At 31.4% G+C, this 115,343-nt stretch carries 106 protein-coding genes and 2 tRNA genes (2 of these 108 only partly in view); 18 read left to right on the forward strand and 90 right to left on the reverse strand.

All coding sequences use genetic code 11. The features are described from left to right. From AABD74_RS01315 to argS, 4 genes are all read right to left on the reverse strand, one after another. Positions 1-2,161: the 5' portion of a SusC/RagA family TonB-linked outer membrane protein gene (locus tag AABD74_RS01315; protein WP_406844460.1), read on the reverse strand. Its footprint begins 1,094 nt before the window's first position; the window shows 2,161 of its 3,255 coding nt (coding positions 1-2,161); the start codon lies at positions 2,159-2,161; its stop codon lies off the left edge, out of view. A 369-nt stretch (positions 2,162-2,530) separates the two neighbouring features. Continuing rightward, positions 2,531-3,937, reverse strand: coding sequence for a RagB/SusD family nutrient uptake outer membrane protein (locus AABD74_RS01320; RefSeq protein WP_406844461.1), 1,407 nt, complete (start codon positions 3,935-3,937; stop codon positions 2,531-2,533). Positions 3,938-3,976: 39 nt separating this feature from the next. Further along, positions 3,977-7,168, reverse strand: a complete 3,192-nt coding sequence (locus tag AABD74_RS01325) for a SusC/RagA family TonB-linked outer membrane protein (protein ID WP_406844462.1) — start codon at positions 7,166-7,168, stop codon at positions 3,977-3,979. A gap of 231 nt (positions 7,169-7,399) precedes the next feature. Then, the gene (argS, locus tag AABD74_RS01330) at positions 7,400-9,181 is read right to left on the reverse strand and encodes an arginine--tRNA ligase (protein WP_406844463.1); all 1,782 of its coding nucleotides are present in this window, start codon (positions 9,179-9,181) and stop codon (positions 7,400-7,402) included. Positions 9,182-9,507: 326 nt separating this feature from the next. Between argS and AABD74_RS01335 the strand changes: the two genes are divergently transcribed. Next, positions 9,508-11,910: a TonB-dependent receptor domain-containing protein gene (locus tag AABD74_RS01335; RefSeq protein ID WP_232680853.1), complete on the forward strand. Its 2,403-nt coding sequence runs from the start codon at positions 9,508-9,510 to the stop codon at positions 11,908-11,910. A 98-nt stretch (positions 11,911-12,008) separates the two neighbouring features. Here the strand turns inward: AABD74_RS01335 and AABD74_RS01340 are convergent, their stop codons facing one another. The 6 genes from AABD74_RS01340 to AABD74_RS01365 all read right to left on the reverse strand — a co-directional run bounded on the left by AABD74_RS01340 (position 12,009) and on the right by AABD74_RS01365 (position 17,214). Beyond that, on the reverse strand, positions 12,009-12,680 hold the full coding sequence (locus AABD74_RS01340) for a copper homeostasis protein CutC (protein ID WP_232680851.1): 672 nt from the start codon (positions 12,678-12,680) through the stop codon (positions 12,009-12,011). A 106-nt stretch (positions 12,681-12,786) separates the two neighbouring features. Beyond that, positions 12,787-13,110 (reverse strand): GIY-YIG nuclease family protein, encoded by a 324-nt coding sequence (locus tag AABD74_RS01345; RefSeq protein ID WP_406844464.1) that lies wholly within the window; start codon positions 13,108-13,110, stop codon positions 12,787-12,789. 386 nt (positions 13,111-13,496) lie between these two features. After that, a complete protein-coding gene (locus tag AABD74_RS01350) occupies positions 13,497-14,504 on the reverse strand; it encodes a 3-oxoacyl-ACP synthase III family protein (RefSeq protein WP_232680849.1) in 1,008 nt (335 codons plus the stop codon). Positions 14,505-14,936: 432 nt separating this feature from the next. After that, complete coding sequence (locus AABD74_RS01355) at positions 14,937-15,887, reverse strand: ABC transporter ATP-binding protein (protein ID WP_232680848.1); 951 nt, start codon at positions 15,885-15,887, stop codon at positions 14,937-14,939. Positions 15,888-15,993: 106 nt separating this feature from the next. Then, on the reverse strand, positions 15,994-16,689 hold the full coding sequence (locus AABD74_RS01360; protein WP_232680847.1) for an OmpA family protein: 696 nt from the start codon (positions 16,687-16,689) through the stop codon (positions 15,994-15,996). 18 nt (positions 16,690-16,707) lie between these two features. After that, entirely contained in the window at positions 16,708-17,214 is a 507-nt protein-coding gene (locus AABD74_RS01365) for a lipocalin family protein (RefSeq protein ID WP_232680846.1), read from the reverse strand. Between the two features lie 202 nt (positions 17,215-17,416). Here AABD74_RS01365 and htpG point away from each other — a divergent pair, with 202 nt between their 5' ends. The 5 genes from htpG (at position 17,417) to AABD74_RS01390 (ending at position 24,063) form a co-directional block, all read left to right on the forward strand. Next, positions 17,417-19,300 (forward strand): molecular chaperone HtpG, encoded by a 1,884-nt coding sequence (gene htpG, locus AABD74_RS01370; RefSeq protein ID WP_406844465.1) that lies wholly within the window; start codon positions 17,417-17,419, stop codon positions 19,298-19,300. A gap of 209 nt (positions 19,301-19,509) precedes the next feature. Next, positions 19,510-20,781: a patatin-like phospholipase family protein gene (locus AABD74_RS01375; protein WP_232680843.1), complete on the forward strand. Its 1,272-nt coding sequence runs from the start codon at positions 19,510-19,512 to the stop codon at positions 20,779-20,781. A gap of 124 nt (positions 20,782-20,905) precedes the next feature. Further along, on the forward strand, positions 20,906-21,724 hold the full coding sequence (locus tag AABD74_RS01380; RefSeq protein WP_232680842.1) for a hypothetical protein: 819 nt from the start codon (positions 20,906-20,908) through the stop codon (positions 21,722-21,724). A 135-nt stretch (positions 21,725-21,859) separates the two neighbouring features. Beyond that, complete coding sequence (locus tag AABD74_RS01385; RefSeq protein WP_406844466.1) at positions 21,860-22,585, forward strand: DUF4369 domain-containing protein; 726 nt, start codon at positions 21,860-21,862, stop codon at positions 22,583-22,585. A gap of 218 nt (positions 22,586-22,803) precedes the next feature. Beyond that, complete coding sequence (locus AABD74_RS01390; protein ID WP_406844467.1) at positions 22,804-24,063, forward strand: hydroxymethylglutaryl-CoA reductase; 1,260 nt, start codon at positions 22,804-22,806, stop codon at positions 24,061-24,063. 169 nt (positions 24,064-24,232) lie between these two features. Here the strand turns inward: AABD74_RS01390 and AABD74_RS01395 are convergent. From AABD74_RS01395 to idi, 7 genes are all read right to left on the reverse strand, one after another. Next, positions 24,233-24,306: transfer RNA gene (locus tag AABD74_RS01395), tRNA-Thr, on the reverse strand. Between the two features lie 106 nt (positions 24,307-24,412). Then, positions 24,413-24,486: transfer RNA gene (locus AABD74_RS01400), tRNA-Thr, on the reverse strand. Positions 24,487-24,562: 76 nt separating this feature from the next. After that, complete coding sequence (locus tag AABD74_RS01405; RefSeq protein ID WP_012022371.1) at positions 24,563-24,829, reverse strand: hypothetical protein; 267 nt, start codon at positions 24,827-24,829, stop codon at positions 24,563-24,565. Positions 24,830-24,886: 57 nt separating this feature from the next. Further along, positions 24,887-25,858: a type I phosphomannose isomerase catalytic subunit gene (locus AABD74_RS01410; RefSeq protein ID WP_406844468.1), complete on the reverse strand. Its 972-nt coding sequence runs from the start codon at positions 25,856-25,858 to the stop codon at positions 24,887-24,889. A gap of 64 nt (positions 25,859-25,922) precedes the next feature. Then, positions 25,923-26,381 carry a peroxiredoxin gene (locus AABD74_RS01415; RefSeq protein ID WP_232680838.1) on the reverse strand — a complete coding sequence of 153 codons (459 nt, stop codon included), beginning with the start codon at positions 26,379-26,381 and terminating at the stop codon, positions 25,923-25,925. Between the two features lie 3 nt (positions 26,382-26,384). Then, positions 26,385-26,795 (reverse strand): 6-carboxytetrahydropterin synthase, encoded by a 411-nt coding sequence (locus tag AABD74_RS01420; RefSeq protein ID WP_232680837.1) that lies wholly within the window; start codon positions 26,793-26,795, stop codon positions 26,385-26,387. Between the two features lie 21 nt (positions 26,796-26,816). Continuing rightward, positions 26,817-27,344 carry an isopentenyl-diphosphate Delta-isomerase gene (idi, locus tag AABD74_RS01425; RefSeq protein WP_232680835.1) on the reverse strand — a complete coding sequence of 176 codons (528 nt, stop codon included), beginning with the start codon at positions 27,342-27,344 and terminating at the stop codon, positions 26,817-26,819. A 294-nt stretch (positions 27,345-27,638) separates the two neighbouring features. Here idi and msrB point away from each other — a divergent pair, with 294 nt between their 5' ends. After that, on the forward strand, positions 27,639-28,193 hold the full coding sequence (msrB, locus tag AABD74_RS01430; RefSeq protein WP_232680834.1) for a peptide-methionine (R)-S-oxide reductase MsrB: 555 nt from the start codon (positions 27,639-27,641) through the stop codon (positions 28,191-28,193). An 8-nt stretch (positions 28,194-28,201) separates the two neighbouring features. After that, on the forward strand, positions 28,202-28,819 hold the full coding sequence (gene msrA, locus AABD74_RS01435) for a peptide-methionine (S)-S-oxide reductase MsrA (protein WP_232680833.1): 618 nt from the start codon (positions 28,202-28,204) through the stop codon (positions 28,817-28,819). A gap of 55 nt (positions 28,820-28,874) precedes the next feature. Here msrA and AABD74_RS01440 read toward each other — a convergent pair whose 3' ends face one another. Beyond that, the gene (locus tag AABD74_RS01440; RefSeq protein ID WP_406844469.1) at positions 28,875-29,312 is read right to left on the reverse strand and encodes an META domain-containing protein; all 438 of its coding nucleotides are present in this window, start codon (positions 29,310-29,312) and stop codon (positions 28,875-28,877) included. Between the two features lie 340 nt (positions 29,313-29,652). Here AABD74_RS01440 and AABD74_RS01445 point away from each other — a divergent pair, with 340 nt between their 5' ends. After that, complete coding sequence (locus tag AABD74_RS01445; protein ID WP_406844470.1) at positions 29,653-30,612, forward strand: quinone oxidoreductase family protein; 960 nt, start codon at positions 29,653-29,655, stop codon at positions 30,610-30,612. A 123-nt stretch (positions 30,613-30,735) separates the two neighbouring features. Here AABD74_RS01445 and AABD74_RS01450 read toward each other — a convergent pair whose 3' ends face one another. Together AABD74_RS01450 and AABD74_RS01455 are read right to left on the reverse strand one after the other, a co-directional pair. Beyond that, positions 30,736-31,824, reverse strand: coding sequence for a hypothetical protein (locus AABD74_RS01450; protein ID WP_406844471.1), 1,089 nt, complete (start codon positions 31,822-31,824; stop codon positions 30,736-30,738). Between the two features lie 61 nt (positions 31,825-31,885). Further along, positions 31,886-33,445 (reverse strand): NAD(P)/FAD-dependent oxidoreductase, encoded by a 1,560-nt coding sequence (locus AABD74_RS01455; RefSeq protein WP_406844472.1) that lies wholly within the window; start codon positions 33,443-33,445, stop codon positions 31,886-31,888. 308 nt (positions 33,446-33,753) lie between these two features. Between AABD74_RS01455 and AABD74_RS01460 the strand changes: the two genes are divergently transcribed. Beyond that, entirely contained in the window at positions 33,754-33,993 is a 240-nt protein-coding gene (locus tag AABD74_RS01460; RefSeq protein WP_232680828.1) for a hypothetical protein, read from the forward strand. A 134-nt stretch (positions 33,994-34,127) separates the two neighbouring features. On the opposite strand, the gene recQ is transcribed toward AABD74_RS01460, so the two are convergent. Next, entirely contained in the window at positions 34,128-36,323 is a 2,196-nt protein-coding gene (recQ, locus tag AABD74_RS01465; RefSeq protein ID WP_232680826.1) for a DNA helicase RecQ, read from the reverse strand. Between the two features lie 88 nt (positions 36,324-36,411). Here recQ and AABD74_RS01470 point away from each other — a divergent pair, with 88 nt between their 5' ends. From AABD74_RS01470 to AABD74_RS01490, 5 genes are all read left to right on the forward strand, one after another. Then, positions 36,412-37,377 carry an SIS domain-containing protein gene (locus AABD74_RS01470; RefSeq protein ID WP_232680825.1) on the forward strand — a complete coding sequence of 322 codons (966 nt, stop codon included), beginning with the start codon at positions 36,412-36,414 and terminating at the stop codon, positions 37,375-37,377. After that, positions 37,377-38,192: a twin-arginine translocase subunit TatC gene (gene tatC / locus AABD74_RS01475; RefSeq protein ID WP_232680823.1), complete on the forward strand. Its 816-nt coding sequence runs from the start codon at positions 37,377-37,379 to the stop codon at positions 38,190-38,192. The genes AABD74_RS01470 and tatC overlap by 1 nt, the downstream gene beginning before the upstream one ends. Next, the gene (locus AABD74_RS01480) at positions 38,185-38,535 is read left to right on the forward strand and encodes a carboxymuconolactone decarboxylase family protein (RefSeq protein ID WP_406844473.1); all 351 of its coding nucleotides are present in this window, start codon (positions 38,185-38,187) and stop codon (positions 38,533-38,535) included. Before tatC ends, AABD74_RS01480 begins: the two co-directional genes overlap by 8 nt. 141 nt (positions 38,536-38,676) lie before the next feature. Continuing rightward, complete coding sequence (gene lptB / locus AABD74_RS01485) at positions 38,677-39,417, forward strand: LPS export ABC transporter ATP-binding protein (RefSeq protein WP_053470913.1); 741 nt, start codon at positions 38,677-38,679, stop codon at positions 39,415-39,417. An 81-nt stretch (positions 39,418-39,498) separates the two neighbouring features. Further along, positions 39,499-39,723: a DUF5808 domain-containing protein gene (locus AABD74_RS01490; RefSeq protein WP_232680819.1), complete on the forward strand. Its 225-nt coding sequence runs from the start codon at positions 39,499-39,501 to the stop codon at positions 39,721-39,723. Positions 39,724-39,791: 68 nt separating this feature from the next. Here the strand turns inward: AABD74_RS01490 and AABD74_RS01495 are convergent, their stop codons facing one another. Continuing rightward, on the reverse strand, positions 39,792-40,646 hold the full coding sequence (locus AABD74_RS01495) for a glycoside hydrolase family 25 protein (protein WP_406844474.1): 855 nt from the start codon (positions 40,644-40,646) through the stop codon (positions 39,792-39,794). Between the two features lie 10 nt (positions 40,647-40,656). Then, on the reverse strand, positions 40,657-41,370 hold the full coding sequence (locus AABD74_RS01500) for a CDP-alcohol phosphatidyltransferase family protein (protein WP_406844475.1): 714 nt from the start codon (positions 41,368-41,370) through the stop codon (positions 40,657-40,659). Between the two features lie 276 nt (positions 41,371-41,646). Here AABD74_RS01500 and AABD74_RS01505 point away from each other — a divergent pair, with 276 nt between their 5' ends. Together AABD74_RS01505 and AABD74_RS01510 are read left to right on the forward strand one after the other, a co-directional pair. Further along, the gene (locus AABD74_RS01505; protein ID WP_406845618.1) at positions 41,647-42,630 is read left to right on the forward strand and encodes a PorV/PorQ family protein; all 984 of its coding nucleotides are present in this window, start codon (positions 41,647-41,649) and stop codon (positions 42,628-42,630) included. 23 nt (positions 42,631-42,653) lie between these two features. Further along, positions 42,654-43,793, forward strand: a complete 1,140-nt coding sequence (locus AABD74_RS01510) for a DUF4105 domain-containing protein (RefSeq protein ID WP_406844476.1) — start codon at positions 42,654-42,656, stop codon at positions 43,791-43,793. Between the two features lies 1 nt (position 43,794). On the opposite strand, the gene AABD74_RS01515 is transcribed toward AABD74_RS01510, so the two are convergent. The 62 genes from AABD74_RS01515 to AABD74_RS01820 form a co-directional block, all read right to left on the reverse strand. Next, complete coding sequence (locus AABD74_RS01515) at positions 43,795-45,189, reverse strand: exopolysaccharide biosynthesis polyprenyl glycosylphosphotransferase (protein ID WP_406844477.1); 1,395 nt, start codon at positions 45,187-45,189, stop codon at positions 43,795-43,797. A 63-nt stretch (positions 45,190-45,252) separates the two neighbouring features. Beyond that, positions 45,253-46,593, reverse strand: coding sequence for an O-antigen ligase family protein (locus AABD74_RS01520; RefSeq protein WP_406844478.1), 1,341 nt, complete (start codon positions 46,591-46,593; stop codon positions 45,253-45,255). A gap of 8 nt (positions 46,594-46,601) precedes the next feature. After that, the gene (locus AABD74_RS01525; protein WP_406844479.1) at positions 46,602-47,690 is read right to left on the reverse strand and encodes a glycosyltransferase; all 1,089 of its coding nucleotides are present in this window, start codon (positions 47,688-47,690) and stop codon (positions 46,602-46,604) included. Continuing rightward, on the reverse strand, positions 47,691-48,554 hold the full coding sequence (locus tag AABD74_RS01530) for a hypothetical protein (protein WP_232680810.1): 864 nt from the start codon (positions 48,552-48,554) through the stop codon (positions 47,691-47,693). It lies immediately after the preceding gene. Continuing rightward, entirely contained in the window at positions 48,551-49,669 is a 1,119-nt protein-coding gene (locus AABD74_RS01535) for a glycosyltransferase (protein WP_232680809.1), read from the reverse strand. Before AABD74_RS01535 ends, AABD74_RS01530 begins: the two co-directional genes overlap by 4 nt. Further along, the gene (locus tag AABD74_RS01540) at positions 49,669-50,223 is read right to left on the reverse strand and encodes a serine O-acetyltransferase (RefSeq protein WP_232680808.1); all 555 of its coding nucleotides are present in this window, start codon (positions 50,221-50,223) and stop codon (positions 49,669-49,671) included. Before AABD74_RS01540 ends, AABD74_RS01535 begins: the two co-directional genes overlap by 1 nt. A gap of 12 nt (positions 50,224-50,235) precedes the next feature. Then, positions 50,236-51,390 carry a glycosyltransferase family 4 protein gene (locus AABD74_RS01545; RefSeq protein ID WP_406844480.1) on the reverse strand — a complete coding sequence of 385 codons (1,155 nt, stop codon included), beginning with the start codon at positions 51,388-51,390 and terminating at the stop codon, positions 50,236-50,238. 6 nt (positions 51,391-51,396) lie between these two features. Then, positions 51,397-52,773, reverse strand: a complete 1,377-nt coding sequence (locus AABD74_RS01550; protein ID WP_406844481.1) for a hypothetical protein — start codon at positions 52,771-52,773, stop codon at positions 51,397-51,399. Position 52,774: 1 nt separating this feature from the next. After that, positions 52,775-53,656 (reverse strand): hypothetical protein, encoded by an 882-nt coding sequence (locus tag AABD74_RS01555; protein WP_406844482.1) that lies wholly within the window; start codon positions 53,654-53,656, stop codon positions 52,775-52,777. Beyond that, positions 53,656-55,089: an MBOAT family protein gene (locus tag AABD74_RS01560; RefSeq protein WP_232680803.1), complete on the reverse strand. Its 1,434-nt coding sequence runs from the start codon at positions 55,087-55,089 to the stop codon at positions 53,656-53,658. Before AABD74_RS01560 ends, AABD74_RS01555 begins: the two co-directional genes overlap by 1 nt. Positions 55,090-55,119: 30 nt before the next feature. Continuing rightward, the gene (gene neuC, locus AABD74_RS01565) at positions 55,120-56,253 is read right to left on the reverse strand and encodes a UDP-N-acetylglucosamine 2-epimerase (RefSeq protein WP_406844483.1); all 1,134 of its coding nucleotides are present in this window, start codon (positions 56,251-56,253) and stop codon (positions 55,120-55,122) included. Further along, positions 56,246-57,286: an N-acetylneuraminate synthase gene (neuB, locus tag AABD74_RS01570; RefSeq protein ID WP_406844484.1), complete on the reverse strand. Its 1,041-nt coding sequence runs from the start codon at positions 57,284-57,286 to the stop codon at positions 56,246-56,248. Before neuB ends, neuC begins: the two co-directional genes overlap by 8 nt. 4 nt (positions 57,287-57,290) lie before the next feature. Continuing rightward, positions 57,291-58,385: an acyltransferase family protein gene (locus AABD74_RS01575; RefSeq protein WP_406844485.1), complete on the reverse strand. Its 1,095-nt coding sequence runs from the start codon at positions 58,383-58,385 to the stop codon at positions 57,291-57,293. After that, positions 58,372-59,043, reverse strand: a complete 672-nt coding sequence (locus tag AABD74_RS01580) for a cytidylyltransferase domain-containing protein (protein WP_406844486.1) — start codon at positions 59,041-59,043, stop codon at positions 58,372-58,374. The genes AABD74_RS01575 and AABD74_RS01580 overlap by 14 nt, the downstream gene beginning before the upstream one ends. A gap of 14 nt (positions 59,044-59,057) precedes the next feature. Further along, positions 59,058-60,125 (reverse strand): acyltransferase family protein, encoded by a 1,068-nt coding sequence (locus AABD74_RS01585; protein ID WP_406844487.1) that lies wholly within the window; start codon positions 60,123-60,125, stop codon positions 59,058-59,060. Beyond that, on the reverse strand, positions 60,125-61,240 hold the full coding sequence (locus tag AABD74_RS01590) for a glycosyltransferase family 4 protein (protein ID WP_406844488.1): 1,116 nt from the start codon (positions 61,238-61,240) through the stop codon (positions 60,125-60,127). Before AABD74_RS01590 ends, AABD74_RS01585 begins: the two co-directional genes overlap by 1 nt. Continuing rightward, positions 61,233-62,267 carry a glycosyltransferase family A protein gene (locus tag AABD74_RS01595; RefSeq protein ID WP_406844489.1) on the reverse strand — a complete coding sequence of 345 codons (1,035 nt, stop codon included), beginning with the start codon at positions 62,265-62,267 and terminating at the stop codon, positions 61,233-61,235. The genes AABD74_RS01590 and AABD74_RS01595 overlap by 8 nt, the downstream gene beginning before the upstream one ends. A 1-nt stretch (position 62,268) precedes the next feature. Next, on the reverse strand, positions 62,269-63,162 hold the full coding sequence (locus AABD74_RS01600) for a glycosyltransferase family 2 protein (RefSeq protein WP_406844490.1): 894 nt from the start codon (positions 63,160-63,162) through the stop codon (positions 62,269-62,271). Further along, complete coding sequence (locus AABD74_RS01605; RefSeq protein WP_406844491.1) at positions 63,159-64,082, reverse strand: glycosyltransferase family 2 protein; 924 nt, start codon at positions 64,080-64,082, stop codon at positions 63,159-63,161. The genes AABD74_RS01600 and AABD74_RS01605 overlap by 4 nt, the downstream gene beginning before the upstream one ends. After that, the gene (locus tag AABD74_RS01610; protein ID WP_232680792.1) at positions 64,082-64,993 is read right to left on the reverse strand and encodes a glycosyltransferase family 2 protein; all 912 of its coding nucleotides are present in this window, start codon (positions 64,991-64,993) and stop codon (positions 64,082-64,084) included. The genes AABD74_RS01605 and AABD74_RS01610 overlap by 1 nt, the downstream gene beginning before the upstream one ends. Next, positions 64,994-66,046 (reverse strand): hypothetical protein, encoded by a 1,053-nt coding sequence (locus AABD74_RS01615; RefSeq protein ID WP_406844492.1) that lies wholly within the window; start codon positions 66,044-66,046, stop codon positions 64,994-64,996. Then, complete coding sequence (locus AABD74_RS01620) at positions 66,022-66,963, reverse strand: glycosyltransferase (RefSeq protein WP_232680790.1); 942 nt, start codon at positions 66,961-66,963, stop codon at positions 66,022-66,024. The genes AABD74_RS01615 and AABD74_RS01620 overlap by 25 nt, the downstream gene beginning before the upstream one ends. Before the next feature lie 3 nt (positions 66,964-66,966). Further along, the gene (locus tag AABD74_RS01625) at positions 66,967-67,821 is read right to left on the reverse strand and encodes a glycosyltransferase (protein ID WP_232680789.1); all 855 of its coding nucleotides are present in this window, start codon (positions 67,819-67,821) and stop codon (positions 66,967-66,969) included. After that, positions 67,818-68,651, reverse strand: coding sequence for a glycosyltransferase family 2 protein (locus AABD74_RS01630; RefSeq protein WP_406844493.1), 834 nt, complete (start codon positions 68,649-68,651; stop codon positions 67,818-67,820). The genes AABD74_RS01625 and AABD74_RS01630 overlap by 4 nt, the downstream gene beginning before the upstream one ends. After that, positions 68,652-69,581, reverse strand: coding sequence for a glycosyltransferase (locus tag AABD74_RS01635; protein ID WP_232680786.1), 930 nt, complete (start codon positions 69,579-69,581; stop codon positions 68,652-68,654). It abuts the gene before it with no gap. Next, positions 69,571-70,461 (reverse strand): glycosyltransferase, encoded by an 891-nt coding sequence (locus AABD74_RS01640; protein ID WP_406844494.1) that lies wholly within the window; start codon positions 70,459-70,461, stop codon positions 69,571-69,573. Before AABD74_RS01640 ends, AABD74_RS01635 begins: the two co-directional genes overlap by 11 nt. 155 nt (positions 70,462-70,616) lie before the next feature. Further along, complete coding sequence (locus AABD74_RS01645; RefSeq protein WP_406844495.1) at positions 70,617-71,891, reverse strand: polysaccharide ABC transporter ATP-binding protein; 1,275 nt, start codon at positions 71,889-71,891, stop codon at positions 70,617-70,619. A 56-nt stretch (positions 71,892-71,947) separates the two neighbouring features. Then, positions 71,948-72,808: an ABC transporter permease gene (locus AABD74_RS01650; protein ID WP_406844496.1), complete on the reverse strand. Its 861-nt coding sequence runs from the start codon at positions 72,806-72,808 to the stop codon at positions 71,948-71,950. A 139-nt stretch (positions 72,809-72,947) separates the two neighbouring features. Continuing rightward, positions 72,948-74,915 carry a polysaccharide biosynthesis protein gene (locus AABD74_RS01655; protein WP_406844497.1) on the reverse strand — a complete coding sequence of 656 codons (1,968 nt, stop codon included), beginning with the start codon at positions 74,913-74,915 and terminating at the stop codon, positions 72,948-72,950. A gap of 86 nt (positions 74,916-75,001) precedes the next feature. After that, a complete protein-coding gene (gene rfbA, locus AABD74_RS01660; protein WP_406844498.1) occupies positions 75,002-75,886 on the reverse strand; it encodes a glucose-1-phosphate thymidylyltransferase RfbA in 885 nt (294 codons plus the stop codon). Between the two features lie 70 nt (positions 75,887-75,956). Then, on the reverse strand, positions 75,957-76,808 hold the full coding sequence (gene rfbD / locus AABD74_RS01665) for a dTDP-4-dehydrorhamnose reductase (RefSeq protein ID WP_406844499.1): 852 nt from the start codon (positions 76,806-76,808) through the stop codon (positions 75,957-75,959). Continuing rightward, complete coding sequence (gene rfbC, locus AABD74_RS01670) at positions 76,808-77,356, reverse strand: dTDP-4-dehydrorhamnose 3,5-epimerase (protein WP_406844500.1); 549 nt, start codon at positions 77,354-77,356, stop codon at positions 76,808-76,810. The genes rfbD and rfbC overlap by 1 nt, the downstream gene beginning before the upstream one ends. Positions 77,357-77,360: 4 nt before the next feature. Next, positions 77,361-78,509, reverse strand: a complete 1,149-nt coding sequence (locus tag AABD74_RS01675) for a DegT/DnrJ/EryC1/StrS family aminotransferase (protein WP_406844501.1) — start codon at positions 78,507-78,509, stop codon at positions 77,361-77,363. Beyond that, positions 78,502-79,122, reverse strand: a complete 621-nt coding sequence (locus AABD74_RS01680) for an acetyltransferase (RefSeq protein WP_406844502.1) — start codon at positions 79,120-79,122, stop codon at positions 78,502-78,504. The genes AABD74_RS01675 and AABD74_RS01680 overlap by 8 nt, the downstream gene beginning before the upstream one ends. After that, on the reverse strand, positions 79,109-79,714 hold the full coding sequence (locus AABD74_RS01685; RefSeq protein ID WP_406844503.1) for a sugar transferase: 606 nt from the start codon (positions 79,712-79,714) through the stop codon (positions 79,109-79,111). The genes AABD74_RS01680 and AABD74_RS01685 overlap by 14 nt, the downstream gene beginning before the upstream one ends. Further along, positions 79,702-80,883 (reverse strand): glycosyltransferase family 4 protein, encoded by a 1,182-nt coding sequence (locus tag AABD74_RS01690; RefSeq protein ID WP_406844504.1) that lies wholly within the window; start codon positions 80,881-80,883, stop codon positions 79,702-79,704. Before AABD74_RS01690 ends, AABD74_RS01685 begins: the two co-directional genes overlap by 13 nt. A gap of 28 nt (positions 80,884-80,911) precedes the next feature. Further along, positions 80,912-82,036, reverse strand: a complete 1,125-nt coding sequence (locus tag AABD74_RS01695; protein WP_406844505.1) for a right-handed parallel beta-helix repeat-containing protein — start codon at positions 82,034-82,036, stop codon at positions 80,912-80,914. A 20-nt stretch (positions 82,037-82,056) separates the two neighbouring features. Then, positions 82,057-83,181 carry a glycosyltransferase family 4 protein gene (locus AABD74_RS01700; protein ID WP_406844506.1) on the reverse strand — a complete coding sequence of 375 codons (1,125 nt, stop codon included), beginning with the start codon at positions 83,179-83,181 and terminating at the stop codon, positions 82,057-82,059. A gap of 43 nt (positions 83,182-83,224) precedes the next feature. Further along, positions 83,225-84,340, reverse strand: a complete 1,116-nt coding sequence (locus AABD74_RS01705; RefSeq protein WP_406844507.1) for an EpsG family protein — start codon at positions 84,338-84,340, stop codon at positions 83,225-83,227. A 6-nt stretch (positions 84,341-84,346) separates the two neighbouring features. Then, positions 84,347-85,468 (reverse strand): hypothetical protein, encoded by a 1,122-nt coding sequence (locus AABD74_RS01710; RefSeq protein ID WP_406844508.1) that lies wholly within the window; start codon positions 85,466-85,468, stop codon positions 84,347-84,349. Continuing rightward, positions 85,469-86,587 (reverse strand): non-hydrolyzing UDP-N-acetylglucosamine 2-epimerase, encoded by a 1,119-nt coding sequence (gene wecB / locus AABD74_RS01715; protein ID WP_406844509.1) that lies wholly within the window; start codon positions 86,585-86,587, stop codon positions 85,469-85,471. Between the two features lie 68 nt (positions 86,588-86,655). Then, positions 86,656-87,891: a glycosyltransferase family 4 protein gene (locus tag AABD74_RS01720; RefSeq protein WP_406844510.1), complete on the reverse strand. Its 1,236-nt coding sequence runs from the start codon at positions 87,889-87,891 to the stop codon at positions 86,656-86,658. A gap of 32 nt (positions 87,892-87,923) precedes the next feature. Next, on the reverse strand, positions 87,924-89,408 hold the full coding sequence (locus tag AABD74_RS01725; RefSeq protein WP_406844511.1) for an O-antigen translocase: 1,485 nt from the start codon (positions 89,406-89,408) through the stop codon (positions 87,924-87,926). Between the two features lie 5 nt (positions 89,409-89,413). Further along, positions 89,414-89,929 (reverse strand): acyltransferase, encoded by a 516-nt coding sequence (locus AABD74_RS01730; RefSeq protein ID WP_406844512.1) that lies wholly within the window; start codon positions 89,927-89,929, stop codon positions 89,414-89,416. A 64-nt stretch (positions 89,930-89,993) separates the two neighbouring features. Further along, positions 89,994-91,097 carry a DegT/DnrJ/EryC1/StrS family aminotransferase gene (locus AABD74_RS01735; protein ID WP_406844513.1) on the reverse strand — a complete coding sequence of 368 codons (1,104 nt, stop codon included), beginning with the start codon at positions 91,095-91,097 and terminating at the stop codon, positions 89,994-89,996. A gap of 20 nt (positions 91,098-91,117) precedes the next feature. Beyond that, entirely contained in the window at positions 91,118-91,675 is a 558-nt protein-coding gene (locus tag AABD74_RS01740) for an acyltransferase (protein ID WP_406844514.1), read from the reverse strand. Further along, a complete protein-coding gene (locus AABD74_RS01745; protein WP_406844515.1) occupies positions 91,668-92,090 on the reverse strand; it encodes a sugar 3,4-ketoisomerase in 423 nt (140 codons plus the stop codon). The genes AABD74_RS01740 and AABD74_RS01745 overlap by 8 nt, the downstream gene beginning before the upstream one ends. After that, complete coding sequence (locus tag AABD74_RS01750) at positions 92,087-92,485, reverse strand: sugar 3,4-ketoisomerase (RefSeq protein ID WP_406844516.1); 399 nt, start codon at positions 92,483-92,485, stop codon at positions 92,087-92,089. The genes AABD74_RS01745 and AABD74_RS01750 overlap by 4 nt, the downstream gene beginning before the upstream one ends. Positions 92,486-92,503: 18 nt before the next feature. Continuing rightward, the gene (locus AABD74_RS01755; RefSeq protein ID WP_406844517.1) at positions 92,504-93,778 is read right to left on the reverse strand and encodes a nucleotide sugar dehydrogenase; all 1,275 of its coding nucleotides are present in this window, start codon (positions 93,776-93,778) and stop codon (positions 92,504-92,506) included. Positions 93,779-93,829: 51 nt separating this feature from the next. Further along, on the reverse strand, positions 93,830-94,798 hold the full coding sequence (locus AABD74_RS01760; protein WP_406844518.1) for an SDR family oxidoreductase: 969 nt from the start codon (positions 94,796-94,798) through the stop codon (positions 93,830-93,832). Then, positions 94,798-95,859, reverse strand: coding sequence for a Wzz/FepE/Etk N-terminal domain-containing protein (locus tag AABD74_RS01765; protein ID WP_406844519.1), 1,062 nt, complete (start codon positions 95,857-95,859; stop codon positions 94,798-94,800). The genes AABD74_RS01760 and AABD74_RS01765 overlap by 1 nt, the downstream gene beginning before the upstream one ends. Positions 95,860-95,868: 9 nt before the next feature. Then, entirely contained in the window at positions 95,869-98,277 is a 2,409-nt protein-coding gene (locus AABD74_RS01770) for an SLBB domain-containing protein (protein WP_406844520.1), read from the reverse strand. Between the two features lie 49 nt (positions 98,278-98,326). Continuing rightward, the gene (gene rfbB / locus AABD74_RS01775) at positions 98,327-99,373 is read right to left on the reverse strand and encodes a dTDP-glucose 4,6-dehydratase (protein WP_406844521.1); all 1,047 of its coding nucleotides are present in this window, start codon (positions 99,371-99,373) and stop codon (positions 98,327-98,329) included. Positions 99,374-99,379: 6 nt separating this feature from the next. Then, the gene (locus AABD74_RS01780) at positions 99,380-100,387 is read right to left on the reverse strand and encodes a mannose-1-phosphate guanylyltransferase (RefSeq protein ID WP_406844522.1); all 1,008 of its coding nucleotides are present in this window, start codon (positions 100,385-100,387) and stop codon (positions 99,380-99,382) included. A gap of 32 nt (positions 100,388-100,419) precedes the next feature. After that, complete coding sequence (locus AABD74_RS01785; protein ID WP_232680730.1) at positions 100,420-101,709, reverse strand: nucleotide sugar dehydrogenase; 1,290 nt, start codon at positions 101,707-101,709, stop codon at positions 100,420-100,422. 308 nt (positions 101,710-102,017) lie between these two features. Then, positions 102,018-102,482, reverse strand: a complete 465-nt coding sequence (locus AABD74_RS01790; RefSeq protein ID WP_232680727.1) for a UpxY family transcription antiterminator — start codon at positions 102,480-102,482, stop codon at positions 102,018-102,020. An 84-nt stretch (positions 102,483-102,566) separates the two neighbouring features. Then, positions 102,567-103,958: a UDP-glucose 6-dehydrogenase gene (locus AABD74_RS01795; RefSeq protein ID WP_232680724.1), complete on the reverse strand. Its 1,392-nt coding sequence runs from the start codon at positions 103,956-103,958 to the stop codon at positions 102,567-102,569. Positions 103,959-103,980: 22 nt separating this feature from the next. Further along, entirely contained in the window at positions 103,981-104,964 is a 984-nt protein-coding gene (locus tag AABD74_RS01800) for an SDR family oxidoreductase (RefSeq protein WP_406844523.1), read from the reverse strand. 10 nt (positions 104,965-104,974) lie between these two features. Further along, entirely contained in the window at positions 104,975-107,425 is a 2,451-nt protein-coding gene (locus AABD74_RS01805; RefSeq protein WP_406844524.1) for a polysaccharide biosynthesis tyrosine autokinase, read from the reverse strand. Positions 107,426-107,441: 16 nt separating this feature from the next. Then, on the reverse strand, positions 107,442-108,230 hold the full coding sequence (locus AABD74_RS01810) for a polysaccharide biosynthesis/export family protein (RefSeq protein WP_406844525.1): 789 nt from the start codon (positions 108,228-108,230) through the stop codon (positions 107,442-107,444). 70 nt (positions 108,231-108,300) lie between these two features. Beyond that, the gene (gene recR / locus AABD74_RS01815) at positions 108,301-108,921 is read right to left on the reverse strand and encodes a recombination mediator RecR (protein ID WP_406844526.1); all 621 of its coding nucleotides are present in this window, start codon (positions 108,919-108,921) and stop codon (positions 108,301-108,303) included. 184 nt (positions 108,922-109,105) lie between these two features. Next, on the reverse strand, positions 109,106-109,471 hold the full coding sequence (locus AABD74_RS01820) for a CoA-binding protein (RefSeq protein ID WP_406844527.1): 366 nt from the start codon (positions 109,469-109,471) through the stop codon (positions 109,106-109,108). Positions 109,472-109,620: 149 nt separating this feature from the next. On the opposite strand from AABD74_RS01820, the gene AABD74_RS01825 reads away from it, so the two are divergent. Beyond that, on the forward strand, positions 109,621-110,247 hold the full coding sequence (locus AABD74_RS01825; protein WP_232680711.1) for a MarC family NAAT transporter: 627 nt from the start codon (positions 109,621-109,623) through the stop codon (positions 110,245-110,247). 77 nt (positions 110,248-110,324) lie between these two features. On the opposite strand, the gene ctlX is transcribed toward AABD74_RS01825, so the two are convergent. From ctlX to carA, 5 genes are all read right to left on the reverse strand, one after another. Then, a complete protein-coding gene (gene ctlX, locus AABD74_RS01830) occupies positions 110,325-111,260 on the reverse strand; it encodes a citrulline utilization hydrolase CtlX (protein ID WP_406844528.1) in 936 nt (311 codons plus the stop codon). 90 nt (positions 111,261-111,350) lie between these two features. Next, entirely contained in the window at positions 111,351-112,265 is a 915-nt protein-coding gene (locus tag AABD74_RS01835; RefSeq protein WP_406844529.1) for a dimethylarginine dimethylaminohydrolase family protein, read from the reverse strand. Between the two features lie 64 nt (positions 112,266-112,329). Next, positions 112,330-113,607, reverse strand: coding sequence for a citrate synthase (locus tag AABD74_RS01840; protein WP_232680704.1), 1,278 nt, complete (start codon positions 113,605-113,607; stop codon positions 112,330-112,332). A 156-nt stretch (positions 113,608-113,763) separates the two neighbouring features. Then, a complete protein-coding gene (eno, locus tag AABD74_RS01845) occupies positions 113,764-115,056 on the reverse strand; it encodes a phosphopyruvate hydratase (protein WP_406844530.1) in 1,293 nt (430 codons plus the stop codon). A gap of 103 nt (positions 115,057-115,159) precedes the next feature. Next, positions 115,160-115,343 carry the final stretch of a glutamine-hydrolyzing carbamoyl-phosphate synthase small subunit gene (carA, locus tag AABD74_RS01850; protein ID WP_406844531.1) on the reverse strand. Its footprint extends 935 nt past the window's final position, so the window shows 184 of its 1,119 coding nt (coding positions 936-1,119); its start codon lies off the right edge, out of view — the gene reads right to left on this strand; its stop codon occupies positions 115,160-115,162.

Here is a 115,343-nt window from a genome sequence, read left to right on the forward strand (position 1 = left end):
ACATTGATTCCCCATTAAAATTAGAACTTCTTGTATAAGTGTTTACTAAACTTAGTGGTTCTGCATCATTACCAACTTCTGCATAATTTACTCTGAATTTTCCTAAGTTCAACCAATTAGTTTTTACTAAATTGGAGAATAGTAATGATCCAGATATTGCAGGGTATGTGTATGCGTTATTACCTTTTGGCAGTGTTGAAGAAACATCTCTTCTCACAGAAGCATCTATAAAATAAGTATCCTTATATCCTAGAGAACCTTGGGCATATATTCCATTAACTCCCCAATCTGCAACATTTTCTGTAGGAAAAGGCAATTCATACCTGGAATTTGAAAGTGCATACATCCCCGGCTCAACTAATCCTCCAATTGTAGAAGAGAGTACATTATCTCTTTTATCTCTTCTAATATTTGATCCCAATACTCCTGTCAAACTGATATTATCTCCAAATTTTTTATTAAAGTTCAACATAAAATCATAATTGATTTCCTGAAAATTAATATCATATCTTTGATAACCAGATTTTTCATCAACAGGTGACAATCCAAATCCGGTAGCAGTAGATCCCACAGCTCTTCTTTCTTCTTGAAGTTGTTTATAAGTATCTAAAGAAACTCGTCCCAATGCACTTAACCAACTTGTAATCTCATAATTAAGAGAGGCATAACTAAATAATCGAGTCTTATTATCCGAAGAATAGTTTTGGTAGCGGGTAAAATATGGGTTGTCCCAATACGCAGGCTGTAAATCCGCAGAAGTAGGATCTGCCCAATTCCATGTAATATTTTGACCTCCAGATGCATTATAAACATTTTTCAATTCCTTAACGTCTACATTTGTTTGCCACCATTGTCTAAATTCTCCCATTATATTATCATTATAACCAGTTGAATTTCTACCAACAGTATTTTGCAATGTAACTGCTGCATATGCATTTGCCGTTAGCTTATCTGTAATTTTTTGACTAAATCTTGCACTCAGCTGATTTTTCTTCAATTCACTATTTGGCAAAATTCCTGTTTGAATTGTATTTACATACGACATCGACAAATTAGATCTTTCAGTTGATTTTTCCAGAGATATACTATTTGTATTAGTTTGGGCAGTCTGGAAAAAAGTGACTGGTCCATTAGCTGCTGCACTCCAGGGAGTAGCTTTTCCATAATTTTCTGAATAAGGTGTTACCGAATTCCATTGGTAAACTGGTTTTCCATTAAAAGCATCACCGTATGAAGCATCGTTTGAAGTATCAACTGTAGGGATTGCATTTTCATCAAGGAAAGAAGTTCCAAACCCATATCCGCTTCCATATTTATTTTGATAGGTCGGAAACGTCGATTTATCAACTGTACCCACACTCATACTGCTCGAAAAGGTAAATCCAACTTTTTTATCATCACCCTTTTTCCCTTTTTTTGTCGTTACCATTACAACTCCATTTGCAGCTCTTGATCCGTATAATGCAGTTGCAGCAGCACCTTTAAGAATATTTATGCTTTCAATATCTTCTTGGTTTATGTCTGCAACACTATTTCCATAATCGTAACCTCCTCTTCCTGTAGTTTGATTCGCTGTATTATTATTGGAATTATCCACTGGCACTCCATCAATAACCCAGAGTGCTTGATTATTTCCTGTTAAGGATTTATTTCCACGGATTACTACGTTCGTAGACCCCCCAAAGTTTGTGTTTCTTGAAACTTCTACCCCAGCAGCTTTACCTGACAAAAGATTCGAAACGTTTTGACTTCCTGCACCTCCACTCACAAGGTCTGCACCAGAAATTTGTTGTGAAGCGTAACCTAAAGATTTTTTCTCTCTCTTAACACCTAATGCTGTAGTAACAACCACTCCTTCAAGCTCTACCGATTCATCTTTTAGCGTTATATTTATAACCGAAGAATTTGCAGGAACTTCTTGTGTTTTCATTCCAATATAACTAAATATTAGAATTTGATTTGACTCAGCCTTAATAGCATATTTTCCGTCAAAATCTGTTTGTGCTCCTGATGTTGTTCCTTTAACTAATACACTAACACCTGGTAAAGGTATTCCTGCATTATCAGAAACTGTTCCTGTAATTTTTTTTTCCTGAGCATATGATATTTGTAATACACATACGCAAAAAAGCAGCCAAAGCCCTTTTAATTTTTGATTCATTTATTTATTATGTTTTGATTAAGGGGCGCAACTTGTTAAAATTTTACAATTTTAACAAGAATTATATATTATTTAACACAATAAAATATAAAATAAATACTACAAATAAAGTTTAAAGCTAATCTGACCTAAATATTCATTAATAAATGATTAAGGGCTTTATTAAAAATCTGCTCTAAACAAAAAAACCGCCTAAATACTTAGACGGTTTATCCTTTTATTATTTCTACTAAAAGCTTACTAATTCAAAATAGTTAAAAATTAATATAAGGAAAAGATTTTAATCGTATTTTTTGTTTTTGCTATATATATACAGTGCAAATATAGTTATAAATAACAATAAAAACAAGTATATTCTTACATTTTTAATTATAAAGGGTTTTGTACAATAAGCGGATTAGCATCAATTTCAGCTTGAGGAATTTGAAAAATAAATTTATTATCACCTGCAGGAATATTAAATTTCCCAAATGCTGGATGATTTGATCCTATATAATCTCTTGAAAGAGAAACACCTAATCGTTTCATATCATACCAAGCACAGCCTTCACCCCATAATTCAATCCTTTTTTGAAGTATAATTTCTTCAATTAAATTGTTACCTGATTTTGATGACAATACATAAGCAGGGTCTCTTGTAATTGTTATTTCATATAAGACTTGCCTAGCGGCGGCTTCTTTCCCAGATCGTGCTAATGCTTCTGCTTCTATATAATACATTTCAGATGATCTCAAGTAAATGTAACTACCTGCATCTACTGTAGGGTCTTTAAACTTTATATTGGCGAATTCAGGTAATTTTGGGTATGTCGTATTTCCGCCAGAACTAACAAATGCTTTCTTTCTAAAATCAGTATTTGAAATACTATTATATAAATTCTTATCAATACTTTTATATACCCCCATACCACCTGCATAACCAGCAGAATTTGTATTGTCAAAATGACTAAAGAAGTTAGCTACAAAAGTTGAAATTGATGAGTTTAATGTAGCTCCCCACATTGTTTCATTTGATTTTGTAACATAAAAACCAGACATCCATTCGGCTTCATTTAACAATGTATAATTTTCTCTAGCAGCATGCGCCATATTTCCCGCATCTGGATATTTTCCCATCTCCAGGTAAACTTCTGCTAAGAATGCCTGAACTGTACTAAGATCAACAGAATCATTATTCGATCGACTATAATTTGCAAGTAAAATAGCCGCTTCTTTTAAATCACTTTCAATAAGAGTATAAACTTCATCTACAGTTGATCTCGCCTTTCCTTCTAAAGTAACCTCTGTGTAGAGCGGTATACTTAATTTCGTAGTATTTCCAACATAGGTAGGGCCATAAGTACGAGCCAGCATAAAATAGAAATACCCTCTTAAAGCAAGTGCTTGCCCTCTAATTGTTTTTAACTTCTCATCTGTTACATCAGAAGGGATAGCACTTATGACAATATTTGTAGATTTTATTTGCGGATAATAAGTATTCCATACTAATCTTGACCTTGAATTGGTTTGCTGTCTTCCTAAATAATTATAAAAACTGCCATACCAGCTCGATTTTGTCATCAGCATATCGTTAGACATCATGTCCATTGCTGAAAGTACTGACTTATGCCCATAATCTTCATGATTTCCCGGAATAGCCAAACCATAAGATCGTAATGCCGAATAAATACCACTTATAATTGCCTGATTTGCAGAAGCAGAAGTAGCGAGTTGTTCGTTATTTATTGTAGATTCAGGTACTGTATCCAGAAAATCTTTATCACAACTTGTAAGCACTGCAAACGATAGTGCTAATATTAATATCTTTTTCATATTTTAAAAATTAACCGTTAAACCAAATGAAATAGTTTTCATTACACCATACACATTTAGAGATTGACCATTGTTTGAGCGAGTCCCTAAATTATTTAACCTTGGATCCATTCCTTTTCTTTTAGACCACAATGCCAGATTTGATCCCATTAAACTAAATTTTGTAGATTGAACCCCTAAATCTGTCAATGTTTTATTTCTAAAATCATATGAAACTGAAGCATCTTGAAGACTTAAATAATCTGATCTAATAAGGAAATAATCAGAGTTAGCCATTTGCAATGTAGAAATATGGTCAATTCTTGGAATATTAGAATTTGGGTTTTCAACTGTCCACGCCTTATTAACATCTGTATGGTAGTTTTGTCCAATGTTATCAGAACCTGAATACATTTGACTTTGATAAACTCCATCATACATATATCCTCCTAGTTGGTAAGCAAAACTCGCCTGAAAAGTAATATCCTTAAATCTGAAAAGAGTTCCAAATCCACCATAAAGATCTGGATTAGCATCTTTACTGCTTAAATATACTGATGCATCCCCATAAACATTTGTAGTCACCTTGTTTCCTGTTAAATTTCCTGAGATATCTTTTTCATCTTTGTACCACAATGCATCACCATTGGTTTTATCCACTCCTGCGTACTCTCTAAGAAAATAAGAATAAGCTGGCGCTCCAACCTCGAAACGATATATTCCACTAGTAAAAGCAACCGGCAGTGATGTTACTCTATTTTTATAATGGGTCATATTTGCCCAAACATTAAAATCAGTATTTTCTTTTTTGATAATGTCTATACCTAAATTAATCTCAATACCTTTATTACTCATATCTCCAATATTTTTAGAAACAAATGCTGTTCCTGTTGATAATGCAATTGGAAAATTATAAATCAGGTCACTTACATTTCTTTCAAAATACTCCGCTTCAAGAGAAATTTTATCAAACAATACCATATCAAATCCAACATTCAGGTTTTTTGATTTTTCCCATTTTACATTTCTCTCCGCTTCAAAAACATTTAGCACACTTGCTTCTCCTTCAGAATCCGGAACAATTTCATATTGTGTTTCATACGCGTAATAATTTCTTAAGCTGCCAAAATAATTTCTATGGCTAATTTGAGTACTAGAAGGATACTGAATATTATCATTTCCCTGCTCACCATAACTACCTTTAAGCCTTAACTCGGTCAACCATTTAGTCTTAGGAAAAAAAGATTCCTTCATTACAGACCATGCAGCTCCAAAACCGTAAAAATTACCCCATCTGTTTTCTGGCGCAAAGACTGAAGAACCGTCTCTTCTAAAACTGCTGTTAACAAAATATTTATTTTTATAATTATAATTTACTCTGGAAAGATATCCTTCTACTTTGTACAAATCATTATAACCATCTAAATAGCCATACTTTGTAGCATTACTAATTATATTCAAATCTGGAATAACAATATTAGTCTTTTGTCCAGCTAACATTTTTGAAGTAAAATCTGATGACTCATGACCTATTAAAACATCTAAGCTATGTGATCCAAAAGTTTTTTTCCATGACAGCAGCTGCTGATTTGTTAATGTATATTCATTATTTGTTGCGGTACCAATTCTGCCATTTACCCCCATAGCATCTCCGCCAAGTCCAGTTGCAGTATTTAAATAATAACCTGCCAATAAATCGTAACCGAGATTATACCTAAAATTAAAATCTTTCAAAAAGTCGATAGATACATAAGCTCTAGCTCCAAATTTATTTTCTTCGTTTAAATTCTTATTCAATAAAGTAGTAGCATAGGGGTTTAAATTTGATCCGTACGGTCTGTCTCCTGACGTATTAAATTCATACGCTTTGCTTCCATCTTTATTATAGACCATGCTGCCATTAGCATCTCTTTGCCATATTGTATAAATTGGCGCAATACTTCTTGTCCAGTTAAACAAATTACTATAAGTAGAGGATGCGACTTGAGAAATAGGTGCATTTTGGTTTGTATGGGCATAATTTACATTTGCTCCAACTTTTACTTTAGTTGAAATATTATAATCAATATTTGCTCTTAAAGTAACCCTTTCAAAATTTGAATTTATGGTATACCCATCATCAGATAAATATCCCATAGATAGATATGAGCTAAGATTATCATTACTGCTTGATATACTTAAATAATGTTCTTGTCTAAAAGCATCTCTAAACATTTCTTTAGACCAATCATCATGATATAGTAATGAGGCACTCTCATTTATTTCTCCCGTAACTGGGTTTATTACCTTATCATTTGGGACATTATAATTATTATATCCTAATGAATAAGTCTCGCCTGTTATGAGGTTTTTTGATGCAATACTTGATGCCGCAGCAGGCGTCATACCTTGATAGATCAATCCATTTTTTACCCTATTATAAACTGTTTTGTAATAGTCACCCGGATTCGTAATAATATCATATTCAGGTACAGCTCTTGAATTTACACCAACTTTTGTTTCATATGTAACTTTCAATTGACCCTTTTTACCTTTTTTAGTGGTAACGATAATTACCCCATTTGCCCCTCTGCTTCCATATAGAGCATTTGAAGAAGCATCTTTTAAGAAACTTATAGATTCAATATCTTGAGTAGCTATTGCATTTATATCTCCATTGTAAGGGATACCATCTACAACATACAAAGGAGCATTGGAAGATGAAATAGATCCAATTCCCCTAAATCGCACTTGCGGTGGATCTCCGGGCTGGCCAGAATTTGCATTTATCTGCACTCCTGCAACTTTTCCGGTTAATGACTGAACAGCATTAGAAGACTGAGTATTTTCTAAAATTTTAGAATCAATTTTACTTACAGCCCCTGTTATTTCCTGTTTCTTTTGTGAACCAAAAGCCACCACAACAACTTCATCTAACACTTTACCCCCTTCTTTCATTTTAGTATTTATTACCGAAGAAGAGCCAACAACAATACTAACATCTTCCATTCCCATATACGAGAATAAAAGAACATCTCCCGTTTTTGCTTTAATAGCGTATTTACCGTCAAAATCAGTCTGAACACCATTATTTGTTCCTTTAACTACTACATTAATACCCGGTACCGGCCCCATATCATCAAATACAGCTCCTGAAATTACCCTTTCCTGTGCAAAAAAGAACTGCGTACAAAGCACTAAAAGCAGTACTAAAAACCTTTTAATTTTCCTTCTCATAATCATCTATTTTGAATTAAGGGTTGCAACTTATAACATTATATTAATTTTAACAAGATTTTATTTAGTTTTAACAAATAATATTATAATCTTTTTACTACAGTTAAATGATTCTAAATTAAAATTAATAACTTATTTAGAATGGAATGAGTAACCGATTTTGTAGATAGTCTATAAAACAAAAAGCCGATAGTTTTGAACTATCGGCTTTTTTAATTCTTATATAAAGTTTTACATTCTTTCGGGAACTTCAATTCCTAATAACGCAAAAGCAGATTTTATAACTTCGGCAACTTTTTGCGAAAGCTGTACTCTAAAAATCTTTTTGGTCAAATCAACTTCGCCTAAAATGTGAACAGATTGGTAAAACGAATTGTATTCTTTTACTAAATCGTAAGTATAATTTGCAATTAATGCCGGGCTATGATTTTGTGCTGCATTTTGAATTACTTCCGGAAAAAGTTCGATTTGTTTTACCAATTCTTTTTCTTTTTCGTGGAGCACTTCGACTTCGCTCAGTGTGACACTGTAATCAAAATCAGCTTTACGGATAATTGACTGGATTCTGGCGTAAGTATATTGAATAAACGGACCTGTATTTCCTGCAAAATCTACAGATTCTTCCGGATTAAACAAAATACGTTTTTTAGGATCTACTTTTAAAATGTAATATTTTAAAGCGCCAAGACCAATTGTTTTATACAATTTTGCTTTTTCATCGGCAGAATAACTGTCTAATTTTCCTAAATCTTCAGAAATTTGTTTGGCTGTATCTGTCATATCCTGCATTAAATCATCAGCATCTACAACAGTTCCTTCACGGCTTTTCATTTTTCCAGATGGTAAATCAACCATTCCGTATGATAAATGAAATAAACTTGAAGCCCAGTCGAACCCTAATTTTTTCAGGATCAAAAACAAAACTTTAAAGTGGTAATCCTGTTCGTTACCAACTGTGTAAACCATTCCGCCCACATCTGGCATATCTTTAACACGCTGAATAGCAGTTCCAATATCCTGCGTCATATAAACTGCAGTTCCGTCAGAACGCAATACAATTTTACGGTCAAGCCCTTCATCTGTCAAATCAATCCAAACAGAGCCATCTGGATCTTTTTCAAAAACACCTTTATCAAGACCCACCTGTACAACATCTTTTCCTAATAAATAGGTATTGCTTTCGTAATAATATTTATCAAAATTAACTCCAAGATTGGTGTATGTAGTTGCAAAACCATCGTAAACCCATTGGTTCATTTTTTTCCAAAGCGCAATAACAGCTTCATCACCAGCTTCCCATTTTTTAAGCATTTCCTGCGCTTCGATAATAATTGGCGCTTGTTTTTTAGCTTCTTCTTCTGTTTTACCGCTTTCGATTAATTGGTTAATTTGTGTTTTGTAAGCTTTATCAAACTCAACATAATATTTACCAACTAATTTATCTCCTTTTAAATTAGAACTTTCAGGAGTTTCTCCGTTTCCGAATTTCTCCCAGGCCAGCATCGATTTGCAAATATGAATTCCACGATCGTTGATGATCTGTGTTTTATACACTTTTTTACCCGATGCTTTAATAATTTCTGCAACAGAATATCCTAACAAATTGTTACGAACATGTCCTAAGTGCAAAGGTTTATTTGTGTTTGGAGAAGAATATTCAACCATAATTGCTTTATCGGCAGGATCAGGCGTTACATATCCAAAATTTTGATTGTTTTTTATTTCATTGAAGAAATTCAGATAATAACTATCTGAAATTACAATATTCAAAAACCCTGAAACTACATTGAAACGAGCAACTTCAGAAACATTTTCGACTAAGTAGTTCCCAATTTTATTTCCTAATTCGGCAGGATTGCTTTTAATCAATTTCAACAAAGGAAAAATTACCATTGTAATATCGCCTTCAAACTCTTTTCTGGTAGTTTGAAACTCGATTTTATCAACAGAAACGTCAAATAATGCCTGTATTGCTTTTTGTATAGAAGGTGTAAGAATTTGTGATAATGACATGTAAACTTATTTTAAAGTGAGCAAAGATACTGCTTATTCATCAATTACAGAAAATGAAAAACATATTAAATAACATAATCCTGTTAGAATTTCTTAAAAAACGTTTTGTTTTGAATGTTAAAATTATCAAAAAATTAAAACGCTAACCTGCTACAAAACAGAACTTCCCAAAAAATCAAAAAGTTTTTTTTGCATTTTATGTAACATATCTACAACAAAATAGTCTTAATAGAGACTTTAAATTTTATTTGAAGCAAAAGAAAATCAAAACAAAAACAAAAAAACAACCTCATCATCAATCAAATCAAAATAATCATTATCTCATTATGAAATTAAAATTCTTTCTGCTTGCATTACTGGGGGTAATTGCAACAGCACAAGCCCAGAATTCAGGAACGGTCACGGGAAAAATTACCGAAAAATCAAACAATGCACCAATTTCTTATGCAACAGTTTCTCTTAAAGAAAACGGAAAAGTGGTATCTGGAGTTAATACTGATGACAATGGAGATTTTACTTTTAAAAACGTAGCACTAAAAAGTTATACTATCGAAATTCAATACATTGGATTTAGAAAATATATTGGCTCTGTAATTTTAGCCGATAATAAAAAATCTGCCACTATGAATGTTTCTCTTGAAGAAGAAGCAACACAGCTAAAAGGTGTTAATATTGTTGCCGAACGTTCGACAATGGAACAAAAAATTGACCGAAAAGTAATTACTGTAGGAAGAGATTTGACAACTGCCGGAGCTTCTGCATCAGATATTATGAGCAATATTCCATCTGTAAATGTAGATCAGGACGGAAAACTTTCGCTTCGCGGAAACGACAATGTTCGTGTGTTAATTGACGGAAGGCCTTCTAATATTGATCCTGCACAGTTATTAAAACAAATTCCTTCAACTTCTATCAAAAAAATTGAGTTGATTACAAATCCTAGTGCAAAATACAATCCGGAAGGAATGTCTGGAATTATCAATATTATTTTACATAAAAATTCGAATACTGGTTTTAACGGAAGTTATAGCGGCGGAATTACTTTTGGTGAAACGGCAAAATACAATCAGTCTTTAGACTTAAACTATAAAACCGGAAAAGTAAATTTCTTTGGAAATGCCGGTAATAATTTTGGAACTTATTTTAATGATGGCCATATTAAAAGATTAGATCAGGATGTTATTCAAAAATTAGAAATTTCTAATGATAATGATAACTATTTGTATAAAGTTGGAATGGATTATTTAATCAATGACCACAATACTTTATCTTTCTATACAAACCAAAATAAATCAAAAGGAACTGGATTAGTTAATACTGATATTGATTATAATAACGGTGACCCGGATATTAAAAATATTTACCAAAAATCGAGATACGAAGGTCCAAACGAAACAGGAACTTATAATTTAGCATACAAACATATCTTTAAAAAAGAGGGTCATACTTTAGATTTTGAAGGGAACTTTAGTAATACCAGAGAAACTCAAGATGCAAGTTTTGACACTAAAACAACGAAGCCAGATAATAGTGCCAGCTCACTTTTGTACAGCGATTATATTAATGACAAAAGAAAATTAGGTACAGTAAACGTTGATTATGTTAATCCGCTAAATGACAAAACGACTCTTGAAGCAGGTGCAGAAGCGAGAATAACAAGAACAGACAATATTTACAATACAACCAATCCGGCATTTGCTAATTCTATTTATACTTATGATACAGATATTTATTCTGCATATGTAACTTTTGGTCAGAAATACAAAAAATTCAGTTATCAGTTAGGAGCTCGTTTTGAGAGTTATGATGTGAAGTCAAATTTAAATTCTGGTGAGAAAAAATTTAATGATGACTACATTACATTGTATCCATCAGCTTATTTAACGTATAACTTAAATGAGAAAAACGTTTTGCAATTAAGCTACAGCCGTCGTGTTGACCGACCAAGTTTAGAGCAGACAAAACCTATTCGTGAATTTTCTACTCCATTGGTAACTTCATACGGAAATCAAGAATTAAGACCTCAGTTTACAAATTCTGTTGAAGTAAATTATACTAAAACTCTTGAAAAAGGAAGCATTACCGCCGGCGTATTTGTAAGAGCTATTAACGATCAAATTAGCCGAACTTTAAGCCCAGATCCTGATGATCCTTCTGAGAAACAAATCTTAAGTTTTACAAATTTCGATCACAATAGTGCTTATGGTTTTGATATTTCTGCAAACTATAAACTTACTAAGTGGTGGGATATCCAGCCCTCAATTGATTTCTCAAGCATAAACCAGCAAGGTGTTGTGTTCCAATATGATCCTGCAACAAAATTAAGTTCGCCTTTAGAGCGCAGTGTAACAACTTCTGCATTCAATGCCCGTATGAACTCAAACTTTAAACCTACAAAACGTTTAAGCTTTTTATTATTTGGTTTTTACAGAGGTCCGGTTAATGAAATTCAGCAGAAAAGAAACGAAATGTACAAAATGGATATTGGTTCACGCTATACATTGTTAGATAATAAAATGAATATCAGTGTACGTTTTAATGACGTTTTCAATACAATGAAATATTCATTTGATGGTATTTATCCTTATCCTCAAACTGGTCAGTTTACCTGGGAAAGCCAAACGGTTTATTTAGGTTTAACTTACAACTTTGGCGGAGCAAAAATCAAAAAATTAGAGCGTAAACAAAGAGAAGAAAACACTAATCAAGGCGGTGGCGGAATGTTCTAATCACTGCTTTTATTAGAATCAATTTTAATATTTTTAAATAATTTTCTTGTAGAAAAAAGCCTGAAGTTTGCCAGCTTCAGGCTTTTTTATTTTTTATGTTATAGAAAATTTTTTAATTCTTTTATTTCTTCGGGATTTGCAGTTTCTGAATTGTTTGTAATTGCTGATGAATGGTAAAAAGTCAAATCTAATCTTTCCTGTAATAATTTAATATTTGAAGATCGTAAACCGCCGCCCGGCATTATTTCGATTCTGTTTTTAGCAAGGTCTTGTATTCGTTCCAAGGCCAAAATTCCTTCTTCTACATTTATTGCCTGTCCCGAAGTCAAAATCGTTTTAAACCCGCAATCGATAATATCTTCAAGAGATTTTTCTACATCTTTGACCACATCAAAAGCACGGTGAAAAGTACAAGGAAGCGGATGTGCCAAATGCACTAATTCCCTATTCTGTCTTTTATTAATATTTCCGCTGTCTTTTAAAATTCCAAAAACAAAACCATCAACACCTAGTTTTTTATACTGTTTAATATCCTGTTTCATTTCTGTCAGTTCTTCATCAGAATAAACAAAATCACCGCCGCGAGGCCTGATTATAACATGCATTTTAATAGATAAGCTTTCGCGGACTTTTACGACTAAAATAGAGTTTGGTGTTGTTCCGCCAAGTTTCATGTTTTCGCATAACTCAATTCGATCTGCGCCATTTTCCTGAGCTATTATGGCCGATTCGTAATTAAAGCATGCTATTTCCAGTTGATTTTTTTTCATTGTAATTATCAAAAAAGGGGCTTCGACTTCGCTCAGCCTGACAAAAAAATTAAAACGACTTTTAGCTCAATTGTCACCCTGAGCGAAGTCGAAGGCTAAGTTACAATTAAAGTTCTTTTTTATTAAAATTTTTATGACTTGTTTTATTTAAACATTCGGATAACTTTTTTAAATCTTCCCACTTATCATTTATTATTACTTCTTTCTTTTTCCTACTCCAGCCTTTTACTTGTTTCTCGAATGCAATTGCCTGATTCACATCATTAAATTCTGTACAAAAAACTAATTCCAAAGGTCTTTTATTAAATGTATAGTATTCTTTATTTAAACCGTAGTTGTGTTCATTTAATCTTCTATTAATATTATTTGTAAATCCCGTATAATAACTATTATCAGAACATTTTAGTATATAGACGTAATATTGTTTCATTTTATTAAAAGTTTTGTTTTTAAATAAAAGTAAGAAAAATATTTCTTTTAATTCAGTAAGTATTGAACTACGATTGTCAGGCTGAGCGAAGTCGAAGCCCCGCTCCTATTGGCACGTCCTTAAATTAGCGCAGCGAACAAAGTTTGTTTTGTGTAAAATTGATAGTTTGTCAATTAGGACGTAGGCTTCGACTTCGCTCAGCCTGACAAAATGCTATTGCTTAATTTGAAACCAAATGTCATCCTGAGCGAAGTCGAAGGCTTGCCAATTGGAACGGGGCTTCGACTTCGCTCAGCCTGACAGATCGTTACTCATCCAAATAAAAAGTATAAAAAAACCTGCTCCAAAACAAAGCAGGTTTTAAATATAATGTAAGATGAATTAATTTACCATTTGATGATTGCACTTGCCCAAGTAAATCCACTACCAAAAGCGGCTAAAACAACGGTATCACCAGATTTGATTTTACCTTGTTCCCAAGCTTCTGTTAAAGCAATTGGAATAGATGCTGCGGTTGTGTTTCCGTATTTCTGGATATTATTATGAACCTGATCATCTGTCAATTTGAATTTGTTCTGAATGAACTGAGAAATTCTCAAGTTGGCCTGATGTGGAATCAACATATCAATATCTGAAACCTGAAGTCCATTTGCTTCTAAGCCTTCATTGATTACTTCGGCAAAACGAACCACTGCATTTTTAAATACAAACTGGCCGTTCATGTAAGGATAATAACTTTCGTCATTAGGGTCATTATCTGCTAAAATATCTGTTACCCAGCGTGCTCCCATTCCCGGTGCCTGCAAAGCCAATTCTTCGGCATGCTGTCCTTCTGAATGTAAGTGCGTAGATAAAATTCCTTTTGTCAAATCTTCTTCACGGCTTAAAACTGCTGCTCCTGCTCCATCTCCAAAAATTACTGAAACGCCGCGTCCGCGAGTCGTCATATCTAATCCAGTTGAATGAACCTCTGAACCAATAACCAAAATATTTTTATACATTCCGGTTTTAATATATTGATCTGCAACAGAAATTGCGTAAACAAAACCAGAACATTGATTTCTAACGTCTAAAGCTCCAACGGTTCTTAATCCTAAATCACGCTGTACTAAAACTCCGGGTCCTGGAAAATAATAATCCGGGCTTAATGTAGCAAATACTACAAAATCAATATCTTCTTTGGCAACGCCAGAACGTTCTATAGCAATTTTAGCGGCTTTTACACCCATTGAAGTTGTTGTATCTTCTCCACGAATGATGTGTCTTCTTTCCTGAATTCCTGTTCGTTCCTGAATCCATTCGTCATTGGTATCCATTATCTTAGACAAATCATCGTTTGTCACAACATTTGAAGGAACATAATATCCTAAGCCTGCTATTTTTGAATGATACATATAATATTGTTATTTGTTAAAATTTTAGAATGCAAATTTACGTATACTTTAAAACATAAGAGTACAAATTACTATTTTTTTCGGTATTAGCAATTTAATATACTTTAATTATGAGACTGTTTAAAAACAATTACTTTTTGAAAAAACAGTTTTTAAAGCAAATTATTGAAAAGAATGGAAAATAAGATTTTAATGCGAGTAGGATTTCTCTTTCTCAAGTTTTTTGCCACAAATTACACTAATCTACGCTAATTTTTTTTCTGCCACAGATTAAAATGATTTTAATGATTTTTTTAATATCAATCCTTAACTCTGCTTGAAACTTTATTAACTCCGTGTCATCTGAGTGCCATCTCTCATTTAATTTTTAGCAAGCAACTAGCTTATGTAAAAAAACAAACCCGACAATTTCAAAACTGTCGGGTTTGTTTTTTATAAATAATTCAGCCCAAGAAATATTTCCTGTTCGAGTGGAAGATCGATTTCACTTTCGAAAAATATTAACTGCCTTTTGTAAACGGTTTCAACTAAATAATGCCCTCCTCTAAAATAAGTCCTTCTAATTTTTACCGGAAGTTTAGATTCTGAAACCATTTTAAACTGATGCGGATATACTAATGTTTTGTGAGTTTCATCTTCATACGGAAGCAATAAATGTGTTGCAATTTCATTTACCTCTCCAAATAACGAAGCCACATATTTAGTTTGCGGATCTTCGTATATTTTTGCCGGATCACCTTTTATGATAATTTCGCCATGTCGCATCACAATTGCTTCATCTGCAAAAGACAAAGCATCTGTACTGTCATGTGTTGCGATAATGCAGGTAATTCCTTTTTGTTTTAAGTATTTAAATAAGTTTCGACGTAAAGCATTTTTACGAAAAGCATCAATCTGGCTAAAAGGTTCATCTAGCAAAATTACTTCTGGCTCTAAAGCCAAAACCCTAACCAAAGCTACTCTCTGCTGCTGTCCCCCGCTTAAAAATTTAGCTTTAACATTAGAAAATTGTTCCATTTCTACCATCTCTAACAATTCCTGAACACGAAGTCTTTTCATGTTTGCAAAACCATTCGAAAGAAACTTTCCAACGTTCTCTGCCACTGTTTCATAAGGAGACAAATCGAAATCCTGCGCCAGATATTTCATATATGGCATTCCGGGAATCAAATTGTATTTTGGCCCCAGAATAGGTTTTTCGTTATAAAATATTTTGCCTTCGTCTAAATCGAACAAACCGTACATAAGCTTTAAAAGCGTACTTTTTCCACAACCGCTTTCGCCAATAATGGCAATATTTTCGCCTTTATTGATCGTAAAAGAAACATTATTTATAACTGGTTTATCAGTATACGAAAAAGATATATTTTGAATATCAAGCATGTGTTGTAATTAGAGAGGTCAAATTTACGATGTTTAATTTCTAAAGTCAAAAAAAAAGCTGCTTCAATTATGAAACAGCTTTTTTTAAATTTTATTTTATCTGAAATTACTTTCCAGCTTCAGCTTTTGCATCGTTAACCATTTTGTCATTTGCTGTAATAGAGAATTCAACACGACGGTTTTGAGCTCTTCCTTCCGGAGTATCATTTGTTGCAATAGGATCAACAATACCTAAACCTGAAGTTTTAAAACGGCTTGATTTTAATCCTTTAGAAACTAAATAAGCCTGCACAGAAGCCGCTCTTTGTCCTGAAAGTGTCAAATTATATTCTGGTTTACCTGTATTATCAGTATAACCAAATATTTGAATATCAGTATCTCCATACTCATTAAAAACAGGAACTAATTTATCTAAATTTGCTTTTGCCTGAGGAGTTAAAGTTGATTTGTTTGTATCAAAACGAACAGCATTCTCATTTAAAGTTAAGTGAATTCCCTCACCTACTCTTTCTACAGAAGCACCTGGTAAAGCCTGATCAATTTCACGGGCTTGTTTATCCATTTTGTTACCAATTAAAGCTCCGGTTCCACCACCTACAGCAGCTCCAATTGCAGCTCCTAAGGCAGCGTTTCCGCCTTTTCCTAGATTATTTCCTAAAATACCTCCAATAATACCACCGGCAACTACTCCAATTCCGGCACCCTTTTGAGTGTTATTAGCATTTTTTACTGAATCGCAGCTTGTAAATAAACTAACCAATACAAGTAAACTACTTAAACCTAAAACTGTTATCTTTTTCATTTTTTATCTTTTTAAATATTAATTAGCTCTTTGAAATTGGTAAGTAACATCCTTTACTTGTCCGCCAACATTGATATTATCGATCAACTGAAAAGAAGTATCAGTTAAACCAGCGACTTTTAGTAAGTATCCTTCTTTTACATTTTTTGATTTTGTTCCCGGATTAACAATTTTAAGAACAAAAAGTCCCTGATTGTTAATGCTCCAGACAATTGGCGAAGTAAAAGCTGTACAGCTTGCAGAATTCAATGTCATTGTACCTTTATTGTTATTAGAAATAAAGTTCCATGAACTGCCAATAAAACATTTAGAATCTGCCAGATCGAATGAGGTGACTTTAATATAATCAGAACCTGGATAAGTTACATTGGTAAGCACCCAATTTCCTTTAATAGCTACTTGAGTGGGTCTGTCAAGTTTAGTAGAAAGCGTAGTTGCTTCTGTTGAAGTTGAAGCTGTAGACGAAGCTGATTTACACGCAAATAACGTCGCAGCAGCCATGCAAATGAAAATAATCTTCCTCATTTTGTACATTTATTTAAGTTAATACTTACACGTTTAACAATTATTATACCACAAATATACAATTCATTAAGCGAATTTCTTTTTTAAAATTTAATTATTTTCTTTCAAAATTAACATTTACGCCAATTTGTCACCTTAAAAAAAATGGTATTTTATTTGACTAAATGAAAATCATCAAGTTAAATTCAAAAAATAAAAAAATATGACAACAGGTAAAATTAATGTTTCAGTAGAAAACATCTTTCCCTTAATCAAAAAGTTCTTATACAGCGACCACGAAATCTTTTTACGTGAGCTGGTTTCAAACGGAACTGATGCGACATTAAAATTAAAACATTTAATAAGCATTGGCGAAGCTAAAGTAGAATATGGAAACCCGATTATCGAAATTAAAGTAGATAAAGAAGGTAAAAAAATCCATATTATTGACCAAGGTTTAGGTATGACAGCTGATGAAGTTGAAAAATACATCAATCAGGTTGCTTTTTCGGGAGCTGAAGAATTTTTAGACAAATACAAAGATTCTGCAAAAGACTCTGGGATTATTGGTCACTTTGGTCTTGGTTTCTATTCTGCTTTTATGGTTGCAGAAAAAGTAGAAATCATTACAAAATCATACAAAGATGAGCCTGCTGCACACTGGACTTGTGACGGAAGCCCTGAATTTACTTTAGAGCCAGCTGACAAAACTTCACGTGGTACAGAAATCATTCTGCACATTGCCGAAGATTCTTTAGAATTTTTAGAAGATTCTAAAATCAGCGGATTATTAAATAAGTATAATAAGTTTATGCCTATTCCTATTAAATTTGGAACAAGAACAGAAACCCTTCCAAAACCAGAAGATGCTCCGGAAGATTATATTAATGAAACTATCGAACTTGATAATATCATTAATAACCCAAATCCGGCCTGGACAAAACAGCCTTCTGAATTATCTGATGAAGATTACAAAAATTTCTACAGAGAATTGTATCCAATGCAGTTTGAAGAGCCGTTATTCAACATTCACTTAAATGTAGATTATCCTTTTAACCTGACCGGTATTTTGTATTTCCCAAAATTGGGTACAGATATGCAAATCCAGAAAGATAAAATTCAATTATATCAAAACCAGGTTTACGTTACAGATAACGTAGAAGGAATTGTACCTGAATTTTTAACGATGTTAAAAGGAGTTATCGATTCACCGGATATTCCATTAAACGTTTCTCGTTCTGGTTTACAAGCAGATGGAGCAGTTAAAAAAATCTCTAACTACATTACTCGTAAAGTAGCAGATAAATTAAAAGCTTTATTTAACGAAAACCGTGCTGATTTTGAAGCAAAATGGAATGATATAAAAATCGTTTTAGAGTACGGAATGCTTTCTGAAGATAAATTCTACGAAAAAGCGGGCGCATTTGTTTTATATCCAACGGTTGACGATACTTACTTTACTTTAGAGGAATTAAAAGAAAAACTAAAAGAAAACCAAACTGATAAAGATGGTAAATTAGTAATTCTTTATGCTGGTAACAAAGATGCACAGCACTCTTATATTGAAGCAGCAAAAGAAAAAGGATACGAAGTATTGCTTTTAGACTCTCCAATTATCTCGCATTTAATTCAAAAAATTGAAGGTGATAACAGCGGATTAACTTTCGTTCGTGTAGATTCTGATCACATTGATAATTTAATCAAAAAAGAAGAAAACACGATTTCTAAATTATCTGATGAAGAAAAAGCAGCTTTAAAAACTTCATTAGAAGCCTATATCCCTAAAGCATACAGCGTTCAGCTGGAAGCTATGGACAGCCAGGCAGCTCCATTCATTATTACGCAGCCAGAATTTATGCGTAGAATGAAAGAAATGAGCCAAACGGGCGGCGGCGGAATGTTCGGAATGGGAAATATGCCGGAAATGTATAATCTGGTTGTAAATACAAATTCTGATTTAGCTTCAAGTATTTTAAATACCGAAGACAAAACACATCAGGAACATTTAGTAAAACAAGCTTTAGATTTAGCTAAATTATCTCAAAACCTATTGAAAGGTGAAGCGTTGACTGCTTTTGTAAAAAGAAGCTTTGAAATGATCAAATAAAAACCTTTTACAAGAATATTTCAAAATCCTGCAGATTAGTTTCTGCGGGATTTTTTTTTACCTTATACTAATTTCAAATATTTTAAAAAAGGGGAATTCTCCCCTTTTATGCCTATAATCGAATTTATAATTTTACACATCTGAAAATCAAACAATTAAATAAAATTATTTTGCAGAAACACAAACTACAAACATAAACTCTGGAAATCATGGAGAAAACGAAATTTACAGAAAACGGTGAAGTCTTATCGATTATAAAAGATTTAAAAGAACAGATCAAAGAGAAGAAGAAGAAATTCTCAGATATTGTAGATGTAAACGGTAACGAATATGTAGATTTAGTTCAGGAAGGCGGCGGTGTTCTTGGTGTTGCATTAGTTGGATATGTCTATGTTTTGGAACAAGTAGGGATTCGGTTTCTAAGTTTAGCCGGAACATCGGCCGGAAGTATTAATACCATGCTGATGGCTGCTGCCGGACCAATTGATACAACAAAATCTGAATGGATTTTGGAGTGTTTATGCAATAAGAATTTATACGATTTTGTAGATGGCGATCACGATGCACGCGAATTTATTGATGCATTATTGAGCGATGCCGGCAACTTAAAACTGGTAATGAAAGGCTGTCAGGTTGTAGATAATTTTAAAGATGATTTAGGATTAAATCCTGGCACTAATTTTCATCAATGGATGACTAACCTGCTTTCGCAGAAAGGAATTAAAAATTATGCCGATTTAAAAGCACTGCGCGAAAAAGGTGTTTCAAATGACAACAAATTGTTTCGAATAATGGAAACAAATCCAGAAGACAAACAAGAATATACAAGAAAAGATCATTGGAGCGAAATAGCTATAATAACCGCTGACATTACTACAGAAAGTAAAATTATTTTTCCTAAAATGATTGACTTGTTTTATTCTAATCCTGATGTTCAAAATCCAGCCGATTTTGTGAGGGCTTCAATGTCGATTCCGCTTTTCTTTACTCCATTTAAAATTAAAAATATTCCCGGCGGTATTGAAGCATGGAATAAATGGAACGAAGCAACATGTCTGCGTGCATCGGTTCCGGCAGAAGTTATGTTTATGGATGGCGGTATTATCTCTAATTTTCCTATTGATATATTTCATGAAAATTTAAATGTACCGGCGTCACCAACTTTTGGTGTAAAACTCGGATATGATAAAAACGAAATCAATAAAAATGAAAAAATCACGAATATTATAAGTTCTATGTTTGACACCGCTAGATTTGGATATGATTCAGAATTTTTAAGAAAAAATCCCGATTTTAAAAACCTTATAGGATATATTGATACCGGAAACCACAACTGGCTCAATTTTAATCTTACTGACGATGCAAAAATTGATTTGTTTATTCGCGGCGCCCAAAAAGCTGCAGAGTTCTTAAACAAATTTGATTGGGAAGAGTATAAAAAAATCAGAAAAGCCAAAAGCGAATATTACAAAACCGTTTAAAACAATTGATTTACAAATAACTAAACAACAAAATCCTGAAAGTAGAATTTTCAGGATTTTTTTTACGAGTTATTTTTTTCATTACATTTGAATGCCTTTAATCTAATCTTAAACAAAAACCAATATGAAAAAAACTGCTATTTTACTTTCTATTATTTGTGCTTCGGCATTTATTTATGTTTCATGCTCCAGCGATGAAGTCGTCAATCAGGCCGACACAACAGCTGTTAGTGCCTCTGTTGTAATTGACGCTGTAAACGAAATGGATGTTAAAACAGGATTAACTGTAACGAATACAAATCCTGCTGCAAAACCATCAGAAACTTCTCCCGAAGTCTGTGCCAGCATTACTATTGAAACCCCAAACGGAACACCTTACCCAAAAGTTTTTACTGTTGATTATGGTACAGGCTGCACCACAAATCAAATTACAAGAAAAGGGAAATTAAAAATTACGCTTTCTGGTCCGGTAATTACAACTGGAAGCAAAATGACTGTAGAAAGAATCGATTATTCTATAAACGGATTTAAACTGGAAGGAACTATAGAATACACTAATACAACTACTGTTGCAACTGTACCGCAATGGAGCAGAAAAGTAACAAATGGAAAATTTACAGATTTGCTTGGAAGAGTTTTTACAAATTCAGGCACACATACTATAAAACAAACTGCCGGTGTTGATACTCCATATGTTTTAGAAGATAATATTTATGAAATGCCAGAAGGAAGCCACACTGTTACTTCAGAAAAAGGAGGGACTTTGACTTTAACTGTACAGGAAACCTTAGTTAAAAAATATTCGTGCGAGTATGTATCTAAAGGGAAATTAAAAATCCAGGGAGGGTTTTTAAACGGTGTTATAGATTATGGAAATAATGACTGTGATGCCAAATATACTTATACACACGAAAATGGAGCAACTTACACTTTATCAATGTAACCAATTCATTTTTAAAAAAATATGCAGATCCCAATTTAGAAATAGATTGGGATTTTTATTTTTTAGAAAAATTAAACAGCGACTTATTTACATTCAAACTATTTTCTTTATTTTGCACCAAAATCCAATAAACTAATGAAAAAATCAATTATTGCCTTTGCCATTCTTACATTACTTGCATCATGCAGCAAAAAAGAATCAGCCGCAGATAACTTACACCTTACAGGAAATATAAAAGGATTAAAAACCGGAACTTTATATATTCAAAGAATCGTTGATACATCGCTTGTTGCAATCGACAGTATCAAAATTGACGGAAATGCAGCTTTTGAAAGTGACATCAAATTAGAATCTCCAGAAATGCTTTACCTGTTTCTGGATCGCGGGGTAACAAACTCTTTAGACAATAATATTTTATTCTTTGCTGAACCGGGAAATATTAATATTGATACCAATTTAGACAGTTTTATTGGCAGCGCAAAAATTACCGGATCTAAAAACCAGGAATTATTTGAAGAATACAAAAAAGTAAACTCTCGTTTCATTGATGAGAACTTATCAATGGTTGAAGCCAGATTTAAAGCTATTAAAAGACAAGATCAAAAAGCAGTTGACAGCATTGATGCAAAACAACAGTCAAATATTAAAAGAAAATATTTGTATGCTACAAACTTCGCCATTAACAATAAAGATCATGAAGTAGCGCCTTATATTGCTCTAGCAGAGATTTATGATATCAACATTAAGTTTCTTGATACGATTCAAAAATCGATGACTCCAAAAGTAGCACAGTCACTTTACGGAAAAAAGCTTACTAAATATGTAGCCGATATCAAAAAAGAAGAACAAAAACAAGACTAAACAACTCAAAAACAATACATTACACCTAAAACTCTGTTTTTTAAATTATAAAAAAATCCTGTTTTTATCATTATAACAGGATTTTTTTATTTTGTTTATTTTGTTTTGCCATATTAAATCATAAATAACTGACAATTAGATAATTCTGAGTAAAAAAGTCAGAAATTACATTACTATTTTTATTATTTGTAATACCTTAGCTTCATAAAACCAAACTTATGAAGAATTTACAAAGCAATATCAGTCACGCAAAGTATGATTTTATAAATTCGTTAGTTTTCGAAAAATTAGAATCTTATACTCCGGAACCTAGTTCAAATCTTGAAAAAATCCCCTCTCAAGATCCATACACTTTAAACGGTCAAAAATTACGTCTTAATTTTATCCGTCAGCACCTAAAATCAAATGTAGATTACCTGTCAGGAGAAAAGATTTTTGATAATAACGAAAGCCTGAAAGGTAATATTGAAAATTACATTGGGATGAGTCAAATCCCAACCGGAATTATTGGACCTTTAGTTGTAAATGGAAGTGTAGCTCAAGGTCATTTTTATGTTCCTCTTGCCACTACCGAAGGAGCCTTGCTTGCATCCTATAACAGAGGTGCTAAAGCTTGCAGGGAATCAGGAGCAATTACAGTAATTACTCTGCAAGAAGGCGTGCAAAGAACTCCAACCTTTAAATTTAAAAATTTAATTGATTTAGGAAAATTTGTCTCTTGGGTATTAAACCACAAAGAAACTTTTGCATCGTTAACCAGAGAAACCAGTAATTATGCCATCTTAAATGATATAGGTGTAAATATAGAAGGAAACATTCTAATTTTAAGATTCGAATTTACCTCTGGCGATGCATCTGGTCAAAACATGGTTACGATATGCAGCGATAAAATCTGTAAGTACATTATAAGCAATTGCCCTGTTGAACCTGTATTTTGGACTATTGAAGGCAATGCTTCCGGAGATAAAAAAGCCACCTCATTAACCACAAGGGTTAGAGGAAGGAAAGTAACTGCCGAAATCACATTAAAAAAAGAAGTTATTGCCTCTGTTCTTAAGGCAACACCGGCATTACTATATCATCAATGGAAAATATCTCATTTGGGCTCTATAAAAATGGGTTCCATTGGTACAGGTATGCATCCTTCAAACGCTCTTGCTGCATTATTTATAGCTTGCGGACAAGATGTAGCCTGCACCGGCGAAGCTTCTACCGCCATTACAAGAATGGATATTGACGAAAACGGTGATTTATATTGTGCTATTACGATGCCAAATATAATTGTGGGAACTGTTGGCGGCGGAACTTCATTTCCTACACAAAAAGAATGTCTTGAACTAATAGACTGTTATGGCCCGGGTAAAAGCGGTAAACTTGCCGAAATTGCTATTGCATTATGCCTTACAGGAGAAATTTCAATTATATCAGCTATGTCAGCAGGACATTTTACCGATGCTCACCAAAAACTTGGAAGATAAAGACACAATCCTGTTATTTCGGCGAAAGGAGAATACTTTGCGCTCATTTATTATTTCATCGTAAATACTATTCTAAAATCTAAATCCTAAAAAACTTGGAATTTGGAATTTAAAAAAATGGAATTTCTGAGGCATAAAAAAACCATCACAGATTATGATGGTTTTTTTGAGCCGATAGAGGGACTCGAACCCACGACCTGCTGATTACAAATCAGCTGCTCTAGCCAGCTGAGCTACATCGGCCTATTTTACGGGTGCAAATATAAAATTGTTTTTTAATATTCCAAAATATTTTCACACCTCTCTCTATAAATAAAAAAACCATCACAATTTGTGATGGTTTTCGTTGAGCCGATAGAGGGACTCGAACCCACGACCTGCTGATTACAAATCAGCTGCTCTAGCCAGCTGAGCTACATCGGCCTCATTACGGGTGCAAATATAAAGCGGTTTTTCGTTTTCCCAAAATAAATTTGCACTTTTTTACACTTTTTTTTGCTTACAATGCATTGATTTTTTCAATCAATTGATTAGCAGTTTGTTCTAATTCAACATTGATTTGTTTGAAGTGTGCTTTTTTATTTTCAACGTTTTTAGCGTTAACTTTTGTAATCAAAGTATCAAATGCAGCGATAGCTTCATCGATTAAAGCATTCGTTTCTGGAGTAGGATTTCCTGTTGTAGACATCTCAAACAAATAAACTGCCTCAATAATATCTCCTAATACAAAATTGATGTCTTTCTTTAAATTTTTAACGTTTGCCATTTTTATTATAATTTTAATTTGCGTCTGCAAAAATACACATAATCTTTAGATTACATGCTATGAAATGTAAATTTCTAAAATTGAAGCTTTTCCACTTAAATTAAATGCATTTATCGCAGCCGGAACTAAAACTGTGTCACCTTTTATATAAGTGTGTTTAAATCCGTTATATTCAATTTCAAAACTTCCCTCAATACACATATAAACCGTAAATGTTTCGCCAGATTTAGAAACTTGTACTTTATCTTCTAACGGAATAAGGTTTGTCGTAAAATAAGGACAATCTACGACTACGTTTGAAGTATTTGCTTTTGAATCGTATTTCTTTTGTGTATCAACTTTATTGTAATTAATCGCATCAAGTGCTAAATCTACATGCAGTTCTCTTTTATTTCCCTGAGCATCTACACGATCAAAATCATATAAACGATAGGTAATATCAGATGTCTGCTGAATTTCGGCAACTACCAAACCAGCACCAATAGCGTGAACAGTTCCTGTTTCTAAAAAGAAAACATCTCCGGCTTTTGCTTTTACGCCATCTAAAATAGAAACTAAAGTATTATCATGTAAATGTTTTAAATATTCTTCTTTACTTGAATCTTCTTTAAAACCAACAATAATTCTGGAATCAGTATCAGCCTGCATTACGTACCACATTTCGGTTTTACCAAATGAATTGTGACGCTCTTTTGCTAATTTATCGTTTGGATGAACCTGAATCGAAAGATCTTCGCGTGCATCTAAGTATTTAAAAAGTAATGGAAACTGTTTTCCGAAACGCTCGTAAACTCTCGTTCCTAAAATTTCATTTGGAGTTTCATTAATAAGTCCCATTAACGATTTTCCTTTTAAGTCTCCGTTTGCAACAGTACTTACATCACCTTCTACTGTAGACAATTCCCAGCTTTCACCGGTAATTTTAGAAGTAATTGGTTTGTTTAATAATGTTTTTAATTTCTCTCCGCCCCAGATTCTTTCTTTTAGGATTGGTTCAAATTGAAGCGGATATAATTTTTCTGGTTTCATAATTTTTAAGTTTTCGGCAAATATCTATATTAATTAAACAATGGTGTAATACTATTTTCTAAATCTACAATACTAATTCTTTTATTATCTCCAGCGCTTTCGAAATATGTTTTGCGGCATTCATACTATCAAAAATATAAATAACCACTCCGTTTCTGTCGATAATATAAGTTACTCTTCCCGGTAAAAGCCCGAACAGATTATTTTTCACCCCAAAAAGATGTCTCAATCTTTTGTCCTGATCTGAAAGTAAAATGAATGGCAGTTTGTGTTTATTGGCAAATTTATGATGCGATTTTACACTATCGGCACTTATGCCAATAACTTCAGCGCCTAAATCCTTAAAATCTTCATATTGATCTCTAAAACTGCAAGCTTCAGTTGTGCAGCCAGGTGTATTATCTTTTGGATAAAAATAAATCACTAGTGGTTTCCGGCCTAAAACACTTTTGCTTTCAAAAACTTCTCCGTGACTATCTTTTGCAGTAAAATTCGGAACTATATCTCCTATTTTTAATGACATTTATTATTCTCCTTTATAAGTTACAAAATTGCGGTCTGTTTCATAAAGCACGACTTCTAAATCAAAATCGGGCTGAATTCTTTTTCTAATTTTATTCCATATCACAACCGCAATATTTTCTGCAGTTGGATTCAAATCCTGAAATTCCGGAACATCCAGATTCAGGTTTTTGTGATCAAACGGAATTTCTACTTCTTCCAGTATAATATCCGCTAATACTTTCACATCTAAAACAAAACCAGTTTCCGGGTCAATTTTTCCTGTAACACTTACTGTTAAACCATAATTATGACCATGAAAATTGGGACTATTACATTTTCCAAAAACAGCATTGTTTTTTTCTAATGACCAATCTTTCCTGTGCAATCGATGTGCAGCATTAAAATGCGCTTTTCTTGATATGGTTACTTTCATTTAGGACTTTGGTTAGTTTGGTTATAATTTATGGTCTTCGAGATAATGATCAAATTCATCAAAAATTATCTTAAACCATACGGTATAAATTTCGGGCTGTTTCTCAATATCTGCTTTAACATCTCCAATACTCATCCATTTCCAGTCTTCTACTTCATCCAGATTTATATTGGGTTCTTCATCATAATAACCAATCATAACATGATCTAATTCATGCTCAGTTAAGCCATTGTCAAAAGGAGCTTTATAAATAAAATGAAACAGCTCTTTTAATTCTGCTTTAAAACCCATTTCTTCAAATAATCTTCGGCTTCCTGCCTCGATATTGGTCTCATCTTCACGTTGATGACTACAGCAAGTGTTGGTCCAAAGTAAAGGAGAATGATATTTATGATGAGCACGCTGCTGCAGCATGATTTCATTTTTACTGTTTAAAATAAAAACCGAAAATGCACGGTGCAAAAGCGCTTTTTCATGTGCTTCTAATTTTGGCATTAAGCCAATTTGTTCATCATTTTGATTAACTAATATTACGTTTTCTTCTGTCATAAGGCTTCTTAAGCAAACAAAAATACAAAAAAAGAAATGGCTTAAAAGTACTGCTCTAAGATTGTTAAAAGCTTAATTTGAAGGTGATTCCTATTTTTCTGATTTACAATGCAATAATTTATGCTAAAAATTAAAAGCTGTTAAAATTAAGACATAAAAACTACATTGCCTTGTTTTACGTAACTAATAAAAAGTTAAAACACACTTAAAAAAATCTCAATTATAACATAGAACATAATTTGAAGCTAAATCTCGATGTATCTTTGAAATACATATTAAAGCATCCAAAAATTTATGAAATCGAAAAACCTATTTTTTAGTCTTTGCTTTCTCGTTCCGCTTTTTATTTTACAGGCCTGCGGACAAAATACAAAAAAACAGCCTGTAAAAATAGTTACTATGGAAAACAAAATAAGTAAACCCGGAAATCCTTATTATTCAAATACTGATACGACTAAATTAAATGTAAGCAACGCCGAATGGAAAAGGGTTTTACCAGAAGACGTTTATGCTGTAATGCGTGAGGCTGATACCGAAAGACCTTTTACAGGAAAATATTGGAACACAGATGAAAAAGGAACGTACTACTGTGCATCTTGCGGAAACTTACTTTTTAAATCAACCGCTAAGTTTTCAAGCAGCTGCGGATGGCCTAGTTTTTTTGAACAAGACAATAAAAAAAGTGTTGTTTACAAAAATGATAACTCACTTGGAATGGAAAGAATTGAAGCGCTTTGCGGACGCTGCGGCGGGCATTTAGGCCACTTGTTTGACGATGGTCCTGAACCGACCGGAAAACGTTACTGCATGAATTCGATTGCCCTTGATTTTATTCCTGATAATAAATAATTATACAAATGAAAAATATACTTTTAATCTGCCTTTTTACTTTATCATTAAACGGCTTTTCACAAAATAAAAAAACTGATTATGAAACTATTACGCTTGGCGGAGGATGTTACTGGTGCGTTGAAGCAGTCTACGAAAACCTGGATGGGGTAAAATCTGTCGTTTCAGGATTTTCCGGAGGAAATATAGCCAATCCTACTTACGAAGAAGTTTGCACGGGAGAAACCGGTCATGCAGAAGTTGTACAAATTACGTACGACAAAAACATAACGGATATTAATGAAATCTTTAAAGTCTTTTTTACCGTTCACGATCCTACAACTTTAAACCGTCAGGGTGCCGATGTTGGAACGCAGTACCGCTCTGTAATTTTCTACAAAAATGCCGAACAGAAAAAAGCCGCAGAAAGTATCATTGCCGAATTAAACAAAGCAAAAGTGTACAACAACCCGATTGTAACGAAAGTCGAGCCTTTTAAAGTTTTTTATAAAGCCGAAGATTATCATCAAAATTATTATGCAAACAATAAAAATCAGCCGTATTGTAAAATGGTGATTCAGCCGAAAATAGAAAAATTTGAAAAGGTTTTTATAGACAAACTGAAAAAGAAACAAAACAACAGCTAACAAAAAAGGGGAAATAAAAAATCATTCCCCTTTTTCTTATAGATAGATTTTGAAACTATTGTTTTGCAGCTTTTTTAAATCTCATCATAGGTACATCGCCCTGAATTAAATTTAGTTTTCCATCTTTATCAACAGAATAACTTGTAATTTTTTTCATTTGCTGTAAAAATTGCTGTTCTCCACCGCCTTCACAAAACATCATTGTAGTTGGTCCCGGCTCTCCAAAAGTTAAAGATTTTCCGCTTAAAGTATATGGTGCGCTATAACCGTTACAACCATTATTACCATAAACTTTTGTTTCTTTTTGATCAAAAGTAATTTGTGGTTTTTTATTTGGAAACAACCCTTCAAAAGCGATTCTTGGACCCGAAATATATTCTAATTCCCAAGTTGTATCATAAAGATTAGCCGTGCCTTTTGAGCCTTTTGATGCCGTACACGAAGTAATTAATAAGGTTAAAATCGAAACGATTGCAATGGTATACTTTTTCATAAAATTTACTTTTTATAGATTAATATTTTTTTGTTTTTTGAAGATTAAAATTATGCAGCAAAATTACTTTCTCAATATTCATGCCCAGTTAGAAGCTTTAGTAAAAAAAACAGCGTGCTTGACTAACAGCCAAATTATAATTTTCTGATCTCTAATTTACGTTATTTTATTTAAAACAATATTAATCAAGTATTTAAATTCTAATATGTGACTGCATTTTTTTGTAATTTGTATCAATAAAAAATCATCAATAAAAAACCAATTCAAAGCCTCATTTAACTTTTTAAGTGAGGCTTCTTTTTTGATTTTTCACGTACTTTGTATTCTAAATTAATTTAAAATGAAAGCACTTACCTTCTCTACTTTCGGAGATTCAAATGTTTTAGAATATATCGAAATCCCAAATCCTCAATTAAAAAACGATGAAATTTTAATCGAGATGAAAGCCATCGGATTAAATTTTGCCGATGTTTACAGACGAAAAGGAAATTATCATTTAAAAGGAAATCCTCCTTTTATTGCCGGTTACGAAGGCGCCGGAATTGTTGTAGATGCCAATAATCATTCTGAATATAAAGTTGGCGATCGTGTAGCTTTTGCCGATGCTCCTTTTGCAAATGCAGAATTGGTTGCCGTAAATATAAATCACGTCCTTCCTTTACCTGAAAAAATTTCGTTCGAAACCGCTGCTTCTGTTTTATTACAAGGTTTAACAGCACATTATTTAGCAACAGACAGTCATAAAACAGTAAAAGGCGAAACAGTTTTAATTCACGCTGTTGCGGGCGGCGTTGGACAAATTCTAACACAAATCAGCAAACTTCTGGGCGTAACTGTTATTGGATTAACCTCATCTGCCGAAAAAGCAAAAGTTGGTTTTGACCAAGGTGCAGATCATGTTTTTCTTTATAGTGACGATTGGAAATCACAGGTTTTTAAAATTGCATCAAATGGCATTGATGTTGTTTATGACAGTATTGGAAGTACTTTAAAAGAAAGTTTCGAAGTCACAAAAGAATGTGGTCAGGTTGTTTTCTTCGGAATGGCGGGCGGTGATCCTGAACCTGTAGATCCAAGAATGTTAATGGATGGTTCAAAAACTCTAACCGGCGGCGATTTATGGAGTTATTTAAATTCTAAAGAAGAAAGAATTAAACGTGCAACACAATTATTCAATTGGATTATTGAAGGAAAAATTAAACTTTCTGAACCTACTTCTTTTAAATTATCAGAAGGAAAACTGGCACATGATTTTCTGGAAAGCAGAAAAAGTACCGGAAAAATTATTTTGATTCCGTAAAGAACTATTTACTCAATTTTGTCATCCTGACGAAAGGAAGGATCGCACTAGTAATTCGACAAAGATTGGCGGCATTCTGTGCGGAGTTCTTGTGCGATCCTTCCTTTCGTCAGGATGACAAATTTACAATTGATCAATCTCAATTTTAGTCATTTCAGATAATTCTAAAATCCTGCTAACATCATCTTTATTGGCAATAAAAAATAAATAATTATCACCATTCGTATTATAACTCATCAATTCGAAACCATGCTTTTCTAAAGCCGATTGAATGTATGGAAACAAATCGTGACTATAAGTCTTTTCAGGATATTCGAAATTTAAATCTTCACCAATCATTTCAGAAATGAAATATTCAGCATCTTCGGGATCAAATTTCCAGTCGCTGTTCCAGGCATTTATGCTTTCGAACAAATCATAATGTCCTTCAATAATTGTGTGATATTCATTAGTCTCTTTTTGATAATTTTTGAAAAGCTTTTTTGATTGTTTTTTTAGTTCTTTTTCTTCTATATTTTCTCTTGAAACTAATTTGATAAACTCCTCAAATGTTTCTATTGTAACGTCTTCATTTTCTATTAAATTTTCTGATGAAGGAAGTTCAACACTTTGTGGGATTTCGATATTTAAATACTGACAGATTCCCTGCAATACTATTTTAAAATCCTTAACTGCAATTTGCTGTGTTTCATTTTTAGGGTTATTTATATCCAGTAATTCAGCATCTAATAAACCTTTTGTATAATCTAAAAAATGACTCCCTGAGTATAAAATTTTGAAATCGTTTGTTTCTAAACTATTTGTGCAGCAAAAGAAAATTATGAAGTTATTGACAACCCGTTTCAAATATTTTTTTACTTCAGCACTTGGCTCTGAATAAAACTCAATATGTATAAAATCGTATTCTAAACCCTGTTCTATTGTTTCTTGGGAAAGAACTCCAATATCCATTTTTTTATAAAGCTCATTTAAAACGTCATAAGCATTATTAAAACCTGCTTTTTTAATCTCTGCCCTTCCTTCTTCATGATCGAGTGAACCGGGAAAATAATACAGATTGACCAAAACATTATCCTGAATTCCTTTTACTTTAAATTCAAGATTGGGCTGCTCATTATATAAATACGAATAAATTGGATCTATAACGTCAAAAGAAATAATCGATTTTGGATCATTATTTCTATTAAACAAATTCGAAAAGAAGTTTTTCATTGGGTATATATTAAAACTAAATATATTACAAATTTTAATAATCAGAAAACCAATCGACAAGTTACTTCAAAGATTCAGCAATCATTAAAGCACATTTTTCACCATCGATTGCTGCAGAAATAATTCCGCCGGCATAACCTGCTCCTTCTCCGCATGGATATAATCCTTTTATCTGCAAATGCTCTAAAGTATAAGCATCTCTAGGAATTCTTACGGGCGATGAAGTTCGGCTTTCCGGTGCGTGCAAAATGGCTTCATTAGTTAAATAACCTCGCATTGATTTTCCAAACTCCTTAAAACCTTCACGTAAAATCTGCGATAAAAATCCCGGGAAAACCTGCCCCATTTCCACAGATGTTGTTCCCGGAACATAAGACGTTTTTGGAATATCAGCCGAAACTTTATTTTGGGTAAAATCGATCATTCGTTGTGCCGGAACTTTTTGAGTTCGTCCTGCCAAATGCCAAGCTTTTTGTTCGATACTTTTTTGGAATTCAACTCCGGCCAAAGCACCAAATTTTGCAAAAGGCTTAAAATCTTCTAATTTCAATTCGATTACAATTCCTGAATTTGCCGTTGCCTGATCACGTTTAGATGGCGACCAGCCGTTTGTAACTACTTCACCCGGACTTGTCGCGCAAGGCGCAATTACTCCACCCGGACACATACAGAACGAGTACATTCCACGTCCGTTTACTTGTTTTACAATTGAATATGGTGCCGGAGGCAAATGTTCGCCGCGATAATCACAGCTGTATTGAATACTGTCGATTAATTCCTGAGAATGTTCTGCACGAACTCCTAAAGCAAAAGGTTTTGCTTCGATTAAAATTTTCTTTTTATCCAGTAATTCAAAAATATCACGAGCCGAATGTCCGGTTGCCAAAATCAATTTATTAGCCAGAATCTTATCTCCGTTTTGAGTTACAATTCCTTCAACTTCATTATTTTTTACCAAAATATCTGTAACTCTCGTATCAAACAAAACCTGACCGCCAAACTCAATGATTTTATTTCGAATATCTTCAATAATTTTCGGAAGTTTATTTGTTCCAATGTGTGGATGCGCTTCAACCAATATATCTTCTGAAGCCCCAAAGGCTACCAAAAGCTCCAAAATTCGGGTTACATCTCCGCGTTTTTTAGAACGGGTATATAATTTCCCGTCAGAATAAGTTCCTGCCCCGCCTTCTCCAAAACAATAATTAGAATCCTCGTTAACGATATGTTCTCTATTAATTGCTTTTAAATCACGTCGGCGTCCGCGAACATCTTTTCCGCGTTCGATTACAATTGGCTTTAAGCCTAATTCGATTAATTGCAAAGCAGCAAAAAGTCCGGCCGGGCCTGCACCAACCACAATTACTTCCTGTGCAGAAGAAACATCTTTATATAGGGGAAGTTCAATTTTAGTTTCCTGAAAAGCTTCTCCTTTTAAATATATAATAACTTTCAAATTGATTTTAATCGCTTTCTGGCGTGCATCAATCGAACGTTTTAAAATGACAATATGCTGAATTTCCTGAGGAGAAACTTTTATTTGTTTAGACAAATAATCTTTAAGCAGCGATTCGTTTGCTGCAATTTCCGGTGTTACCTGAAGTAAAAGTTCTCTTGGCATTGTGTCTTTTTTATTCTATTAGCTTTTCTTTCTATGAAAAGAAGATGCAAAAGTACTATTTTGAAATGAGATTTTATGTTTAGTGCAAAATTTGCCCACAGGTTTGCACAGATCTAAACAGATTTATATTTAATTATCTTCTTTACAATCATTGTCGTTATTTTTTTTGCCACAGATTATTTGGATTAAAAAGATTCCTTTTAAGCAGTTAAAAAAACTTAGAATCTTAGCATCTCAGAACCTCAGTACCTTTTATTAAAAATAGACTTTGTACCTTTACCTCTCTGAACCTTTGCACCTTTAAAAAAATGTCTAGAAAAATAAAACTGATTTGGGATTTCCGTGGTCCTGCTTCTGCAAAAACCGCAGAACATCACGAAATTCACCTGAAAGAATATATTCTAATTGAGAAATTACCTTTGAATATTACAGGTTTTTCAATTCTTAATGATATGCATGCAACCGCTTTTATGGTTGTAACCGATGAAAATATGATTCAGGTAAGAGATGCTTTGAAACCGCATCGTGGGGAAGTTTATGAAGGTTAAAATTCCAAACTTGAAGAAATTCCGATAAAAAAATTCCAAATTCCAATTGCTTCGACTGCTTGGAATTTGGAATTTATATTTTACTATTGCTTTTTTTGGAATTTGGAATTTAAAAAATTGGAATTTATTTTTTTTTAATTCGCCACCTCGCTAATAAACTTTATACGCATTAATCGTAATTCGTCAATATCATAATCACCGTCGAATTCTTTTAAAGCGTCTTCGATTTTATCTGATTCTGATTCCATGAAATAATCGTGGATTTCTTCCTGCTGATCATCGTCTAGCATATCGTCAATCCAGTATTTGATATTTAATTTTGTTCCAGAATATACGATTTGCTCCATTTCTTTGATTAAAGCATCCATCGTTAGACCTTTTGCAGAAGCAATATCGCTTAATGGCAATTTTCTATCGATATTTTGAATGATGTATAATTTATTGGCAGAGTTTACTCCTGTAGATTTTACAACTAAATCGTCTGGGCGAATGATATCGTTATCTTCAACATATCTGCTAATTAAGGTAACAAATTCACCACCGTATTTTTTAGCTTTTCCTTCACCAACACCATGAATATTATATAACTCTTGTAATGTTATAGGGTATTTTAAAGCCATATCTTCAAGAGAAGGATCCTGGAAAACAACAAATGGAGGAACACCTAATTTTTTGGCTACTTTTTTACGAAGTTCACGAAGCATTCCCATTAAAACTTCATCGGCTGTGCCAGAAGATTTTGATGATGCCACTATTGCTTCGTCATCTGCTTCGCTGTATTCATGATCTTCAGACATCATAAATGAAACCGGTTTTTTAATAAAATCTAAACCTTCTTGCGTAATTTTTATTACACCATAAGTTTCGATATCTTTTGATAAATATCCGGTTACTAAAACTTGTCGTAATAGTGCCATCCAATATTTTTCATCATGGTCTGAACCAGAACCAAAATAAGGCTGTATATCTGTTTTATGTGCTTTAATTACCGCATTAATTCGTCCAATTAAAGTGAACACAATTTCTTTTGATTTGTAGATATGTTTGGTGTCCCGAACAATTTCAAGTAATTTGACAACCTGATCTTTGGCTTCAATTTTATTTTTCGGGTTACGAACATTATCGTCCATATCTGCTCCTTCTCCAGTTTCGCTGTCGAATTCTTCTCCAAAATAATGCAATAGAAACTTTCTACGCGACATTGAGGTTTCGGCGTAAGCCACAACTTCCTGCAAAAGTGCAAAACCAATCTCTTGTTCGGCAACTGGTTTTCCAGACATAAATTTCTCCAGCTTTTCTACATCTTTATAAGAGTAATAAGCCAGACAATGTCCTTCTCCTCCATCACGCCCGGCACGACCCGTTTCCTGATAATAACTTTCTAATGATTTTGGAATATCATGGTGAATTACAAAACGAACGTCAGGTTTGTCGATTCCCATCCCAAAAGCGATTGTTGCCACAACAACATCCACATCTTCCATCAAAAACATGTCCTGATGTTTTGCTCTTGTTTTTGCATCTAAACCTGCGTGATAAGGAACCGCACTGATTCCGTTTACTTGTAAAACTTCGGCAATCGATTCTACTTTTTTGCGGCTTAAGCAGTAAATAATTCCAGATTTGCCTTTATGCTGCTTTATGAACCGAATAATATCCGATTCTATATTTTTTGTCTTTGTACGTACTTCGTAATATAAATTTGGCCTGTTAAATGATGCTTTAAAAGTATTGGCATCGGCCATGTCAAGATTTTTTAGAATATCTTCCTGAACTTTTGGGGTTGCAGTAGCAGTAAGACCAATAATAGGTACTTTACCTAATTGTTTAATAATGCTTCTTAAATTTCTGTACTCCGGCCTAAAATCATGTCCCCATTCTGAAATACAATGCGCTTCATCAATCGCAACAAAAGAAATAGGCACACTTTGTAAAAAGGCTACATATTCTTCTTTCGTTAAAGATTCGGGAGCAACATACAAGAGTTTGGTTAAACCAGCACTAATGTCTTTTTTTACTTGTGCAATTTCTGTTTTGGTAAGAGAGGAATTTAGCACATGCGCAATTCCGTTTTCTGATGAAAGGCTTCGAATCGCATCTACCTGATTTTTCATCAAAGCAATTAAAGGAGAAACAACAATAGCTGTTCCGTCCTGAATTAAAGCGGGTAATTGATAACAAAGAGACTTACCGCCGCCCGTAGGCATAATTACGAAAGTATTCGTTTTACCTAAAATACTCGTAATGACTTGCTCCTGCAAGCCTTTAAATTGGCTAAAGCCGAAATACTTCTTTAATTCCTTGTGTATTTCAATTTCGTTTGAATTCATTCTTTATTTAAATGGATATTTTTGTATAAATTTGCAACACATAAAGATACAACTTTCTTTTATACATACAAATTTTAAATATTCTGTTTTGATCTCAAAAGAAAATATACTGGCAATCGCCAAAAAAACTATACTCTCTGAAAGTGAAGCAATTATAAAGTTAATTGATTTTCTGGACGAAAATTTCTTCGAAGCAACACAACGTATTTACGAAACTAAAGGCCGATTGATCGTTACGGGTATAGGAAAAAGCGCCATAATTGCTCAAAAAATGGTGGCTACTTTTAACTCTACAGGAACACCTTCAATGTTTTTGCACGCTGCAGAAGCAATTCACGGTGATTTAGGAATGATACAAAATGACGATATCATTATATGTATTTCAAAAAGCGGTAATAGTCCTGAAATTAAAGTTTTGGTTCCGTTATTAAAACGCTTTGGGAATACCTTAATTGCTATTACCGGAAATGTAACTTCATTCCTGGCAAAAGGCTCTGATTTTGTTTTAAACACAACGGTTGATACCGAAGCCTGCCCTATAAATTTAGCTCCAACAAACAGTACAACAGCACAGCTTGTTATGGGCGATGCTCTTGCAGTTTGCTTAATGGAAATGCGCGATTTTAAACCAGAGGATTTTGCAGTTTATCATCCGGGTGGTGCTTTAGGAAAAAAACTTTTGCTTCGTGTAAAAGATATGATCGAGCATTCATTGAAACCAGCCGTAACTCCAGATACTTCTATCAAAAAAGCGATCTTCGAAATTTCTGAAAAAAGACTTGGCGTTACTGCTGTTATTGAAGATAATAAAATTGTTGGAATTATTACGGATGGTGACATTAGAAGAATGTTAAACGACCGTGATACTATTGCAGATTTAACAGCTAAAGATATTATGTCCAAAAATCCTAAATTAGTATCTTCGGAAACTATGGCAGTTGATGCTTTAAATATATTAGAAGATTTTTCTATTACACAGCTTATCGTGGCTGACAACGGCGAGTACAAAGGAGTATTACATTTACATGACATTTTAAAAGAAGGAATCGTATAATGGCAAAGAAAAACCTTGGCGAGATGTCATTTTTAGACCATCTTGAAGAATTAAGATGGTTATTAGTTAGAAGTACAATTGCAATATGCATTATGGCATTTGTTACTTATTTTGTTAGTGATTACTTATTTGATGTAATCATTTTAGGTCCAACCAGACCTAGTTTTTTTACTTATGTGTGGTTTTGCGACTTATCACATCAATTAGGTTTTGCAGACAGCATTTGTATTACTGAGCTAAATTTCATTATTCAAAACACTGAAATGGAAGGACAGGTAAATATATTTGTCTGGATGTGTCTTTTAGCAGGTTTCATACTAAGCTTCCCTTATATTTTATGGGAACTTTGGAAATTTATCAGCCCGGCGCTTTATGAAAAAGAAAGAAAACATGCTAAAATTTTTATCTTCACTTCTTCACTGCTTTTCTTTTTAGGGGTAATTTTTGGTTATTATGTAGTAATACCAATGTCGGTAAATTTCGTTGCTACTTTCTCTATAAGTGATGTTGTTGTAAACCAATTTACTATAGAGTCTTATATGGGAATGGTAAAAACGAGTGTTCTGGCCAGCGGCTTGTTTTTTGAACTGCCTATTATTATTTATTTCTTAACTAAATTAGGATTGGTAACACCTGATTTTTTAAGAAAATATTGGAAATACGCTGTTATAATTATTCTGATTATTGCTGCAATTGTGACTCCGCCGGATGTTGTGAGCCAGACTATTGTAGCAATCCCAATGCTAATTATTTACGAAGTAAGTATCCTGATTTCAAGGATTGTTTATAAAAATAAATTGAAAGAAAATGTCTGATTTAATTCAAGATTTTAACGACTATCGTTCTAAAATGAACGAAAAATTACTCGCTGACAACAACAAAATTGTAAAGCGAATTTTTAACCTTGACACCAATGCTTATGCAGAGGGAGCTCTTGATGTAAAAACAAAAGAACTTTTAGGTTTAGTTGCATCGACTGTTTTGCGTTGTGATGACTGTGTAAAATACCATTTAGAAACGAGTTATAAAGAAGGTGTTTCTAAAGAAGAAATGATGGAAGCAATGGGAATCGCAACCCTTGTTGGAGGAACAATCGTAATTCCGCATTTAAGAAGAGCTTACGAATTCTGGGAAGCTCTCGAAGAACAAGGCAAATAAGATAATTTGATAATTAGTCAATTAGATAATTTCTTGACAATATGTTAATTCATTTATTCTATTGATTTATTTTCATTTATTTTGCCCATTGGAGATACAATTATCTCATTATCAAATTGACACATTATCTAATTAAAAAAAATGAAGCTAAGAGCCGATAATTTAATCAAAACCTACAAAGGCCGAAGTGTTGTAAAAGGAATTTCTGTTGAAGTAAACCAAGGAGAAATCGTTGGGCTTTTGGGACCAAATGGTGCCGGTAAAACGACTTCGTTTTACATGATCGTAGGATTGGTAAAACCAAATTCAGGAAACATCTATCTTGACGATTTAAATATTACTGATTATCCTATGTACAAACGTGCACAGCAAGGAATTGGTTATTTGGCACAGGAAGCTTCTGTTTTTAGAAAATTGAGTATTGAAGATAACATTCTAAGTGTTTTACAATTGACTAAACTTTCTAAAGAAGAGCAGATTGCCAAAATGGAAAGTTTAATTGAAGAATTCAGTTTAGAACATATTCGAACCAACCGCGGGGATTTACTTTCTGGAGGAGAACGTCGTCGTACAGAGATTGCGCGTGCTTTGGCAACAGATCCAAAATTTATTTTATTGGATGAGCCTTTCGCCGGAGTTGACCCGGTTGCGGTTGAAGATATTCAAAGAATTGTAGCGCAGTTAAAAAACAAAAACATCGGAATCCTGATTACAGATCACAACGTTCAGGAAACTTTAGCGATTACAGATAAAACATATTTAATGTTTGAAGGAGGAATCCTGAAAGCCGGAGTTCCGGAAGAATTGGTAGAAGATGAAATGGTTCGCCGTGTTTATCTTGGGCAAAACTTCGAACTTCGTAAAAAGAAATTGGAGTTTTAAAAAAAGTGGTCAGTGTTCAGTTTTTTAAGTAATCAGTTTTTTGACTGAACACTAGAACACTGATCACTAATCTAAAATACGATGAATTCAGAAAAACCAACTCAGGAAGATTACGACAATTGGCACAAAGATCCAAACAATTGGTATTTGTTCTGTTTTTACTATAACCCTAAAGACAAACGATTGCTTCCGCCAAAAAGAATTCAATGGATGGGATATACGGTAAATTTTGCGAATCCTTATTCAGTTTTAATTTTTCTAGCTTTTATTGCCTTAATTCCACTAGCGCTTTTATTTTCAAAATAAGCATTAAAAAGTATTCAATCTCAATTTTCATTCTCGGCAAACTGAAAACTGCCACTGCGACTGCAAACTTATTCAACCGTAATAAACTGCAGCTGTTCTAAATCGCCATTGTAAATATTAACATCAACACGATGTTCGATTCCCGGCAGAGAAGCTTTTTCTGTAAACTGCCAAAACAGCCAGTCGTCTTCAATTTTTTCCCGGTAGAAATTATAGTTGGCAATCCAAAACAAATATTCTCCAAATTCTTCTTTTAAGAAATCAGAATAATATCTTTCTCCTGAATAAATTATTGGGCGTACCTGATAATGTTTTTCTACTTTAGTTAACCAACGCTTTAAACCTTTTTTTAAACTGTCCAGAGATTGATTTTTTGGTAATTTCTCTATATCTAAAACTGGAGGCAGGTCGCCTTTTTGCAATTTTACGGTTTTAATAAAAAGATTGGCCTGTTCTATGGAGTTTTCGTTTGGTCGATAATAATGGTAAGCGCCGCGTATAATTTTATTTTCTTTAGCACCTTCCCAATTGCGTTTAAACTGACCATCAACACGATCGTTGCCGGCAGTCGCACGAATGAAAACAAATTGTACGGGATATTTTTCGTCCAGAATTTCAACTTCATCCCAATCGACTTTTCCTTGAAATTCAGATACATCAATTCCAACAACTTTTCCTTTATGATTTTCGAGAACGCGAATATTCCTCACATCAGAAAGATGTTTGTCTACCTCATCTTCATCTAAAACTTTTTCTGATTTAAATCCTAAATAATAAGCTAGTCCTTTTCGATAGTGATAAATAATTCCAATAAAAAGAAGCGCAAAGAAAATTAATAAAAGAGATCGAAAAAGCCTGCTTAGAAATGATCTTCCTGCGGGTTTTCTTGAATATGTTTTACGATAAGTCGTTTTTCTTGCCATTCGAATAAAACTACTTTTTTTTCAAAAACAAATTATTTACAATTGATAACAACACGTAAAAAATGATGATTAACGGAACGGCTCCAAAATGAAACAACAGAAGTAAAACGAAAGAAATCAAAAGAAATACGATCTGCAAAGCATTATCTTTCAAATTAAACTTCTTCACTTTTAAAGCAAACAATGGAATTTCGGCATTCAAAATATAAGCACTGCATAAAGTGATTACTAAAAGAATCCATTGGTTTGTCAGGATTTCAAGCAATAATAAAGAATCTGAAAATTTTAAAACTAACGGAAGGCTTAAAATAAAAAGAGAATTTGCCGGAGTTGGCAGTCCTATAAATGAATCTGTCTGACGTGCATCAATATTAAAATTGGCTAAACGATAACAAGAACCTAAAGTCACGATAAATCCTAAAAACGGAATAAAAGCATTTGTTCCTAACTCGTGTGCGCTGTTTGTAAACAAACTGTACATAACGTAACCCGGAGCAACTCCGCTGGTTACCATATCTGCCAAAGAATCTAACTGCAGACCAAGCGGGCTTGAAACTTTGAATAATCTGGCAAAAAAACCATCAAAAAAATCAAAAAAGATTCCTAAACAAACCATGTAAAAAGCCATTTCGAAATTGGCCTGAGAAATAAAAACTATTGCAACGCAGCCACAAAAAAGATTAATTAAGGTAATTAAATTCGGAATGTACTTTTTAATATTCATGTTTTATAAATTTTGATAATCTTGGAGAACAAATTTAGCATAATATGCACATGAAAAACGTGTTTTCGCAATTGTTTTTTATTTGAAATTCTAACTTTCGCAATATTTCCAAAAAGGAAGAAATTAGATGGGTAAAATATTATATTTTTGATGAAAATTAAAAACAGGCATCAGTCTGCAAAAAAACAGCTTTTGAAAAAACTTTCTGCGTTTTTATTATTTTGGAGTTTTACTTCGCAATATGCTCAAACTGTTCGAAAATATTCGAATGAGTTTATGAATATTGGCGTTGATGCCGCTGCGTTAGGAATGTCGAGTGCCGTGACAGCTTCAACAAATGATGTAAATGCTGTTTACTGGAATCCGGCTGGTTTAACGCATCTCGAAGACCATCAGATTTCATTAATGCACGCCAGTTATTTTGCCAATATTGCGCAATACGATTTTATTGGCTACGCAAGCCCTATTGACGATCGAAGTGCCTGGGGAATTTCGATGATTCGTTTTGGAGTCGATGATATTATGGACACGACTCAATTAATCGACAGCCAAGGCAATATTGATTATAACAGAATTCGTTTATTTTCTACCGCCGATTACGGTTTTACTTTTTCATACGCCAGAAAACTTCCTGTTGAAGGGTTTCAATATGGGGTAAATGCAAAAATCATCCGAAGAGTGATTGGTAAATTTGCCAATTCATGGGGTTTTGGTTTTGATGTCGGACTTCAGTTTGAGCATAACGACTGGAAATTTGGATTGATGCTTCGCGATATTACGACAACTTACAATGTTTGGAATATTGATGAGGAGGAATATGAAAAAATCGCCAATGCTATTCCGGGAGAAAATAATGAATTACCGGAAAGCACCGAAATTACGCTGCCAAAGGCACAATTGGGAGTTTCTAAAAAATTTGAATTCCATGATGATTACAGTCTTTTGGCTGCAGGAAATTTAAACATGCGTTTTGAGCAGACAAATGATATTATTTCGTCTAAAGTTGTAAGTATTGATCCCGCACTTGGTTTTGAGTTTGGCTATACGGATATTGTTTTCTTAAGAGCCGGAGCAGGAAATTTTCAGAATGTGACGCAATTGGATGATACCGAGAAATTAAGTTTTCAGCCTAATATTGGTCTTGGTTTTAAATACAAAGGCATTCAGATTGATTATGCTTTAACCGATTTAGGAAACCAAAGTGCGGCTTTGTATTCTAATATTTTCTCTATAAAAGTTGATCTTGGTATTTTTAGATAATAAACTTCTTAAAATTTTAAATTATGAAAAAAGTCCTTTTACAAAAAACACTTTTTAGTTTACTATTATTACTAAGTTTTACAATTGGTTTTGGTCAAAATGTACCATTATCAAAATATGCTAAAATAAGCGTAATTACCTGCGGATTAGGAAACGAAACGTATTCTTATTTTGGACATACTGCCATTCGTGTTGCAGACCCAATAAACAATCTTGATGTCGTTTATAATTACGGTGCTTTTGATTTTAGAACGCCAAATTTTGTTGCCAAATTTGCGAAAGGCGACCTGCAGTATTTTGTAGCTGCGCATTCATTTCCAGATTTTATAAATGATTATACTTATGAAAAAAGAAGTGTTTTTGAGCAGGAATTGCTTCTTTCTCCTGAATTAAAACAGAAGCTTTTTGATAAATTAAATACTGTTTTATTATCTGAGGAACGTTACTATACTTATAAGTTCATTGATAAGAATTGCACCTCGATGGTTGTTGATGTTATCAATTCAACTTTAGGCGGAAATGTAATTGTTAAAAAAGAAGACACAGATAAAACATACCGCTCTGTGCTGTTTCCTTATTTTAAAGGACATTTTTATGATCAATTAGGAACAAGTATTATTTTTGGAACTAAAGTTGATCAATTAGCAGCTAAAATTTTTCTGCCTTTTGAACTAAAAAACAGTTTAGATCAAACCACTTTTCAGAGTCATCTTTTGGCAGGAAAAAGCAAAACACTTTTAAGTTTTAAAAAAGAAACTCCAACATCTTGGTGGAATAACATTTATACTTATCTGTTTATTTTAGGATTTGTAGTTTTAGTACACAACAAAATTGTAGACAAAATCTATTTATTGATTTTGTCTTTAATGGGAATCTTTTTTGTTTCTGTTGGATTTTATTCTTTTCACCAAGAACTGGCGATGAATTATAATGTATTATTATTTAGTCCGCTTTTGCTGATTTTGATTTTCTTTTCGATTGTAAAGAACAAAAGATGGACTTATAGATTTGCTGTTTTACATTTAATATTTCTGGTTGTTTACAGCTTATTTATGATCAATAAAGCACATTTTTTAATTGTACTGCCAATGATTATTACAAGTGGTTTTGTTTTGGTAAGAGTTGTGATACGCAACATAAAACGTATACCGATAATTATCTAATTTACTGGCCTCTGTAAAATAAAACAGTAGTAATTGTTTTAAAAGTAATACTTAAATCAAGAAAAACACTTCTATGTTTGATGTAGTATAAATCGTATTGCAGTTTTATCAGGCTTTCATCTATCGATTCTCCATAGGAATAATTTACCTGTGCCCAGCCGGTAAGTCCCGGTTTTATTACATGACGGGTTTCGTAAAAAGGCATTACCCTGGCAATTTCCTCTACAAAAAATGGTCTTTCAGGTCTCGGGCCAATTACCGCCATATCCCCTTTTAAAATATTATAAAACTGCGGCAATTCATCAATTCTTGATTTTCGCATGAATTTACCAAAAGGAGTAATTCTTTTATCATTAAAAACGGCAAAAACAGCACCGTTGGTTTCAGAAGCTTCAATCATGGTTCTGAATTTATAGATTTTAAAAACGTTGCCATTTCTCCCAACCCGATCCTGTGTATAAAAAAGACTTCCTTTGTTGCCAATAAGATTTGCGATAAAAATAAAAGGAATGAAAACCGTGCAGATTATTAAACCCGTAAAAGAGAACAAGAGTTCTATGAAACGTATTAAAAACAAATACAATTTATTGTTATTGCTGCGGCTGAAAGGGAAAAAACGATAAAAATCCCGAGCTATATAATGTACCGGAATACGCTGTGTTTTACTTTCGTAAACTTGTGTATATTCCCGGATAATATTTCCGGATTCCAGTAAATGAAGTAATTGCTGATATAAATCGGCTGTGATTCCATCTGTTTTTTGTGAAGCAATTACAATTTCAGAAACGCTGTTTTTGATTACAAAATCTTCTAATTCGCTTTTATCAATTTCTTTTACATAATGAAAATCAGAATTTGTTGTAGAAAGGCAATCAGAATTAACAAATCCAATAATTTTATAATGCGGATCAACATTTTCAAGTCCTAATACTAATTCTTCTACCTGATCCTGATCGCAAATTAAAACCACGTTTTGAGAAAAACGATAAGATGCCAGAAATAATGCATAAAAGAAACGCCATAATAACACAACTAATAACATTGTTAAATAAAAAATCAATATTATCAATCGCTGCTTTGGCAGTCCCGGCGATAAAATAGGCGTAAGAAGATAAACCAAAACAGTTATAGAAACCGAAAGAACTACACTTTTAAGTATTTGAAACTGATTACTTGCAACCTGAAGATTATACATTTCGAAAATTGTTCCGAAAATGTACAAATAACCAACTAGTATAATAGGTCTGTAAATAATTTGAATCTCTAAAGCAAAGTAATGATAGTTAAAAAAGAAACTTAAAAAATACAATGCAGACAAAACAAAAATAGCATCAAAAGCAAAAAGCAATACTTTTCGTTCTGAAATTTCAAAATGCATTTTATTACTTGAACGCATATTATGATAGGTTTAGGGGCTTAAACTGGATGCAAATGTATTATAAAAACAAAACAAATACTTCTATTTTTCTGTTTTTACTGGTAATTTAATCTGAACTGAAAGAAGTGTAAGTGCATAAACAAATGCAGGTGCTGCTGTTCTCATAGCCGCATGATTTATTGTTAACAGCCAAAAGATAAAAAAAGACAAGAAATAGAGGTGCTGTCGATTATTAATGTAAAGAATAAAAGGAACTGTCAATAGTATTAAAAGCCCTATTATCCCAAATAAGCCATGTTCACTTAACATACGAGAAATTTCATTGTGGGCAGCTACTTCTTCACCCAATGAATCTTTTCTTAATTCTTTCCCCATTCCTGCACCAATACCCAAAATTGGATTATCAAAAAATAATTTAAGATCTGCATCTATAATTGCCTCCCTGCCGCCTAACCGATCTTTTTTCTCTCTTCCTTTGGCATCCTTATTCGCATATCTTTTTTCTATCATTCCTCTAGTCTGAAGTGATGTATAACTCCATACCCCCAAGGCAAGAAAACCCATTAAAACAAAAATCAAGCCTATCTTACTCTTACCCATTGAATTAGAAAAATAATACAGCAGTATTAATAAGCAAATGATCATTACTATTCCTGCAATGACTCCTCCTCTGGAAAAAGTGACTATTGCCCTATAACTAATACAAATTAGCAAAATTCCATTTATAATCATTTCCTTTTTTGATTTTGAAAACAAAACCAATTGCGAAAAGAAAACAAACATTCCAAGTCCTAAGATTGTAGAAACCTGATTTGGCCCAAATCCTCCTGAGGTTTCAAAATTAGATTGAGTGCCCGTAACAACATCCTTAACACTTGGATTATATAAAAACAAATAAACGGTAGTGGTAATAATAGGAATCCCCATTGCTAATACAATATTTTGCAGATCAGAAAAAACAATTCTCCTATTAAACATATATATTGCACATATGCATAAACAAAATGGTCCTGATAAGTTAAAAACCAATGCTTTTTTAATATCCACATCAAAATCAGCTGCGTTCATCGCTATAAGAACTCCCGGAATTAATAACAGCAGAAAGAATGCATAAATAAAAGCATTTGATGAAAAATTGCTGTATACCATTCCTAACAACATGAAAAAAATAACAGTTATTTTTACATATTCGTTATTAAAATTACCTCCTGTCATTCGTAAAAAAACTTCAACTCCAACTAAATATGCTGCTACTAAAAGTGCCTCATTGTTCCTGTTTTTTTTTCGATAAACTATAAAAAAACCAATTATTGGAATTAATAATGCATAAACTTTTGACAAAAAGGGTACTACAAAAACTGCCACTGCAATTATTGCATGTAATATGAGGAGTGAGATATATGGAATTTTATTGTTTTTCATTATAAACTTTAGATGGTAAAGTTAATTAAAGAATTAAACCACGAAATATACTTTTCAATAACTGATTCTTCACTGTAATTTAGTTTTATTACTTTATTTAGCTCTAAACCTATTGCTTTTCTATAAATTCTATCTTCAATTAATTTTTGGATTGCTTTTGTAAATTGTTCCAAATCATTTGACGGGACAATTAATCCTGTTTTTTCAGAAGTAATTATTTTTGATATTTCTCCCACGTTTGCTGCAACAACGGGCATTTCATATAATCCATACTCTAACAAAGCCAATGGAAGCCCTTCTGAAAGTGATGGAAGCACTGCAATTTCAGACTGTTTTAAAACCGAAGGAATATTATTAATTGTACCATAAAAAAAGACATTCTCTGTTAGTTTTAAATCTTCAACTTTTCTCTTCAATTCATAAGAATGTATGTCTTCAAAATCTTTTCCAATTAAATGAAAAGTCCAGTCAGGAAATTTATTTCGAATTATACTTGCGGTATTAATCAAAAGTTCGTGATTTTTTTGAGGCCGAAGATTCGCTACGCAGACAATTCGTTTTCCGTCTAATCCTTTTAAAGAAATCTCAGTATTTAAATTAACATTGCTTTCAATAAAATTTGGCAGGTAAATAACCTTTTTACACCATAAATAATCTTGGGCCCAATTTTTTAGTGCTGAATTGACTGAAATAATTCCAGTAAAAAAAAGGGAACCAAATTTTAAACTTAAATTTTTTCTTGATTTTAAATCTTGCGAAATTCCATAATGATCATGCCATATTATTTTAACTTTAAAGAAAGTCAATTTCACTAAAACAGCAATAAAAAAGGAAGAACTGTGAGCATGAATAAAATCTACTTTATTGTTTTTTACATAATTTCTCAGCTGGAATATAGACTTAAAATCAATTTGCTTTTTTTTATTTAAAAATAAATAATCGACATTATTATTAATTTGTTCTAAAAGCAATCCTTGTTTTCGGGTCGCAATTAATCCCGAAAACTCTATTTTTTTAGATAAAGCATTTGCATAATTAACGGCCATTTTTTCTGCACCGCCCACTTCGAGTGAATCTATAATTTGAATGATTCTCATTTACTTTTTCTTCAGCAAAATATTGATACTTCCAGCCATTAATTCCTGATCACTATAATTTTTGAAATCCTCGTGAATCTTTAATTCTTTAAATTTTTTAAAGCTCTTCGATTCCACATTTATTTTATCATGTTCAAAAAAAAGTATTTCAAATTTATCTTTAAAAATCTCTAAATATTGAGGAAGTCTTAATCTATTGTGATAATCAAATTTAGTTTGAATATGATTCCACTCTTCTTCACTATACTTTAAAAAATCCTGCAATGAAAGTGTTGAATCACTATAAGCACGATGGTCGCTTGGAGAAATTAAATGCAAAATATGACTCCCGGATTCTAAGTTAGAATAAAGAAAGTCATGAATTTTAATAATTTCATTTGGAGGAACATGCTCCAGAACAAATCTGGATAATACTAAATTTATGTCTTTTAGATTTCCGTCGCAAATATCTGTTTTAGGAAAATAGTTAACTCCTTTTGCTAAAGAATATTTCTTTTTTTCATTTACTGCAAAATCGTATTGTTTACTGAAATATTCATTGAGCTTTAAAATTTCTTTTTCGTTGTAATGCTCATTTATATCATATGTATCAACACATTTTGCATTTCCTTCAAAAATTAATTGATATGGAAAAACAGGAACCCACCCCGATCCTAATTCTGCAATTTTTGAATCTTTCAGTGTAATATCATTTTTTAATAAAATTCTTTTTACGGTTTCAAAAGTATTGTTTGTAGACTGAATTTTATTTTCAAGGGTTACTTTACTTCCAACGTTCTGCAAAAAGTGATATAAAAAATATCCTAAGCGATCTGGCAATAAAGAAATTGCTTTAAATATTTTGGTTTTTACTGTATGTTTCAAGGTTTTAGTATTTTTTCTATTTCTGATTCAAATAGATCCGTTGTATATTTTTGTGACCACTGTGCCGACAAGTTACTTTTAATGTCAAAGCTATTTTGCTGCTCTGCAATATTTAGTATTCGGGAAATATCTTCTTCTATATTCATTTCTAATAAAATCCCTCGATTGCCAAAATCTAACATAAAAGGAATGCATGAAACTTTTGTAGCAATAGGAATGCATCCCCAAAACATTCCTTCGGCAATTGCTTTTGGCCATCCTTCACTTTTTGATGGTAAGATAACAAAATGGCTTTTTTTGTATGCGCTTTTCAAAGTCTCATAATTTTGATTTCCGTGCAGGAAAACAAAATTTTCAAGTTTATTTTCTTTGATGTACTTTTCTAAAGATGCTTTTTCGCCGCCATTCCCATACAGGTTCAAAACTGCATTTTTCCCTCTTTCAATTAATTTTTGAACTAGTTTTATGGCATAAACGGGATTTTTGCCTTCAACTAAACTTCCAACAAAAATAAATTCTATCCCTGAATCAATAGTAGTTTTTTCAACTGTTTCTTTTTCAGATTCTGAATAGGTAGCCGTAAAAAAAGGTTTTACATTTTTAGACTGGTTCTCCCAATCTCCGTAAACCAGAATTTTAATGTTTTTGGTAAAGAATGTATTGCTTAAAATTTTCTTTTGCAGTTTATATGTCCAGGGCTGCTTGCTTTTTGGATCCCAATTTCCTGCATATTTTGCCGATTTTATTTTATTTGGAAAAAATACCTGAACAAAACTTCCTAACAAACCAATATTTCCCGGACATCGCAAATGAATGTGATCTGCATGATACATTGCTTTAAAAATAATCAGCGTATTTAGGATAGAACAAAAAACGCTTTTAATAATATTACTGAAAGTATTTAAATTAAAGTCAATTAATTTATAGTGTCTGCTAAATTTGAATGGAATTTCATCGATCAATAATCCATTCTCCTTTTTCCATACCGGACAGCAAAAAGCAATTTCATCTGCATATTTTTCCCAAATTACTAATTCTTTTACATAAGGGCTGTAAGCATAGCATTTGTTATCTTTAAATATAAATGGAGCCGATGAAAGAATTAGTAACTTCATTAAATGTAGCCTTTAGATCCGTTTTGTGATATTACAACTGCAGGAACTCCCAAAACTACCGAATTATCTTCAACAGAAGTATTTACCATTGAACAAGCTCCAATTAAAACTCCGTTTCCTATATTAATATTTCCTGATACAACGGCATTTGCTCCAATATACACTTCATTACCAATTACAGGAACTCCTCGTTTTTCGCCGCGTCCAGACACTCCTATTGTTACTCCCTGAGAAATATTACAATTATTACCTACAACGGCATCTGCATTAATAATAATACCTCCAAAATGCCCAATATAAAATGAATCTCCAATTTTTGAAGATGCTGAAATTGATATCCCTGTTACAATTTCAATAAATTTTTGATTGATAAGCATTATAAACAATCCTAAAAATCGAAATGGCTGCCATTTTATTTTTGAATAAATAAAATGAGCAATTCTATATTGAAAAATGGCCCAAAATCCCTGAGTTAAAAATATAATCCCAAAGAAACTGCCTCCATATTTTTTATATTTCCTGTAATCTGATTTTATGAGTTGAAATAAATTCATCTTTTTTATTTTTTAGTCTTCAGATTTAAGTAACGATTTATAAAAAACAATATTTTGATCCATAATAGTATTCAGTCCGTATTTTTGAACCACAAATTTCCTTGCTGCTTTTGCTATTATTTCTTTTTTTTCTTTGTTTGAAAGAAACCAGATAATTTTTTCAGCAATATCTTTTGGATTATAAGGGTCACATAATAATCCTGTTTTATAATCTTCTACAGCTTCTGGTCCTGGTCCTAGTTTTGTAAAAACAACTGCTTTTTCCATAGACATGGCTTCTGGTGCAACTAAACCCTGTGTTTCCATATGCGACGGAAATACACATACCGCCGCCTCCGAATATGCATTGGGAATACCATTAAATGAAATTGCTCCTTTAAAACAAACATCTTCTGCCGCTTTCTCTATTTTTGGTAATTCTTTTTCTTTCAACATCTTAATATAGGATGTTCCATCAGGAAAAAACCAGTCACGTCCATAAATTTCTAAAACAGCATTAGGAATTTCTTTTTTTACAAATGGGAAAGCCTGAATCAATTGCCTTATTCCTTTTTTTTCACAAACTGTTCCGGCAAAAAGGATCTTGTTATCAGATTCATTTTCACTTATTGGTTTAAAAAAATCAGTATCAATAGGGTTACTTATATAGGCTATTGGTTTATTATTGTAACTTAAATATTGTTCGGTATGTTTTTTTACATACTGAGAAACGGCAATAAAAGCATCTGCTTTACTAAAAGATCTTTTTTCCTGAAATCCTTTCCATTTGTTGATTTTCCTGTTTTCACTTTCAGCAAAAAAATGATGGCCTCCATGTAAACGGATAATATATTTTATGTCTTTTATTTTAGACAGGAAAGCAAGCCCAAGTTCCGAAGATTCAATAATATGTATTGGATTTTCTTTGTGAAGCTGCTTTATTTTTTCATTAAGTGCCTTCGAATTAAAATACCAGGAAAATCCTTTTATTGTACTTTTTTTTAGTCTATAAACATTTATTCCTTCTACAATTTCAGTTTCATTATTTGGAGTATAGTTAATTCCGGCAACGGATATTTGAAAACCTTTTTTAACCAACGAAACAGCCAATGTCTTAACAAAGCTGCCAATTCCTCCATGTGGAAAACCTTCTTTTGGAAATTCGTTAGTTATGAAACAGATGTGCATATCTACTTAATTTATTATTTTCCGAATATTATTAGATGCATTTTTATAATCTCCAAGTATTATTTCTTTCCAATTAATCATATCAATATTATTGCTTGTCTGCATAACAATCTTTTGAGCGATTTCATTTTTACCATTTAACCAAATAACTGATTTTTTATTTGGCATACTTCTAAAATGTTGAAATTGATAAATTGTTTTCACCGACCAATCTTTTACATTTTTATTTGGCTGATCATAATTAATAAATATACAGGGCTTATTAAACATTGCAAAATCAAAAGCCATTGTAGATCCAACATTCACAACTATATCAGAATAAAAGGCAGTACTCACTAATAACTTAACATCTTCAAAAGTTGGATAAACAGTATTCCATTCTTTTGATTTACTGAAATACCATAACGGCGGTGCTTCTTTAATTAAATCTTTATATTGCTCTACGATCTTATCAAATCTTCCTGAAAAATCAACTGGACATCTTCTTAATAAAATTTGATATTCATTCTGCAAATTTGCTTTGATAATTTCCTCTGCTATATCTTTCAAATAACTTGGATCATCTGGAGAAGTTTTAGTGTCATCCCCAGAAAAGCAAATAATTCTTTTGTTTAAATCTAAATTATATTTCTGATAAAAAATTTCTTTATCAATTATATTTTTTGGTTCATCGTAAAATTCAAACTGTGGAGTTCCTGTAATATGAATATTTTCTGCTGGAATTTCAGAATAGAATTGTTTTAATTCATTTTTCATATAAAGAGACCAAACTAAGTAATTATCTGCCCGCAGGGCTAAACGAACTTTTGGCAAATTATCCCATGAATAAATTACGGTGCTGGTTTTAATTCCCAAATCAGTCGCTGCGGCAAAAACCGGTGCAGCAGTTAATGCTCTTTGATGTGAACAGAATAAATGGCTTACTTTTGCATCGCTCAAAATATTTTTTACCTGATAATAAAAAGGATTTTGACGAATTGCTTTCTGATACATTTTTTCGAGTTTTAAAATACTCGGATATTTTTTAAAAAATATAGAGGATATCTGTATTAGTTTATAAAATATCTTTTTAGACAATCCTTTTTGTTTCCAATTCCAATTGGTTAACAAAGTTGGATTGTTAACTTTAGAATTATTATAGTATAATCTTGAAAGACAGATTAATTCTCTTAAAAATTTTTCTTTTAAGGATTCCTTATAATTAGGAATCAAAATATCATTATCAATTAAAGTATCTTCCTTAATTGAAGTTATGGTTTGAGGATCAAAACCATGAAACAGGATTAAATCTTCTGATTTATAATTATTGAATGTATTAGAAAAAAGATAATTCCTAATTCCAACACCATCTGGGAACAATAATAAAATCTTATTTTTTTCCATTTTACTTATTGAAAAAATCTTTTAAAATTCTCGCCGTAAATATTTTTGCACCAGTATCATTCATGTGGCCGCAAGAAGAAAAGTATTTATCTTCTATTACCACATTTTCATAATTATGAATTTCCGGATAAACCTTTTTGACTTTTTCAAAATAATTCATTCCTGTGGTGTTTTCACAAATTGGTGTCATAACCGCAATGAAATTAATATTATGTGTCTTACAAAGGTTTTTAATTTCTTCGTAATATTTATTGTGTTTTAATGGATTTAAATTGACAATATTATTTTTCATATTGCCATTTTTATGCTTTACCAAAGGATAATAACCCAAATTATCTAAAGCATTTGTTTTTTTATCAATTGTAATAAAAAAAGTTTCCCTGAACCCTATTTTTCCATCATATTTAATATATCTGTAAAATGGAATATAATACAGTTCATTAAAATCTGCTTCATTTGAAAAATGATCTTTAATCACTTCTGAATTGTGAATATAAGGCAGGAATCTCGCAGAAATCCCTTCAGCCTGATGTTCATTAGACAAATTCAAGTCGGCTTCGAGAATAACATTTTTTATTTCATATTTTCTTTCAATCATTAATTTCAACATCAAAGAAGCCTCAAATAAATGCCCGCCGCTCATTCCGTAATTGAATGCTTTTAATCCTTTGTCTTCAAACATTTGTGCCACAAAATGATTGTTTGCTCTTGAAGATCCTAAAAAAACTACATCGTATTTCTGGGCTTTTGAATTAAAAACCTTTTCAATTTTTCCTCTATTATTAGAATGCCTAAAAATATAGGTGTACAAGCCATCTAATAGAAATGCTATTAAAACAGTTACTACACTAATTTTAGCTATATAAATTAAAAACTTCTTCATTAAAACTGAAAATATATAAATTCTTTATAATCTGAAAAAGTTCCAAAAGCCATGATGGCTAAAATTGCCAAAGCAGTTTTTAAGGTACTCCATTTTCCAGAAAGTGGTTCTACTTTACTGCGGTTATTCCATTCGATTAAAACAAATATTCCAATCATAAGCAGCAGTTCGTAACTGTAGCGTTCGTTGTCTAAATACTGAAAACTAAAATCTTTACTGGTAATAATTCGCTTTAAATACAAAACAGCATCTGTAATTGTTTTGGCTCTAAAAAACACCCACGCAATACAGGTTAATGCAAAGGTGTAAAGTATGCTTAGAAACACTTTTACAGAATCAAAATTAAATTTGAGCTGAATTGTGTCCATGTTATTTCGATTACTGTTTGAAAGAAGTAATGGCAGGAAATAAACTGCATTTATGAATCCCCAGGCCAGGTATGTCCAATTTGCGCCATGCCAAAAACCACTAACAACAAAAATGATAAATGTGTTTCTGATTTTCATCCAAAGCCCGCCTTTACTTCCTCCTAACGGAATATATAAATAATCTCGAAACCAGGAAGAAAGTGAAATATGCCAGCGGCGCCAAAACTCCGCTATATCTCTTGAAAAATAGGGATAATTGAAGTTTCGCAATAAATCTAAACCAAACAATTTTGATACACCAAGTGCAATATCTGAATATCCTGAGAAATCTCCATAAATTTGAAAGGCAAAATATACAGCTCCTAAAATAAGTGAGAAGGAATTCATTGAAGTATAATTATCGAAAACTGCATTGGCATATGGTGCACAAGTATCTGCAATAATTACCTTTTTTACTAAACCCCAAATAATTTGATAAACTCCCTGTTTTGCATTTTCTAAATCAAACTCGCGCTTAACTTTTATCTCCGGCAGTAAATGTGTTGCTCTTTCGATTGGTCCGGCAACTAAGAGCGGAAAATAACTCACAAATAATGAATAATCTACAAAATTGTATTCAGCTTTTATTCTTTTAAAATAAATATCGATAACATAAGAAAGTCCATGGAATGTATAAAATGAAATCCCGACAGGCAAAATAACATTCAATAAAAAGGGGCTTGCTTTTACTCCGGCTGAATTTAATAATTCTGAAAATGAAGAAGCAAAGAAATTATAATATTTAAAAACTCCTAAAAATCCAAGATTAACCAAAATACTTAACCAAAACCAAAATTTTCGACTTTTCTCTGACTTTCCTTTTTCGATTTGAATTCCTGTGTAATAATCCAGAAATGTGGAGAAAACCAATAAAAATAGAAATCTCCAATCCCAACAAGAATAAAAATAATAACTGGCAATGATTAATAAAGCATTTTGGGTGCTTTTGTTTTTATTAAATACAAACCAATACAGAAAAAAAACGATTGGTAAAAAGATAGCAAATGCTATGGAGTTAAAAAACATAAGTGTTTACAATGGTATTATTAAGGAATATTATATATCTCTAAATTGTTTTTGGTGATTCAGCTGCCAAATATCGTTTTTCTTTAGTGATTGCAAAAACAATTCGTTACTATTTCCTTCCCCAAAATCATTATCTGAAACCTGAACTTTGTGAGAACCTATTTTAGAAAGTGCTTCAAGGATGTCTTTTTCTGAATAATTGACATTGATAATATCGGCATGAACGGCTCTGTTTTGCTGACGGGTTCCTATATTTATAATTGGAATTCCATAATAAGGAGCTTCGCGAATTCCGGCACTGCTGTTGCCAATTATAAATTGACTGTTTTTTAATAATGTTAGAAAATATTCGAATCGCAATGATGGAAAAATTCTGAATCTAGTATTCTCTTCCAGTCGTTTAAATTCGTCGATTATAAATTGACTTCCCAAATCATTATTTGGAAAAATAACAATATAGTTACGATTATCTTTCAATAGACAGTCAACAAAAGTAACAGCATATTCTTTCATTGAATTAAATTCTGTCGTAACGGGATGAAACATTACAAGTGCGTAATCATCAAAAGAAATCTGATAGTATTGTTTTGCTGTTTCAAGAAAAGGCAGATTGTTTGAAAACATAATGTCTATATCTGGCGAGCCAATTGTAAAAATAGACTCTTTTACTTCTCCCATTTGCTGCAGCCTTTTTGCAGCCAGTTTATTTGATACAAAATGTATGTGGCTTAGTTTACTAACACTATGACGAATTAATTCATCAACAGTTCCTGAAACTTCGCCGCCTTCAATATGAGCTACCAAAATATTGTTTAAAGATCCTACAATGGCGCCGGCAAGTGTTTCTACTCTGTCTCCGTGCACCACAATCATATCTGGTTTTATGGTTTTGCAGTAATTTGACAAACCTTCAATGGTTTTTGCCAATGTCAAATCCATCGTAGTTTCGTGCGTATGATTTTCGAAAGTAAAAACGTTTTTAAAATTGCAGCGTTCTATTTCGATCAATGTATAGCCATAAATTTCCTGCAGATGCATTCCAGTAACGAAAACAAAAGCTTCAAAATCCTGTTGTTCTTCGAGAGTTTGAATAAGGGATTTTATTTTTCCAAAATCTGCACGGGTGCCGGTAAGAAATAATATTTTTTTTGAAGAATTACTCAAAATCAGTAAAATCTAATTGTTCGTCATTTTCAATATCTCTCGCAGCAGTTTTTCCAATTAAATCATTAAAGTGTTCTGCTAAAATTTTACCAGTTCCCGGGCGTTTAACCCAAATATTTTCTTTAGATAAAATCTCGCCTTTTTTAATTGATTTAATAGCGCAAACAGTAGCAAAAGCAAAATCAATTGTAACTTGTTCTTCTAGAGCTGGTTTTTTAGTTCCGCCTCGCATTAAGGCAATTTCTGCGCTTGAAACAATCAATTCTCCACATGCTTTTTCATCCATACTGCAAACAATATCCGGACCTGTACGCTGCATATGATCTGTAAAATGTCTCTCTAAAATACTTGCCCCAAGAGCGACTGCACCTAAACAAGCATTATTGTTTAAGGTATGATCGCTTAACCCAAATACTTTGTTTGGAAAAGCTTCGTGAAGTTCTGCCATTGCCCCAAAACGAACTAAATGAATTGGTGTTGGGTATAAATTTGTTGTATGCAATAAAGCAACCGGAATATTATATTTATCAAAAATGGCAACCGCTTTTTGAATACTTTCTATTGTATTCATTCCTGTGCTTAAAATTACAGGTTTTCCAAATGAAGCAATGTGCTCTAGCAAAGGATAATTATTACATTCTCCCGAACCAATTTTATAGGCTGGAATATCAAATTTCTTTAATCTTTCGGCAGCTGCTCTTGAAAATGGAGTTGAAATAAAAATCATGCCTTTGCTTTCGACATAATTTTTCAATTCTAATTCTTGAGATTCATTTAGCGAGCATCTTTCCATAATTTCATAAATAGAAACATCTGCATTTCCCGGAATTACTTTTTTTGCTGCTCCAGACATTTCGTCTTCTACAATATGAGTCTGGTGTTTTACTACCTCAACTCCTGCTCTGTATGCTGCATCAACCATTTCTTTTGCTACTTCTAAAGAGCCTTCGTGATTGATTCCGATTTCGGCAATAACTAATGGTGGAAAATCTGGTCCAATTTTACGGCCTGCAATTTCTATGTATGGATTCATTCTTTTAAAATTTATATTTTTCCTTTTTTAATATAAAGGGTTTTTCAAAAAACTTATATGATAAATGTGAAACTAAAATTGTTCCTGCAAATGTAAAAATGTAAAGCACGGAATTAGAAAAAAAATTCAATCTTATAAAACAGTTTATAAAGAAAACAATAACTATTTGATGATACATGTACAAACCATAGGAAATCTCTCCCATTTTAAAAAAGAATCTATTTTCTAAAAGCCTTGCGATATTTGTATTGTGAACCAAATTCAATATAATTATTATAAAAAAAACAGCATTTAGAGAGGTTTTAAAGTAAATTATTTGAAAATCAAAAATTAAACTGATTATCAGTAAAAGAATACTCAAACAAAAAATATAATTGTTTGTTATTACATCTATTACTTTGTTTTTATAAAATAAAAAGTAAGCTCCCAGTGCTCCAAAAGTAAGTGAATCCAATTGAATTGTTTCAATATAGCCACGTATTAATTTTATGTACATAATATGATCCAAAGCAGAATTGTACATAAATATTAACACTAAATTATAAAGCAGAATTATTCCTAAAAAATATCTTTTTAAATGATTTGTTTTACTAATTAATAGTGGCCAGATAAGATAAAATTGTTCTTCAGTTCCTATAGACCAGGTTTGTGTAGCAAAAGGAATGAGCTTAATGACAATTAATACATTGGATAGGAAAAATAAAAACAAAATCAGAATTTTGATAAACTCTGCATTATTTGCATATTCTAACTTTAAATTGGGAATATTAAACATTTCCAGATGAGGCAGAACAAACAATGAAAGTATTACGATCATGAAATATAGCGGCCATATTCTTAAAATTCTTCGGAAATAAAAAAACTTAAAGTTAATTTTCTTGTGTTCATTTTTTTCCTGTAATAATAAAAAGGTGATTAAAAATCCACTTAAAACAAAAAACAACGATACTCCAAGTTTTCCCAAATATTTAATTTCGTGAAAACCATTTTCATATCCAAAAAGAGATTTATTTAATTCAATATGACTAATTATTACCATCAAAGCAGCAATAAACCTTAAACCATTAAGATTGGGAAAATAAATACTATTTTTTTCCATCAATCTTATTATATATAAAGGCTGCATATTCTAAATCTTCCGGAGCATCAATGTCAACATGTGCAAAAATATGATCTACTTCAAATGGAATTGCATTTTCTGAGATAATAATATCTTTTTGTATTAAGGAAACTTTTGAGATATAGAGCAATCCATTTTCAAAAAAAAGCGGTTCTAAATCCTGACTTCTCTGTCCGAAAGTGTAATTAAAAGGCTGGAATTTATTGTTTACAATTTTTCCAAATTTTTGATGATTTCTTGAAATAGTAAATAAACTGTCTGCATCTTCCTTTTTATATTTTTCAAAAGCTTCTCTTAATAAATTTTGTGGTCGAAATGGGTTTGTTGCCTGCAATAAAACTACATTTTCAACATCAGGTCCTATCATTTGTAAAGCATGTTTTAATGCTGAAACTGTTGGTTCTAAATCTCCTGAAATAGAAACGGGACGATCAATAACTTTTGCTCCAAATTGCAAGGCTGTTTTCTTAATTTCTGCATCATCAGTCGAAACGTAAATATCATCTATAATTTCACTGTTTTTCTGTGCATATAATATTGAATGAGCAATTAAAGGAAATTCTCCCAATAACTGAATATTTTTTCCTTCTATACGTTTTGAACCTCCACGCGCTGGAATTATGGCTATTGTTTTCATTGTTTTAATTTTTATTAAGCCGGGTTTTCAATTACAGATGCCGTTTTATTTCTTGTTTTTATTTTATTCTGAATTGGTTTTTCAACATAAATATAAGCTAATGAAGAAGCAATAATTAAAATAACAAGTCTGATAAAAAAAACTAATGTAGGATCTGTTATATGAAAATACTTGTTTACACTATAGGCACTAAACATAGAATAAACTGGATACTGTAAAATATAGATTCCAAAACTAATTTCTCCTAAAAACACAAATAGTTTCTTTTGAAATAATTTTGTAATAATTCCATTGTTTAATGAAATTAAAATTATTAATGAGATAAATAACGGAGCCAGTAATCCATTATGAAAAATTTTACCTACTGAAAATTTTAAAGCCAGAATTGTAAGTCCGGCAAAGGTTAGAATCAAAAAATCGTAGTTTGCTTTTTTAAATTGCAATTTTTTAATAAAGATAAAGCCTGCCAGATTTCCTATCAAAAACTCATTGATATGTAATATGGGATTATACATTATAAAATCTTTTGCTGTCGTAGATGTTTCTGCGTATAAATAATAAAACACCTGAAAAACCAGCTGGCTTAAAATCCAGAATGAAATTATGTATAAAGAAATTGGTTTAATTTTAAACCTATTGAAACATTTATTAAACAGAAAAGGAAAAATAGCATAAAACACAAACTCTACAGATAATGACCATCCGGGTGCATTAACCGATAAAATTTTACCCGGAACCCAGGACTGAATCATCAAAACATTTAAAAATATCCCTGAAAGATCTATTTCATTGGTACGAACCTGCAGCAAAAACATTATAAATATTGCCAAAAGATACAAAGGATAGATTCTGGCAAATCTATTTGTAAAATATTCTTTTGCAGATATATTTGATTTATTGGAGTATGCAATCATCATTACAAATCCGGACAAAATAAAAAAATAGCTCACGCACACATCTGCATTATTGAATATAAAATCTACGATAAAATTATTAAACAAGAAACTTTTTTTGCCATAGTGAAATATAACTATTGAAATTGCGGCTAAAAACCTTGTAAATGTCAACTGGTTTATTCTCATTATTTCGCTGAATTGTTTTGCATTCTAATTTTTGCTGTTTCTATAATATCATTCATTTTGGTATTCCATTTTTCTGAAGAATACAAATCATTTGGTACTTCTGGAGTTTCAAATTTCCCTTCTAAAAAATCATTTACAGCCTGTCCCCATTCTGAAATAAAATGTGGATTTTCTATTAATTTTCCGTATTTCCCGTATTGTAATACTTCTGGAACTCCTCCTAATGCTGATGCAATACAATAATTTCCACAATGTAAAGCCTCAATAAGACTGAGTCCAAATCCTTCCTGGCATAATGTTGGAAATAGATAGCAATCTGAAATTTGATAATACTTTGGCAGTTCGTCATTTGGTATTTTACCCAAAAATATAACTCCATCCATTGTTTCTCTTGGATTACACCCTATGACTAATAATACTATATTTTTTTGCGAAGAATAAATTCTTCTCCAAACGTCCAGAATAACATGCAGTCCTTTTTTTGGCCTATCCTGCGAGCACCAAACGAAAACTTTTTTATCTTTAAAACCTAATTCGGCTTTTAACTTAGTTTTTTCTGAACTCGAAATTTTACTAAATTTTTTAGTATCAATTCCATTTGGCAAAATAGAAATATAATTGGACAGCACATTAATCTTTTTTTTGTGCTCAATATAGCTATCGTTTGTAAGCAAAATGATTTCGTCTATAATGTCATAGAAATTCTGCATTGAATCGCTGTAATCATATGGAGGATAACCATGATAAAAGAATTGAATGTAACATTGTTTATCAATTCCTTTTGATATAAGATAATTTTTGAGAGGCTTTACCATTCCATAATTATCAACGATCTGGATTATATATTTTTCACCAGGATTTATAAATTTATCGAGAGCCTGAAAATATTCAAGATTTTTTTTCTTCAAAAATTTTCGCTGAATTTTATGCCAAAACGTAAAATTGGTGTAACTGTATTTTACGCTGTCATATTTTTTGTCTGACTTAGGACAAACGATGTAATCTATTTTATGATCTTTCTCTAAATAATTATTATAGAGCGTTGTCCAGCTTCCTATTTTTGAAAAAGGCAGCGGCACTTGTGAAAGCAGAATTACTTTAGGAGACTTACTCATTTTTTTGAATATATTTTAATGTCTCACTTTTAGAAAGTCCTTTTATTTTCAGGCAATAATACCATATTTTTTGTCTGGTAAGAATTTTTGAAAATAACTTGTGCTTAACTATAAATCCTATTCTGGAAAATTTAATCTTTTGTAAAAAAATTGGATTGTCTGGAAGAAAATTATTTGGTTTTATTTTTTCTAAAGTTTCTTCCATCCATTTTTCTTCAATATTACCTAAATGGAATGCAAAATTTTCTTCTGTTGAAAGCCGCCACATTCCCTTTTCTACAACCGGAAGATCAAGTAATTTTGCTTCACTATCTCCGCCTAGCATAAAATTCGAATATCTAATTCTGCTGTTTTCAAAAACTTCTTTTCTGTAAGTCGTAATAAAATGCCCGGCTCCAACAACGGCTCTGAAATTATCTTTTGAAACGGTAAGGTACTTTTCGAGGTAAATATCCTGATACATATTTGGATTTTGCACACTTTCTGCAAATGCTTTTAAAGCTGTTGGATTTTTGACTTTCGTAAATCGAAGTGATTTTGAAAATAATAAATCGAACCAAATATTAAATGTATAATTTTTTAAAGATTTTGAAGATGGTGTTGGGCAGACAGCTCCTGTTTTTGGAAATTTTTCAAAAACATTATACGTTTCTTCCTGCCAGTTTTCTAAAAAAAGTACATCGGCATCGCTAATGGTAATAAAAGTAAAATTATGTCCCGAAATACCTTTTATGATGGCATTTAATTTCCCAATATTGGTTGTGTTAATGATTTCGTGTATTTTTCCTGTTTTTTGAAGATCAGTTAAATACTCTGCTGCTTCAATACAGCTTCCGTTATTAACAACTGTAATATATGTTTTTGGGTGAATTGTTTTAAATAAAGATTTGAGACAATATTCCAAAATTTTCAGGCTGTCTTTAAAATAACCTTCGCTGTCAGGTATATAAACAGGAATAACAACCTGATGAAAAAAATCATTTAGTTCTTGTTTTTTATCTTTATTTGGGTTGTAGCCTATTCTCAATTTACCTCTTTATTAAAATAAAAATAAATAATTTTAAATTTTTCCAATTGAAAAACCAGAAAGAATCTAACTTATTTAAAATGCTTAAACTTTTAAAATAGTTTAATTTAAACATCTTTATCTGATTGTGTACCAGTTTTTGGATATATCTGGGATAATCTTTTTTTGAGATAATCCCTTTGTTTTTATATTCCGTTATAAATTCTTTATTGAAGAGATTTAATTTTAAATATTCTTTTTCGTTAATCTTTGAATTGTTTGAAAAATGTATTCGGTATTTTGTGAGTGGTAAATCGACATAATAAAATTTAGTAAAAAACGAGGCCCTATTCCAATATTCGACATCTTCACCAGCTGCAATCATTTTTTCATTAAAAAAGCCTACTTTTTTAATAATTCCTGCCCGAGTAAGAGGATAATCACTAACGGTATAGTTCCCGATCATTTTCATTGATATATCACCATGCTTGTCTTCAATTTTACCTGGCTTACCTACATATCTGTCTAATTCATTATCATTTTCATCAATTAATTTACAATAATGATGTGCTAAACCAAATGACGGATTTTTTTCTAAAACATCAAGAAGTATTTCTATTTTATTAGGTTCCCAAAGATCATCATCGTCTAAAAAAATGATATATTCTCCTTTCGAAATCTTTATACCTTCATTTCTAGGTTTACAAGGGCCGCCGGAGTTTTTGATTTTTAAGTATGTTATAGAATCATATTTCGAACATAACTTTTGATTTTCATCTCCAATCGTTCCGTCATCAACTACTATAATATCTAAATTTTTATAAGTCTGATTAAAAACAGAATCTATAGCTTTTTTTAAATAATAAGCCCTGTTATAAGTTGTAATAATAACCGATACCAAAGGAGAAATGCTCATTTTCTAAAAAGTTTAAATGCTGTGAAACGAATTAATTCAAGAAAATATAGCAGTCTTAGGTTTTTATCAATTTGTATTTTTCGAACGCTCGAAGTGTTTAAAAAATCTCTTTTATGACTCCAGATATAGTATTTAATATAATGATTAATAAATTGGGGGTATTTGTCCGTCTGCTTAAAAAGATTCAAATATTTAGCATTTTCATGATAAATGCTCTCCAATTTATGTTTTTGTAAAAATGTAGATGTTGACCCAACATGCCTTCTAAAATAATTTAGGTTTTTATTTAAAAATGCAAACGAGCTGTTTTCTAATAAATATGACCATAAAAAAATGTCCGAACATTGTTTATTTGTAAAGATAGTATCGGGTATAGTTACGTTTGGTTTTTTAAATACAACTGAACTTCCATTTGTTATGTAAGTATCAAATGGCATTCTTTTAAAGAAAACACTTTTATCTATTACTTTATATTCATTTTTATTAACGTTTAAATCTTTTGTTCTGTTTGATGAATCGTAGGTAATTTTATTGTTCTCAACGTAATGACTGGCAGAAAAAGCCAGAGAAACTTTTTCATTAGATTCTAAAACAGGAATTAATTCTTCCAGAAAAGTTACATCAGAATAATCATCAGTCTCGGCTATCCAGATATATTTTGTTTCGGCAAGTTCGATACCTTTTTTCCAAGAGTTGTAACCGCTTCCTGAATTATTCTCATTTACTATAAAATATTTGATATTAAAATCAGGATTGTTTTTAAGAAACTTTTCAATTATTGCTACGCTGTCATCTGTCGATTTATCATCAATAATAATTGCTTCCCAATCTTTGTATGTTTGATTATAAATAGTTTCTAATCTGTCGATTAAAAATTCGCCATGGTTATAGCTTGGTATAATTATAGAAAGTTTAGCCATTATTTATTTTTGAATCGAAGTATTATTTTAAAAAAAGATCTTGAAACATTTAACAGTCCCATTTTTTTTAGAATCTTTTTAATCATTAAACCTGTTTGATAAGCATTTGAACTTCTAACTTCTTTCAGTCTTTTTTTAACCTCTTCATTTGACTGATAAATTCTTGAAATTAAAGTAAAAGTAAATTTGTAGTATTCATCATTAGTAAGAATAGATTTAAAACTTTTCAGAACCTTTACTTTATTATCATCGATACCCAAAGTTGACATCCTGCTATTAGGGTTAATTCTATAATATGCTAATGGTTGATCTATAAAAGCTGCCTTACATCCTGTTTTAAATAAACTTACCCAGACAACCCAGTCTTCTTGTGCTGACAAATTATCAGGAAAACGAATATTTTTGAACAATAAAGCATCAAAAAAACCACATTGCATTTGAAGAGAAAATGATATGTTCCATTCGTATAAAAATCCGTCAAGATTAAAATATACAGGATCTAAAATGCAAAATGGAGGAGATGAAGCTTTTACATCGTTCGTAAACATTCTAAAATTAGATATGACGATTTGTATCTTTTTATTTAACTCCAGTTCTTTTATTGACAATTCTAGTTTTCTAGAATCTAAAACATCATCACAATCTAAAAACTGAATATATTGTCCATTTGCATTTTCTAATCCTAAATTTCTTGTACTGCTGACTCCACCGTTCTCTTTAAAAAAATAGGCAAAACGGGAATCTTTATCAACAAAGCATTTTGCTACTTCAGCCGTATTATCGGTACTTCCGTCATCAATAATTAAACATTCCCAATTCGTAAAAGTTTGATTATATATTGAATCGAGCGCCTCAGTTAAATACTGACTCTGATTATAGCAGGGAACAATTATAGAAACTAACGGATCCATTTAATTATTTATCAATTGGTAAAAAAAAGCATCATATTGTGCCGCAATAGTACTGGCTTTAAATTTATCTTTCTTTTCCAGATACTCTTTAGTTTTAAAAAAAGCTTTTTGATCTAAAGCCATTGCAGCATCAATCACTTCTTCATAATTTTTCTTTTGCAAATCTAGTAATGGAAAATTAAAATAATCTGCCGTTTCTGTCAAATTTCCCACTTTTGGAATTATCATTGGTTTATCAAAACTCAACCCCAAATACAGATTTCCTGAATTTAAATTTTTTAATCTCGGAATAACAACTAGTGATGAATTCTTAACTAAATCAACCATATAGTTATAATCTATAAATTTAAAATTAAAAAAATATTGTTCTTTTCGAAGTGGAAAGCAAAACAAAAACTCTTCAACTCTTCTGTATATATTTCTAAAACGGTATGGGAAAAATTTTGGCAGTTTCATAAATACAAACATATTAGGAACAATCAAAAACTTATTTTTGTGCGGAATTTTATTAAAAACTTTAAAGATAAGTTTTACTTCTTCCATTGATCTTATATCTCCAATTACTGAAACAACATATTTATCTTTTAAATTTAATTGAAATTTTTCCTGAAAATCTGCAATCGCAAAATCTGCAATTAAACTATCATACAAAGGATGATAAATAACTGTATGCTGACAATTGACAGAAAAAAGATGTTTGTATTTTTCTAACGAATAATTCCCTAAATGAATCACTCCATCTGCATGTTTTTGTACTAATCTAAATAAATCTGCAAACTTATTTTCTTCGTCGTAATGCGATTTGATATCGTTTAAAGTGTAAATTATTTTTGAATGCCTTTTCCAGTCTAAAATTTTTTGTTCAAGATCATTTAACTGTTCATCTGTTGGAACGATCCAATTGAAAATAGCTTCCGGAAAATGAATATTTACAATTTTATAAGTGTTTTTATAACTATTAAAATCGCTAAAAATAAAATTACAATCTGAAAAACAAATAATTTCATCAAGGTAAATATTTCTATCCTTTAAGTGCGGTACAAATACTTCCATAAATTTTTTATTTTTTTTCTCTTAATACGGTCAAAAATAAACTCTAGAATGATTATATCTGCTAATTTAAATCTGAACTTGAAAAATTCTTTTCTTAAAATTCTAATTTTTACAAAATCTGAAATATTACCAAAAAAATTAATTAGCTGTGCATGTGTATAATCTTTTAGTCTTTTACGTTCAATGTTAAAATTGATCTGTAGAAAATACATAAACAAAAAAAGACTTTTTATTTTTAACTGAATGTTTTTCTCTGTAGCTACAACAGAAGATATATTACTCTGGCTAAGTCTCCAATACACTAAGGCATTCTTTATATAAAAAACTCCAGTGTTTTTGCTAAATACCAGCCATGTAGCATAATCCGAGAACCATGCAAGCGGGAATTCTACAAATCCATTGTTTCGATTATAAACATTTCGACTAAAAATGAATTCGCTGGCGGTTATGGTTTCCTTCATTAAAAGCATCTGATCTAGTAATTTTTGAGATGTTTCATGAACTTCATGATCAAATAACTGGCTTTTTAAGTCTCCATTCTCATCAATAACGTTAAGATTAAATCTAATTAGATCAATTTCTTTATCATTTGATTCGATAAAATTGTAAAACTCTTCGACGACATTATTTCCTAAAATGTCATCGTCTCCTAAGAGCATTAACCATTTTTCGTTTTTCGAAAGTTCTATGCAGCGTTCCCATTGCTGAATTAATGAAATACTTCCTAAATTAGATTCAAAATTATGGTATACTAAATCTATTTTTTGTTTGTATTTTTCTATTATATCTGAGCAATCTTCCGGGCTCGCGTCATTACCTATATAAACTTTAAACTCTTTATTAGTCTGATTGGCAAGCGACGACAATGTTTCTTCAAAAAACTCAAGCTTGAAATAAGGAATAATTATTGCCAGCATTTTTTAAATCAATTTTATAAATTCTCTTAAAAAATAATTATGAAACTTATTTTTTGGGTGTTTTAAAAAAAACTTAAACCAAATACGAAATGCCAAATACGGTCTTTTGTATGTAAAAGCCAGATAAATCATTTTTTTTAAGTTTTCAAAATCGATACTTTCTAATTCATCCTTACTTAAATTATTCTCTACTGTAAGCGGTAAAATTTTGTTATAATAATTATGTATTTTCAATGTCGATTTAACCCAATTTGCATCTACTTGTCCTTCTGAAAAATGCTCTAATAAAATTTGATTCGTTACAACTATTTTTTTACCACACTTTTTAACCTTAAATGAGATATCTAAATCGTAGTTATGAAAACCTTTAAACTTTTCAGAAAAAGATATTTTTTCTTTTTTAGGCATTGCCATAAAAACACCATCAACAGCAACAACTTCTTCGACAGAATTATCTCTCCAGCCCATATTCCAGTGTTCGGTTTTTCCTGAATTAAGATGCTGCATTATATTCATTACTCTGTATTCTTCAGGACAATCCCACCATCCAGATATCATTTTGCCTTTAACTTTTGTTCCGGCTATACCAATTAATCCAATTTCGGCATCAGATTGAAAAATAGATATTACTGCTTTTCCCCAGCCTTTTGTATGAAATCTGATATCATCATGAATGAAACATAAATAAGTTCCCTTGCTTTTTTTAATTCCGAGATTGTAGGCTTCAAAAATAGAGTGTTTGTTTTCTGAATTATCAATTATAATTAATTCATAAGCAGAGTCTACTGTTTCTGTGATATTATTAAAAAATATCGGGTCAATTTGAGTACTTCTGGAACAAATAATAATAGATATCATCTTTGCTTTTTGAATTTATCTTTTATTTTTTTTAATAACAGATAAAATATTGTTTTAAAAGAAAAAGAAGTGTGCAGGTTTTTAAAGGCATTCTGTAATTCTAAATTTTTATTATACATTTCAAAAATTGAATTGTAACCATACGCTTGAATATGTTTTTTTAAAATATATTCAAGCATTTCCTGATTCTTAATTTCGTTATTGTCAATTATTGTACTTCTGGAATTTTCTTTGATTCTATAAAAAAGAAAGCTGTTTTCTAATTTGGCTGCCTTTCCTCCTTTTTTCAGCATATTGATCCAAAGTTCCCAATCTTCAAAACCAAATTTCATATTCTCATCATATCCTCCGGCAATAACAAAGTCACTTTTCCTGAATAATCCGCAACAGTGAATTTTGTTATATTGAAGTAAGTCCTGAACGACAACTTCGTTTTGCAGAGAAAATTCTTCGTCTTTTTCTCCAAAGAAAAATGCACGTCCAAATACTATTTTTGAATTTGTAATGTCTATGTTTTTTACAGATTCGTGCAAATAATTATCACTAATATAGTCATCTGCATCTAATGGCAGTAAATAAGTCCCTTTTGCAATATCTGCTCCTAAGTTTCGTGCATGGCAAACGCCGCGGTTTTCTGTAAATAAATATTTAAATCTGCTGTCTTTTTCAATCCATTTTTTTGCAGCTTCCTCACTATTATCACTACTCCCATCGTTAACGATAATACATTCCCAGCTCGCATAACTTTGGTTTAGTACTGACTGCAAACATTGATCAAGGAATTGACCTTGATTGAAACAGGGAATAATTATAGATACTGTTGGACTCAATTAGATTGCTTTTATTATTATTTTTTTAAATTTATCAATACTAATAAAACGACCCAATATAAAAGTTATTTTTACAGGAAATTTATTAAAATTAAAATGATTTAAAATTATTTGAAGCTGGCTAATATTTGAAGCTGCTAAATACAATTGAATCCATCTTATAATCCAACTTTTAATAAAAGGGACAGCCTTTATACGTTTGACTTCATCGATAGTGAAATTTTTCATCAAAAGTTCTAATACAGCATTTGTTGCTAATCTGTCTGATGCGGTTGAGGAGTTCTCCTGAAATCGATAAATAGAAAGAGGAATATTAATGGCTTTAAATTTACAATTGTTTTTTAAAAGCCTCAGCCATAAATCATAGTCTTCTGCGGGAACACATTTTTCATCAAAAGACCCAACTTTTTCAAGTACTGCTTTTTTTACCAATACTGTAAGAATTGGGATTTTATTCATTTTCAGGAAATCACAAATTGAAGTAGGTCCAAAATATTCACCATTCTGAACTCTCATTTTCTCTAATGTTAGATCAGACACATCTATTTGTTCCTGACCTGAATAATAAGAATCTGTAAATATTAAATCGTAAATATTTAAGTCAAAATGAGATAGACTTAACTCTAATTTATTTGGCAGCCATAAATCATCGGCATCTAGAAAAGCAATAATATCTCCCTTCGCAATTTGAATTCCGTTGTTTCTTGCCTTAGCTTGTTTAGCATTATTTTGATAGATATATTTAATTCTGTTATCTGTATCTAAATATTTTTTGCAGATTTTTGCAGTATCGTCTATCGAGCCATCATCAACAATAATTAGTTCCCAATTAGTATAAGTTTGATTTAAAACAGTATCTATACTTGCCTGAATATATTTAGCGACATTATACGCGGGCATAATAATGCTGACCAAATTATTATTTTCCATTTTTTAATTTATTAACGACTAATTTCAAGCTTTTTTTAAAACCAAAACAAACAGCAAAATCCCAGATTAAATTTAAATAATCGAAGGAATAGCGATTAGGGCAAAATTTTATTGATTCCTTAAGAAGATGATTTCTAATACTTCGTATGTTGTCATTATCACAATCTGGCACTTTAAGAATAATCTCTTTTAAGTTAAGGTAACTATAGAACTTTTGCTTATAAATTGAAGCGCCTGAAAATATACCTCCTCCATGTACTCTATATGCACTTGAATAAAAATCCATTAACATTCCATTTCCTTTGCTTAAACAAAGTGCATAAATGCTATTATCCTTGCTATGTTTTAATTTTCTTAATATTGTAAAATCCAGCATATTTCTTCTTAGTACAGCTGTCAATGTGTATGTACAGTAAGGGGCAAAAATGTTATTTAAATCAATATGAAAATTTTTATCTTTTTCAATATGAGAAATCCAATCTGGCTTTTCTAATGGTAATAAATTTTGTGATTCTTGTTTTATTAAATATTTTGTCCAGCAAATCGAATAATTTGTATTATTTTCCAGAAAATCAACCTGTTTTTGCAGCTTATGCGGATCTGTCCAATAATCATCTCCTTCACAAAATGCAATATATTTACCTAAACATTGATCTAAAGCATAAAGTCCATTAGCTTTCATACCAATATTTTTTTTATGCCTGTGATACTTGATTCTAAATGCCTGAGGATGATTGTTTAAAATTGATTCTACAACTTCTGGAGTTTTGTCAGGAGAACAATCATCTGCAATAAACAATTCAAAATCAAAATTAGTTTCTTGCATTAAAACGCTCTCTATAGCTTGTTTAATGTAAAGCTCATGTCCGTAAGTAATCATATGAACGGATACTTTTATCTTAACGTCCATGTCAATAATTAAAGTTTAATTTGTATTGTAGTATCATTTTAATTTAAAATATCAGCTTATGCTTTAAATTTTTAACCTGCTGATTATTACTAATCTTATTTGAGAAAAATTATCGAAGATAAAATTTAATTATTTTTAATTGTCCATTCAAATTTAGGCTTAATATAACCCGGTTCTCTTCCCATATAGACTCCTAAATCCCGGCTTCCATCAACTATTGTAAATGACATTATATCATTCTCAATAAATATGGCCTCTCTTCTATCTTTTACAAAAAATAAGGATAAGAAGTATTGCCCAGATTGAAAAAATGAAGCTGGAAAAATGCACACTAATTCATTTTTTCCATAATTTAATGCATACTCTTCATTACCATTAGAAAAAGAAAAAAGAGCTTCACCCATTTCATTATATAGATGGTACGTTAAATGATAATTTTTATTTAACTGATCTTTTAAAATTATAGTTGTATTTAATTCTATAGCATTATTTTCAGAAAGAGGGTCATAAATAGTTTTTCCCTGACTATTTATCGAAATCTTTTCCAGTTTAAATTCTTCAGTTTCATGATCACTACCAAATATTTTTTGGTTTACTATTTCAGAATCTCCACTTAAATAATAACTCACGGCATGCTCAATATTTCCATCAAACTTTACCTTTCCATTTTCTAAAACAATTCCTCTATGACATAAACTTTTTACTGCGGCCATATTATGACTCACAAACAAAACTGTTCTTCCTTGCCCTTTAGAAATATCTTGCATTTTTCCAATAGCTTTTTTCTGAAACTCAGCATCACCTACTGCTAAAACCTCATCTATAACCAAAATTTCTGGTTCCAGAAAAGCTGCTACAGCAAATGCAAGACGAACGGTCATTCCGCTGCTATATCTTTTTACAGGAGTATCGATATAACGTTCACAGCCAGAGAAGTCAATAATTTCATCCAGTTTAGAAGCAATTTCTTTTTTTGTCATTCCCAGAATAGCACCGTTTAAAAATATATTTTCACGGCCAGTCATTTCCCCATGAAATCCGGTTCCAACTTCTAATAAAGAGGCAATTCTTCCACGAGATTTTATACTTCCGGTTGTTGGCGCGGTTACTTTTGAAAGTATTTTTAAAAGTGTTGATTTTCCGGCACCATTTTTACCAATGATTCCTAAAACCTCTCCACGTTCTACTTCAAAATTAATATCCTGAATAGCCCAGACATATTCTGAAGTACCTTTTGTCGAACGATCATTAGTTTCACCAATTTTTAAATATGGATTTTCTTTTCCGCGTATTTCATGCCACCATCTGTTTAAATCGTGACTTAATGTCCCTGTTCCTACTTGTCCTAAACGATATTGTTTAGAGATATTTTCGACTTTTAAAATAATATCTTTTTTCAATTATGATTCTTAATTATTAATTTCTAAAATGTAATTGGATTAAAATAAAATTTAGGTTAAACAGTATCAATAAAACTTTTTTCTGTTTTGTTAAAAACTAAAATACCTAATACGGATATAGCGAATGTTAATACTATAGTATAAATTAACCCAAAGACCGAAATTTCTCCAAAGCCTAAAAGTAAATAACGAGATGTCTCGATGATATAAGCCAGAGGATTATACTCAACAATCCATCCGTATGCCGGCAATTTTGCTTTAATTAAATTAATTGGATACATCACTGCTGATAAATACATCAACAATTGTATTCCAAAGCCCACTAAATAAATAAAATCACGGTATTTAGTTACCATTGAAGAAATTATCATTCCTAATCCCAGTCCTAAAATTCCCATTATTATAATCAGTAGAGGAAAAAATAATACCAAAACATTTAATTTTAAATCTGAACCCTCAAAATAATAAAAGATGTAAAATGCAATAAAAATTAAGAACTGAATTCCGAATTTAATTAGATTAGAAAGTACAACCGACAAAGGAGTAATAATTCTTGGAAAGTAAACTTTTCCAAAAATTCCAGCGTTAGATTTAAAAGTATCAGAAGTTCCATTTAAACAAGCCGTGAAATAGTTCCAAACAGTAATACCAGCTAAATTAAATAAAAACGGAGGAACAGAACCTGTATCAATACCAGCAACATTATTAAATATTATGGTAAATGTTATTGAAGTAAATAATGGTTGGATTAAATACCAAAGCGGTCCTAATACAGTCTGTTTATATACTGTAATTACATCTCTTTTAACAAAAAGAAATAATAAATCCCGGTATTGCCATACTTCTTTAAGGTTTAGCGAAAAGAACTTATTTTTAGGTGTTATTTCAAACAGCCAATCATTAGAGTTATTATTCATTTAATTTTTAAATAATAAGATTAAAAGCGTTTTACGAATTGATTTAACAAGATTTTTAGTCTCTTAGTTACTTTATAAAAAAGCAAAAAGGCGTTTTAAAAAAACACCTTTTTGTTATACCTAATTGAATTTGTCAGAATTATTTATCAAGAACCTCAAAAGCCGAATTCATACTTTTAAATTCAGGAACAATTTTTTTCATTTTTGCTACTATATCTTCATTATCATAAAAATCAGCAATCCCTATTAGTTCATCAATATCAGTATGCAGATTTTCATATTCGTCTTGTATTTCCTGTGCAATCATAATTTTATTATGATAGGTTGGTAAAGTTTTAGAAGTATCATTTAATAATTCTTCATATAATTTTTCACCTGGCCGCAATCCAACAATTTTTATTTTAATTTCCTTATCCGGAATAAATCCTGCCAGTTTAATCATTTTTTTAGCTAAATCGATAATTCTTACCGGTTTACCCATATCAAAAATATAGATTTCACCACCATTACCCATTGCACCGGCTTCTAAAACTAATTGACAAGCCTCAGGAATAGTCATAAAATATCTAATAATATCCTGATGCGTAATCGTAACTGGTCCTCCTTCTGCAATTTGTTTAGTAAACAAAGGCACAACAGAACCGTTAGATCCTAAAACATTACCAAAACGTGTAGTAATAAACTTTGTAACTCCTGGTATATTTTCTTTTTGATTTTTCAAATATAAAGACTGAACGTATTTCTCGGCAATTCGTTTGCTGGCTCCCATAACATTACTTGGATTCACAGCTTTATCGGTAGAAACCATTACAAATTTTTTGACATGATATTTACATGCCAAGTCTGCTAAATTTTTGGTTCCTTTGATATTAGTCAAGATAGCTTGCGATGGATTTTCTTCCATTAAAGGAACGTGCTTATAAGCAGCTGCATGAAAAACAACATGCGGGTTATAATTTTTAAATACTTTTTCTAATGCTTTTTTACTTTTTACATCAGTAATCACCGCTACAATTTTTGCAGTTGTCTCCATGCTCAATGTTTCTAAGCATAAATTATGCAAAGGAGTTTCCGCATGATCTAAAATAATAACTGTTTTTGGGTTAAATCCAAGAACCTGTCTTACTATTTCACTACCAATTGATCCGGCAGCTCCAGTAATAAGGATGGTTTTATCTTTCAATTGTTTAGAAATCGACTTACTGTCTAAAACTATAGGCTTTCTTTCTAATAAATCTTCAATCTGAATATTTTTTACTTTTTGAGAAATCTCTTTTTGGTTTTCCCAATCTGAAATTAAAGGAACCGTGTAAACTCTGTAGTTAAATTCAAGACATTGATCAACAATAATCAATTGTTCGTCTTTTGATAGACTTTTATCAGCAATAATAACTCCTTCAGCTGCTACAGATCGCATTAAAGCCGGAAGTTTTTTTCTTAAAATCAAAATAGGAAGATCTAACATTCTTTTCGATGCATTTTGATTATTTTTATCGACAAAACCAACAATTTTAAATCGCGACGGAGTTTCAAATTTTAATGCATTTGCAACTGAAATTGCATTTGCATCAGTTCCATAAATCACGGTTCTTATAAGTTTTGAATTCGTTTTTTCTGAAAAATATAATTCAAAAGTTTGTTTTACAATTACACGATATAAAAACAAACCACAGAAAGACAATACTAAATTTATAAATAATGCCGTATTTAAAAATGCTTTTTCTCCTGTATATAATTCATAAACTAGATTGACAAATAAAAAAAACACTAAAACTGACATTTGAGAAAACAAGAGCTTTATTGCATCAATATAAGAAGAATGTCTTATAATTCCCGAATAAGTTCTAAAAAGCCAAAAGAAAAAAATATTAACAACTATTAAACTCGTAACAAAATAAAAATCATGAGAGATAATAATATATCCTAAAGCTGTACCTTCAAACAGCATGTATGTAAATGTAAATGAGAAAATAAGAACCATTACATCTATGGCAACAATAATCCACCTTGGTAAATAACTAAGGTTATTAATATTTGCTCTTAAATTCCTTGGCGAAAAAGAATTATACAAAAAGGATGCTATTTTGGTTGGTTTATCTGTATCCAATTTTTGGTTTAATTAAATTTTGACGGTCATTGTCCATTTTACAAAAATACAAATTAAAGAATTATAAATTTATTAATTATTTAAAATTAAATTTTAACTCCGTTCTTCTTTTGTTTTAAAAGTTCCATCAAATATGCCCCATAACCTGATTTAATCAATGGCAAAGCCAAACTCTCCAATTGTTTATCATCAATAAACCTTTGTCTCCATGCTACTTCTTCAATACAGCCAACTTTTAAACCCTGTCTTTCCTCAAGAACCTGAACAAACTGCCCTGCCTGCATAAGGCTGTTAAAAGTTCCGGTATCTAGCCAGGCGGTACCTCTGCCTAAAACACCTACTTTTAAGGATCCTTTTTCTAAATAGATTTTATTGACATCAGTTATTTCATATTCTCCTCTTGCACTTGGTTCTATATTTTTAGCAATTTCAACGACAGAATTATCATAAAAATATAACCCCGGAACTGCAAAATTTGATTTTGGATTTTCTGGTTTTTCTTCTATACTAACTGCATTTAGGTTTTCATCAAATTCAACAACACCATACCGTTCAGGGTCTGAAACATGATAAGCAAAAACAACTCCCCCATCTGGTTTGATATTAGATTTTAATAATTCCTGCATTGTAGCTCCAAAGAATATATTGTCCCCTAAAATTAATGCAACATCATCATTTCCGATAAAATCTTCTCCAATAATAAAGGCTTGCGCTAAACCATTGGGAATTGCTTGTTCTGCATAACTAAATTTACACCCAAAATTAGAACCATCTCCTAATAATTTTTCAAAATTTGGCAGATCATGTGGCGTTGAAATAATTAATATTTCATTAATTCCTACCATCATCAATGTAGATAACGGATAATAAATCATTGGTTTATCATAAACCGGCATCATCTGCTTACTTACTGCAAGTGTCAGGGGATGTAAACGGGTACCCGAACCTCCAGCTAAAATTATTCCTTTCATAATATTTTGGGTTTTTCAGATTTAAAACTTGTTATTCATCAACTACAAGACATATGAACAAATCTTAAGATCAAACTATAGTAAACATTTTTTCTAAACTATCTTTATAATTAGGAACATCTACATTATAAATTCGTTTTATCTTTATTTTACTTAATAATGAGAATCTTGGTCGTTTTGCCAAAGTTGGATAAGATGATGATGGTATTCCATAAACTTTACATTTATAATTGCCAAATTCTCTTATTACTAATGCAAATTCATACCAAGTTACTTTACCTTCGTTTGAATAATTATAAATTCCAGGTATCCATTTTTTAGATTCAACAATATCAATAATTGCCTGCGCTAAATCAGCCGCATACGTAGGTGATCCTTCTTGATCATTAACAACATTAATTTCATCTCTCTCTTGCATCAATCTCTGCATTGTCTTGACGAAATTATTACCAAAATTGCTATAAACCCAAGAAGTTCTAATTATAATTGAATTTGGGTTTTCTTTAATACAAGATACTTCTCCTGCTCTTTTACTTTCACCATATATGTTAATAGGATTTGTTATGGCTTCTTCGTCTAAAGCTGAAGAAGAAGATCCGTCAAATACATAATCTGTAGAAATGTGTATTAGTTTTACATTATTATCTTCAGCATATTTTGCGATTAATTTAACTCCTAAATGGTTAACGGCAAAAGCTAATTTTTTTTCACTTTCCGCTTTATCTACTGCTGTGTATGCTCCGCAATTTAGAATAATATCTGGCTGAATTTCATTAAGTTGAGCTTTAAGTAACTCAGCATCATCTAATGTAACTTTAGTTCTATCTGCAAAAATCCAGTTGTACTTTAAATATTTTAAAGATAAAACGTATAATTCAGAGCCTAGTTGTCCATTAGAACCTGTTACAAGTATTTTCTTCATTAAAATAAACTATTACATTCGTCAATGAAAGGAAGAGTTTGATCTTTCTCTGAAATAATAACTTCATTTAAATCTATCCTCCAATCAATATTTAATGAAGGATCATCAAATTTAATACCTCCTTCAGAAGCTTTATTATAAATCTGGTCACATTTATACATAACAGAAGCAGTTTCACTTATAACTGAAAAACCATGTGCACAACCTTGTGGTATTAATAATTGTTTTTTATTTTCTGCTGATAATAAAAAACTGAATGTTTTACCGTAAGTAAGTGATTCTTTTCTCAAATCTACTACAATATCTACAATTCCCCCTTGTAAAACACGAACTAGTTTAGTTTGAGCAAATGGCGGATTTTGATAATGCAAACCTCTCAAGGTTCCATATCGTGAAAAAGATTGATTATCCTGAATGAAATCAATTTCAATACCTAAGTCTAGAAATTTAGTTTTACTGTATGATTCAAAAAAATAACCTCTTTCATCTCCTAATATAATAGGTTCGACAATAAGTAAACCTTCAATAAATGTTTTCTCAATTTTCATTTAATTAGGATTTCATATTAAAAAAAAAATCTAAAACCGCCTGTATTCTTTTTCGATCTTCATCACTTAAATTTGACCCAGAAGGCAGACACAATCCATTTTTAAATAATTCTTCAGACACTTTTTTACCATAATATGGATATTGTTCAAAAACAGGCTGTAAATGCATTGGTTTCCAAAGCGGTCTGCTTTCAATATTATCTGCTTCAAATGCAACTCTTAAATCTTCTCTTGTCTTTCCATTAGTTTCTGCTGGATTTATTGTAATGGCAGACAACCAATGATTTGAAAAATAATCATCATTTGGTTCTGTAAGAACCTCAACCCCTTCAATATTCTTAAAGTAATCAACATAAAAATTATTCATATTTCTACGAAGTTGTATATGATCGTCCAAAATTTCCATTTGTCCACGACCAATCCCTGCACAAATATTGCTCATTCTATAATTATATCCTATTTCACTGTGTTGGTAATGAGGCGCATTATCTCTAGCCTGAGTAGAAAGAAAAACTGCTTTTTCTTTTACCTCTATTTTTTTTGTTACAATTGCTCCACCTCCAGATGTTGTAATGATTTTATTTCCATTAAAAGAAAGAACTCCTATTTCACCAAAAGTTCCACATTTCTTATTTTTAAAATAACTTCCTAATGCTTCTGCACTATCTTCAAGAACAGGAATATTATACTTCGTAGCAACATTATTAATCTCATCAACTTTATAAGGCATTCCATAAAGATGGACTGCAATTATCGCTTTTGGCATTTTTCCTTTCGAAATTCTATCAATAATAGCGTTTTCTAATGAGATTGGGCATAAATTCCATGTATCACTTTCGCTATCAACAAAAACAGGGGTTGCCCCTAAATACATAATTGGATTTGCAGATGCTGAAAAAGTCATACTCTGACAAATAATTTCATCGCCAGCTTTAACCCCTAATAGAATCAGTCCTAAATGAATAGCTGCTGTTCCTGAACTTAATGCACCTACTTGAACACCTGATCCCAGATATGCTTCTAAATCTTTTTCGAAACCGTTTACATTTGGTCCTAATGGAGCGATCCAATTTGTATCAAAAGCTTCTTGCACATATTTTTCTTCTGTCCCTCCCATGTGTGGAGATGACAACCATATTTTTGAATTATTCATTTTTGTGATTATATTTTATTATTTTGCCCGGATTACCAACAACAACAGCAAAATCTGGCACATCATCGATTATTACCGATCCAGCACCTATAGTTGTCCATTTTCCAATTTTAATACCTTGTATAATACAAGCGCCGATACCCACATGGGTCCCTTCTCCTATTGTTACGTTTCCTGCCAAAGAAACATTAGGAGAAATATGACAATAATCCGCTATCTCGCAATCGTGTTCTATTATTGAACCCGAATTAATGATAGAATGCTTTCCTATAGTTGCAAAGGCATTTATAACAACTCCTGCCATAACGACAGAACCTTTATCAATTTTTGCACTTTCAGATATGATTGATTTACTATGAATTGCAATAGCAAAGTCAGCATTAATGTTCGAAGCAATTTTTTTTCTAATTTCATTATTTCCTATCGAAATAATAATGTTATCCGATGACAAAATCTCCGTTTTCGAAAATTCAATTACAGGAATATCCATAAGAAAATTGTCTTTTGGATCGTCATCTAGAATTCCTCCTACTTTATGATTGGTACTTTTTAATATCTCAATAATTACTTTGCAATGACCACTTGCTCCATATAAATATCTAACATTTTCCATCAAAACGATCTATAGTTGCAACATTTGATGCATTAATTCCCTCACTTACAAGTACTTTCTTTAAAGTTCTCACAATAATTTTTAAATCTAATATTAATGATATATTTTTTACATACCAAACGTCGAATATAAATTTATCCTGCCATGAAATCGCATTTCTACCATTTACTTGTGCCCAGCCAGTAATTCCTGGTTTTACATCATGCCGTTGTTTTTGAAAATCGCTATACAATGGTAAGTATTCAGGCAATAATGGGCGAGGTCCAACCATACTCATATCTCCTTTTAGAACATTTAATAATTGAGGTATCTCATCTAAAGATGTTTTTCTAATAAATTGCCCAATCTTCGTTAATCGCTCCGCATCACATAATAATTGTCCTTGAGAATCTTTCTTATCATTCATGGTTCTAAATTTAATTATTTTAAAAATCTTACCATTTTTGCCTGGACGGCTTTGAAAAAAAAATGGTTTTCCTTGATTAGCAAAATATAAGCCAATTGTTACTATAAAAAAGACAGGACTAAGAATTAGAAAACCAACAAGCGCAGTTAAAAAGTCAACTACAGGTTTAAAAACTATTTTATACATAAATTTTCTAATTTTTTATATTCCTCTAGAATAGCATTCCATATTACTTTTTGATCATAGCGAGATACAATCATTTCTCTAGATTTTTTTCTTAAGATATTATTCAACTCTGAATCATTAATTATCCTTTGCATACTGTCATATAACTTTTCAGTATTTTTAACAGGCACAATTATTCCATTGATTCCATCTTCAATAATTTCATTACAGCCATTTATATCAGAAACAATCGATGACAATCCCATTGCTCCTGCCTGCATAACAACATTTGGAAAACCTTCTCGGTAGCTGGGAAAAACCAAACAATCACTAATAGCAAAGTAAGCACGGACATCTTGTTGAAAACCAACTAAAAGAATATTTGAATTCTCATTAATAATTTGAAGAGTATCTGAATTCAATGGATCTAATTCTTCTTCAAAGGAACCAACTAGAATTAGTTTAACATTATTATAATTTTCACTAATTGCATTAAAAGATTTAATTAGTTCATTAATACCTTTATCTGCAACAAGTCTTCCAACAAAAATAAAAACGAAATCTGTTGGGCTAATATTTAAATGTTGAGCCAGCAGAGCTTTTTGTTCTAATGAAATTAAATTTGAATCAAAATAATTGGTATTAATTCCGTTTGAACTTCCGTTAGCTAAAACTTTTAATTTTGTTTTATCTGCAAATTTATTCTCTACTATAAAATCATATAATCCTTCTGAATTTGGATATACATTTGTTGCACAGTTATATGTTATTTTCTCGACTAGATTTAGCAACTTCCTTTTATTTCCTGAAGCTTCCATAAGAGGAAGTCCTGCCACTGTATGTAATCTATGAGGCACTTTTGCAAGTTTAGCTGCCAGCATGGCTACTATGCCAGCTTTAGGAGTGTGGGAATGAACTATATAAGGATCTTCTCTTTTAAAAACTTTATATAGCCGATATAGAGACACTAAATCATTTACAGGAGATATTTTCCTTGTCATTTCAACGGGTAATACTTCTATTTTTTCATATAATTTTACCTCGTCAAGTTCTCTACCTCCAGAAGATATTCCTATTACGTGATAGAAAGAATTCATAAATGATAATTGACCTTTCAGTAGTGTTTTTAATGACAAAGGAATAGTTGTGACACGAATAAGTTTCTTTTTTGATAATACTGTATTATTCATTCTTGAAATACTTTATATTGAGATTTTATTAATCAACAAAAAAACCTCGTTCTTTTATTTTTTTCTTTCTATTCTCAGTTTCTTCTAAATCATCTTTTCCATTAGTTCTTACTTTCAAATTAGAAAAATGATATTTTGTCATATATTTGAAATCTGCAGCTATCGAAACTTTATCAGAATTATCATTCCATTGAGAATTTTTGATCTTTATTGCCCCGCCCAGTGGTTTGATTCCTTCGGGATATTTATAACCTGTCTTAGATCCTCCCATTATAACTGCGTATTTAGAAAAATAATCTCTATGAAAATTGATATTAACATCAACTTCATGAAATTGTTTTCCAATCATATTTAAAAGAATTAATGCAATACCCGCGTCTCCGTTATTGAATGTGTTGATATTCGTTAAATTAATTTTTTCTAAAACATTCTTGTTTTCATTAGGTTCAACATCAATACCAGCCATTGGCAAGGTTCCATTTGTATTCGAAACAACAATATTAGATACATTTATATTCTTCCCACTTATAATTGATATCCCATTACGTCTATTATTATCCAATAATCCTCCTTTAATTACTATATTTTCAGGATCTCTTGATAGTACACCAATATAAATTCCATCTCCCCAGCAATTTGATATTTCAGGATTATAAATCGTTATATTTTTAGAGGATAAAATATTTATTCCCATTCCCCATTCTCCATCAACTCCTTTATGCTTCATTTTATCACCAACTAATCTTGGATTATAAATTACAACATTTTCTAGATTTCTAACATCAAGAATTTGATACTTTGGTAGTGAATTGGAAGCAATAATTAATTTAGATTTTGAATCAAAATAAATATTTGAGTTACTTTTTAATGATAATCCTTTTTCCGAAATTAGTATAGGAAAATTAGGTAAAATAATATTCCTATTCTCATCTATAGCTTTTTGTATACATTCCGTATAATCTACTGTTCCATCTTTTAGATAATTTTTAGGCAGATACGCTAATGCATTTATAAATTGTTTTCTAGCGATCTCTTTTTTTACATCGACTTTATACACTAATTTTCGATTAACATTTTTATAACTAAATTTACTATTTTGAGAGTTACATGAACTAGCAAAGAAGAAGAATATTATTAAAACTATATTTTTCATAACAAAACTATTTTAACTATCTAAATCAAATTATTAAGCGAACTATACACTTGACATGTTTCTAACGCATTGATTTTCCAAGAAAACTTTTTGGTATTTAATAGTGCATTCTTCGACAGTTGCATATAAAGCTCATCATTAGATAAAACTTTTTCCATTTTGTTTTTTATATCTACTACTGAGAATGGGTCAAAATATACACCTCCACTGCCAGAAATTTCTGATATACAGCTTTGATTAGCACCTACTGTTGGTTTACTAAACAGACCTGCCTCAAGTGATGGAAAGCCAAAACCTTCATAATAAGATGAAAAAAGGTGAAGCTTACAATTTGCATATAACCAAATTAAATCTTCTCTTGAAATAAAATCAAGATAAAGCACTCCTAAAGTTTTCTCAATTTCTAGCAAAATATCCTCGTAGTCATAATTTTTTTTACCAACTATGATCAACTTATACTCATTTCTTATTTTCTCTGGCAATAAAGAATAAGCCTGTATTAATCGTACATAATTTTTACGAGGTTCTAAATGCCCTACCGAAATCATGTAATTCATACTCGTTATAAGATTATTTTTTATAACCCTGGCCGAGGAAGTATCTTCTAATTTAAAGGATTCAGGATCTACTGCCTCATGAATTGCTTTAATCTTCTCCTCTTTAATTTTATAAAACTTAATAACTTCATCTTTTGTAAATTCTGAAATTGTTATTATTTTATCTGCCGCCTCTATAGATTTTTTTACCGCATACTTTAAGTATATATATCTCTTAAATTCATAAGATTTTGGAAAATTCAAAAATCTAAGATCATGTACCGTTAATACAACTTTCGCTTTTTTAAATTTTGGAGAATGGAAGAAAGCAGAGTGAAAAATATCAAATCCTTCTTCTCTCTCCTCTTTCTTCCAAAAATACTTTTGAAATAAAGCTCTGGTAATTTTTTTGTTTGATTTAAAAGGGAAGTACTTAATTTTCCCAATACCTTTAGTCAATTCAACAAATTCGGATTCAGATTTTTCTGTAATGTAAAAGATAAAATCTATATCCGATTTTAAGTTTACCAACTCTTTAACCAGATTATGAATATATTCTTTGATACCACCGCCAGCTTCATAATATATACAATTAATAGCTATCTTCATTATATTTATTTTTTTATAATTAATCTTCTTAGACCAAGAATTTTTATTCTCTATTTTCGTAAGCTTCTTCTCTAATCAATTTTCTTTCATAATAGGAATCTTCTGTAAACAAATTATTTGAATATCTATATATGTCTCTATTAAAAGTTATAAATGTTTTTAAAAAACATATAAAGATTACTACTACAGTAATATTCCTATTCCTTATCAAAATTTTTAAATCGCAAACTATCATAACATAGGCCCAAAAAAACAATAATGAAAACCTATTAATAAGTGTTTCCGAGGTACTACAGTATAACAATATAAAACAGTAAAAGAAAAAACTGTTAAAATATATAGGGGCAATTAATTTATTAGAAACGATTCTTTTGTAATTAATGAGTAGTAACAATACAATAAATAATTTTTCTAAAATTCCAAATCTTAAACCATAAGTTTTATCAGATTCTGTAATAGTACTTGCCAAATACTGCATTCTTCCTCCTATAATACTCCCTGCAAAATCTACAATCGTATTAAAAAAATTAATCTGGAGAATGTATACCACAATTCCAAAAAATAATAAAGTTATCAGGAGCCATCCTTTAAAGTAATTTGCATTTATAAAAATAATAAATAATAAAAATACTCCTGTTGCATGAAATAAAGTGGAGCATAAAATTATTATAGCCGCTTTAATTTTTTGATTCTTCTTGACAAATTCTATTGCCTGTACCGCTATAAGAATGGATGTGAAATTTCGTAACAGGTCAAGTATTAGTAACGGGAATATACTAATTAAGACAATGTAAGACAATGCTGTTTGACTAGAATTTATCTTTAAAAACCTATTCCAGAGAAATGTTTGAATTAAAGTAATAAATAAAACAAACATATTATAAGTAAGTCCCAAATCATGAAAGAGTTTTGCCAAAAAGGAGAAACCTATTTCGTAATCCACTACAGTCCATTCATTTAGTGTTGTTTCAGAATAATAATACTCATAATTGAACCAATCACTTCCAACATATCCTCTAAACCCAAAAAAAATGAAAAAAATGAAAGCACAAAGAAGCCTAATATGTCTATTATTTTCTTGCTTAGATCTATTTTCATTAAAATATATTACAACATAAACTAGAATTAAAATAAGATATGGAAAACTAAAAAAATCCATTAAAGTTTATTTTATTGCTTCTTCGAACAAAGACTTAATATCTACGGAATTATACAACTCATACGCTCCCATACTAATTTCCACATACTTTTTTTCAATTTCTAAAACAACTTTCGCCATTCCTTTTGGACTAAAATCAGATACAACTCTACCGGAATTATATTTTTCAAATAAAAGTGAAAGTCCCGGAATGTCATTAGAAATCATAGGAATGCCAAATGAGGAATATTCATAAATCTTGTTGGGAGCACAATATAATGTATTTATAACATTTTCAATTGCTCCCTGAGTTGGAAAATAGCTTAAAAACCCAAGATGAGCTCTTTTAGTTATTTCAAGATGCTTAGGCGCTGAAATAAAAGGTAAGAATACAATTCTCTCAGATTCGTATTTATCAATTAATCTTTGTTTATTAAAGTCGAGTCCGCCCATTATACAAATTATATATTCATTAGGAAGATACTGTATTGATTCACATAATTCGTCTAATCTTCTTTCAGGAAAATTAAAAATCCCTTGATATAAGATGACTTTTTTATCTTTCAATAAAATCTCAATTTCTGGCTCCAAAGTATCTTTTAGCTCAGAAAGAGTAAAATCTGGTTTATTAGGAATTACTAAAGGTAAAGTAGATAAATTAAAATATGCCTTTGTGATATGAGCCCTGTTATGTTCGCAGCACACGACCTTCCATCCGTTCTGCATTGTTTTAACATAATCAAGAGTAGGACTCAATATTTTGTATCTTAAATCTACTTTAAGTTGTGGTGTTTCAAATAAATATAATATAGATCTAAACTGTAAAATTAATTTATGAAGAAGCCATATGTTTTGGTTTCCATAAATCCACAATAACGAATTATCTACATATTCTTCCCTAACTATTTTTTCAACACTTCTTTTGTAAGAATATAACTTAAATAGCTTTGTGATTTTGCTTTCTGTAGTATCATTAACAATTGTTTCATAATAAACCATTCCTTGAGCTTCTAAATCTACAATGGTTTTTTTATTACTACAATATCCAAGTACAACCACCTTTTTTCCAAGAGACAGTAATATTTTTATAGCTGTAAGTATCGGAGGATATTTTTGTATATCGTGATTATAAACTAAAATATTTTTCATTTATATATTAGATATGAAGTCTACAATTCGTTCGCAAGCTTTTCCATCCCCATACGGGTTATGCAAAACACTCATTCTTTGATATCTGTCATGATCTTTTAATAAGCTATTAGTTTCTTTGACAATAAGATCTTTATCAGTACCCACCAGTAAAACTGTCCCTGCTTTTACAGCCTCTGGTCTTTCTGTAGATTCCCGCATAACCAATACTGGTTTACCAAGACTTGGTGCTTCTTCCTGAACTCCTCCACTATCGGTTATTATTAAATATGATTTATCCATCAGCCAGACAAAAGCAGGATAAGCTAGAGGTTCTATTAGTTTAATATTATTAATATCAGATAGTATTTCATAAACAGGTCCTTTTACATTAGGATTTAAGTGCACTGGATAAATGATTTCTACATCTTGATTGGTCAAAGCTATTTCCCTTAAAGCTTCACAAATTCGAATAAAACCATCTCCATGATTTTCTCTGCGATGACCTGTCACAAGAATTGTTTTTGCATCTTTTTTTATGATTCCCTTTAAGTTTTCAATTTCTGAATTATAAATATCTTCCACTCTTTTTGAACTATCGATCAACGCATCGATAACTGTATTGCCAGTTACCAGTATTGTTTTATAATCTATATTTTCTTTTAAAAGATTTGATTTAGAATCTTCTGTAGGAGCAAAATGATAATCAGCAATTCTTCCTGTTATTTGTCTATTCATTTCTTCAGGAAAAGGAGTGCGTTTAAAATTTGTACGCAAACCCGCTTCCACATGACAAATTTTAGCACCAGAATAAAACGATGCCAAACTAGCTGCCATGGTTGTTGTTGTATCACCATGCACATAAACATAATCTGGATTAAAATCTTCTAAAACTTCTTTTAACCCGATTATTATATCTCCAGTTAAAGAATATAAGTTTTGATTAGCCTTCATTAAATTTAAATCATAATCTGGCTGAATATCAAAAAAGTCTAAAACTTGATCTAGCATTTCTCGATGTTGTGCTGTTACGCAGACCTTAGTTTGAAAAAGGTTGGAATGTTTTTTAAACTCTTGCACTAAAGGCGCCATTTTTATAGCCTCTGGCCTTGTGCCAAAAACAATTAAATTTTTTCTCATTATAATATTACAACTATTTTAAATTACTTTACGCCAGATTCTACAAAGAAATAAAACTTGTTACTGATTTATATATTGAAAAACTTAACTAAATGACGGATCAGACGATAAAAATGAATTTTTCTTTCATAACTAAAAAATCCCTTTTCTATCGCTTCATTATTTTTTTTACAAATCTCAATTATTTTATAATATTCATTCTTCCATATGTTCATGATCGCATTATAATCGTAGTTTTCACTAAACATTTTAATAGCGGCATTACCTGTACTCTCGCGTCGTGAATCTGATTCTGTAATACTTAATATAGCTGATTGAAAGCTAACTGGAGATCTATCTTTTGGAGAATTTATTACTATTATATCTTTATCTAAACTGTTTTCACCCCAAAAACCCCACGCAAATTTATTTGTCTCTGGAGTAAATCCAGCTATTATTGAGGGCTTAGCACATGAAGCTGCTAGTAAAAGTGTAGTTCCCATTCCAACAAATGTTGTACATTTCTGATACAAGGCTTCTAAATCTTTACCAACCACCGTTCCTTTCAACTGAATGATTTCCTGACCTGCTTCTGTATTTATACTAAGCGCTAATTGATTTAATTCATTAAATAAATTACCATCTCCAACAATAATTAATTTGTATTCCTTAAAACTTTCATTTTTTCTATGTAAATCATAGAAATCCTGAATTAAATATTTCACATAGTCTTTATCTTCAGATAACCTACTAACCGATAAAATATATTTTTGATCAGAAACAGAATTATCGACTGGAATTGCTTTAACTGGAATAGGTATTATATGGGGATTTAATTTAAGTTTAGTAACTCCTTCAATGTACTCCTGCATTTGTAGAGTTAGTGAATAAAATAGACCATACCTATTCATTTTCTTAGTGATAATTTTTAATAAAGGATTACGTCTGTACGAAAGCTCTGATAATATATTTACACAAAAAGGAATTTTAATTTCTTTATACAGAGAAGCCACGTGAACAATTGGATATGAATTATGAGCTTCAATAACATCTATTTTATTATCTAATAAAATTGTCTTTAAATTTTGTTTAAAGCTATCATATTGAGCATTTTTAAATACTAAAGGGGGTAAACTTATTCCTTCCAATTTTATATGAACTGTACCCTGAGGTAAATTAGAGACATTCTCCCCACCTTCTGAAATCACTAATACATCAAATTGGTTATCAATGAGCCATTTACATTTATTAATCACGTAAGTTTCTGCACCACCTATAATCATCAATGGTGTAATAAATGCAATTTTAATTTTTTCTCTATCCATTTATTCAATATTTAGCTCTTTTAGGCTTTGATCTAGATCTTCTTTTTAAATTTATTATTAATAGCTGCTTTGATATTTAATCTCCCATTTAATTCATTCCAAGAAAACCAACAAGATATTAAAATCATCAAGACCCCAACAGAATAAGCTATATATACATTATAATAATAGACCGCTACAAAAGAAAACAATGCCAAAGGAAATTGAATTAGAAAAATTTTAATAATTGCTTTATTAAACTCAAATTCATAATATATTTTGCAAATGAAAAACACTTGTATAAAATAGACGAAATAACTTATTAGAAAAGAAATTCCTAATCCCGTTAATCCATAATAATAATATCCTAATAAATTAGATATCAACACATAGGCATTTGAACAAAGTTCGTTCCAAAAAAAGACTTTAGAAGCTCCTCTTGCCAAAAAAAGATAACCCATTGACCACGTTAAAGCTTTAAAAAATATACCTAAAGTAGCCCAGTGAACCATTGGAATGACACCAATAAAATCTTTTGAATATAATAATAAAATCCCCCAATGAATAAAAACTAAAAAAACAATTAATATAGGCGATAAAATAAGTATTGCGATTTCAGCCTGCTCATTTATAATTAGCTTCGTCTTTTTATTATCGTCTGATACACTTGCTAAACGGGGATAATAATCTGAAGACATAGCCGTAAAGACCATACCAACATAAGTATTAATTATCGCAAAACCAGCAGTAAATAAACCCACATCTTTTATCCCTCCAACCTTATTTATATATATTCGGACAACATATGCTACAATCAAAGTTATGATTGAGCTAAAACTTATTAAAAGCCCCATTCTTAACATATCCTTGCCTTCGGTTTTAAAGTCAGAACTATTTACTACAAAATTGGGAATTGCAATTTTTTTTACAAAATAGGATGAAATTACCACAATACTAATTGAACTTAATATCATTGCAGGTACAATTCCGTCTTCTCCCCAAAAATAATACATGGGTATTGATATTAATAGTCCAATTAAAGCACCCAAAGCACTAGACTTAGCCATGTATTGTATTTTGCGCATTCCTTGCAAAATCACATTTTGGCCAGCACTTATCTGAGTAAAAAGAAGTGTTATGGAAAGTAATACAAAGGCAAATGTATATTTATCATTCCCAAATGCTATTTCACTTAAATAAGGTGACAGAGCTAAAGCAATAATAAAACCAAATATGCCAGTTACCCAAACAAGCTTACGAAATACTGATGTTGTTTTTGCTAATTTTTGTTGATCATTTGTTTCTGATGCAATAGTTATATTTTTAACAGCCGAAGTTCCTAAACCAAAATTTGTAATCTGTCCGATTAATCCAATTGTGGATGTGAAGATAGAAACAATACCCATTCCTGTCGGACCAAGAAAAACAGCGACAATTTTACTTCTTAGTATAGAAATTATGATATTAAATACTTGTACACCTCCTAAAATCGAAGTCGCCTTAAAAATTTGTTGATATGAATTTGATTTATTTTCCAAAGTTCTTATAAATGTTTAATAATTTTTGCCGGCACGCCACCAATAATTACATTTTCTGGAAATCTTCCTTTAACAACAGCACCTGCAGCGATTATACTATTATCCCCAATATGTGAATCTTTTAGAACTAATACATTATTACCAATCCAAACATTTTTACCAATAACTATTTCTCCAACTTCTCCCACTTCTCTTCTTTTCAATGGCTCAATTCCATGGGCTTCAAAATCCATCAAGGTTACATTTTGCCCTATCAAAGTATGATTACCTATTTCAATTTTATTGGCAGCACAAATAAATATATTATTATTAGTAGCAACATTATCCCCTATTGTAATAGTTGCATCTTTATATCTTGCTTGAAATTCAATTGTTCCGTTTCTATTAAATCCGCCATCAATAGTTCCAAACATACACTGTTCTCCTATTAAGATTTTTCCTTTCCCTCTTAAAATTGTTGTCTGTTGAAAAAAGGGAAGCTTTTTTATTTCTATTCGTGTATTTGAAAAAACATTAGGCAATTTAAACAAATACAATTGTCTTATGTAAACTAACGATCGGAAAAGGATTCTTTTAATTATGCTCTTAAACATATTCATTTATAATCTCAATAACTTTAGAAACTTCTTCCGCTGTCATTACAGGACTAATTGGCAAACTAAGAACTTCTTGATGAATAGTTTCTGTAATTGGCAAATTCAAGTGATTCAAATCCTCATATGCTTCTTGTTTGTGAGGCGGAATAGGATAGTGAATGAGAGTTTGTATTCCATTTTCTGAAAGATATGTCTGTAAAGACTCTCTCTCTTTTGTTCTGATTACAAAAAGATGCCATACATGCTCTGTTTTATCTACGGGTTCTATTGGAAGAATTAATTTATCATTTTTAATTTCTTTCAAATATCTTCCTGCAATTTCTCTACGAACTTGGTTTTCATCATCTATATATTTTAGTTTTACATCTAGTACAGCAGCATGAATTTCATCTAATCTACTGTTTAATCCTTGATATATATTGATGTATTTTAAATTTGATCCATAATTTGCAATTGCTCTAATTGTTTTGGCCAAATCGTCATTCTTACATGTAACAGCACCAGCGTCACCTAAAGCTCCAAGGTTTTTTCCTGGATAAAAACTAAATCCTGCTGCATCTCCTAAATTTCCAGTCTTAATTTTATTCCATGAGGCACCAATGGCCTGGGCATTATCTTCAACAATTTTTAAATTATATTTATTTGCTATAGCATTTAACTTTTCAGAGAACACAACTTGTCCATATAAATGAACAATCAAAATTGCTTTCGTTTTAGAAGTAATTTTAGGTTCTATTTTTGAAATATCAATATTATAGTTATCTAAATCCGGCTCCACCAATACCGGAACTAAACCATTATCCGATAATGCCAACAAAGATGCTATATATGTATTAGCAGGTACCAAAACCTCGTCTCCTTTTTTCATCAAACCAAGCTCCAAATATGCTCTAAAAATCAATCTTAAAGCATCCAAACCATTTGCTACACCTATAGCATGATTTACACCAGTATATTTTTTAAGATTTTCTTCAAATTTTTTAACTTCTGTTCCTAATAGGAACCAACCGCTACGAAAAGTATTAATTAATCTTTCTTCAATTTCTTGTTGATGTGTAAGATTTATTTTTTGTAAATCTAAAAATTTAATCATAGTATTTTATTTTAAGTCTCTTATATAAGGCTCTCCTTCAAAGACAATTTATTATCTAAAAAAACATAAATATTTCCATCTTCATCTCTTAAGTTCAAATCTAAAATAATACCTTTCTCTGTTATATATCCTGCATGTTTTGCCGGATTACCATAAAAAAGATGATAGGGTAAAACCGATTTTGTTACTACACTACCAGCTCCAATCATTGCATAACAACCTATTTTATTTCCTGCTATTACCGTTGAGTTTGCACCAATTGATGCTCCTTTTTCAATTACTGTTTTAGAGAAGTCTATTGGATATGATTTTGATCTTGGCACCAAATCATTAGTAAACGTTACATTTGGACCTACAAAAACATTATCTTCAATATAAACACCATCCCAAACCTGTACTCCTGGTTTGATCGTTACATTATTACCAATTTTAACGTCATTTTCGATAAAAACATTACAATTTATGTTGCAGTTTTCGCCAATTGAAGCATTAGCTAAGATTACACAAAACTGCCAAATAGTAGTATTGTCCCCAATATTCTTGCTTTGAACATCTGCTAATGGATGGACTTTATACATTTTCTACATATTTTAAATAATCATCATATTCTCTCAGATAATCATTTTCACTATATTCATGAGAGGCCAGCACCAGACAAATAGAGCCACTAGAAAAATTGATTTCAGAAGCCCAAATACTAGGTGGTATGTGTAGTCCTACATCAGGTCTATTTAATAAAACCTGTCTTTTTGTTACACCATCGTCTAATAGAACCTCAAAACTTCCACTCGCTGCAACTAAAAATTGATGGCATTCTTTATGAGCATGTGCACCTCTAGATTCCCCTCCTGGAATGTCATATAAATAAAAAATTCTTTTAATATCAAAAGGGATCTCGAGATTATTATTTATTGAAGTAATATGTCCGTTACGATCTCCTATTTGCCTTAAATGCAAAAGATCGCATTCAAAGACACTAATTTTTTTTATCATTTAAATAGATTTTTAAAAACTTCAAAATCCCTTATATAATCATCCGTAAAATACTTTTTACTAGAGATATGCAAAGCAAGGGCATTTGTCGAAAAATTCTCAATATGCCTCCATGTTTTCGCTGGTAAATAAAGCCCGTAATAGCTTCTATTTAGAGAAAATTTTTCTATACTTTTATCTTCCTGTGTTATTATAACATCAAAACTTCCGCTTAGAGCTATTAAAATTTCTTCTTGTTCACAATATGCATGTCCCCCTCTAATCTCACCACCCGGAACATCATAAGTCCAAAAGACTCTTTCAATTTCGAATGGAATTTGAGTAGGATTTTGCATAAATGTCAAATTACCTCTTGGATCTTGAATTTTAGGAAAATTTATGATTTTTGGCTTCATTATACTTATTAATAACGATTAAAGTTTAGCGTCTACATTTAATCTCAAGAAATTCTTTACGTCGTAGATAACACTTAAATCTTTTTGAAAATTAGGTAAATCTAAATCTAGAAATTCATTGTGTGCTACACCCAAAACAATTGCATCAAACTTTTGATCTGGTATATTAGAACAGACATCTAAATTGTACTCATATTTAACCTCTAAAGGATTTGCTAAAGGATCATATATCACTACTTCAATACCGTATTCTCCTAGTACTTTTATTACATCAACAATTTTAGTATTACGTATATCAGGACAGTTTTCTTTAAATGTTAAACCCAACATTAATAAAGTTGTTCCTTTAATAGCTATTCCTTTTTTAATCATTAATTTAATTATTTGAGAAGCAATATATTCCCCCATACTGTCATTTAGTCTTCGTCCAGCTAATATAATTTCTGGGTGATAACCGAATTCTTGTGCACGCTGCGCTAGATAATAAGGATCTACTCCAATGCAATGTCCCCCTACTAAACCAGGTTTAAAATGTAAAAAATTCCATTTTGTTGCTGCTGCCTCAAGTACATCATTTGTATTGATGTTCATTAAATTAAATATTTTAGCTAATTCATTTACAAAAGCAATGTTGATATCCCTTTGTGAATTCTCAATAACTTTAGCTGCTTCAGCAACTTTAATATTTGGAGCGAGATGTGTACCTGCTGCAATTACGCTTTTATATAAGTTATCTACAATAATTCCTATTTCGGGAGTAGAACCTGCAGTAACCTTTAAGATTTTTTCAACGGTGTGCTCTTTATCTCCAGGATTGATTCTTTCTGGGGAATAACCTGCAAAAAAATCTACATTGAAAATCAGTCCAGAAATTCTCTCCAGCACAGGAACACATTCTTCTTCTGTAACGCCTGGATAAACAGTAGACTCATAGATAACAATATCACCCTTTTTTAAAACTTTACCCACAGTTTCACTTGCTTTATAAAGAGGGGTTAGGTCTGGTCTATTATTTCTATCAACCGGAGTAGGAACGGTTATAATAAATACATTACATTCTTTCAAATTTTCTAAATCGTAAGTACAATAAAGACCTGATTTACTATTAGAGTTATCAACTAAAACAGCTTTCAATATTTCATCAGATACTTCAAGTGTAGAATCATGCCCCTCATTTAGAATGTCAACTCTTTTCTTATTAATATCAAATCCAATTACTGAGTATTTCGTAGCAAATAATCTTGCTAGCGGTAAGCCTACATAACCTAAACCAATAATGGCAATTTTTTTCATATTTGTAATTATTCTTTTAAATTAATAAAATGAAACTATTTTATTATTAGTTTATTTTTTTAGATTATTGTAATACCAATTAACGGCTTCTTTAAGTCCCTTATCTAATGAATATTCTGGATTATATTCTAATAATCTTTTAGCCTTTTCTATACTTGCTAAGGAGTGAGGAATATCACCAGCCCTCATAGGTCCATAAAGGATTTCAACATCTTTTATTTTCGAATCAAATTCTGAAAGCTTATCACGCAACATAAATACTAACTCATTTAAAGTCGTTCTATCTCCAAATGCAGTATTATAAACAGTATTTATGGCTTCACTATTTTTTGTTAAAATAGCTCTTTCATTCATTTGTATTACATTATCAATATAGGTAAAATCCCGGGAGTAGTTACCATCTCCATTAATTAAAGGGCTTTCGTAATTCATAAATTGCATAACAAATTTTGGAATTACTGCTGCATATGCTCCTCTTGGATCTTGGCGACGACCAAAAACATTAAAATAACGCAATCCTATTGTTTCCAATCCGTATATTTTACTAAAAATATTAGCATACAATTCATTTACATATTTGGTTATTGCATATGGAGAGAGTGGATTACCAATCTTATCTTCAACTTTTGGCAATGATTCTGAATCTCCATAAGTTGATGAGCTTGCAGCATATATAAAACGTTTTACCTTAGCATCTCTTGAAGCAACTAACATATTCAAAAATCCGCTAACATTCACATCATTAGTTGTTATCGGATCATTTATAGATCGTGGAACAGAACCTAAAGCTGCTTCATGCAAGACATAGTCAACACCTTCTACTGCTATTTTACAATCATCAAGATTTCTAATATCTCCTTCTATTAAAGAAAATTGTTTATTAGAAAAAAAAGGTTCTATATTATAGTGATGTCCTGTTGAAAAGTTATCAAGACAAACTACCTGATAATTTTTTGCTAAAAAATATTCACATAAATTTGAGCCTATAAAACCGGCTCCTCCTGTTATTAAAATTTTCATTAAATTGTGTGTATAATTTTTTTAAATACTAAAAAAGCTACAGTTAAAAAAGCTACAATAAAAGAACCAATAATTAATCCTTTTAATTTCCCTATATGTTCTTTATATAGTGGTAGTATTGGCGAATCAATTATTTGAATTAAAGGGGTTTCCTTACGCAATGCAACCTTAGCCAGTTCAGTCTGCTTTACCAATTCAGTTAATATTGCCGTATTAGCCTGTATATCTACTTGCCGTCTAGCTGATGGAGTTCTTCTCACATTTAAAGCAGGGTTTAGATTAAAAGTATTATCATTTGCTACAGCTACTCCGGTAATTGCACTATTCAGCTCTCCTCTTATAGAATCCGTTTGTCTCTCAAGAATATCCATATTAAGTCTAGCTTTTTCGCTTTTAGTCTCGATATAAAAATTTCCTACTTCTTTAGCCAATGCTTCACAAAAATATTTAGCAAATAGTTCATTTTTAGATGAAACATCTATTGTAATGATAGCTACTTTTTTATCTTTTTGACCTACATTTAAGCTTTCTTTAGATAAATTTTCATAAATTTTACCTAATATACTATCTTGTTCTCTAGTAAAACCTTTACGTTCAACATTAGGCAAAAATTGAATTGATTTAATTTTATCATCATTTTGCCATTTTTCCCTCCAATCATTATTTTGAATGTACATCTCAGCCAAAGAAATTAACTTACCATCAACTTTAATTGGGCTCAATAATGTTTGTTCAACCATGTTACGAGATTTTAATAACTCGGTTAAATTAGCTCCAGCAAATACACTTCCTCCTTCACCACCAATATCTAAACCTAATGAAGTTGCTAAGCCTAATGCATTGCCTAAGTTTCCACCAGTTTTTTCATCTTCTAGTGCAAAAGAAAGGCTAGCCTTGTAGATTGGTTTCTTTATAATTGAATAAGTAATTCCTAAACAACCTCCAATTAGTCCTGCAAATATTATGATTTTCCATTGAGTTAATAGAAAAAAAAACCAGTTCTTTATTGTATCTACCAATTCTTTTAACGACATCTCGTTATTACTTCCTATAGTATCCATAAAATTAATCTATTTAAAAGCCGTCACTATTAATAGAGCCAAACTAGTAATAACACTCCCTATACTAACCCATTCCCCAGTACTCATTTTCTTTGTTTCTGGTTTTTCCGGCACAACGATCTGAGAATCTGGAGTTACTTTTGGATATGACCTAAAAAACAGAAAAGAGGTTGTAACAGAAGCATTACCATTTGGATAAATTATGTAAGCCTTTTTCTTCCATCCTTTACTATCAACTCCCCCGACAGCATTTATATAATATTTGAAACTTTTTCCGCTCCTGTAAGGTATTTCAGAGGTAAGCAATACATTTCCTGTTACTTTTACTCCTTCATTATAAACAGCTACTTCAATTTCATCGCCTGGAAATAAGGTAACATTAGAATAATGATTTTTATTTTTTTCAATTTTTTCCCAATTAATAGGAATAGTAGAGAACTTTATATCAGCTAATTTTTCTTTCAAAGAATCATTCTTAGTTAAATTTAAATCAATACTTTCTAACTTTTCTATTTCTTCTTTTTTAATTGGTCTTTTTATTTTCATACCTTCAATGTTTGAAATAGAAGTCAATCCGCCCGCTCTCATAACTATATCGTATACTTTTTCCTTTTTATTTGCCAAAACATATTTTCCAGGATAAACTACTGCTCCTGAAATAGTTACCATTTTAGGTTTTTCATAAATTGCTATTCTTCGAATATTAATAACATCGAAAGGTTTTAAAATGAAGTTTTTAGCCTGCTCATTATTATCGGATAAAATTTCAAGCTGTAGCAATTCAATACGTTTTGGATCACTATCGTTAATAACATCTGACTTAACCATCCTTGCTACTTCAATTCTTTTGGATGCAGAACCTGTTAATCCACCTACTTGAATGATTAAATCATTTAAAGTTATATTCTCCACATAATCATATACTCCTGGCTTTTTAACCTCACCATCAATAGTGACCTTATATTCTTCTCTAAAATCTAAAATAGAATAAACTGTAATAACATCTTCTCTTTTTAACTTAATATCTGCATTAACATCTCCCGTTAGTGCAGCATTTAGATCAACATTTACAATCTCTGTAGTTAAGTCTGATTTTAAGCGAATTATTCTGGCTCTCTTGCTATAAGCATCTTCTTTAAGTCCTTCAGCTCTAGCAACAAGATCTGAAATTCTCATTCCTTCAACAAAGGAGTAATAATCTGGTCTAAAAACCGCTCCTTCAATTTTAATACGATTTTCAAATCTATCTAAAATTTTAGTTATTCTAAAAACGTCTCCTGATTGTGGAATGTAAGTATTAAAATCACTTTCGTTAATGTCTTGCACCTTGAATTCTCTTCCTGTCTTTTGCACAACATTAACAGATGCCGTATAAGCTAACTCATTAAATCCTGACGCAAAATTTAATAAATCAGTAAAAGTTTCCCCTTTTTTCATCTCAAAAATCCCTGGACGTTTAACCTCGCCCTCAACATTCACTCTTTGATTATATGCGGGAATCCGAATGACATCATTATCTTTTAAATTAACATTATCAGATTGATCCCCTTTTATTAAGAATCTATAAATATCAATATTTCTAAATACTTTGTTATTTCTAATAAGCTCTATGTTTCTATAGCTGCCATTTTTTCCTGGTCCTCCTGCTAAGTGCAAGGCATTATAAACCGTTGCTAAAGAAGATATAGAGTAATTTCCTGGTTGTTTCCCGCCTACTACAGTAATTTTAATAGTACGGATTTGATTAAGACTAACACTAACTTGGGATTGTCCAGAACGTACAGTACTATAAACTTTAGCAATTGCTGCCTTAATTTTTTGAGTAGCCGCTTCAATTGGCATTCCAGCAACAGAAATTTGCCCTACATATTGAATGCTTATTTTTCCTTCAATACTAACCGGAACACTTGCATTATACTCCTGAACACCATATATACTAACTTGAAGTTCATCACCTGGCCCTAAAATATAATTGACAGGTGTCGCTAACTTCAAATCCGGTTCAAAATTTAAATTAGGATTATCAAAAAGTTCCGAACCAAAAATAAGAGCAATTGTAGAATCTTTTACTTTATTATTTACAATTTTTTCTTGACTTCTTCCAAATTCAGCTTTACTTTTATCTTTATTTGATGGATTATTTGTATTAGTTGAAGAATTAGACATAGTACTTAACTTAATCCTTAGTTTATCAAATTCGTCCTGACTCATACCTTTTGATAAAACCATAGGCTCCGCCTGATCAATAGTCATGTTATTACTCTTTAGTTGTTCACTAATTTTAGTGAGATCCTCTTGTGATAAATAATCGACTTTGATCGTACTTAAATCCTTGCTTTTTAATATGTCTTGTGCATACACGTTAGAAGATATTATAAAAATTAAAAGCTGAGCAAGAACATATGTTATTTTTTTCATACAATTATGATTTAACCTTAAATTAGGAATAAATAGAGTTTCTTTGTTTTTAAGAATATTGCTTTTGATAATAATCTTTATATGCCCCTGAAGTTACATTTTGCAACCATTCTGCATTGTCAAGATACCAATCTATTGTTTTAGCTAGACCTTCTTCAAAAGTAACAGAAGGTTTCCATCCAAGTTCTTTGTTAATTTTTGACGCATCAATCGCATAACGCAAATCGTGGCCTGGCCTATCTTTTACATATGTAATTAACCCTAAAGAAGTACCTGCATTTCTGCATAACTTTTGATCCATTAGATTACACAAAAGTTTAACCAAATCGATATTCTTCCATTCATTAAAACCTCCAATATTATAAGTTTCATGATTTTTACCTTCATGAAAAACCAAATCAATTGCAATCGCATGATCTTCAACGAATAACCAGTCACGAGTATAATTCCCATCGCCATAAACTGGCAAAGGCTTATTATTGATAATATTATTTATAAAAAGAGGAATTAATTTTTCAGGGAAATGATAGGAACCGTAGTTATTTGAACAATTTGTTAAAACGTATGGCAATCCGTATGTTTCTCCATATGCTCTAACAAAATGATCAGAGCTAGCCTTTGAAGCAGAATAAGGTGAATTTGGATCATACGCAGTAGTTTCAGTAAAAAGACCATCAGCTCCAAGAGAACCATAAACCTCATCTGTACTTATATGGTAAAATCTTTTTCCTTCATAATTCCCTTTCCATTGATTTTTTGCCGCATTCAACAAATTCATTGTACCAATTACATTTGTTTTTACAAAAGCCAAAGGGTCTTCAATAGAACGATCAACATGTGATTCTGCTGCTAAGTGTAATACCCCATCAAAATTATGTGTTGAGAAAAGTCCATTTATAAAATTTTCTTCTACAATATCTCCTTTTATAAAAGTATAATTTGATTTGTCTTCAATATCTTTTATATTTTCAAGATTTCCTGCATAAGTCAAAGCGTCCAAATTAAAAATTTGATAATCTGGATATTTATTCACGAAACGTCTTACTACATGAGAACCGATAAAACCAGCCCCGCCAGTTATAAGAATTTTTTTCATTTTGAATTAATTTAAAAGATCTGAATTTTGTTTTTCTAATTCACTATATATATCCTTAACATCCTGCGAACTTTCTTTCTGTAAGATTAGATTTGCAGTATTAGTATGCACAAATATAGTATTTTGTAGTCCTAAAAAAGTTGTGTGCTTGTCACATCCAATAACCATGTTGCCATTTTTATCTACTGGATGCCCTTTTGTTATTAAATATTCATAAACAGATTCAAATGATCCCAGATCTGACCATGAAAATGCCGCTGGTACAACTTTAATTTTTTTACTGCGTTCCATAACAGCGTAATCTATACTAATTGATGGAATTTCTAATGATAAATTTACATCTAAAAAACCATTTTTACTTGCTTCCCAAACAACTTTAGATTTTTCATAGACATCAGGCTGAAACTGTTTCAATTCATCTAAAAGAATCCCTGCTTTAAAACAAAACATTCCGCTATTCCATAAAAAATTACCTCGCGCAATAAAGTCTTTTGCTGTTGTTTCATTTGGTTTTTCTCGGAAAGATAATACTTTATCGCCTTTTGATTCAATATATCCATAACCTGTTTCAGGCTTAGTTGGTATAATTCCAAAGGTTACGATAAAACCTTCTTGAGCTTTAGTAACTGCTTGTTGGATTGCATTATTATAATCATCCATTTTATCAATAATATGATCCGATGGAGTTACAATCAATATATCGTCAGGGTTCGATGCAAATGCTGCAAATGCAATCGCTGCTGCAGTATTTCTTGGTGTAGCTTCAACAATATTTACGTAATCAGTTTTGGTTTTATCCATAACTTTTCCACTTAAATGATGATTATCTACATTTCCAACAACCATTATTTTATCTGCTAAATGACTATTACGTTCAACAGTCATTTCAAATAATGATTTATTTTCGAAAATTTCCAAATATTGTTTTGGTTGACTTTTACGAGATAGAGGCCATAATCTACTCCCTACTCCTCCAGTTAAAATAACATGTATAATCGAGTTTTTTTTTTCCATTTTCCTTTCTAAAAATAAGAAATTTTAAAGTTCTATAACCTATTATCTGCCGTCGAACCTAAAACTCCTTTTACATCGTAAAGCAAACTGTTCTCTTTTTGCAATTCAGCAAAATTTAAATTTAAAAATTCATTATGTGACACTCCTAAAACAATAGCATCAAATTTTTCTGTTGGTAAAGTTTTTTTGGTCTCTAATTTATATTCTTTTTTAACCTCTTCAATCCCAGCTAAAGGATCAAATATAGTAACGACAATTCCATATTCTGTTAAACCTTTAATTACATCTACTATTTTGGTGTTTCTAACATCTGGACAGTTTTCTTTAAAAGTGATTCCTAACATTAAAAGTTCTGCTCCGTTAACTGTGATACCTTTTTTTATCATTAGTTTTACAATTTGTGAAGCAACGTATTCGCCCATGCTGTCATTTAAACGTCGTCCGGCTAAAATTATTTCAGGATGATATCCAAATTCCTGTGCTCTTTGGGCTAAATAATAAGGATCTACTCCAATGCAATGACCTCCTACAAGACCTGGTTTAAATGGTAAAAAATTCCATTTTGTCCCAGCTGCCTTTAAAACTTCCTGAGTATCAATATTCATTAAATTAAATATTTTTGCCAGCTCATTAACAAATGCGATATTGATATCTCTTTGAGAATTCTCTATTACTTTTGCGGCTTCGGCTACTTTGATTGATGGCGCTAAATGTGTTCCGGCAACAATCACTGATTTATATAATGAATCTACTTTTAGTCCTATTTCTGGGGTTGAACCAGAAGTTACCTTTAAAATCTTCTCTACAGTATGTTCCTTATCCCCTGGGTTTATTCTTTCAGGAGAATAACCTACAAAAAAGTCTTCATTAAATTTAAGTCCTGAAATTTTTTCTAAAACCGGAACACATTGTTCTTCTGTAACACCTGGATAAACTGTTGATTCGTAAATTACAATGTCACCATTTTTTAATACTTTTCCAACCGATTCGCTTGATTTATATAGTGGTGTAAGATCTGGACGATTATTTTTATCCACCGGTGTAGGTACTGTAATTATAAAATAATTACAGTTTACAATTTCATCAAGAGAATCTGTACAATATAATCCTATTTTATTATCAGAATTATCAACTAATACCTTTTGCAAGGTGTTAGAATCTATCTCCAGCGTAGTATCTATACCAGAATTTAAACTTTCAATTCTCGATTTATTTATATCAAAACCTACAACGGCATATTTTGTCGCGAATAATCTGGCCAAAGGTAAGCCAACATAACCTAACCCTATAACAGCTATTTTTATGTTTTTTTCCAATTTCATTCCTTTTTTATAAGTTTTCAGTCATTAAAATTCACGGCTTCGCCCTTCTGAGTCACAAAAAATGAGACCAGACTGCACAAAATTATTTTCGGCAAATATAACATAAAAGTCAATTTATACACTATAGTTTTTTGTAATACTTTAGCAAAACAAAGAATTACAAATATTTCAAACACTAACACTTCAATAATCAGCGTGTAGTAAAATATTTACAAATAAAAAACAGAGAATAAAACCCCTAAAATGAGATTTTATTCTCTGTATATATTTAAGAGAGGCGACTCTAGACTAAATAAGCTGATTTAATTTTACTTATATTTAATTTTCAATACACATCCTAAAGATTCAAGAATCAAAATATAATGTGTGTTTGAAACTTCTTGAACAATCGCATTTTGATTATTAAAAGCACCCGATTCTAACTTTATTTTGTCACCAACATGAAACGGCAGGACAGAAGCATCGGCAATATTAGGAGATTTAAGACTGTTCTTTATTATATTTATTTCTTCATCACGAACAACTGCCGGCTTTCCTAACCAAAATAAATATCTCACAACGCCTGCTATCTCAAATACAGAATTTCTCTCATTATCTGGCAATTTTACAAAAACATAAGAGTTAAAAAGCGGCATTTCAACCTTTTTTTTTCTATCTGACCATTGCTTTATTTTAATTATCAATGGACAATAGCACTCTATTCCTATTTCAGCAAATCGTTCAGCTACTTTTTTCTCCCATTTCGGTTTTGTATAAATCACATACCAATTCATAATTTCTATTTTTATTGAAAATAAACCTTAAACCAACCGCTTTCTTCTCGCTTCATATTAAATCTTATCTCAATAGAATAACCATTAAGAACCTATTCCTTTATAAACAAATCCAATTGATTCTAACTTTTTTGCATCCAGTATATTTCTTCCATCAAAAACAAATGCAGGCTTGTGCATTGATTGATAAATTTTTTGCCAATCATAAGTTGTAAATTCATCCCATTCAGTTAATACGGCAATAGCATGTGAACCTTTACACGCATCATAAGCGTCATTAAATACTGTTAATGACTTAATATTTTGGTCAGCAGTTCTGGTTTCTAAATAATCTAAATCACTTAACATTTTATTTTTTGATACTTTAGGATCATAAACAGAAATCTTTGCTTGTTCATTTATTAAATCATCTGCTACATAAATTGCCGCAGATTCGCGAGTATCGTTTGTGTCTTTTTTGAAGGCCCAGCCTAAAAAAGTAATTTTTTTGTCGGCAACAGTGTTATATAAAGTCTGAACTATCTTATTTGAAAATCTTCTTTTTTGATGATCATTCATAATAATAACCTGTTCCCAATAGTCTGCAACTTCATTTAAACCGTAAGTTTTAGCAATATAAACCAGATTTAAGATATCTTTTTGAAAACAAGAACCTCCAAAACCAACTGAAGCTTTTAAAAATTTAGGTCCAATTCTACTATCCATTCCAATTGCTCTTGCAACTTCATTTACATCAGCTCCGGTTTTTTCACACAGTTCAGACATTGCATTGATAGATGAAATACGCTGTGCTAAAAATGCATTAGCCGTTAATTTAGATAATTCTGATGACCAAACATTTGTTGTTAGAATCTTATCTCTATTAACCCAATTTGCATAAACATTTACCAAAGCATTAATCGCAGTCTCTCCTTCTGGAGTTGTATCTCCTCCAATTAAAATTCGGTCTGGATTTAATAGGTCTGTAACTGCAGTTCCTTCAGCTAAAAATTCGGGATTCGATAAAATTTGAAATTGTACCCCATTACCAGTATTATCCAATATGCTTTTTATAGCTTCTGCGGTTCGAACAGGTAAAGTCGATTTTTCGACTACAATTTTATTTTGCTTTGCAACTTTTGCAATTTGTCTGGCACATAACTCAATATATTTTAAATCAGCCGCCATACCTTTTCCTTTACCATAAGTTTTCGTTGGGGTATTAACCGAGATAAAAATTATCTGTGCTTCGTCAATTGCTTTTTCTACTTCTGTTGAAAAAAACAAATTTCTTCCTCTTGCTTCTGCAACAATTTTTGCAAGCCCAGGCTCATAAATAGGGATATTATCAGTATTTGGATCATTCCAATCCTTAATTCTTTGTTCATTCAAATCTACAACTGTAACTTGAATATGTGGACATTTTTGTGCAATCACTGCCATTGTAGGACCTCCAACATAACCAGCTCCTATGCAGCAAATTTTTGTAATTTCCATTTACTATAATTATTATCTATATTTATTTCAAATTATTCCAATACCAGCTTACTGCTTCTTTTAATCCTTCTTGCAAAGAATATTTTGGATTATATCCTAACAGTTTTTTTGCTTTATCAATACTTGCTAATGAGTGTGGAATATCTCCTGCTCTATTCGAGCCATAAACTATACCAACATCTGCAATTTTTGGATCAAACTCTGACAAATACGTTTTTAAATATTGCACCAAATCATTTAATGTGTTTCGATCTCCAAAAGCCGTATTATAAACTGTATTAAAAGCAGATTGATTTTGAGTTGTTATTGCCAGCTCATTCATTTGGATTACGTTGTCTATATATGTAAAATCGCGTGAATAATTACCATCGCCATTAATAATTGGGCTTTCATGATTCATTAATTGTTTAACAAATTTTGGAATTACTGCCGCATAAGCTCCATCTGGGTCTTGCTTTCTTCCAAAAACATTAAAATAACGTAATCCGATTGTTTCTAAACCATAAGTTTTGCTGAAAATTTCAGCATATAACTCGTTTACATATTTAGTTATTGCGTAAGGAGATAATGGTTTCCCGATTACATCTTCTACTTTTGGCAATCCTTCAGAATCCCCATAAGTAGATGAACTAGCTGCATATACGAAACGTTTCACTTTTGCTTCTCTAGAAGCAACTAACATGTTTAAAAAACCTGAAACATTTACCTCATTAGTTGTTATCGGATCATTTATAGATCTTGGCACAGACCCTAACGCAGCCTGATGCAAAACATAGTCAACACCTTCAACTGCTAAAATACAATCTTCAATATTTCTTATATCGCCTTCAATCAATTTATAGTTTGGATTCTCTATAATATCTTTCAAATTATGACGATGGCCTGTAGAAAAATTATCTAAACAAATTACCTTATGACCTAATCCTAAAAAATATTCTGACAGATTCGAACCTATAAAACCTGCTCCGCCAGTAATCAGTATTGTATTTTGATTTGAAGTTTTCATTTATTCAAAATTATCTTTTTCTAAATTTACCAGAAATCAAGCCCCAAAGCCCTCTTTGTTTCTCTTCTTCATGATATCCATTTGAATAAGCTCCATAACCATACCCATATCCATAAGTAGCTCCATACTTTGCTTTATTCTCAAAGCCATTAAAAACGATACTTGTGTTGTTTAATTCTCCTCTTTTAATTTTATTGTTCAACAGCGTTATCATATCTTTTTTAGTATAATTCTGCCTTACAATATATAAAGTAACATCGGCATATTGAACAAGTTCTGAGGCATCAGAAACTAAACCAACCGGCGGTGTATCAAGAATTATATAATCGTATTTTTGTTTTAATTCATCTATCAATTCTTTCATTGCATCGCTTAGAATTAATTCAGATGGATTTGGAGGAATTGGCCCCGAAAGTATTACATCAAGATTGGCAATTTGTGTTGAATTTGTAATTTCATCCAAAGTGTTTTGCTTAATTAAATAATTGACAACCCCTAATTGTTTATTTGTTAAAGAAAATTCATCTGCTAATCTTGGTTTTCTTAAATCCAAACCAACGATAACTGTTTTCTTTTCACTTAAAGCAAAAACTGTGGCTATATTAATGGAACAAAACGTCTTTCCTTCGCCACTTATAGATGAAGTGATCATTAAAGTTTTTGAACCATGAAGCTGTTGTCTTTTATATAAAAACTGTAATGAAGAACGAATGCCTCTAAAAGCTTCTGAAAGCGCCGACTTTGGCTTATCAAACACAGCTAAACTTATTGCGTCTTTATTAACACCTATTACTCCAATTATTGGTATTTCGGTCAATTTACTAATGTCTTCTGTATTTTGAATTGAATTATTAATAAAGAAAATTACTGCTATAACAATTAGAGGGATTAATATCCCTAAAAATAATGCTAAAATATAATTTGCAGAAGTTTTTGGTCCAATTAGCCCTTCACCAATGTCTTTCGCCGGATCAATAAAATGAATATCCGACAAATTTGAAGATTTTACAATTTCTGCTTCATTTCGTTTTTGAAGAAACTCTGTGTAAATATTATCATTTAAATCATATTTCCTTTGAATTTTTAATAATTCTTGTTGTTCTTCAGGCAATTTTTTAACAGTACTTTCGGCTTCACTAATTTTTGCATTCACTAAAGATAAATCATACAATAAAGAAGCCTTGGCTGAAATTATATTTTCTAACAAAACACTTTTAACAGCCTGCATTTGCTTATCAAAGTCTTTAAAAATCTTATCGCTTTTTACGGCATATGCCATCTCTGATCTTTGTGCTGAAAGAGCAATTAGTTTCGAAACATTTGCAACAATATTGGGATCTTCTATCCCCGCAACGGAAGGTGCTGGCAATCTTGAATAATCAACACTATTATTTAAATAAGATCGTAAAGAATTATAATACGCTATTTTTCTTGTTACTAAATCCTTTTCAACGTCAAAGTCCATTATTTTATCTGAAAACTTAGCACCGCCTCCTTCAATTTCATAAATATTTTTACCTTTTCTGAAAGTTTTCAATTCATTTCCAGTTTGTTTTAACTGTGCTTCCATAGCAACAAGTGTACTGTCTATAAATCTTATTGTATTAGTTGCAAACTGATTTTTACCATCTAATTGAATTTTTATCAACATTTTTACTGTTGCATTTAAATACTCAACCATTCTGGCTTTATTGGTTCCCTGCATTCCTAAAGTTAAAAGTGATCCGCCATTTTTATCACTATCTACACTTATTCCTTTATAACGAGAAACCGTTCCGTTAAAATCATTAAATTTTACAAAATATTCTTTCCCTTTGTAAAATCCGGGATTATCATTAATTTGTAGTTTCCAATTTAAAAAAGGCAGAGAAACTCGCTCGCCCACTTTATATTTTTTAATAAATGTTACAGGCTGTACAGAAGTATTACTATAAACATTAATAGAGTAAGTAATTAGCGAAACTGAATTACTTTCGAATGGTATTTGAATTTGATATTCACTTTCACTTAAAAACTTAATACTAATTAAAGTATTTGCGAGCTGCCCTTTTGTTTTATCTATATCAACATAAAAAGGAACTGCTCCGTAGGAATCAATTAAATTGTATTTTCCTTGTTCAAGATAATCGATATAATACTGTAATTTATCAACAACCAATTCATTATGGGATCTGGATTGTAATATTGTGGAAATTCCATTAACCTGATCTGAAATTCCACCCCAATTAAAAACCAAACTTGTATTTGATGTAAAAAAAGGATTGCTTTCTTCCTTTATAGAAATCATTGTCTGCATTCCATAAATTTTTTCTTTTCGAATATTTACCTGATATGCAATTGTAAAAGCTATAATCAAACTTGCCAGAAACCATTTCCAATAGCTTAAGATTTTCAATAAAAACTCTTTAAAATCAAAATTTGAATGATTCTCAAAAATGGAAAAATCTTTTACGTCTAACATCTTAATAAATTATTTTTTAATTTCTGATTATCAAATAAACTGTTGTAGCCAATGACAACAAGGTAATAACAGTACCTATAGACTGTATACCTGTTTGACCAGTTCCCCATGTTTTTTGCTTTAAGGGCTTGACATATATATAATCATTTGGCTGTAGATAATAATAAGGGGATTTCATAACATTAGCATCTGTAAGATCTATTTCATTCATTTGAACGCCTGTTGGGGTTTGACGAATCACAGTTACTGCTTTTCTATTACCTACTGTAGTAATATCGCCGGCATTCGCAATAGCCTCCATAATATTTACATTCTCTTTAAATAATGTTTTTGTTCCCGTACTTCCAACCTCTCCGTTTATCGTATACCTAAATCCTGCTAATTTTACAGTAAGAAAAATATTAGCTTCGCTTTTAAAATACTCTTCGTGCAATTTTTTTTCTATTTTAATTCGAACTTCTTCTAAAGTATAACCAATAACATTAATTTCTCCTAAAATCGGCATTCTGATATTTCCGTGATCATCGACCGTAAATCCATCAAAATACAATGATGATTCTGATTTACCAGTAGAGGAAACTTCTGTTGTATTAAAAATAGATACCAATTTAGGATCGATAGCTTTTATACTAATACTTAAAACATCATTTACTTGCAATCTATAGGGCTTAGATTCTACTGATGTAATATTATTTTGCTCTGATGAAGTATTTTTATCCTGCAGATACACAAGATCATTGAGTGGAATACAAGACGTAAATAATGTACTAATCAGCAGTAATATATAAAGGCTGTTTTTTGTCATTTTGAAAATTTTAACGCAAATATAGTTTTTCCTTTAGTTTTCAGGAAATCTATATATCATTTGATAGCATTTAATTGTTTTTGAAAGTTTTTTCGAACGGAACACGATGCAAAATACTTCTCCCAAGTGTAATTTCATCTGCATATTCTAATTCATCTCCAACGGAGATTCCTCTCGCTATAGTAGAAATTATAATTTCTGAATCGGCGATTTGTTTATAAATATAAAAATTTGTGGTATCACCTTCCATAGTAGAACTCAGGGCGAAGATAATTTCAATCACTTTTCCTGATTTTACTTTCTCAACTAAAGTAGAAATATTTAACTGACTTGGTCCAACTCCTTCTATCGGAGAAATTTTACCTCCTAAAACGTGATAAATTCCTCTGTATTGCCCAGTATTTTCAATTGCCATGACATCGCGAATATCTTCTACAACACAAATCGTTTGATGATTTCTGGCAGTATTTGCGCAAATTTCACAAACCTTAGTATCTGAAATATTATGGCAATTTTCACAAAATTTAATATCCTCACGCATATTTAATAATGCCTGCGATAAAAATCCAGTTTGTTCTTTTGGCTGTTTTAGCAAATGAAGAACTAAACGCAATGCTGTACGTTTACCAATTCCTGGTAATTGCGACATCTCGTCAACCGCTTTTTCAATAAGTTTTGATGAAAATTCCATGACGACAAAAGTAATACTTTTAATGGTATAGCAGGCTTTGGCACATCTAAAATCAACACTTAAAAGTAAACATTATTACTAAGTTTGTCCTGGGACTAATAGAGTTCATATTCTTTTATGTCAATCCTAAGACTTCGGGGCTATAAAAGATATAGTAGATCGCTGAACTGAGCTCCTAAAAAAACTAATATTGATTCGTCGCCAATAAAACCAAGGTACATGCAACTTCTACTTCAATATTATTTAACTCTAATAATTGATATAATTCAGGATTTTCAGTTCCTGGATTAAAGATTACTCTTTTAGGCTGTGCTTCAACGATGTAATTATAATAATCACGCTGACGATTAGGATTTAAATATAAAGTTACCGTATCTATATTTTTAACAGGAACTGCTTTGGTGTGAATTTTTACACCAGCCACTTCTCCTGTATTTTGACCAATTGCAAGAACAGTATGTCCTTTTTGTGTTAATGCATTTATCGCTCTAAAGGCGTAACGATCGGGTTTGGCGGTAGCACCAAGTAACAATGTTTTTTTATTTTTCATTATTTTAGAATATTCCACAAAAGTAGTCAAAAAGGACGAGCTTAATTTATTCTATTGATTTAGAATATTGACTGTAAAAATAATATCGTAATATAAATTTACATGCAATATTAAAATTTGACTATTTTTACTTCACTAACCAATATTATATGGATTTATTTATTTACCTATTTGCCGCACTTTTTTCAGTACTTAACCCAATTGGAACAGTTCCCATTTTTGTTGGATTAACACAACATGACTCTCAAAAAGAGCGTTCGAGAATTTCTTTATGGACTGCCATAAACGTTGGTATTATTTTATTGGTTTCTTTTTTTATTGGCCAATATGTTCTGTCTTTTTTCGGAATTAGTATTGATGCTCTTCGTATTGCCGGTGGAATTGTAATTGTAAATTCAGGTTTTTCATTACTTTCCGGTAAATTCAATAAAAAACGAGGAATTAATAAAAAAATAGAAAACGAAGTACAGCAAAGAAATGATATCGCTTTAACTCCCCTAGCGATTCCAATGCTTGCTGGACCAGGTTCTATTTCTTTACTAATTGCATTTTATCAGGAACACCATCAAATGGAGGAAATCATTTTTTCTTGTCTTGCAATTTTAACAATTGCTGTAGTTATTTTTGTTATTCTAAAAAGCGCGCATTATCTGGCAAGAATTTTAGGTGCATCTGGAATTGTAGCAATATCAAGGATTGTCGGGTTTATTGTAATTTCTATAGGAATTCAATATATCGTAAGTTCAATTGTAAATATTATCAAGGGAAATTTTTAAATGTAATTTGCCTTTTAGCATAGAGAAACGGGATAGAAACATTTAGTTTTTATCCCGTTTTACTTTATATAAAAATCTTAATTTCTTGGCAAAAATACTTCAGCCATCATACATCTTGCGCTTCCACCACCACAAGCTTCAATTGTATCCAAACTTGAACTTAAAATCTCGGCATGTTTTTCTAATTGTTGAATTTGTTTCGAAGTCAAACTTTGATGAGCCGATGCACTCATAACAATATATTTTTTATCATTTGTTCCTCGAACTTCCAACATATTACCTGCAAAATTATTTACCTGATCTTCTGTAATTAAGATGATTTCCTTTTTATCATCTTTAAGATTATCAAGAACCATTTTTCTTTCTTTTTTATCATCAATACAATCTGCACAAATAACAGCAAAAGTTTCACCTAAGCACATCATAACATTTGTATGATATATTAACTTACGTTCTCCATCAACTGTTTGAAAAGCTTCAAAAATTACCGGAGCATAATCAAAATCCTCACAAAACTCAATAAATAATTCTTCATCGGCACGAGGCGATAAAGCGCAATACGCTTTTGCATTGGCACGATCTAAAAGCAAACTTCCAGTTCCTTCTAAAAAATAACCATCATCTTCTGCAGATGTATAATCCATTATATTAGAAATTTCAAAACCTTTTTCTTCTAAAGTATCTAAAATATCTTCACGACGTTCTAAACGACGATTCTCTGCAAACATTGGATAAAGAGCGACATCTCCGTTTTCATGAAATGAAACCCAATTGTTTGGAAAAATACTATCCGGAGTATCCGTTTCTAAAGTGTCTTCAATAACCGTAACATCAACACCTACGGCTCTCAATTTTTCCACAAACGTGTCAAATTCTTGCTGCGCTTTTGCATTAACTGTACTTGGCAATAATCCGTCTAATACTTTTTGGTAATAATTATTTACAGCTGTTTGTTCATTCATTCTGAAAGCAACTGGCCGTATCATTACAATTGCATTTGTTGTTTGTTTCATTTTATATGTTTTTTGTTTCAAGTTTTAAGTTTCAGGTTTCATGTCTTGTAAAAAACTTGAAACCTGAAACTTGAAACCCAAAAACTATTTTTAATCTCTAATTAATGGCAAAGTTGAACATCTTAACAAACCTTCTTGTTTTGCGATTTCGGCATACGGAATTTCCTCCACAGTAAAACCATTAGCCCGAAGCCAGTTATTTAAGCGAGTAAAATTTTTCTCAGAAACAACAACATCTTTGTCAATCGAAAATACATTTGAAAACATATTGTACATTTCCTCTCTTTCAATATGAAATAAGTTTTCCTTTCCGAAAAGATTTACCAAATACAAATAATCTGCTTCTTCACGGAAACCTCTTTTATAAATGATTCCTTTGTCTTTTCCAACTGGTTGAAAACAGCAGTCTAAATGCAATGCATTATCACGGGCTTCCAATTTCGATTTAACTAAATCAAATTCTTTCACAATTTTATTTGGAAACAATCCTTTAATATAATTTACACCATGCATATTTGTTCTGGCAGTAATATAATCTTTGTAGTCGCTTCCTTTGTATGTACCAATAAAAATATGATCATTCCAAAGCATAACATCTCCGCCTTCAATATGAACTTCTTCTGGCGGGCGTACAACTTTTATTGTATCAATTTGATCAATAACATACTGAATTGCATCTAACTCTCGTTCACGATCTGGTAAAATATTTGATTTTATGAAAACATCATCAATTACAAATCCTATATCTCTAGCAAAAATCTGATTGTAGTTTTCAATCATTTCAGGGCGATAAACAGTAACATTATACTTCTGAAAAATAGCATTAAAAGCATCCATTTCAGCAACCATATCTTTTTCAATAGGATATGTTCCGGCTTTAATATGTTCCAATGATTTAGGATCATAGGCTTCTTCTAATGAAGGAGTTGGCCCATTATGAACGGCTGAACCCAAAACTACAGCACGCAATCTTGACGTTTCGTTCTTTACATTTAATTGCAACATAACTTTATTATATTTTGAACAAAGATAAAAAAAGCTTTACAGTTAAGTAAAGCTTTAGTTTTTTTTATTTGTTAGACTTAAAGTCTCTTAAAGGATGTCCGGTATAAATTTGTCTTGGCCTTCCAATTGGTTCTTTATTTTCACGCATTTCTTTCCATTGTGCAATCCATCCCGGAAGCCTGCCAATTGCAAACATAACAGTAAACATGTCAGTTGGAATTCCTAATGCTCTGTAAATAATTCCAGAATAGAAATCAACGTTTGGATATAAATTTCTTGATTTGAAATAATCATCTTCAAGAGCTGCAGACTCTAATTTTTTAGCAATCTCTAAAATCGGATCTTCAACACCTAAAGTCTCTAATACTTCTTTAGCAGCTTTTTTAATAATTCTTGCTCTTGGATCAAAGTTTTTATAAACTCTGTGGCCAAATCCCATTAAACGGAAAGGATCATTTTTATCTTTTGCTTTCGCCAAGAATTTATCAGTATCTCCACCGTCTTTGTTTATTTCTTCAAGCATTTCAAGTACAGCCTGGTTAGCCCCTCCGTGAAGCGGTCCCCAAAGAGCAGAAACTCCTGCAGAAATAGAAGCGAATAGTCCCGCATGAGATGAACCTACCATTCTTACTGTAGATGTAGAACAGTTTTGTTCGTGATCTGCATGAAGAATAAATAATTTATCTAAAGCATCTACAACAACTGGATTTACAGCATAAGGTCCTGTAGGCAATTTAAACATTAATTGCATAAAATTCTCTACATATCCTGTTGTATTATCGTAATAGTTTAACGGATAACCCATAGATTTTCTATAAGTCCAGGTTGCAATTACAAGAAATTTACCCATTGTTTTACAAATGGCTTCGTACATTTCTTTTTCATTGTCAACATTTACAGCTTTTGGATTAAATGCTGTCAAAGCGCTCGTCAAAGCAGATAACACTCCCATTGGGTGTGCAGTTTTTGGAAAACCATCAATGATATTTTTCATTTCTTCGTTTACCAAAGTATGCTTTTTAATACCATTTTCGAACTGCTCTAATTCTTGAGCGGTTGGAAGTTCTCCGAAAATCAAAAGATAAGAAACTTCTAAGAAACTAGCTTTTTCAGCCAAATCTTCGATTGAATATCCTCTGTAACGTAAAATTCCTAATTCTCCGTCTAAGAAAGTGATTTCACTTTTACAAGATCCAGAATTTTTATATCCCGGGTCAATTGTAATAATACCTGTTAAATCACGTAATTTGTTAATATCGATAGCGGATTCATTTTCGCTTCCTGTGATTACCGGAAGTTCAATTTTCTTACCATCTACTTCTAATGTAGCTATTTTTGACATAATATAATCGGAAATAATTCTATAAATAATAATTTATCAAATCTAAGGAATTTAAGACTAATTAAAAAAAGAATCCTGCTATGAATTTGTTAAAACTCCAAAAAAAAACCATTCGTACAAAACGAATGGTCTAATCTTAATATATAACTCTTACAATTATTTAATCTTGAAAGCGTTTAACCCTGGAAAATAAGCAGTACTTCCTAACTCTTCTTCGATTCTTAATAATTGATTGTATTTTGCCATACGATCAGAACGGGAAGCAGAACCTGTTTTAATTTGACCACAGTTTAATGCAACCGCTAAGTCAGCAATTGTATTATCTTCTGTTTCTCCAGAACGGTGAGACATTACTGAAGTATATCCAGCGTTTTTAGCCATATTTACTGCAGCAATAGTTTCTGTTAAAGTACCAATTTGGTTTACTTTTACAAGGATTGAATTAGCGATTCCTTTTTCGATACCAGTTGACAAACGAGCAACATTAGTTACAAATAAATCATCACCTACTAATTGTACTTTATTTCCAATTTTTTCTGTCAAATATTTCCATCCATTCCAGTCATCTTCATACATACCATCTTCGATAGAGATAATTGGATATTTAGCAGCAAGTTCAGCTAAATAATCAGCTTGCTCCTCAGAAGTTCTGATTTTTCCAGTTTCACCTTCAAATTTAGTATAATCGTATTTACCGTTTACATAGAATTCAGAAGCTGCACAGTCAAGGGCAATCATAATTTCGTCGCCAAAAGTATATCCTGCTTTTTCAACCGCTAATTTGATAGTATCTAAAGCATCTTCAGTACCACCCGCTAAGTTTGGAGCAAAACCACCTTCATCACCAACAGCTGTACTTAAACTTCTGTCGTGTAAAACTTTTTTCAAACTGTGGAAGATTTCAGTTCCCATTTGCATAGCATGTGTAAACGAAGTTGCTTTTACAGGAAAAATCATAAATTCCTGAAATGCAATAGGTGCATCAGAGTGAGAACCACCATTGATGATATTCATCATTGGAACAGGTAACGTATTAGCAGAAACCCCGCCTACATATCTGTATAAAGGTAGTCCAAGTTCGTTAGCAGCAGCTTTTGCAGCAGCTAAAGAAACTCCTAAAATAGCATTAGCTCCTAATTTAGATTTATTTGGAGTCCCATCTAAATCGATCATTAATTGATCGATAGTATTTTGTTCAAAAACAGAAGTTCCAACTAGTTCTTCAGCAATAACAGTATTTACATTGTTCACTGCATTCAAAACTCCTTTTCCAAGATAAGCTTTACCTCCGTCACGTAATTCAACAGCTTCATGTTCTCCAGTTGATGCTCCAGATGGAACAGCAGCTCTACCTAAAACTCCGTTTTCAGTTACTACATCAACCTCAATAGTAGGATTTCCTCTGGAATCCAAAATTTGTCTTGCGTGAACTTTAATTATAATACTCATTATTTTTTGTTTTTTATTAATAGATTATAGATTTTTTTTCGAAATTAGAAAAATATTTAATATTAAAAACGAATTTTCTTTACTAAACATCTTTATTTATTAACTACATCGTTTTAGACACAGCTAGTTTTATATTCTCAACAAATTCATCAAATAAATATGACGAATCATGGGGTCCCGGACTTGCTTCAGGATGATATTGTACTGAAAAACAATTCTTATTTTTCATTCGCATACCTGCAACTGTACCATCATTTAAGTGTAAATGCGTAATCTCTAATTCAGGA

Source organism: Flavobacterium soyae, from assembly GCF_045348165.1.
GTDB classification, from domain to species: Bacteria; Bacteroidota; Bacteroidia; order Flavobacteriales; family Flavobacteriaceae; genus Flavobacterium; species Flavobacterium soyae.

Excerpts from the sequence above, each read along its gene's own strand:
- AABD74_RS01325 (WP_406844462.1), bottom strand. The coding sequence starts at position 7,168 with ATGAGAAGGAAAATTAAAAGGTTTTTAGTACTGCTTTTAGTGCTTTGT.
- argS (WP_406844463.1), bottom strand. The coding sequence starts at position 9,181 with ATGTCATTATCACAAATTCTTACACCTTCTATACAAAAAGCAATACAG.
- AABD74_RS01335 (WP_232680853.1), top strand. The coding sequence starts at position 9,508 with ATGAAATTAAAATTCTTTCTGCTTGCATTACTGGGGGTAATTGCAACA.
- AABD74_RS01340 (WP_232680851.1), bottom strand. The coding sequence starts at position 12,680 with ATGAAAAAAAATCAACTGGAAATAGCATGCTTTAATTACGAATCGGCC.
- AABD74_RS01345 (WP_406844464.1), bottom strand. The coding sequence starts at position 13,110 with ATGAAACAATATTACGTCTATATACTAAAATGTTCTGATAATAGTTAT.
- AABD74_RS01350 (WP_232680849.1), bottom strand. The coding sequence starts at position 14,504 with ATGTATCATTCAAAAATAGCAGGCTTAGGATATTATGTTCCTTCAAAT.
- AABD74_RS01355 (WP_232680848.1), bottom strand. The coding sequence starts at position 15,887 with ATGCTTGATATTCAAAATATATCTTTTTCGTATACTGATAAACCAGTT.
- AABD74_RS01360 (WP_232680847.1), bottom strand. The coding sequence starts at position 16,689 with ATGAAAAAGATAACAGTTTTAGGTTTAAGTAGTTTACTTGTATTGGTT.
- AABD74_RS01365 (WP_232680846.1), bottom strand. The coding sequence starts at position 17,214 with ATGAGGAAGATTATTTTCATTTGCATGGCTGCTGCGACGTTATTTGCG.
- htpG (WP_406844465.1), top strand. The coding sequence starts at position 17,417 with ATGACAACAGGTAAAATTAATGTTTCAGTAGAAAACATCTTTCCCTTA.
- AABD74_RS01375 (WP_232680843.1), top strand. The coding sequence starts at position 19,510 with ATGGAGAAAACGAAATTTACAGAAAACGGTGAAGTCTTATCGATTATA.
- AABD74_RS01380 (WP_232680842.1), top strand. The coding sequence starts at position 20,906 with ATGAAAAAAACTGCTATTTTACTTTCTATTATTTGTGCTTCGGCATTT.
- AABD74_RS01385 (WP_406844466.1), top strand. The coding sequence starts at position 21,860 with ATGAAAAAATCAATTATTGCCTTTGCCATTCTTACATTACTTGCATCA.
- AABD74_RS01390 (WP_406844467.1), top strand. The coding sequence starts at position 22,804 with ATGAAGAATTTACAAAGCAATATCAGTCACGCAAAGTATGATTTTATA.
- AABD74_RS01405 (WP_012022371.1), bottom strand. The coding sequence starts at position 24,829 with ATGGCAAACGTTAAAAATTTAAAGAAAGACATCAATTTTGTATTAGGA.
- AABD74_RS01410 (WP_406844468.1), bottom strand. The coding sequence starts at position 25,858 with ATGAAACCAGAAAAATTATATCCGCTTCAATTTGAACCAATCCTAAAA.
- AABD74_RS01415 (WP_232680838.1), bottom strand. The coding sequence starts at position 26,381 with ATGTCATTAAAAATAGGAGATATAGTTCCGAATTTTACTGCAAAAGAT.
- AABD74_RS01420 (WP_232680837.1), bottom strand. The coding sequence starts at position 26,795 with ATGAAAGTAACCATATCAAGAAAAGCGCATTTTAATGCTGCACATCGA.
- idi (WP_232680835.1), bottom strand. The coding sequence starts at position 27,344 with ATGACAGAAGAAAACGTAATATTAGTTAATCAAAATGATGAACAAATT.
- msrB (WP_232680834.1), top strand. The coding sequence starts at position 27,639 with ATGAAATCGAAAAACCTATTTTTTAGTCTTTGCTTTCTCGTTCCGCTT.
- msrA (WP_232680833.1), top strand. The coding sequence starts at position 28,202 with ATGAAAAATATACTTTTAATCTGCCTTTTTACTTTATCATTAAACGGC.
- AABD74_RS01440 (WP_406844469.1), bottom strand. The coding sequence starts at position 29,312 with ATGAAAAAGTATACCATTGCAATCGTTTCGATTTTAACCTTATTAATT.
- AABD74_RS01445 (WP_406844470.1), top strand. The coding sequence starts at position 29,653 with ATGAAAGCACTTACCTTCTCTACTTTCGGAGATTCAAATGTTTTAGAA.
- AABD74_RS01450 (WP_406844471.1), bottom strand. The coding sequence starts at position 31,824 with ATGAAAAACTTCTTTTCGAATTTGTTTAATAGAAATAATGATCCAAAA.
- AABD74_RS01455 (WP_406844472.1), bottom strand. The coding sequence starts at position 33,445 with ATGCCAAGAGAACTTTTACTTCAGGTAACACCGGAAATTGCAGCAAAC.
- AABD74_RS01460 (WP_232680828.1), top strand. The coding sequence starts at position 33,754 with ATGTCTAGAAAAATAAAACTGATTTGGGATTTCCGTGGTCCTGCTTCT.
- recQ (WP_232680826.1), bottom strand. The coding sequence starts at position 36,323 with ATGAATTCAAACGAAATTGAAATACACAAGGAATTAAAGAAGTATTTC.
- tatC (WP_232680823.1), top strand. The coding sequence starts at position 37,377 with ATGGCAAAGAAAAACCTTGGCGAGATGTCATTTTTAGACCATCTTGAA.
- AABD74_RS01480 (WP_406844473.1), top strand. The coding sequence starts at position 38,185 with ATGTCTGATTTAATTCAAGATTTTAACGACTATCGTTCTAAAATGAAC.
- lptB (WP_053470913.1), top strand. The coding sequence starts at position 38,677 with ATGAAGCTAAGAGCCGATAATTTAATCAAAACCTACAAAGGCCGAAGT.
- AABD74_RS01490 (WP_232680819.1), top strand. The coding sequence starts at position 39,499 with ATGAATTCAGAAAAACCAACTCAGGAAGATTACGACAATTGGCACAAA.
- AABD74_RS01495 (WP_406844474.1), bottom strand. The coding sequence starts at position 40,646 with ATGGCAAGAAAAACGACTTATCGTAAAACATATTCAAGAAAACCCGCA.
- AABD74_RS01500 (WP_406844475.1), bottom strand. The coding sequence starts at position 41,370 with ATGAATATTAAAAAGTACATTCCGAATTTAATTACCTTAATTAATCTT.
- AABD74_RS01505 (WP_406845618.1), top strand. The coding sequence starts at position 41,647 with ATGAATATTGGCGTTGATGCCGCTGCGTTAGGAATGTCGAGTGCCGTG.
- AABD74_RS01510 (WP_406844476.1), top strand. The coding sequence starts at position 42,654 with ATGAAAAAAGTCCTTTTACAAAAAACACTTTTTAGTTTACTATTATTA.
- AABD74_RS01515 (WP_406844477.1), bottom strand. The coding sequence starts at position 45,189 with ATGCGTTCAAGTAATAAAATGCATTTTGAAATTTCAGAACGAAAAGTA.
- AABD74_RS01520 (WP_406844478.1), bottom strand. The coding sequence starts at position 46,593 with ATGAAAAACAATAAAATTCCATATATCTCACTCCTCATATTACATGCA.
- AABD74_RS01525 (WP_406844479.1), bottom strand. The coding sequence starts at position 47,690 with ATGAGAATCATTCAAATTATAGATTCACTCGAAGTGGGCGGTGCAGAA.
- AABD74_RS01535 (WP_232680809.1), bottom strand. The coding sequence starts at position 49,669 with ATGAAGTTACTAATTCTTTCATCGGCTCCATTTATATTTAAAGATAAC.
- AABD74_RS01540 (WP_232680808.1), bottom strand. The coding sequence starts at position 50,223 with ATGAATTTATTTCAACTCATAAAATCAGATTACAGGAAATATAAAAAA.
- AABD74_RS01545 (WP_406844480.1), bottom strand. The coding sequence starts at position 51,390 with ATGCACATCTGTTTCATAACTAACGAATTTCCAAAAGAAGGTTTTCCA.
- AABD74_RS01550 (WP_406844481.1), bottom strand. The coding sequence starts at position 52,773 with ATGGAAAAAAATAAGATTTTATTATTGTTCCCAGATGGTGTTGGAATT.
- AABD74_RS01555 (WP_406844482.1), bottom strand. The coding sequence starts at position 53,656 with ATGAAGAAGTTTTTAATTTATATAGCTAAAATTAGTGTAGTAACTGTT.
- AABD74_RS01560 (WP_232680803.1), bottom strand. The coding sequence starts at position 55,089 with ATGTTTTTTAACTCCATAGCATTTGCTATCTTTTTACCAATCGTTTTT.
- neuB (WP_406844484.1), bottom strand. The coding sequence starts at position 57,286 with ATGAATCCATACATAGAAATTGCAGGCCGTAAAATTGGACCAGATTTT.
- AABD74_RS01575 (WP_406844485.1), bottom strand. The coding sequence starts at position 58,385 with ATGGAAAAAAATAGTATTTATTTTCCCAATCTTAATGGTTTAAGGTTT.
- AABD74_RS01580 (WP_406844486.1), bottom strand. The coding sequence starts at position 59,043 with ATGAAAACAATAGCCATAATTCCAGCGCGTGGAGGTTCAAAACGTATA.
- AABD74_RS01585 (WP_406844487.1), bottom strand. The coding sequence starts at position 60,125 with ATGAGAATAAACCAGTTGACATTTACAAGGTTTTTAGCCGCAATTTCA.
- AABD74_RS01590 (WP_406844488.1), bottom strand. The coding sequence starts at position 61,240 with ATGAGTAAGTCTCCTAAAGTAATTCTGCTTTCACAAGTGCCGCTGCCT.
- AABD74_RS01600 (WP_406844490.1), bottom strand. The coding sequence starts at position 63,162 with ATGAGCATTTCTCCTTTGGTATCGGTTATTATTACAACTTATAACAGG.
- AABD74_RS01605 (WP_406844491.1), bottom strand. The coding sequence starts at position 64,082 with ATGGCTAAACTTTCTATAATTATACCAAGCTATAACCATGGCGAATTT.
- AABD74_RS01610 (WP_232680792.1), bottom strand. The coding sequence starts at position 64,993 with ATGGATCCGTTAGTTTCTATAATTGTTCCCTGCTATAATCAGAGTCAG.
- AABD74_RS01615 (WP_406844492.1), bottom strand. The coding sequence starts at position 66,046 with ATGGAAGTATTTGTACCGCACTTAAAGGATAGAAATATTTACCTTGAT.
- AABD74_RS01620 (WP_232680790.1), bottom strand. The coding sequence starts at position 66,963 with ATGCTGGCAATAATTATTCCTTATTTCAAGCTTGAGTTTTTTGAAGAA.
- AABD74_RS01625 (WP_232680789.1), bottom strand. The coding sequence starts at position 67,821 with ATGATATCTATTATTATTTGTTCCAGAAGTACTCAAATTGACCCGATA.
- AABD74_RS01635 (WP_232680786.1), bottom strand. The coding sequence starts at position 69,581 with ATGGAAAATAATAATTTGGTCAGCATTATTATGCCCGCGTATAATGTC.
- AABD74_RS01640 (WP_406844494.1), bottom strand. The coding sequence starts at position 70,461 with ATGATTACTTACGGACATGAGCTTTACATTAAACAAGCTATAGAGAGC.
- AABD74_RS01650 (WP_406844496.1), bottom strand. The coding sequence starts at position 72,808 with ATGAATAATAACTCTAATGATTGGCTGTTTGAAATAACACCTAAAAAT.
- rfbA (WP_406844498.1), bottom strand. The coding sequence starts at position 75,886 with ATGAAAGGAATAATTTTAGCTGGAGGTTCGGGTACCCGTTTACATCCC.
- rfbD (WP_406844499.1), bottom strand. The coding sequence starts at position 76,808 with ATGAAGAAAATACTTGTAACAGGTTCTAATGGACAACTAGGCTCTGAA.
- rfbC (WP_406844500.1), bottom strand. The coding sequence starts at position 77,356 with ATGAAAATTGAGAAAACATTTATTGAAGGTTTACTTATTGTCGAACCT.
- AABD74_RS01675 (WP_406844501.1), bottom strand. The coding sequence starts at position 78,509 with ATGAATAATTCAAAAATATGGTTGTCATCTCCACACATGGGAGGGACA.
- AABD74_RS01680 (WP_406844502.1), bottom strand. The coding sequence starts at position 79,122 with ATGGAAAATGTTAGATATTTATATGGAGCAAGTGGTCATTGCAAAGTA.
- AABD74_RS01685 (WP_406844503.1), bottom strand. The coding sequence starts at position 79,714 with ATGTATAAAATAGTTTTTAAACCTGTAGTTGACTTTTTAACTGCGCTT.
- AABD74_RS01690 (WP_406844504.1), bottom strand. The coding sequence starts at position 80,883 with ATGAATAATACAGTATTATCAAAAAAGAAACTTATTCGTGTCACAACT.
- AABD74_RS01695 (WP_406844505.1), bottom strand. The coding sequence starts at position 82,036 with ATGAAAAATATAGTTTTAATAATATTCTTCTTCTTTGCTAGTTCATGT.
- AABD74_RS01700 (WP_406844506.1), bottom strand. The coding sequence starts at position 83,181 with ATGAAGATAGCTATTAATTGTATATATTATGAAGCTGGCGGTGGTATC.
- AABD74_RS01705 (WP_406844507.1), bottom strand. The coding sequence starts at position 84,340 with ATGGATTTTTTTAGTTTTCCATATCTTATTTTAATTCTAGTTTATGTT.
- AABD74_RS01710 (WP_406844508.1), bottom strand. The coding sequence starts at position 85,468 with ATGAAAAATATTTTAGTTTATAATCACGATATACAAAAATATCCTCCG.
- wecB (WP_406844509.1), bottom strand. The coding sequence starts at position 86,587 with ATGAGAAAAAATTTAATTGTTTTTGGCACAAGGCCAGAGGCTATAAAA.
- AABD74_RS01720 (WP_406844510.1), bottom strand. The coding sequence starts at position 87,891 with ATGGATAGAGAAAAAATTAAAATTGCATTTATTACACCATTGATGATT.
- AABD74_RS01735 (WP_406844513.1), bottom strand. The coding sequence starts at position 91,097 with ATGATTAAATTTTTAGATTTACAAAAAATAAATCTTACACATCAACAA.
- AABD74_RS01740 (WP_406844514.1), bottom strand. The coding sequence starts at position 91,675 with ATGTATAAAGTCCATCCATTAGCAGATGTTCAAAGCAAGAATATTGGG.
- AABD74_RS01745 (WP_406844515.1), bottom strand. The coding sequence starts at position 92,090 with ATGATAAAAAAAATTAGTGTCTTTGAATGCGATCTTTTGCATTTAAGG.
- AABD74_RS01750 (WP_406844516.1), bottom strand. The coding sequence starts at position 92,485 with ATGAAGCCAAAAATCATAAATTTTCCTAAAATTCAAGATCCAAGAGGT.
- AABD74_RS01755 (WP_406844517.1), bottom strand. The coding sequence starts at position 93,778 with ATGAAAAAAATTGCCATTATTGGTTTAGGTTATGTAGGCTTACCGCTA.
- AABD74_RS01760 (WP_406844518.1), bottom strand. The coding sequence starts at position 94,798 with ATGAAAATTTTAATAACAGGAGGAGCCGGTTTTATAGGCTCAAATTTA.
- AABD74_RS01765 (WP_406844519.1), bottom strand. The coding sequence starts at position 95,859 with ATGGATACTATAGGAAGTAATAACGAGATGTCGTTAAAAGAATTGGTA.
- AABD74_RS01770 (WP_406844520.1), bottom strand. The coding sequence starts at position 98,277 with ATGAAAAAAATAACATATGTTCTTGCTCAGCTTTTAATTTTTATAATA.
- rfbB (WP_406844521.1), bottom strand. The coding sequence starts at position 99,373 with ATGAAAAAAATTCTTATAACTGGCGGGGCTGGTTTTATCGGTTCTCAT.
- AABD74_RS01780 (WP_406844522.1), bottom strand. The coding sequence starts at position 100,387 with ATGGAAAAAAAAAACTCGATTATACATGTTATTTTAACTGGAGGAGTA.
- AABD74_RS01785 (WP_232680730.1), bottom strand. The coding sequence starts at position 101,709 with ATGAAATTGGAAAAAAACATAAAAATAGCTGTTATAGGGTTAGGTTAT.
- AABD74_RS01790 (WP_232680727.1), bottom strand. The coding sequence starts at position 102,482 with ATGAATTGGTATGTGATTTATACAAAACCGAAATGGGAGAAAAAAGTA.
- AABD74_RS01795 (WP_232680724.1), bottom strand. The coding sequence starts at position 103,958 with ATGGAAATTACAAAAATTTGCTGCATAGGAGCTGGTTATGTTGGAGGT.
- AABD74_RS01800 (WP_406844523.1), bottom strand. The coding sequence starts at position 104,964 with ATGAAAACTTCAAATCAAAATACAATACTGATTACTGGCGGAGCAGGT.
- AABD74_RS01805 (WP_406844524.1), bottom strand. The coding sequence starts at position 107,425 with ATGTTAGACGTAAAAGATTTTTCCATTTTTGAGAATCATTCAAATTTT.
- AABD74_RS01810 (WP_406844525.1), bottom strand. The coding sequence starts at position 108,230 with ATGACAAAAAACAGCCTTTATATATTACTGCTGATTAGTACATTATTT.
- recR (WP_406844526.1), bottom strand. The coding sequence starts at position 108,921 with ATGGAATTTTCATCAAAACTTATTGAAAAAGCGGTTGACGAGATGTCG.
- AABD74_RS01820 (WP_406844527.1), bottom strand. The coding sequence starts at position 109,471 with ATGAAAAATAAAAAAACATTGTTACTTGGTGCTACCGCCAAACCCGAT.
- AABD74_RS01825 (WP_232680711.1), top strand. The coding sequence starts at position 109,621 with ATGGATTTATTTATTTACCTATTTGCCGCACTTTTTTCAGTACTTAAC.
- ctlX (WP_406844528.1), bottom strand. The coding sequence starts at position 111,260 with ATGAAACAAACAACAAATGCAATTGTAATGATACGGCCAGTTGCTTTC.
- AABD74_RS01835 (WP_406844529.1), bottom strand. The coding sequence starts at position 112,265 with ATGTTGCAATTAAATGTAAAGAACGAAACGTCAAGATTGCGTGCTGTA.
- AABD74_RS01840 (WP_232680704.1), bottom strand. The coding sequence starts at position 113,607 with ATGTCAAAAATAGCTACATTAGAAGTAGATGGTAAGAAAATTGAACTT.
- eno (WP_406844530.1), bottom strand. The coding sequence starts at position 115,056 with ATGAGTATTATAATTAAAGTTCACGCAAGACAAATTTTGGATTCCAGA.